The sequence below is a fragment of the Rhodococcus ruber genome (assembly GCF_027270735.1).
Classification (GTDB): Bacteria; Actinomycetota; Actinomycetes; order Mycobacteriales; family Mycobacteriaceae; genus Rhodococcoides; species Rhodococcoides rubrum_A.
This window is the reverse complement of the sequence record NZ_JAPWIJ010000007.1, coordinates 57,672-173,014: the sequence shown is the minus strand read 5'-3', so window position 1 is coordinate 173,014 and position 115,343 is coordinate 57,672. Positions and strand designations below refer to the sequence as shown.

Here is a 115,343-nt window from a genome sequence, read left to right as displayed (position 1 = left end):
CGATGTCGTGACGGCATTGATGTCCAACGCAGCAGGTACGGGCATGTCTGGGTTCTGTGCGTCGCCCAGTTCGGCGTCGGCCACAGGAATCCAGCCCACGTCTTCCATGCCCTCGGACGAACCGGTCGAGAAGCGCCCGAGGTAGTTGAAACTGACCTGGGGAGCGGCGTAATCGGCCAGAGCTTCGGTTGCCGCGGGATCGAGGTACCGCAGCATGCCGTAGCCGATACCGTGATCAGGGATCTCGAGCAGCTGCTCTTTGACGGCCTTGATCAGCGCGCCGGCGGAGTCTCCGCCGGACAACGCGTCGGCGATGTCGACGGAGCCGAGGTCGAGGCGCACCGGGAAGATCGTGGTGAACCAGCCGACGGTCCTGCCGAGATCGGCACCGGGTACAACGGCGTCCTCACGTCCGTGGCCCTCGAGTGTGATCAGAGCGCTACGAACGGCGTTTCCGCGTTCGCGACGCCATGCGGTCAGCGCCAGAGCCAATCCCGCCAACAGACCGTCGTTGACGCTGCCCCGGAAGACATTCGGCACAGTCGTGAGCAGTCGTTCGGTGACCTCGACGGGTAGCGAGGTCCGGATGCGCTGCACGGTCGCGTCGACATCCACTCGCTTGTCCAGTGGTCGCGAGCCGATGGTCGGATCTTCGCCGTCGAGGATGCGTTGCCAGAGCCCGAGCTCTCCGGTCCGGCTCGCGGTGACCTCGGTCAAACCGGTCGACCAGCGGCGCATCGACGTGCCGATCGCGTCCAATTCAGGCTCGTCGCCTCCGACGATCTGGCTCCACGCGGTCGCCAGATCCGGAACGATGATTCGCCAGGACACGCCGTCTATGACGAGGTGATGTGCGACGACGAGAAGTCGACCGGATCCGCCTGGACCCTGGAACCAGACCATCTGCACCATGACGCCGTCGGCAGGGACGAGTCGGTCTGCTGCGGCATCGAGTTCCGCCGCGGCGCGGGAAGAGAACTCGGAACCGTCGACCGAATCCACCGGGACTGCGTGGACGACGGACGCGGCGGACACCGAGCCGACCGAAGACACTTCCTCGCGCCACGTGCCGTCCGAGTCCTGGAACAGACGAGACCGCAGCATGTCGTGACGATCGAGCACGGCCTGAACTGTGCGCTCGAGCGTGGTGGTGTCGATACCGACCGGGAGCTGAAGCAGAGCGGTCTGGGTGTAGCGACCGAATTCGGTGCTGCGGTCCAACATCCACCGAACGACCGGTGTCAGGGGCAGCGGGCCGACTCCCCCGCCGTCGAGCTCTTCCAGTACGACTACATCGCCGCCGAGAACGACCACCTCGGCCAGCGCGGCCACGGTCTTGCGCTCGAAGATGTCACGTGGAGCCAGCACCAGGCCTGCCGCCTTGGCGCGGGAGACCAGCTGAATCGACATGATGCTGTCGCCGCCGAGTGCGAAGAACGAATCGTCGACGCCGACGGTGTCGAGTCCGAGCACGTCCGCGAACAGGCCGGCGAGAATGGACTCGACTTCTGTTGCAGGCAAGCGACTTTCGGTGACGTTGGCCGAGAAGTCCGGCGCCGGCAATGCGCGGCGATCGAGCTTGCCGTTGGCGGTGAGGGGCAGCTCGTCCAGCACGATGAGAGCGGCAGGCACCATGTAGGACGTCAGTGTGGTGCCCACGAAATCGAGAACGGCGGAGTGATCGAGGGTTCGACCGGATTCGGCTACGACGTAGCCGATCAGGCGGTCGCCGAATCCGTCGTCTCGTACCGAGACCACGGAGGCGGCGACACCGTCGAATGCGAGCAGAGCGCTTTCGATCTCACCGAGTTCGATGCGGAACCCGTGCAGCTGTACCTGCATGTCACTGCGGCCCAGATATTCGAGCGCCCCGTCGCGGTTCCATCGCGCCGTGTCACCGGTGCGGTACATCCGGTGTCCGGCCCGACCCGAGGGATCGGCCACGAAACGGGTTGCCGACAGACCGGCCCGTCCGAGGTAGCCGCGCGAGAGCTGTGCCCCGGAGACGTACATTTCGCCGGTCACGCCAGGTGGCACAGGGTTCAGACGCGCGTCGAGAACGGCAACGGTCAGTGCCGGGATCGCCTGACCGATGACGCTGGCGGAGGCCGAGGCGGCGAACTCCTCGGTCAGGGCGAGGTGGCTCACGTGGACCGTCGTCTCGGTGATGCCGTACATGTTCACCAGGGTCGGAGCGGATTCGTCGTGTCGGGCATACCAACGGCCCAACTGTCCGAGATCGAGTGCCTCACCGCCGAATATCACGTAACGCAGCGAGAGTTCTGCGGAATCGTCGGCAGCTCCCACGGCTGCGGTGGCAACCCTGTCGGCTTCCGCGAACTGGTAGAACGCCGTCGGTGTCTGGTTGAGCACCGTGACCTTCTCGCGCACCAGCAACTCGCGGAACAGCTCCGGCGAGCGTGCTGTGTAGTAATCGACGACGACAAGCGTTCCGCCGTGCAGCAACGGGCCCCACAGTTCCCACACCGAGAAGTCGAACGCGTACGAGTGGAACATCGTCCAGACATCGTGGTCGTCGAAGTCGAACAGATCCGCGGTGTTCGCAAACAGTGTCGCCACATTGCGGTGCGCGATCTGCACGCCCTTGGGACGGCCGGTACTACCCGAGGTGTAGATGACGTACGCGATCGAATCTGCACTGGTCCTGCCCGAGCGGTCCGCATCCGTCAGCGGAGTGCCGGAGACATCGTTCAGCTCCGCGATCAGTTCCGGCGCATCGACCAGGAGAACATCGACGTCGGAGGCCGGAACCGCAGTGCTGTCGGCCACGGTGGAGATGACGCAGACAGGCGAGGCGTCCTCCAGCATGAACGCGAGTCGGTCAGCCGGGTACGAGACGTCGATCGGCAGATACCCGCCTCCGGACTTGATCACGGCGAGCAGCGCCACGATCAGTTGCTCGACACGCGGCATTGCGACCGCAACGAGCGATTCGGACGTCACGCCGCGACCGATGAGAACCCGGGCCAGGCGGCTCGAACGGTCGTCCAGTTCGGCGTAGGTCATCGATCGATCGCCGAAGACGACGGCACGCGAATCCGGGAATCGTGCTGCAGCAGCGGCGAATCGGTCGGCCAAGGTCGCGTCGTCTGCCTCGAGACCCGAGTGGTTCCACCCGTGCGTCATCGCATCGAGTTCGCCGGTGATTAGCAGATCTATGTCGCCGACGGCCCTGTCCGGATCGGCAGTGACTGCATCGAGAACGGCACCGAAGCGTGCCGAGAACTCCTGGACGGACGATTCTTCGAACAAGTCGGCCGCGTACGTGATCGCCGCGGTCATGCCGGACGGCGCACCGGTCTCGTCGAAGTTCTCCGCAACGGTCAGCTGTAGATCGAACTTCGCCACGTGTGCGTCGATGTCCACGGCTCGGACGGTCAGGTCCGGCAGCTCGAGCGTCGCCGAGGTGTTGTTCTGGAATTCGAGAAGTACCTGGAACAGCGGCGAGTGGTCGGTCGAACGCGTCGGGTCGAGTACGTCGACCAACCGCTCGAACGGGACGTCGGTGTTGTCGAACGCAGCCAGATCGGCCGTGCGCGTGGCGCGGAGCAGGTCGGTGAACGAGAGGTGCGGTGCCACGTCGGTACGCAGAACGAGCGTACCCACGAACATGCCGACCAGATTGTCGAGTGCGGCGTTCCCTCGACCGGCGATCGGGGTACCGACTGCGATGTCCTCGGTGCCGCTCAGTCGGGCCATCAGGACCGACCATGCCGCGTGTACGGCCATGAAGACGGTTGCCTCGTTGGAGCGCGCGACGTCGACCAGTGTCGCATGGGTGTCGCGGTCGATCTCGAAGCGAACGCTGTTGCCACGCAACGACTGACGGGCCGGGCGAGGATGATCCAACGGCAGCGGGAGAACCTCTGGCAAGTCCGCCAGGGCGGACTTCCAGAAGTCCAGCTGTTGTGCGGCGAGTGACGACGGATCGGACTCGTCACCGAGAACATCGCGCTGCCATATCGCGAAGTCGGCGTACTGAACCTCGAGCGGTACCCACATCGGAGCTGTGGCTGCGGCACGGGCTCCGTACGCCACCATGACGTCTCGCGCCAGTGGTGCCATGGACGCGCCGTCGGCGGCGATGTGATGCACGACGATCGAGAGCACGAACTCGTCCGGTGCCAACCGGTACAGAACCGCGCGGAAGGGCAGCTCGGTCGAGACGTCGAATCCCTGTGCCGCTGCGGCCGAAATGGCCGCCACGACCTCGCCCGCGTCGAGATCGACAACGTCGAGCTCCGTCGATGCAGTCTGCACATCGAGAATGTTCTGTTCGGGTCGCTCCCCCCGGGTGGGGAACACCGTGCGCAGTGACTCGTGTCGTTCCAGAACGTCGCCGACGGCCGCGCTCATCGCAGCGATATCGAGACGACCGGTCAGACGAACCGCGAGCGGGATGTTGTACGCCGCCGACGTCACATCGAACTGGTTGATGAACCACATTCGTTGCTGAGCCAAGGACAACGGAATCGAACTCGGCCGCGGCTTCGCCACGAGCGCGGGGCGTCGAGCCGTACCGAGCGGATTGCTGTCCACGCGCTCCGCGAGCGACTCGACAGTGGGAGCCTCGAACAGGGCACGCACACTGATCGCAGTGTCGAGGGCAGTGTTGACTCGTGCGGTGAGCCTGGTGGCGCTGAGAGAGTCTCCGCCCAGATCGAAGAAGCTCGAATCGATACCGACCGAGTCGATTCCGAGCACCTCGCCGAATATCTCGGCGATGATGCGCTCCGTCGCGGTACGGGGAGCACGTGAATCACTTCCGAGATGGAGATCGGGAGCGGGCAATGCTTTTCGATCCAGCTTGCCGGCAGGGGTCAACGGAATCGACTCGAGCACGACGAACGCCGTCGGGATCATGTGCGTAGGAAGCGAACTCGAGACATGGGTCCGCAAGGCGGTGGCGTCGATCTGTCGACCCGGCCGCGGAAGAACGTAGGCGACCAGGATCGTGTTTCCCGTCGGACCGTCGATCCCGACAGTAGTGGCGAATTCGACCGTCGGATCGTCGGTCAGAACAGCGTCGATCTCGCCCAGTTCGATGCGGAACCCGCGGACCTTGACCTGGAAGTCGCTCCGCCCGACGTACTCGAGTGTCCCGGATTCGGTCCACCGCACGACATCTCCGGTGCGGTACATCCGCGCACCCGGCTCGGCGAAGGGATTCGCAACGAATCGGTCTGCTGTCAAACCGAATCGGGAATGGTAGCCCCGGGCAAGCGCCGGCCCGGCGAGATACAGCTCTCCCACAACTCCGACCGGAACGGGATGCAACCGTGCGTCGAGAACGACCTCGCTGAAACCGATTGTCGGCGAACCGATGTCGATGGAGGAATCGCCGTGTAGAGGATCGCTGATCGACGAGAAGATCGTCGCTTCGGTGGGTCCGTACGCATTGAACATCAGACGACCCGGCGCCCAGCGAGCAACCAACTCGGGCGGACAGACGTCGCCACCGGTGGCGACGACGCGCAGCTCGGTGAGGCCTTCGGGGTCCACGGAAGCCAGCGCTGCGGGCGTGACGAACGCGTGCGTCACGTGCTGCTCGGCGAGCAGTGCGGCCAGCTCGGTACCGCCGAAGACAGAGGTCGGTGCGATGACCATTGTTGCGGCACCGGAGAACACCATGACCAGTTCGAGGATGGAGGCGTCGAAGCTCGGCGAAGCGAAAGCCAGGACTCGAGCATCGGGAGTCACCTCGAATCGGCTTCGCTCCTCCTCTGCCAGGTTCGCGAGACCGCGATGGGTGACGGTGACGCCCTTGGGCACACCGGTCGAGCCCGACGTGTAGATCAGGTAGGCGACCTGATCTACGTGTATCGAACGCGTTCGCTCCTCGTCGCGCACCGGGGTGGTCGAGAGCCCGGCAAGCTCGGAAGCGGTGTCTTCCTGATCGAGGACGGTCCACCGGGCCGAGCCGAGACCGTCGAGCGCGGACACGTGCGTGGACAGTGTGAGGCCGATGGAGGCGTTCGAGTCGACCAGCATGTGCTCGACGCGATCGCGGGGGTAGCTCGGATCGATCGGCAGGAATGCCGCGCCGGTCTTGGCGACCGCCCAGATTCCGAGAACCGAATCGACGGAGCGCGGCAGAGCCAGGGCGACAACACTTTCCGGCCCGGCACCGCGGGCGATGAGTGCGCGGGCAAGAGCGGAGGACCGCGCGTCGAGCTCGGCGTAGTCGAGGCTGCCGTTCTCGCTCCACAGCGCGATGCCGTCGGTGTTCGTCGCCGCAGCATCGGTGAAGATCTCCGGGAGCAGACGAACACTCGACGACGCCGGGCCGTGAACCGGGGCCAGTCGAGCCAGTTCGTCCTCGGACAGCAGTGTCAGCGATCCGACCCGTCGATCGGTGTCGGTGGAAATGGCTTCCAGTACCCGGACGATTCTGTCGATCGTTGCTCTAACAACGCTGTGTTCGAACAATTCGGGCAGATACTTGGCCTCGATGTGCAATCGGTCGTCGACCATGGCGACCAGAGTGAGTGGATACTGCGCTGTGTCGCTGCCGTCGTGGACGTCGTGGACATGCATGCCGGCGAGGTCGGTCTCGGCCGACAGGCCGGCACGGTCCATCGGGTAGGACTCGAACACCGTCAGGGTGTCGAAGGCGACGGCCGGTCCCACGGCCCGCTGAATGTCGGTGAGGCCGAGGTAGTGGTGATCGAGCAGAGCGGCCTGCTCGGCCTGCACCCGATCGAGGTATTCACCGAGTGTCTCGGACGGATCGAGCACGATTCTGACCGGCAGAGTGTTGATGAACAAGCCGACCATCGACTCTATATCGGAGACCTCAGGCGGTCGTCCGGACACGGTCGCACCGAACACCACGTCGGAGCGTCCGGTCAAGGTGCCGAGGACCATTGCCCACGACGCCTGCACCATGGAATTCATCGTCACGCCGCGTGCTCGGGCGACGGCCCGCAGGCGGTCGGTCCGTGCGGTGTCCAACGAGATCAGCGCGCGGCCGGCCAACGTCGATTCCTGGCGCCGACTTTCGACCGGAGTCAGCAGTGTGGGCTCGGACAATCCGGCAAGCGCGTCGGTCCACGCCGCAGTTGCCGACGAGCGGTCACGTTTTGCGAGCCACGACAGGTAGTCGCGGTAGGCGGGGACGCGCGGGAGCACGGTCTCGTCGCCGTCGACCACGTACAGGGTCAGCAGGTCTTTGAGCAGCAGCGGCGTCGACCAACCGTCGAGCAAGATGTGATGGTTGGTCATCACCAGACGCCACTCGCCCGGAGCCATCGTGACGAGCATGAAGCGCAACAGCGGTGCCTGCGCCATGTTGAAACGGGTGGCCCGGTCCTCGTGTTCGATGCGTTCGAGCTCGGCTGCCCGGTCGTCGTCGTCCAGACCCGTGAGGTCGATCGACGACCACGGCACGTCCACCTCGTGGTGCACGATCTGGATCGACTCGCCGTCGGTGTTGTGTACGAAGGCGGTACGCAGGTTGGCGTGTCTACGCAGCAGGGCCTGCGCGGACCGTCGGAAGCGAGCTTCGTCGACGTCTCCGCGCAGTTCCAACACGAGTTGGACGATGTAGGCATCGACGGACTGATCCGACAGCTCGGCGTGGAACAGCAGACCGGCCTGCAGAGGCGTCATCGACCAGATGTCGTCCAGTGTCGGATAGACGCGTTCGAGATCGTCGATGGAGCTCTGGTCGAGCCGAACCAGCTCGAGATCGGACGGAGTGAAACCGCCGGCTCCGGGCCGCTGCGCAAGCAGAGTCAGCGCGGTGAGCGCCTGTCGCCACAGTTCGACCAGCTCTTCGACCTCGGCCGCGTCGAGCACGCCTGTCGGGAACGCGAAGGAGGCTTCCAATCGTGGGCCGGTCGGTGTCGCCGTGGTGACGGCGTTGATGTCCAGCACAGCGGCGACGGGTAGATCCTCGTCCTGCGAATCACCGACTCCGGAATCGTCGACCGGTAACCAGCCGTGCCCGCGAAGCTCGTCCGGAATGTCGGTGCTGTAGCGCCCGAGGTAATTGAAACTGACCTGGGGAGCCGGGAAGTCGCGAAGAGCAGCGGCACCCGTCTCGTCCAGGTATCGCACCATGCCGTAGCCGATGCCGTGATCCGGAACGGCCAGCAACTGCTCCTTGACGGACTTGATCAGGCGCGCTGCATCGGCACCGCCGGCAAGAGCGTCGTCGAGATCGATACCGTCGAGGGTCAATCTGAGCGGGTAGATGGTGGTGAACCAGCCGATGGTGCGGCCGAGGTCAGCACCGGGTACGACGTGGTCCTCGCGGCCGTGGCCCTCGAGGGAGATGAAAGCGTCGTCGACGACCACGCCGCGCCCTCGTCGCCAGACGGCGGTGGCGAGGGCGAGAGCGGCGAGAAGACCATCGTTGACGCTGCCGTGGAAGGCGTCGGGCAGTGCAGTCAGCAGTCCCTCGGTGACGTCGGTCGACAGAGTCGTCTCGATCTTGTCCACGGTCCGGTACACGTCGATCTCGCGATCGAGAGCACGCGATCCGATGAGCGGATCAGGTTGCGCCACAACAGATCGCCAGATCTCCAGCTCGTCGGCGCGGGTTGCGGTGACCTCACGCAAGCCGTGAGACCAACGGCGCATCGAGGTGCCGACCGGAGCCAGCTCCGGAGTGTTTCCGCCGATGATCTGAGCCCATGCCGACGCGAGATCCGGAACGAGAATTCGCCAGGACACGCCATCGATCACCAGGTGATGGGCGACAACGAGCAGACGGCTCCCCTCGGTGCCTGCGTCGAACCACACCATCTGGATCATGACGCCGGAATCAGGCGCCAAGCGGGACACTGCTGCCGCCGCTTCCGTCTTGGCCTGCTCCGAGAACTCCGGACCGTGCACTGTCGTCGACGAGACTCGGTGAACAACCGACTGCGCCGCCACCGATCCGACGGGAAGGACCTCCATCGCAGGGTTCTCACCGCGATGCAGTACACCGCGGAGCATGTCGTGGTGATCGAGAACCGTCTGGACAGTGGCTTCGAGAACGTCGAGTTCGATGTCCGCCGGAAGCGTCAGCACAGCGGTCTGGGTGTGTTTGTCGAGCACTGCCGTGCGATCGAGCATCCATGCCACGATCGGGGTCAGCGGTACGTCTCCGATACCGCCTCCCGGCAATTCCTCCAGCACCAATGGAGCAGTCCCGTCACCGGCTGCGACCACCTCTGCCAGTGCAGCAACAGTCTTGTGCTCGAACACATCTCGCGGCGAGAGAGCAAGACCTGCGGCCTTGGCGCGCGAGACCAACTGAATGGACATGATGCTGTCGCCGCCGAGCGCGAAGAACGAATCGTCGACGCCGACGCGGTCCAGCCGCAGGACCTCGGCGAACAATCCGGCCAACGTCTTCTCGACCGCGTTGTCGGCATCGCGGCCGCCCGTGGTGACCTGAGCGGACCAGTCCGGTTCGGGTAGTGCGTTTCGGTCGAGCTTGCCTGCCGGAGTCAACGGAATCGACTCGAGCATCACCAACGCCGACGGCACCATATGCGCCGGCAACACCGACCCCACATGCTCCCGCAACGCAGCCGCATCCAGAACCGTCCCAGCCACCGGCAACACATACGACACCAACACCGTCGCCCCAGCAGCAGACTCACGCCCGACAGTGACCACGAAATCGACACCCGACACCGCCGCCAACACCGAATCGATCTCACCCAACTCGATCCGGAAACCACGCACCTTCACCTGAAAATCGCTACGCCCCACATACTCCAACGCACCCGAAGCATTCCACCGCACCACATCACCGGTGCGATACATCCGCGAACCCGCACCACCGAACGGATTGGCCACGAACCGCTCCGCCGTCAAACCCAACCGCGCGTGATACCCACGAGCCAACGCCGGACCCGCCAGATACAACTCACCCACCACACCCACCGGCACCGGATTCAACCGCGCATCCAACACCACCTCCGCGAAACCGATCGTCGGAGAACCGATATCGACCGACTCCCCCACCACCAACGCCGACGAAATCGACGAGAAAATCGTCGCCTCCGTCGGACCGTACGCATTGAACATCCGCCGACCCGGCGCCCACCGCGCCACCAACTCCGGCGCACACACATCACCACCGGTGACCACAACCTCCACCGACTCCAACCCCACCGGATCCACCGACGCCAACGCCGCCGGCGTCACGAACGCATGCGAGACCCGCTCCTGCGCCAACAACGACGCCAACTCCACCCCACCGAACACCAACGGCGGAGCAATCACCATCGTCGACCCACCCGAGAACGCCAACACGAACTCGAGAATCGACGCATCGAAACTCGGCGACGCAAACGCCAACACCCGAGACGACGGACCCACACCGAACCGAACCCGCTCCTCAGCAGCCAAGTTCCCCACACCACGATGAGTGACCACCACACCCTTGGGCACACCAGTGGACCCCGACGTATAAATCAGATACGCCGCATCATCGAGACGCAACACACCCGAACGCTCGGCATCCAACACCGGAGCAGCCGACCGAAACGCCAGATCCGCCACCACATCCGGATCATCGAGCACCACCCACGACACCCCACCCACACCCGACACCGCACCCACATGAGCACCCAACGTCACACCCACCACAGCACCCGAATCGACCAACATGTGCTCGATCCGATCCACCGGATAATTCGGATCCACCGGCAAGAACGCACCACCGGCCTTCGCCACCGCCCACACCGCCACCACAGACTCCACCGACCGCGACAACGCCAACGCCACGAACGACCCCGGACCCACACCACACGACATCAACATCCGCGCCAACCGCGACGACGCCGCATCCAACTCACCATACGAAAGCACCCGCGAACCCGACACCACCGCAACACCACCGACACCAGCAACACCCACAGCACCAGCCAACAACTCCGGCAACACCACACCCACCACAGACCGCGGCCCACGAACCGGAGCCAGGGAGGCGTATTCGTCGTCCGACAGGATGTCGATGTCCCCGATCCGGACGGACGGGTCAGTCGTCACGACATCGAGGATTCGCGCGAGGCGATCGGCGAGGGCTCGGACCGTGTCGGCGTCGAACAGTTCTGTGGCGTAGCGGAAACCGGCACCGATGCCGACCGGTGCCCCGAACTTGTCGAACTCTTCCGAGACCGTCAACTGCAGGTCGAAATTGGAGATGTCGTTGGGCAGTTCGATGCCCTCGATCGACAGGCCGGGCAACGTCACCGTCGGTCGGTCGGTGTGCTGGAACTCGAGCATCACTTGGAACAACGGCGCATGCGCGGTCGATCTCGCGGGATCGACCGCATCGACCACGCGCTCGAACGGGATGTCCGAGTGCGTGAACGCCGCGAGGTCGGTAGCACGAACGTCCGAGAGGAAATCCTCGAATCGAGTGGAGCTCGGCACCTGAGTCCGCAGCACGAGCGTATTGACGAACATGCCGACGAGCTCGTCGAGCGCGGCATCCCCTCGACCCGAGATCGGCGTTCCCACGGAGATGTCCTCGGTGCCGGACAGCCGGGCGAGAAGTACGGCCAATGCGGCGTGGACGATCATGAACGAGCTCGAATTGTGTTCGGCAGCAACAGTTGCCAGCCGCGCGTGGACGGCAGCGTCGATCTCGAACGAGACCGAGTCGCCGCGCAGAGACGCCACCGCAGGGCGGGGGCGATCGGTGGGCAGCGGCAGAACCTCGGGGCTGCCGGACAGTGTGTCGACCCAGTAGGTCGATTGCTGTGCCATCAGCGACTCTGGATCGGACTCGGTGCCGAGGTATCGACGCTGCCACAGTGCGTAATCGGCGTACTGCACCGGCAATGGTTCCTGGCTCGGCGCATGCCCTGCTGCACGGGCGCTGTACGCCACCATCAGATCGCGGGCCAACGGTGCGCTGGAGAAGCCGTCGGACGAGATGTGGTGCACCACCATGACGAGTACGTGCTCGTTCTCGCGCTCCCGGATCAATCGGACGCGCAACGGAACGTCCGCCACCACGTCGAAGCCCGAGCCGGCGACATCGCCGATCAGTTCGTGCACATGCCGCTCGTCGTCCGCGGTGATCGGAGTCAGATCCGGCAGTGCAGACGCCACGTCGAGAATCGACTGCACAGGGCCGTCGTCGGACAGCGGGAACATCGTGCGAAGAGACTCGTGCCGGGTCAGGACATCACCGATGGCCGATCGCATCGCATCGACGTCGAGGGCACCGCTCAGCCGCATGGCGAAGGCGACGTTGTAGGCAGCCGACTCGGTGTCGTACTGATTGATGAACCACATTCGTTGCTGCGCCAGTGACAGCGGTACGACGTCCGGGCGCTCCTGCGGAACCAGTCGCGGAGCTGCCTCGGCATCGTGTTCGCGGATGTCGATGCCCGCGGACAACGCGCGCACGGTGGGCGCGTCGAACAGATCCCGGATCCCGATGTTGCTTCCGAGCGCGGCGTTGACCCGCGCTACCAGACGCATCGCGATCAGCGAGTTGCCACCGATCTCGAAGAAGCTCGACGTGACGCCCACCTGAGAAATGCCGAGCAGGTCAGCAAAGATGCCGGCCACGATTTCTTCGACGGGATTCTCGGGACCGACGAATTCCGATGCCGCGACGGTGAACTCGGGTGCAGGCAGTGCCTTTCGATCGAGCTTTCCGCTGGCGTTGACCGGCAGCGAATCGAGCACCACCACGTGCGAGGGCACCATGTAGGCCGGAAGCCGCCGCGCGGCCTCGGCCGTCAGATCGGTGGGGTCGACGGCAGCACCGTGTGCGCCCACCACGTACGCGACCAGTGTCTCGCCGGTGTTCGGATCCTTGTGCACCAATGCGATCGCCTGGGCGACCGACTCGGATCGCAGGAGGACGGCTTCGATCTCGGGCAGCTCGATGCGCAGGCCGCGCAACTTGACCTGAAAATCGGTACGGCCGATGTACTCGAGCTCACCGTCCGCGCGCCAGCGAACCAGATCGCCTGTGCGGTAGAGCCGCTCGCCCGGTTCCCCGAACGGGTCGGCGACGAAGCGATCTGCCGTCAGATCGCCGCGGCCGACATAACCGCGTGCGAGTTGGACACCGGCGAGATACAGCTCGCCGGGTGCGCCGATCGGTGCCAGCCGCAACGACGCGTCGAGAACGTACAACCGGGTGTTCCACACCGGTGCGCCGATGGGGATGGAAACCGGATCCCGTCCGGTCACGTGGTAGTAACTGACGTCGACTGCAGCTTCGGTCGGACCGTAGAGATTGTGCAACTCCGCGAGGGAGAACTGAGCGAACTGTGCCGCAGTGGCAGGCGGAAGTGCTTCGCCACTGCAGAAGACCAGCCGCAGCGATACGCACTCGGCGGCCCGGGCACCGGCAGCGAACACCGCGAGCATCGACGGTACGAAGTGCACGGTGGTGACGTGCTCGTCAGCGATGATGCGGGAGAGATACGCGGGGTCGCGGTGTCCGTCAGGCTCTGCCACGACGAGTTTGGCGCCCACCTGAAGCGGCCAGAAGAATTCCCATACCGAGACGTCGAAGGTGGCGGGCGTCTTCTGCAGAACGGTGTCGGCGGGCTCGAGACGATACTCGTGCTGCATCCACAGCAGGCGGTTCACGATGGCGGAGTGCGTGACTGCCACGCCCTTGGGCCGGCCGGTGGAACCGGAGGTGTAGATCACGTAAGCGGTGTTCGAACCACTCAGGCTGCCCAGTCGGTCGGCATCGGTGATCGAGGAGTGATCGCGATCCGATACGTCCAACAAATCGACGGCGAGAACCGGAGTTGCCACCGGAATGTTGATCCAGTCGCGGCTCGTGGTGAGAATGCACACCGGTTGAGCACTCGACAGCACGTAGGACGAGCGTTCGACCGGATGGTCCGGGTCGATCGGAACATACGCACCACCGGCCTTGACGATGGCGTACATGCCCACGAGCAGGTCGATCGATCGTCGCATTGCCAGGCCGACGTGGGCTTCGGGTGCCACGCCGAGCGAGATGAGGTGCCGGGCGAGCTGATTGGCACGCTCGTCCAATTCGAGATACGTGATGTGCTCGTCCTCGAACACCAGCGCGGTCGAGTACGGACTGCGGAGCACCTGCCGGTCGAACAAGCTGCTCAGCGTGACACCGATATCCCCCGCCGGGATCTGCTGGTGGACCGAGGACGATTCGATCAATCGTGCGGTGTCGTTCCACTCGAACAGAACGAGTTCCCGTTCTGCAGCGGAGAGAATGTCGATGTCGCCGGTTCGGACGTCCGTCGACGTGCCGATGGTGGAGACGATTCGCAGGAAGCGGTCGACGAACCGATCGATGGTGTCGGGATCGAACAGATCTGTGGCGTAGGTGAAGGCAGCCGACAACGCGCCGGACTCGTCGGCGGGGTTCTGATCGACGCGGAGTTGCAGATCGAACTTCGCCGTGTCGGTGCTGATTTCCTCGAACTCGACGGTGAGATCGGGCAATTCCAGCGTGGCCGAGGCGTTGTTCTGGAATTCGAGGAGAACCTGGAACAGCGGTGAATGATCGGTCGATCTCGCCGGATCGAGCACATCGACGAGTCGCTCGAACGGAATGTCGGTGTTGTCGAAGGCAGCAAGATCGGAACGTCGGGTAGCGGCCAACAATTCGCCGAAAGTTGCATGCGGCTCGACCTGTGTCCGCAGCACGAGCGTGCCGACGAACATACCGACGAGATCGTCGAGTGCTGCATCCCCTCGACCGGCGATCGGGGTTCCGATAGCAATGTCGCGGGTGCCGCTCAACCGCGCGAGCAGCAAGGCAAGTGCGGAGTGGACCACCATGAAGAGCGTCGACTCGTGTTCGGTCGCAACCGAGGACAATCGAGCGGCGACATCGGCGGGAATGGTGAACGGGGTGACGCTGCCGCGCATCGACTGCCGAATGGGCCGTGGTCGATCGAGCGGCATCGGCAACACGTCGGGCAGATCTGCCAGTGCCGATTGCCAGAATTCGATCTGCCGCGACGCCACGGATGTGGGGTCGTTCTCGTTGCCGAGGACGGCATGTTGCCACAGGGCGAAGTCCGCGTACTGCACGGCCAGGGGATCCCACGTCGGAGCCGATCCGGCAGACCGGGCGCCGTAGGCGACCATGACGTCGCGCGCCAGCGGTGCCATCGAGGCACCGTCAGCAGCGATGTGATGTACCACGATGGCGAGCACGAAACTCTCCGCGCCGGTCCGATAGAGCACGGCTCGGAATGGGAGATCGACCGTGACGTCGAATCCTGTTGTGGCAGAGCTCCGGACGAGTGCGTCGACCGACGCGGCGTCGACCTCGACGAAGTCGAGTGGGAGGTTGGTGCCGGTGACGTCCTCGACCGGGGTGATGACCTGGTTCGGCAGATCGCCCACCGTGGGAAAGACCGTCCGGAGAGACTCGTGCCGCGACAGAACGTCGCCGATTGCCGCGGACATCGCAGTGACGTCCAGGCGACCCGTCAACCGGACGGTGAGTGGAATGTTGTAGGCGGGCGACGCCACATCGAACTGGTTGATGAACCACATTCGCTGCTGTGCGAGAGAGAGCGGAACGGACTCGGGCCGGTCGAGCGCAACGAGTGCCGGACGGCGATGCAACGAGGCACCCTTTGCCTCCGCACGTTCTGCCAGGGCCCGCACCGTCGGTGCCTCGAACAGGTCGAGAACTTTCAGATCGGTTCCGAGGGCAGAATTGGCTCGCGCGATCAATCGGGTTGCCACCAGCGAGTTTCCACCGAGATCGAAGAAGCTGTCGGTCACTCCGACCCGATCGACCTCGAGAACGTCGCAGAAGACCGCTGCTACAGCGGCTTCGTACTCCGTCTGCGCCGCTTCGAACGCACTCTGCGATCCGAGTTCCGGTTCGGGTAGTGCGTTTCGGTCGAGCTTGCCTGCCGGAGTCAACGGAATCGACTCGAGCATCACCAACGCCGACGGCACCATATGCGCCGGCAACACCGACCCCACATGCTCCCGCAACGCAGCCGCATCCAGAACCGTCCCAGCCACCGGCAACACATACGACACCAACACCGTCGCCCCAGCAGCAGACTCACGCCCGACAGTGACCACGAAATCGACACCCGACACCGCCGCCAACACCGAATCGATCTCACCCAACTCGATCCGGAAACCACGCACCTTCACCTGAAAATCGCTACGCCCCACATACTCCAACGCACCCGAAGCATTCCACCGCACCACATCACCGGTGCGATACATCCGCGAACCCGCACCACCGAACGGATTGGCCACGAACCGCTCCGCCGTCAAACCCAACCGCGCGTGATACCCACGAGCCAACGCCGGACCCGCCAGATACAACTCACCCACCACACCCACCGGCACCGGATTCAACCGCGCATCCAACACCACCTCCGCGAAACCGATCGTCGGAGAACCGATATCGACCGACTCCCCCACCACCAACGCCGACGAAATCGACGAGAAAATCGTCGCCTCCGTCGGACCGTACGCATTGAACATCCGCCGACCCGGCGCCCACCGCGCCACCAACTCCGGCGCACACACATCACCACCGGTGACCACAACCTCCACCGACTCCAACCCCACCGGATCCACCGACGCCAACGCCGCCGGCGTCACGAACGCATGCGAGACCCGCTCCTGCGCCAACAACGACGCCAACTCCACCCCACCGAACACCAACGGCGGAGCAATCACCATCGTCGACCCACCCGAGAACGCCAACACGAACTCGAGAATCGACGCATCGAAACTCGGCGACGCAAACGCCAACACCCGAGACGACGGACCCACACCGAACCGAACCCGCTCCTCAGCAGCCAAGTTCCCCACACCACGATGAGTGACCACCACACCCTTGGGCACACCAGTGGACCCCGACGTATAAATCAGATACGCCGCATCATCGAGACGCAACACACCCGAACGCTCGGCATCCAACACCGGAGCAGCCGACCGAAACGCCAGATCCGCCACCACATCCGGATCATCGAGCACCACCCACGACACCCCACCCACACCCGACACCGCACCCACATGAGCACCCAACGTCACACCCACCACAGCACCCGAATCGACCAACATGTGCTCGATCCGATCCACCGGATAATTCGGATCCACCGGCAAGAACGCACCACCGGCCTTCGCCACCGCCCACACCGCCACCACAGACTCCACCGACCGCGACAACGCCAACGCCACGAACGACCCCGGACCCACACCACACGACATCAACATCCGCGCCAACCGCGACGACGCCGCATCCAACTCACCATACGAAAGCACCCGCGAACCCGACACCACCGCAACACCACCGACACCAGCAACACCCACAGCACCAGCCAACAACTCCGGCAACACCACACCCACCACAGACCGCGGCCCACGAACCGGAGCCAGTCGAGCACGCTCGGCCGTGGACAGCATGTCCACATCACCGATCAACACGTCGGGTGCACCCGTGAGCGCGTCGAGGATTCGTACCACGCGGCGGCCGAACTGCGACATGCTCCCGGCGTCGAACAGTTCTGTGGCGTAATCGAAAACGACACTCACCGAATCGGATTCGTCGACGGTGACGACAAGATCCATATCGATTCCGTCGTGAGGCAGAGCCGCGGGACCGAATCGAAGCGCAATCTGAGCCAACGGGCTGTGCGAGCCGGACCGGGACAGACCCAGGGCGTCGACGACGTCGTCGAACGACACGTCACCGTGTGCGAAAGCAGCATCGAAATCGAGACTGGACGCAGCAACGAAGTCGCCGAAGGACTGCCGTCCGTCCGGGTTGGTCCGCAGAACGACGGTTTCTCCGCTGTCGGCGGGCACGGCAATCGAGACGTCGTCGGTGCTGGCCAGACGCGAAAGAAGCACGGCGAGAACAGATTCGAATACCACGAACGGTGTTGTCCCGCGGTCGGCAGCCAGTTCTTCGACTGCTGCCCAGGACGTGGATCCGAGAGTGATCTCGTGCGATGCACGAACGTGGCCGATACGTGAAGGGCGGACGCGATCGCTCGGGATGCCGCTCAGGTCGGGAGAGTCGGAGAGTCGATCGGTCCAGTAGGCGAGCTGAGCGGAGACGCGTCGGCGTCGTCGGCCTTCGCGGGCACTGTCCGGATGTACCTCGGCGACAACGACATCGGGTCCGGCCGCGATGAAAGCTTCTGCCATATCCACGAAACTCGAGTGGTGCGCAGTGAGATCGTCGTCGTCGTACCGGTTCGGGTTGGCCCTGAAGTCGACGAATGTTCTTGCTGGTGAACCACTCTGGTACACGTTGACCAGAAGGTCCTCCACCGGCCCCGACGTGACGATGTTGAACTCGCCGACGATCGAACCGAGGTTGATCTGCTGGTGGAACAGCATCATGTTGACCATCGGCCCGGTGAGCTGTTTGTCGCTTCCCGTGGCTGCCAGTTCGCGCCGGATGTCCTCGATGCTGAACCGCTGGTGCCGAAGAGCGCCCATCAATTCGAGCTGGACCTGCTGGACCAGTTCACCGACGGTGGCGTCCTCTCGGACGTGCATCGGAATCGGCGCGACGTTGACCAGCATTCCGCCGGATCGGCGGAGCAGCGCCGTGGTTCGAGCGGACACCGGAATATTGACCAGTACGTCGTCTCGTCCGGTCATTCGAGAGAGGTAGCAGCCGAACGCGGCGATGAACACCGCGGCTGCGGTTCCGCCCTTGGTGGAATCGGACCCTTCGAGAGCGGTCACGACATCCGCGGGCAGAGCGATGCTGCGCAGCTTGCTGGCGGCGATCGTGCGGCCGTCCGTGTTCGACAGAGTTGCGCCGTCGTGGATGTCGGCGGCGCGGGCGACCCAGTATTCCTTGTCGGACTCGAAGCGTGTCGACGTCCGATAGTCCTGGTCGAGCTCGTACAGACGGCGAAGTTCGGCCGCCTTGTTGGGCTCGGGTTCGGAGTGCTCGACGGCGGCTGTGTACAGCGCAGCGGTGCGGTTGACGAGCGTCATGGCACCGTAGCCGTCGAGTGCTACGTGGTGGATCTTGCTGTACCAGAGGTTGCGCTCGTCCTCGACCTGAATGATCCAGCTATCGACCAGCGGATCGTTCTCCATGTCGACCGGCTGCACATAGTTGTGGTCGATCCACTGCAGCGCCGAGGACATCGGATCGTCCTCGCCGCGAAGGTCCAGATAGTGCACGGATTGGTCGATCGAATGATCGACAACCTGAACGGCCTCTCCGTCGACTTCGGCCAGACGGAGGTAGGCGGACTGGAACTCGTGTCCGGCCCGAGCCGACGCTTCCTGCAGGACTGCTATGTCCAGGTTGCCCCGTAGGTCCACGTACTGGGCGATGCACACTGCAACGTCAGGGGCGAGTTGCTGAGCAAACCACATTCCCCGCTGGGCGGACGACAGTGGGAAGCCGTTCTCGAAACCGGTGCCGGTCGGGGGCGTCTGAGACCCGCCGGTTGTTGTTGCACGCATTCACTTGCCTTTCGGCGGCACGGTCGCGGTGGTGAAGTTCGATGCCGAATCGATCGGTCCGGAAGTTTCGATCCGTTTCGGGGTGTCGAGCCGCGGCGGCTTGTGCGCGCGATTGAGCAATTCTGGCTTCCGTTCTGGTCTGCGTTCGTGTCTGTTCACACACGCCCGGTGTTCTGGCAGGGCTCGTATTGCTTCGTCGCGCGTCGCCGACCGGATTGAAACGGGGCGGCTCCCTGTTTTTACCGCGTCGACCGAACCGTGAGTTCGTAGAACGAGCGTGAGACGACGACCGATCGGACAAGTGTCTGCGGCACGAGCTTCCCCTCCCCGAACAGGTGTTCGGCACGAACCCGACGTCGGTGCCGACCCTTCGATCCCGTTACAACGTGTGGCCGAATCTGTCGAGCCCGTCCACCCACTGAAGCCGCCCCGGAAAACCGGCCTCGAACACCTCCAGCGGCTTACAAAGATACAACATTGGCAGGAGCCTTTTGTGCAGTAGTCATAAGAAGCATCGACCACCGCTGCCAGCCTGTTACAGGAGTGACCGTGTTCGCCACTCGAAGCTGCACTATTCGATCGAACGAATGACTCCTCGATAGGAACAGGCGTGACCTCCCTGTATTTATCCGGCGTCGAGGTGTGAAAACGTGGCATTTACGGACTTCACGTTTGTTTGTGTGCCGACTCGCGCCGCCTGATCAGCAGGGTCACACCGAGTGCACCGACAGCAGAAAGACACAGGATCAGCTCCGATCCGAAGCCGAGCCGGGTGGCGACGGTGTGCGTTCGACGCAGCGCAACACTCGAAACCAGCACGTCGGGAGTGAACAGCGGCGTCTGCTGCAACACGTCGCCGTCGGGCGAGACTATTGCGCTGACGCCACTCGTCGCGGCCACCACGACAGTCCTTCCGTGCTCGACGGCCCGTACTCGCGACATCGCCAGTTGCTGGTAGGTCATTTCGGTGTCACCGAAGGTCGCGTTGTTGGTAGGAATGGCAATGAATTCCGCGCCGGACCGGACCGATTCTTCGAGAGCGCGATCGAATGCGACCTCGTAGCACGTTGCTATTCCGGCGGCTATTCCTGCCGCGTGAACCACGCCGTTACCGCTACCAGGGACGAAATATCCCGCCCGGTCGGCATATCCGGAAAACAATCGAAAAAAGCTTCGGTAGGGCAAGTACTCGCCGAACGGTTGAATTATCTTTTTGTCGTGGCGCTCGCCTGGGCCGTCGTCACCGTTCCAGGCGATCACGGAGTTCGAGTTCGTGCCGTCGGCATTGACGAGCACCGTGCCCACGAGGATCGGCGCACCGACGGCAACCGATGCTCGAGTGATGACAGTCGCAGCGTCGGCATTCCGCAGCGGATCGATATCGGACGCGTTCTCCGGCCACACGACGAGATCCGGCGCGGGTTGTCGGCCCGCCTGGACATCGGCCGCCAGAGTCATGGTCTCCCGGACGTGGTTGTCCAGAACTGCGCGGCGCTGTGCGTTGAAATCCAGACCCAATCGCGGAACGCTTCCCTGCACGGCAGCGATAGTGACTGTGCGTTCGCCGTCCTCCGCGTCGTTGGTGTGCAAAGTCGGTAGCAGAGCCAGTGCGAAGATGGACGCGACCGTCGTCACGGCAACGGGAACGACGAAAGATCGCACACTGCGCAGTCGGCAGCTCGCCAGAATCAGCGCTGCCAGGCCGGTTCCGGTCAGGGCCACCCCGAAGGTGAGCAGCGGCGCACCTCCCACGCTCGCCAACGGCAGTAACCAGCCTTCAGGTTGCCCGAAGGCCAGCCGACCCCAGGGGAAGCCGCCGAAAGGAACGCTCGACCGCAACCATTCGGTCAGACTCCACACCAACGCAAGAGACAGTGGCCACCAGGCACTTCGCGCTGCAACCACGCCGAGTACCCCGAACAACCCCACGAAGACGGACTCGGCGGCAGCCAACGCCAACCACGGCATCGGCCCCACGTACACGCCGATCCACGGCAGCAGCGGAACGAAAAATCCCAGCCCGGCGAGATACCCGTAGCCGAAGCCTGCCTTCAGTGACACCGATCGTCGACCGCCGAAGCCGGTCAGTACCAGCGCCAGGAGCGCAATGCCGATCGGTGCCAGGAACCACAGGGTGCGAGGCGGGAAGCTTGCGAAGATCAGTACGCCGGCACCGATCGAGAGCAGGGTCGACACAGTGGCCCCGCGCATACGATCACCCCGTGACGGTGTCTTCTCGACCACCGGAACACTGTCACTGTCACTGTCACTGTTCATGGATGACCTTGCCGCGGTGAACGGTCATCGAACAACGAGGGCTCTCGGCCGACGCGTCGAGGCTGGGCAACGGTGACACCCCGGCACGTGGGTCCGTCGACCACCGTTGGACGCTGTCTTTCGGGGCCCGTACCACGAGTTCGGCGACGTCCCACACGGCGAAGGACGCAGGCGCACCCGGTACCAGCGTGCCCGCCACGCCGTCTCGGACGCCGCCCGCGCGCCACGCTCCCCGCGTCGCGGCGGAGAACGCAGCTCGGGGCGAAACGGCACTGCCCGGCGTGTGGTGGTTGACGGCGGCTCTCGCGGTCGCCCACGGATCGAGGCGAGTGACCGGCGCGTCGGAACCGAAAGCGAGGGCGACGCCGGCCGAGGCCAATCGGGCGAACGGATGGAGTGCGGCGCCGCGTTCGGCACCGAGCCGTGCTGCGTACAGGCCGTCCGAACCGCCCCAGAGAGAGTCGAACAGCGGTTGCACACTGGCGATCACGCCCCACGCGGCCAGAAGATCGGACTGTTCCGGTGTCACCATCGACAGATGCTCGAGCCGGTGTCCACAAGCGGCAACGGCGGGCGTCCCGAGTTCGTCCACCACACGCGCGAAGGCAGTGACGGTGGCCGTGACCGCGGCGTCTCCGATGGAGTGGAAGCCGGCTTGGACTCCGGCCGCAGTACAGGCCGAGATGTGCGCGGTAATCGCATCGACGTCGAGGTAGGAGACTCCCGTACCGGGGTTGTCTGCATAGGGCGACGACAACCATGCGGTACGCGATCCCAGTGATCCATCGACGAAGACGTCTCCGGCAAGGCCATGCGCCCCCGTGTCGGCGAGGACCTGACGTGCCCGCTCGACCGTGTCGACCAGCTCGCCCCAGTAGCCGCGCACCTCCACCCCGTGTGCGGTCGCCATCAGTTCACGGAAGTCGTCGACTCCCGACACGATCGGACCCCCACATTCGTGTACGGCGACGATTCCCTGCGCTGCGGCGTGGTCGAGCGCCGCGCTACGCGCCCGAGTACGGGTGTCCGTGGTCAGCATGGCGCGAGCGGTCAGCCGCGCGAGATGGTGTGCATCGGCGGTGAGCGGGGACTGTGGCGAGTAACCCGTGGCGGAGTCGATACCCGACGCCGCCGCCCGCAACGGCGTCGACACGGCAGCCGAGTGCGAATCGACGCGCGTGAGATACACCGGGCGGCCCGGAGCTGCTGCATCGAGATCGGACGTCGTCGGTGAGCGGTGTTCGATCCACTCCGATTCGTCCCAGCCGTGACCCCATACGAGAGCGTCCGACGTCCTCGCCGCGTACTCGGCAAGTGCACGCATGCAGTCGTCGAGGGATCGGCAATGAGACAGATCCAGTCCGATCAGGGACAACCCCAGATCGGTGACATGTACGTGCGTGTCGACGAATGCCGGTGCCACGAAGGAGCCGGCCAGGTCGGTCACCGGGACTCCGGGGTGAAGCGCACGGCCGGTGCGATCCTCACCGATCCAACTGACGACTCCGTCGGTCACGGCCATGGCGGTGGCGTCGGAGGCCATCGGACTGTAGATCCGTCCGCCGCAGAACAATTCGGTGGTCACGAACGACCAGTCTGCCCCTACCGGTGCGGCTTCCGGAAATCCCCGGTCGGCCGATCCACATGGTCGGCTTCGATCACCTGACCTTCGAGGACGAGTGCGGAACCCGTCGCCGACGACGTTGTGCCCGTGGTGTCGGCGCGATCGTCGAGGATCTCGCCGTCGATGACGGTGGGGCGCATGCGCCGGGTCGCGGTCGCAACCTGCGGCAACCAGCGTGCGGCGGCCCACATCACTGCTGGGCGTAGCAGCCACCTGGTCGGCGGGATCAACAACAGCAACCCGATCACCGTGGTCACCAGTCCCGGCACGAACATCGCGACCGACCCCGCGGCGAAGAGGGCACCATCGGCCACAGCGCCACCGGCCGATCGCTCGCCTCGAGATGCCCGCTGCAGACCGTCCAGCACACGTCTGCCCTGCGATCGCACCAGCAATGACCCGACCAGCGATCCGCCGATCAGCAGGACGACGGTCCAGAGCACACCCAGTGCGCTTCCCACGGCGACCAGCGCTGCGACCTCGACCACGACATAAAGTACGAACAGAGCGAGCATGACGGTCCTTTCTTCGCTTCACCGGTACAACGCGCGGGGCATCGAAATCGCTCCCGGGGTGACCGGTTTGCCGGGAAATTCTCAGGAACCCGGCCGGACGAGGCCGGTTTCGTACGCCAGCACGACCGCCTGGACTCGATCGCGGATATCCAACTTCGTCAGGATTCGGCCGATGTGGGTCTTGATCGTCGCCTCGGACAGATGGAGAACGGCCGCTATCTCGGCGTTGGACAAGCCGGTCGCCAAGTGCACCAGTACCTCGCGTTCACGACCGGTCAGTGCGTCGAGAACCGACGCATCGGTGGTCGAAACGGACTGGGCCACGAACCGCGAGAGCAGCCGCTTGGTGACCTTCGGTGAGACGACGGCATCGCCTGCGGCCACGCTACGAATTGCGGATACCAAATCCTCGGGTGGTGTGTCCTTGAGCAGGAATCCACTTGCGCCCGCCCGAAGCGCTCCCAGGACGTGCTCGTCGAGATCGAATGTAGTCATCACCAAAACCCTTGTATCGGAGCCGGATTCAGTGATGGTTCGAGTGGCGGATACGCCGTCGACGCCGGGCATACGGACGTCCATCAAGACGACAGCCGGTGACAGCCTGCGCACGGCCTCGATGGCACCGGCACCGTCGGATGCCTCGCCGACCACCTCGATGTCGTCCTGGGCCTCGAGCACCATGTTCAATCCCATGCGCATGAGCTCTTGGTCGTCCACGACGACAACGGTGATCGGCACCGAACCAACCTAGCTGTAAAAAGCACCTAGCCCTCACTCGATCGGCAGCGTCGCTCGCACGAGCCAGCTGCCGTGTGGAGTGCGGCCCGCGTGCAGCGTGCCCTGCAGCACGGCCACCCGCTCCCGCATCCCGAGCAGTCCGTGTCCGCCGCCGTCCACGGATGAGACCGTGCCGGTGCCGGTGCCGTTGTCGGAGATCTCGACGGTGACAACATTTTCTTCCCGGACCACCTTGACCACGGCGCGCGGGGCGTGGCCGGCGTGTCGTAGCACGTTGGTGAGCGATTCCTGCACCACACGGTGCACTCCCAGGCTGATTGCCGGGCTGATGTCGTCGAGATTTCCGGTCTGCTCGAGCTCGACGTACAACCCGGCGCGGCCCATCATCTCGACCACCCGGGCGAGGCCGGCTGTGCCGTAATGAGGCATGTCGTCCGAGTCCGGGGAGGTGCGCATCAGGGCGACGGTTCTGCGTAACTCGGCCAGCGCAAGCCGACCGGTGGCGGAAATGTTGGCGACGGCCTGTTCCGCTCGTTCGGGATTGCGCCGGATGGCGTACGAGGCGCCGTCGGCCTGAACCACCATGACGCTGACGCTGTGGGCGATGACGTCGTGAAGTTCACGCGCGATGCGAGTGCGTTCCGCCAGCACGGCTTCCTCGGCGCGGCGGTCTCGGTCGTATTCGGCGACGACCAGTCGAGCCTGCGTCGCCTCGTCGTAGGCCCGCCGAGCACCGAGAAACTCCGCCGCGAGCCAGGACAGCGCGTAGAGAAGAGCACCGAACAACAGTGTCGTGAAGATCGGCTGGTCGAACAGCAGCATGGACGCCACCGAATACGCTGCGAGAGCAACGGCATACACGGCGCCCTGAACTCGTCCGACGTACGCAACAAGTGTGTACAGCATGATCGGCAGAGCCAGCGTTGCCGGGTGACCGTTGACTGTGTCGCCTACCATCGCGCCCGCGATATCGGAGATGCCCGTGGCCACGAGAGTGATCGCCGCGATCGACAGAGGAAAGCGTCGCCGCCATGCAACGGGTACCGACAACACGACCGAGAACACGAGAAACAACGGCCCGTTCATTCCGTCGGCAGAACTGACGAACACCAACATCTCGACGACGAACAGTCCTGCAGCCAGCAATGCATCGGCTACGAAGGGCTGCCCACGGAGCCACAGGCTGAAACGACGCATGTGATTGAGTTTGCCGTATGACTGCCGCGGACTGGGGACTGCTGATGGTGGCTGCGACAGCCGCTGGTTGGGTCGACGCGGTGGTCGGTGGAGGCGGCCTGATCCTGTTGCCCGCAATCCTGCTCGTGGCACCACAACTGACGCAGCAGGCCGCGCTGGCGACCAACAAGGCGACCGCACTATTCGGCACCGTTGCCGCAGTCGTCACCTTCGCTCGGAAGGTCTCGCTGAACTGGACGGTGCTGGTCCCGGCCGGTGTCCTCGCCGCGGTGACCTCAGCGGCCGGTGCTGCCGCAGTCTCGCTGATCGACCGCGAGTTGTTCATCCCGATCATCATGGTCGTTCTCGTCGGCGTTGCGTTGCTCGTGACGTGTCGCCCGACCATCGGTCTCACCGTGGCGTCGTCGCCACCGACGCATCGCAAGGTTCTGATCGTCGTGGGTCTCGCGGCCGCGGGAATCGGTTTCTACGACGGCATCCTCGGACCTGGCACGGGCACGTTTCTCATCATCGTGTTCGCCACGATGCTCGGAACGGAATTCGTGCGTAGCGCTGCGATGGCCAAGGTGATCAATGTCGGATCCAATGTCGGGGCCCTCGCATTCTTCGCCGCCACCGGCAGCGTGTACTGGCAACTCGGAGCTGCCATGGCGGTGTGCAACGTCTTCGGAGCGGTGGTCGGGTCCAGAACAGCGGTGGCCAGAGGTGCCGGTTTCGTCAGAATTGTCTTGCTCGTCGTCGTGGTGGGGATGGTTCTCCGACTCGGCTGGCAGCAATTCGGCTAGCGTCGGTGCAGTGACGAGACACCCGGATCGGTCGGTCGACGCCGACTTCCTCGCCCTGCCCCTGCGGGACCTCGCGGATGCCGCACTGAGCACAGCACGCTCGGCCGGAGCCACCCATGCCGATGTGCGCGTGCAGCGATTGACGACACAGTCGATCTCGCTGCGCGACGGCTCGGTTCAATCCCTGGTCGATGCCGGTGAGATCGGCCTCGCAGTGCGGGTGGTGGTCGACGGGACCTGGGGGTTCGCCTCCCACGCCGAACTCGGCACCGGCGCAGCGTCCGAGACAGCGCGCAAGGCAGTCGAGGTGGCGACGGCACTACGTGCGCTCAATCGCGAACGGGTGGAACTCGCGCACGAGCCGGTCTACTCCGATGCGACCTGGGTATCGGACTACGAGATCGATCCGTTCGAGATACCCACCGCCGACAAGGTTGGGCTGCTCGCGGAGTACTCGTCCCGACTGGCCGCGTCGGACGGCGTCGACCACGTCACCGCTTCGGTGCTGCAGGTCAAAGAGCAGTCCTTCTACGCCGATCTGGCCGGCAGCAGCATCACTCAGCAGCGGGTGCGACTGCATCCCCAGTTCGAGGCAACAACCGTCGACCGGTCCGTCGGTGCTTTCGAGACCATGCGCACCCTCGCGCCACCGGTGGGACGTGGTTGGGAGTACCTCGGTGAAACCAGCACCTGGGACTGGGCCGACGAATTGGCCCGAATTCCCGAATGGCTGGCAGAGAAGGTGAAGGCACCGACCGTGGTGGCCGGACCGACGGATCTCGTCATCGACCCGACCAATCTGTGGTTGACGATACACGAATCCGTAGGGCATGCAACAGAATACGACCGAGCCATCGGTTACGAGGCGGCATATGCAGGTACCTCTTTCGCGACCCCGGACCAGCTGGGGACATTGCGATACGGATCGCCCATCATGCATGTCACTGCCGATCGGACCGAAGTCAACGGTCTCGCCAGTATCGGTTACGACGACGACGGAGTGGCCTCGCAAAGGTGGGATCTGGTCCGCGACGGGACACTGGTCGGCTATCAACTCGATCGTGTCTTCGCCCCCAGGCTCGGGTTGGAGCGGTCCAACGGGTGCGCATACGCAGATTCTCCACATCACGTGCCGATCCAACGTATGGCGAACGTGTCGCTCCAGCCGGACCCGGACACAGACCGAACGACTGCCGACCTCATCGGTGCAGTGGAGGACGGCCTCCACGTCGTCGGCGACAAGTCCTGGTCGATAGATATGCAGCGGTACAACTTCCAGTTCACCGGTCAACGCTTCTATCGCATTCGCAACGGCGTGCTCGACGGCCAAGTGCGCGATGTTGCGTATCAGGCGACCACCACCGATTTCTGGGGCTCGATGGAGCTTCTCGGAGGACCGTCCACCTGGCGGCTCGGCGGCGCCTTCAATTGCGGCAAGGCGCAGCCAGGCCAGGTTGCCGCCGTCAGCCACGGTTGCCCGTCAGCGCTGTTCCGCGGCGTCAACGTCCTCAACACCCGATCGGAGGCAGGTCGATGATCGCGCCGCAGCTGGTGATCGAACGTGCACTCGCCTGCGCGAATGTCGACGACACGATCGTCGTGGTCACCGATTCGAGCGACGCGACGCTTCGGTGGGCCGGAAACTCCATGACCACCAACGGAATCGCGACCTCGCGGCGCTGGGAGGTGGTCTCGATCGTGCGAGACTCGACATCCGTTCGTGTCGGAACCGTGTCGTCGACCAGCGTCGACCCGGGGGATGTCGAGTCCGTAGTACGCGCGAGCGAAGCGGCGGCGAAATCGGCGGAGCCCGCCGACGACGCGATGCCCTTGCTGCCTCGAGATTCGGCCTCGGACCCTCGAGACTGGGACCGTCGAGCGCAACACACGTCGATCGACGTGTTCGGATCGTTGGCAACGGAATTGAACGTCGGGTTCGACGGTCGCGACGCCCTGTACGGATTCGCCCAGCATCGGGTCGACAACGTCTGGCTCGGCACGTCGACCGGCCTGCGTCGTACGTTCACGCAACCGACCGGATCGGTCGAGATAAACGGCAAACGATCGGGGGCCAGCGCCTGGGTCGGTACCGGCACCACGGACTTTCGGGATGTGTCCGCCCAGAGCATGTTGGACGAGCTGTCCATCCGGCTCGGCTGGGCTCAGAACACAATAGAGATGCCGGCAGGACGCTACGAGACGCTGCTACCGCCGTCGGCCGTGGCCGATCTGATGATCTACCTGATGTGGACCATGGAGGGGCGTGGCGCGCAGGAAGGCCGTACTGCGCTTTCGGGTACAGGCGGAACGCGCGTCGGCGAGAAGCTCACCGCGCTGCCGCTCACGTTGTACTCGGATCCGCGCGCAGGCGGCCTCGAGTACGCGCCGTTCGTGGTGGCGGGATCGTCCAGCGATTCGGTGTCGGTGTTCGACAACGGCATGGGCATCGAGCGCGTCGACTGGGTACGTGACGGATCTGTCGCTGCCCTTGCCTATCCGCGAGCGTCGGCCGGGAAGTACGGAGCTCCCGTCGCGGTGCCGGGCGAGAACCTCGTCATGACGGGCGGGACGGATGCCGGCCTCGACGACATGGTGGCCGACACCGAGCGTGGACTGCTGTTGACGACGCTCTGGTACATCCGTGAGGTCGACCCGACCTCGTTGCTTCTCACCGGGCTGACGAGAGACGGCGTGTACGCCATCGAGAACGGTCGAATCACCGGCGCCGTGAACAACTTCCGGTTCAACGAAAGCCCACTGGATCTGCTGCGCCGCGTCACCGAAGCGGGTGCAACGGAGGCGACACTGCCGCGCGAGTGGAAGGACTGGTTCACCCGCACGGCGATGCCGCCGCTGCGCATTCCCGATTTTCACATGTCGTCGGTCAGCGCCGCCCAGTAGCGACCACCCGAGCTACTTGTCGGGTCCGGTGAGCTCGAGAGCGATGTTGTCGGGGTCGCGGAATTCGACGATCGACATGCCTGGACCGGCGTCCTTGATGCCTTCGTGGGCGATACCGAGATCGTCGAGCGTCTTGACGGCGTCTTCGAGGGCCGCTCGCGTATCCACGGTGAAGCTCAGGTGGTCGAGCCCGCACCGGTCTTCACCGAAAGTGTCGTCGCTCGGTGCAACAGGACGCAGGCCGAGCAGTCCCCCGCCGAACTTGTAGATGACTCCACCGAACAGGAACCACAGCGCCTTCTTGGTCTCCTCGTCGGCGTCGGGGTCCCAGGCGTAGGCGACCTCGAAGCCGAACACCGAGTCGTAGAACGACCTCGATCGCTCGATGTCGCGAACGGTGAGACGTACGTGGTTGTAGTCGGTCACTGCGATAGGCACGTGATACTCCATTCCGGCAGCAGGGGAAGCTGCCTCGTGAAGTATTCGGAACCGTGCATGCGAGCGATGGTGCCGATGGTGCCGATTTCAGGCCGCGGTGATGGACAGTCCGACGGAGCCGCTCTTTCCGCGACGCAGCACGCTCCCCTTCACGGTGAGCCAGCCCAGGATTCCGTACTTCGAGGCGACAGCAGCGCGGGCCTTCTCGGTTCCGGTCTCGTCGAGAATCTCGGCGGTGGCGTCCACTGCGTCGCCCTGCGGATTACCGCGCATGTCGCACGGCGCAACGGTCACCTTCGGGTTGCGGCGGATGCGTTTGACCTTCCACGAATCGGCAACCGTCCACATCAGCAGTCGGTCGCCGTCGAGAGCACCCCACAGCGGGGTCGGCACGCCGGTACCGTCCTTCTTGAACGTCGTCAGTAGTACGTACTTGCCTCTGGCAATGGTGTCGAACGTGGCGGCCATACCGCTCAGAGTACGTCGCTACTCCCCTTCGAGGTCACCCTCGGTCTCGAGGTAGACCTGGCGCAACCCGTCGAGAACCTGCTCGTTCGGCTCGGCCCACATCTTTCGCTCCACTGCCTCGAGCAGGCGCTCGGCGATGCCGTGCAGTGCCCAGGGATTCGACTGCTGCATGAACTTCTGGTTCTGCTCGTCGAGCACGTACGTTTCGGCCAGCTTCTCGTACATCCAGTCCTGCACGACATCCGTGGTGGCGTCGTAGCCGAACAGGTAGTCCACCGTCGCCGCCATCTCGAACGCGCCCTTGTAGCCGTGCCTGCGCATGGCTTCGAGCCACTTGGGGTTCACCACGCGGGCGCGGAACACCCGTGCGGTCTCCTCCGAGAGTGTGCGGGTGCGCACCGATTCCGGACGCGTGCTGTCGCCGATATACGCCTCGGGTGACTTTCCGGTCAGCGCGCGCACAGTCGCCACCATGCCGCCGTGGTACTGGAAGTAGTCGTCGGAATCGGCGATGTCGTGCTCGCGTGTGTCGGTGTTCTTGGCGGCAACGGCGATGCGCTTGTACGCCGTGCGCATGTCGTCCGACGCAGGGACGCCATCGAGGCCGCGGCCGTACGCGAAGCCGCCCCATGTGGTGTAGACCTGCGCCAAGTCGTCGTCGCTGCGCCAGGTCTTGCTGTCGATCAACTGGAGCAACCCGGCACCGTAGGTCCCCGGCTTCGATCCGAATATCCTTGTTGTGGAGCGTCTTTCGTCACCGTGTTCAGCGAGATCGGCTTGCGCGTGTGCGCGGACGTAGTTCTGCTCGGGCTCCTCGTCCAAAGCGGCGACCATCCGTACCGCGTCGTCGAGCAGGGCCAGCACGTGGGGGAAGGCGTCGCGGAAGAAGCCACTGATGCGGACCGTGACGTCGATACGAGGACGACCGAGCTCGCCGAGATCGATGACCTCGAGCCGAGTGACCCGGCGGGACGCTTCGTCCCATACCGGGGACACGCCCAGCAGCGCGAAGACCTCGGCAATGTCGTCACCGGAGGTCCGCATGGCCGACGTTCCCCACACCGACAGTCCCACCGATTTCGGCCACTCGCCGTGATCCTGGCGGTACCGAGCGAGCAGTGATTCGGCCATTGCCTGTCCGGTCTCCCACGCCAGTTTCGAGGGCACGGCCTTCGGGTCGACGGAATAGAAATTGCGCCCGGTAGGCAGCACATTGATCAATCCGCGCAGTGGTGAACCGCTCGGCCCTGCCGCGATGAACCCGCCGTCCAGAGCGTGCAGCACCTGCTCGATTTCGCGTGAGGTCCCTCGCAGGCGCGGTACCACCTCGGCGGCAGCGAATTTCAAGATCTCAGCGACCACGTCACCGTGTTCGCCTGCAACGCGCTCGGCCTCGTCCGGATTCCACTGCGTGGCTTGCATGGCCGCGACCAGCCCGTGCGCCACGGCCTCGATGCTGTCGACGCGCGTGCGTTCCTCGTCGCCGTCCTCGCTGAGGCCGAGGGCTTCGCGAAGTCCGGGGACCGTCTGCTCGCCGCCCCACATCTGCCGAGCTCGGAGCATCGCCAGTACGAGTTCGACCTCGGCGTCGCCGACAGGTTCCTGGCCCAGGATGTGCAGTCCGTCGCGGATCTGCACGTCCTTGATCTCACACAGCCATCCGTCGACGTTGAGCAGCATGTCGTCGAACACTTCCTCGTCGGGGCGTTCCTCGAGCCCCAGATCCTTGTGCATCTGCGCCGCGGTCATGAGCGTCCAGATCTGCTGACGAATTGCGGGCAGCTTGGCTGGATCGAGCGCCGAGATGTTCGCGTGCTCGTCGAGCAACTGTTCGAGCCGCGAGATGTCTCCGTAGCTCTCCGCGCGCGCCATCGGGGGAATGAGGTGATCCACCAGAGTGGCATGCGCTCGACGCTTGGCCTGCGTACCCTCCCCCGGATCGTTGACGAGGAAGGGATAGATCAGTGGCAGATCGCCCAGCGCCGCATCGGTTCCGCAGGATGCGGACATGCCGAGCGTCTTTCCCGGCAACCATTCGAGATTCCCGTGCTTGCCCAGATGGACCATCGCATCCGCACCGAAACCGCCGTCTGCCTCGGTAGCCGAGATCCATCGGTACGCCGCCAGGTAGTGATGGCTCGGTGGAAGATCGGGGTCGTGGTAGATCGCGACGGGCTTCTCCCCGAACCCGCGCGGCGGCTGCACCATGATGACCACATTGCCGAATTGCATTGCGGCGATGACAATCTCACCGTTCGGATCGGCAGAGCGATCGACATAGAGCTCGCCCGGTGCCGGGCCCCAATGCTCGATCACACCGTCACGCAGATCCGCGGGGAGCTGCTCGAACCAGGTTCGATACTGCGCAGCCGAGATGCGAATGGGGTTGCCCTCGAGCTGAGCGTCGGTGAGCCAGTTGGGATCCTGGCCACCGCGGGCAATCAGTGCGTGAATGAGTGCATCACCGTCGCGTGCAGCCAGACCGGGCACCGAATCCGGGCCGTCGAGCGGCCCGAGGTCGTAACCGGCAGTGCGCATGTCCGACATCAACGCGATCGCGCTGGCCGGGGTGTCGAGGCCGACGGCGTTGCCGATCCGCGCATGCTTGGTGGGATAGGCCGAGAACATCAGAGCGATGCGGCGGTCGGCGACCGGGATGTGTCGTAGCCGCGCGTGGCGAACGGCGATGCCGGCGACGCGCGCTGCTCGTTCGTGGTCCGGAACGTACGTGGTCAGGCCGTCGTCGTCGATCTCCTTGAACGAGAACGGAACCGTGATGAGACGGCCGTCGAACTCCGGGACGGCAACCTGTGTGGCCACGTCCAGTGGCGACAGTCCGTCGTCGTTCTCGGACCACGTCGCGCGTGAACTCGTCAGGCACAGACCCTGCAGGATGGGAACGTCGAGAGCCGCGAGCTCGGCGACGTTCCAGGCCTCGTCGTCGCCACCTGCAGACGCCCCGGCAGGTTTGGTGCCGCCCGCTGCAAGCACCGTGACAATCAGGGCATCCGCCGACTTCAGCGTCTCGAGCAGGTCGGACTCCGCCGTGCGCAGCGACGCACAGTAGATCGGAAGGGCCGTGGCACCGGCGTTCTCGACCGCGGCCGCGAGGGCATCGATGTACGTGGTGTTTCCGGCCAGATGCTGGGCGCGGTAGTAGAGAATCGCCACCGTCGGACCGTCGGAGTGCGGGGTCGAGTTCCGTTCGAGGTGCCCCCACGTCGGCAGGTGCCGCGGAGCATCGAAACCGTGACCGGTCAGCAAGACGGTGTCGGAGAGGAAGTTGTACAGCTGACGCAGGTTGTCCGACCCGCCCTCGGCCAGATAGTTGTGTGCTTGCGCTGCCACATTGGCCGGCACCGTCGAGATCTCCATCAGATCCGCATCCGGTGCCTGCTCACCGCCGAGAACGACAACGGGAAGCCCGGTGGCGAGTACGGCGTCGATGCCCGCCTCCCACGAGCGGCGCGATCCGAGGATGCGCACGATGATCAGCTCGGCCGACTCGGCCATCGACGGGATGTCCTGCGCCAGTAGGCGAGATGGGTTGCCCCAGGCGAAGTCGGCTCCACTGGCACGGGCACTGAGCAGATCTGTGTCCGACGTGGACAGCAACAAGAACACGGGTAACGCCCTCCTCGGGGGTTTTCGCGCCCCTGAACTAGGTGGATCTTCTCTTCGGTTCGTCGGCGAGAGGGTCTGACTTCGGCCCGTGCACCCGAAGTGCAGGGGCCGTTACAGTGGCGCGACCGTACCGGATTCTCGCCGGTTTCCTCTCGACCTGAGCCGTGTCGACAGAATGCTACCGGTGTGAGCGGCACATCGGTCCACCCGTCGCGCTTGTAGCCTGGTGAACATGAGTTCGCCAGACAGATCGGTGCCCGACGGCTGCCCAGGAGCGCTGACGACGCACCTCGCTGCGGACGGTCCGCTTGCGCGGATCAGGCTGCCGGGTGGCCTGGTTCTGCCGAAACAGATGCAGGTCCTGGCGCGGGCTGCGGCGGAACTGGGCGACGGGACGGTGGAGCTGACGTCCCGTGGCAACGTCCAGCTGCGCGCGGTCTCGGACCCGGTCGCCCTGGCGAGCAGGTTGGCCGAGGCCGGATTGCTCCCGTCCGCAACGCACGAGCGGGTGCGCAACATCCTCGCCTCACCACTCTCTGGACGGGTCGGCGGTCTCACGGACGTGCGTGCGCTCGTCCGTGAGCTGGACGAAGAACTCTGCGCGCGCCGCGACCTGGCCGAACTGCCCGGGCGAACGCTGTTCGCCCTGGACGACGGGCGCGGCGACATGGGCGGACTCGAACCGGATTTCGGTGCGTACGCCCAGTCCGACGGGTCGTACGCGCTGCTGCTCGCAGGCCGGGACAGTGGCGTTCGAGTGGATCGAGACGGCGTGGTGCCGACGCTGCTGAACTGCGCTGCAGCTTTCCTGGAACTGCGAGAATCCGAATGGCGGTTGGCCGAAGTCGACAACGGCGTCGATCGAATCGTCGAACTGCTCGGACTCTCGGCAGGCGCTGCGCTTCCGTTGCCCGCACCTGTCGAGGTACCACCGATCGGCTGGCTCGAGCAGGACGACGGGCTGGTGGCCCTGGCTGCAGGACTTGCCAATGGCGTTATCGGCGCACGATTGGCCGAGTTCCTCGCCGCCATCGACCGACCGGTGATCGTCACTCCGTGGAGGTCACTGATCGTGTGCGATCTGGACGAGGAGCCCGCCGAACAAGTTGTCCGGGTGCTGGCCCCGATGGGCTTGATCTTCGACGCGGAATCACCGTGGATCCGGGTGAGCGCGTGTACCGGATCGCCGGGCTGTGCGAAGTCGTTGGCCGATGTCCGATCCGACCTGGAGGCGGCAGTCGACGCCCGGATGACTCCGCGTGACGAGCGGCAACACTGGTCCGGGTGTGAGCGGCGCTGTGGGCGACCGAAAGGTGAGGTCACCGACGTGATCGCAACAGGAATCGGCTACCAGGTGTCCTGAGCACCGGGAGACCGGCTTCCGACTGAGGGGTCCCTCTCCCCTATCGTGACACGCATGCACGACTACATCCGCGACGGCGCTGAGATCTACCGCCAGTCTTTCGCAACCATTCGAGCCGAAGCAGATCTGTCTCGATTCGCGCCGGATGTCGCCCAGGTGGTCGTACGCATGATCCACGCTGTCGGTGAGATCGACCTGACCGAGACCATCGGATTCACGCCCGATGTAGTGAGTTCCGCTCGCACCGCCCTGCGCGCAGGCGCACCGGTGCTGTGCGATGCCAACATGGTCGCCGCCGGCATCACTCGTCGCCGTCTTCCCGCCGACAACGAGGTGCTGTGCACCCTGTCCGATCCTCGGGTACCGGACTTGGCTCGGAGTATGGGCACCACGAGAACTGCTGCCGCGCTGGAGTTGTGGGGCGACAAGCTCGGCGGCGCCGTCGTCGCCATCGGAAACGCGCCGACCGCACTGTTCCACCTGATGGAGATGCTCGCGGCCGGAGCCCCGAAACCTGCAGCCATCGTCGGCGGCCCGGTGGGATTCATCGGCGCAGCGGAGTCGAAGGAAGATCTGATCGCAGCCGACCTCGGCGTGGAGTATCTGGTCGTCCGGGGCAGACGTGGTGGCAGCCCCATCACCGTCGCCGCGGTCAATGCCATTGCGAGCGAACAGGAATGAACGCCGTCGGAAAGTTGTGGGGAGTCGGCGTCGGCCCGGGTGACCCAGAGCTGTTGACCGTCAAGGCTGCTCGTGTCATCGCCGAGGCCGATGTGGTTGCGTTCCACAGCGCTCGGCACGGCCGCAGCATCTCGCGCGCCCTCGCGGCCGGGTACATGCGTGACGGTCAACTCGAGGAGCACCTGGTGTACCCGGTGACTACCGAGGCGACGGCTCATCCCGGTGGGTATCAGGGGGCAATCGACGAGTTCTACGAGTCCGCCGCCGCACGGCTCGCCGCACATCTCGACGCCGGTCGGTCGGTTGCGCTTCTGGCCGAGGGTGATCCGCTGTTCTACAGCTCGTACATGCACATGCACAAGCGACTGGCGCACCGGTTCGAGGTGGAAGTTGTTCCCGGCGTGACCTCGGTCAGTGCGGCGTCTGCGGCACTGGCAACTCCGCTGGTGGAGCGCGACGAGGTGCTGACCGTCCTCCCCGGAACACTCCCCGCGGACGAACTCACCCGCCGATTACGCGGTACCGACGCCGCGGTCATCATGAAACTCGGGCGAACCTATCCGACGGTGCTGGACGCACTGCAACGGTCGGGCAGGCTCGACGAGGCGCGGTACGTCGAGCGGGCCAGTACACCCGAACAACGCGTTCTCGACGCCGCCGACGCGGACGACGTCCCCTACTTCTCGATGATCGTGGTGCCGAGCCCCTCCAACCGGGCCGAGACGCCCAGCAGCACGGGCGAAGTGGTCGTCGTCGGCCTCGGTCCAGGTGACGATGCATGGACGACGGACGAGGTGCGGGCCGAACTGGCCGCCGCCACCGATCTCGTCGGCTACATCACCTACATCGATCGGGTAGCGCAGCGACCCGGGCAGATTCGGCACGCAAGCGACAACAAGGTCGAATCCGAACGCGCGGCATTCGCCCTCGACCTCGCCAAGCAGGGACGGCGAGTGGCCGTGGTGTCCTCGGGTGATCCAGGAGTCTTCGCGATGGCGACGGCAGTCATAGAAGTTGCCGCCGAACAACAGTGGAGTTCGGTGCCGGTCCGAGTGGTGCCGGGAATGACCGCCGCGAATGCCGTTGCGAGCAGGGTGGGAGCACCCCTCGGCCACGACTACGCCGTGATATCGCTTTCCGACCGTCTCAAGCCCTGGAACGTGGTGGCCGGGCGTCTCTCGGCGGTCGCCGGAGCCGACATGGCGATCGCGATCTACAACCCGGCTTCGAAGTCGAGGACCTGGCAGGTTGCTGCGATGAAAGATCTTCTGCTCGAGCATCGTTCGCCACAGACCCCGGTGGTGATCGGGCGCGCCGTGGGCAGTGTGCAGGAATCGGTGCGCACGGTGACGCTCGGCGAACTCGACCCCGAGTCGATCGACATGCGGTGTCTACTCATTATCGGATCCTCGATGACCACGGTGGTGGAGACCGGAAGCGGTCCGAAAGTCTTCACCTCCCGGCGGTACCCGTCAGCAGACGCGTAACCGGTTCGTCAACCAGTCCACAGCGGTATCCACCTCGTACACGACCGGTGCCGAGGTCGGTGCCTCGGGACGAGCGACCATGAGGACCGGGATCGATACTGCCCGGGCCGCATCGAGTTTGGCTCGCGTCATCTCGCCCCCGCTGTTCTTGGTGATCAACAGGTCGATTCGGTTGTCTGCGAGCACCTTCGACTCGTGATCCAGGTCGAACGGGCCGCGACTGAGTTGCAGCGTCATGTGCGGTGGTACCGGACCGGTCGGAGGATCGATCGCCCTGACCAGAAACCACGAGTGATCGACACCCGCAAAATGGTGAACTCCCTGCCTGCCTGTCGTGAGGAACACCCTGCTGCCGGGGGTGATCGCCGACGCCGCGTCGGGCAGCGAGGGAACCGAGGTCCACTGATCGCCCTCGCCCTCGGTCCACGGTGCCCGCGTCAGTACGAGGAGTGCGACTCCCGTTGCCTCGGTGGCATGCACGGCGTGCGCTCCGATGGTGGATGCGAACGGGTGGGTCGCGTCCACCACCACGTCGATCGCGTTGTCTCGCAGCCACAGCGCTAGGGCATCGGGCCCACCGAACCCGCCGATTCGGGTCCGACCGACGGGCAGTATCGGCTGCGCGACCCGCCCGGCCAGTGAGGTGACGCTGTCGATGTCCCGAACCCGATCCAGCGCCACCGCGAGTGCCCGCGCCTCTGTGGTACCGCCGAGAATCAGAACCTTCACGGTTTGATCGCACTCCATTGAGTAACCGGAAGATGTGGCCTCCACGTCGTGAACGCGCCCAACGGCTCGCCGCGATAGATCTGGAATCTGCGGAGCTCTCCGCCGTACTTCGCCGCCGCGGTCAGCAACAACGAATCCGTTTCTGCGGTCACAGAATTGGCGACCACGCGCCCCCCTGTGCGCACCGCCTGCCAGCACGCCTCGAGCATGTCCGCACCGGTCAATCCACCACCGATGAACACCGCGTCGGGGACCGCGTTCGCGGCCGAGACGCCCCCGAAGCTCTCGGGTGCCGCGTCGTGCACGATGAGTCCCGGAACTCCCAGGTGCAGTGCGTTGCTCTCGATCTGCTCACGACGCGCCTGCGAACTCTCGAACGTAACAGCGCGGCAGGATCTGTCGGTGCGCATCCATTCGATCGCGATGGTTCCCGATCCTCCTCCGATGTCCCACAACAGTTCTCCTGGCGCAGGCGCCAACGCGCTCAGGGTCAGTGCTCTGACCTCCTGCTTGGTCATCTGGCCGTCACCGGTGTACGCGGAATCGGCCAGGCCCGGGACGCGACCGCGGCGGGGTGCGTCGGGACCTCGCACGCACTCCAGCGCAACGACATTGAGCGGGTCGACGCCCTCGAACGTCGAATCTCGCGCACGGCCGCGGACGACTCGTTCGGCCGGCCCGCCGAGTTGTTCGAGCACCGTCATCGAGGAGTCCCCGAACCCGTTGCTGGACAACATCCTCGCCACCTCACCCGGTGTACTGCTCCCCCGGCTCAACACGATCACCCGGCGGCCGTCGGCCAGGTCCGGTAACAGTGTCTCGATAGGTGTGTTCACAAGCGACACCGCCGGGGTGTCCTGCAGTGCCCAGCCCAGCCGCGCGCATGCCAACGACACGGAGGACGGTGCCGGGTGCACGCGTAGTCGCTCGGCCCCGAACTCGCGCATCAACGTCACGCCGATGCCGTGGAACATCGGATCACCGCTGGCCAACACGCACACGAGTGACGCCTCGTAGGCGTCGAGCATCGACCGCAGATTCGGAAGCAATGGGCTCGGCCACGTCCTTGTCTCGGTGCAATGCGGCCGGACACTCGCAATCTGGCGGACGGAACCGAACACCACATCGGCCTTCTCGATGGCCTTGCGGGAGGTCGCAGGCAGCCCGTCCCAGCCGTCCGCGCCGATTCCGACGACGACTATCGGGCGGGGCGTCGGTACCGTCATCAGCGTGGCATCCTGCGCCAGAGCCATTGTGGTACTAGATGCATGGCGAAGAAGACCGGTCTCAAGGTGCCCGGAATCGCGACGCTGTTCCGGCGCTCGAACAACGCCTTGACGACACCGTCGGCAACCTGAGCCGGTGTACTCGACATCGGAGCCGGGTCCATTCCGTCGGTCATGGACCCGATGACGAACCCAGGACGGGCGAGCAGCAGGTGTACTCCGCTGCCGTGCAGCGAATCGCTCAGTCCGCTGGCGAATCCGTCGAGGCCGGCCTTCGCGGAACCGTACACGTAGTTGGCCCGGCGCACTCGTACACCCGCGACCGAAGAGAACACGATCAGGTCGCCGGTGCCCTGTGCCCTCAGCAGTGTCGCGGCGTGAGTGAGTACGGAGACCTGCGCCAGGAAGTCGGTGGTGATGACGTCGAGAGCATGCTGGGCGTCGTTCTCGGCGCGTGCCTGGTCTCCGAGGATGCCGAAAGCGAGAACAACGATGCCTATCGGACCGTGTTCTCGGGCCACCTCGCGCAGGAGTTCGTTGTGGGTGTCCATCGCGTTCGCGTCGAATTCGACGGTGTGCACGCCGTGTGCGCCTGCCTGTTGCACCCGGACTTGTTCTGCGGTCAGCTCGTTGCTGCGTCTCGCGGCCAGTACGACGGTTCGCCCCGGTGCCAGTCGGGTGGCCACCTCGAGCCCGATCTCGCTTCGTCCACCCAGCAGCAACAGCGTTCCGGATGCGGGTTCTGCTCGTCTGCTCACGCCGATCAGTCTGGCCGATCGAACCCCGCTCGTGGCAGTCGGGGCACGTCACTACAGTCGGGTCATGGCCGCAACCCCCGCTGACGCGACTGCCCTCACCGACGACGCGCTCGAATTCCTCACCGAGCGGCATCTCGCCACACTGACCACGCTCCGACCGGACGGAACACCGCACGTCGTTGCCGTCGGTTTCACGTACGACTCCGTTGCTCGGATTGCACGGGTCATCACCAACGACGTGTCGCAGAAGGCGATCAACGCCGGCCGTGGTGCCTATGCCGCCGTGACTCAGATAGACGGTGCCCGCTGGCTCACCATGGAAGGACCGGCTTCGGTCCGCAGCGATCGAGATTCCGTCGTCGACGCCGAGAACCGTTACGCCCAGCGCTACCGCGTTCCGAGGGAGAATCCGACGCGGGTGGTCATCGAGATCCAAGTGCAACGTGTACTGGGGAGTCGTTCGCTGCTCAGCCGCTAGCGCGCCGCCGGCTCCCGCGTCACAGGAGGCCCGACGGCCAGGGTAGGACGGTCAAGCCAGGCCATTCCGTCGTCCAGCGGGCGGCTTTGGCCTCGTACACATGCTGCATCGGCACGCGCGGATTGGGCCGCACGATTCCCGCGAACAGATCCTCGAAACCGTGTGGCGCGTAGACGACATCTCCCCCGCCGGCATCGGTGGTGATTCCGAAACAGCATGTGGTGGACACGAAATGGTCGATAGCGTCCTCGGTGCTGCGGAACGGTGCGATACGACTCCCGAAGTGCTGCTCGTACCACAGATGTACGCGTGCTTCGTTGCGCACTTCGACGTCCACCCCGAGGTCGGCGAAGAGCGAGGCCGCAGCCTCGATCACCTCGTTCTCGGCCTCGTAGGACAGATCGGAGTCGTCGAAGTAGAAGAAATCGTAATCACGAATGCCCGCCTGCGGATCCCGATCGGCGAGATGGTTCCACACCGTCTGGAAGAGGCCACCCGCCGTCAGGTACCACCCGGCAAGCCCTAGTTGTGGGGCACGTCGAAGTATCTCGGCCACAGCAGGATTGGACCGAACGACCGACACGAATTCGGCCTCGCGCACAGGCGTCACACCGGCAGGACGGCCAGACCGTGTGGCCGGAGATTGACCGACTCGCACCCGTCTGCGGTGACCACGACGATGTCCTCGATCCGTGCACCCCACTGTCCGCGGAAGTAGATTCCTGGCTCGATGCTGAACGCCATCCCTTCGGTCAGCGTGATGTCGTTTCCCGCAACGATGTACGGCTCCTCGTGGACGGACAAGCCGATTCCGTGACCGGTGCGGTGCAGGAACGCCTCGCCCAGACCGGCGTCGACCAGGACGTCGCGGGCGGCCGCATCGATGGACTGTGCCGTTACCCCCGGCACCACCGCGTCGACAGCGGCTTGCTGCGCCCGCTCCAGCACCGCGTAGAGGCCCGCGATCTCCGCTGTCGGCTCGCCGAGACTGTAGGTGCGGGTCGAGTCGGAGTTGTATCCCGGTGCAACGGGCCCGCCGATGTCGATCACGACGATGTCGCCTGCCTCCACGACGCGATCGGACACCTCGTGGTGCGGATCGGCGCCGTGTGGGCCGGATCCGACGATGATGAATTCGGGTGCAGTATGCCCCTCTTCGACGATGGCGGCGGCAATGTCTGCGGCGATTTGCGCTTCGGTGCGGCCCACGCGAAGCCATTCCCCCATACGGGCGTGCACTCGATCGATGGCGTACCCGGCTCGCCGTAACGCGTCGATCTCGGCCTCGTCCTTGACCATCCGCAGCTCGCGGAGCACATCCGTGGCCAGCACCGGCACAGTTCCGAACACCTCGGCCAGCGGCACGAAGTGCAGCGCCGGCATCGCGTCGGCGACGGCCGTCTTCGTTCCGGCCGGAACCGCCGCGGCCACCAGTGCGTACGGATCGACGCCGTCCACCCAGTCGACGAGGTGCAGAGACAGATCCTGTGCCGCGGAATCGCCCAGCGCGGCCAGCTCGAGCCGCGGTACGACAACACTGGGTGTGCTGCCGTCGGCCGGCACCACCAGGGCGATGAGACGCTCGAACGAACTGGCCTTCGAGCCGATCAGGTACTGCAGATCCGGACCCGGGGTGATCAGCAGCGCATCCAATCCCGCATCCGATGTCAGACGCGCAGCTCGCGCGAGCCGCGACGCGTAGACATCGCTGGAGAAACGTGAGGAACTGACCGAAGAATCGACACTCATACCTCCAGGCTAGTGCCGTACGGCAAGATGAGCCCCATGACCGCCCCCGGAAAGTCGCCGTTGCTGCTCCTCGACGGTGCGAGCCTGTGGTTCAGGGCCTACTACGCACTGCCCGAGTCGATTACGGCCCCCGACGGACGACCCGTCAACGCCGTCCGTGGTTTTCTCGACATGATCTCGGCGCTGATCGCACGCACCGAACCCAGTCGGCTGGCCGTGTGCCTCGATCTGGACTGGCGGCCGCAGTTCCGAGTCGATCTCGTGCCGTCCTACAAGGCGCATCGCGTTGCCGAGGCCGCGCCGGAGGTCGCCGAGAGCGAAGAGGTTCCCGAGACGCTGACCCCGCAGGTGGACATGATCATGGATGTTCTCGCCGCATTGGGGATCGCGACCGCAGGCGCAGAGGGTCTCGAGGCAGACGACGTGCTCGGCACCCTGGCCGCGCGCGAGCGTCAGGACCCCGTCGTGGTGGTCAGCGGAGACCGAGACTTGTTGCAGGTGGCCGCCGACGAGCCGAACGAGGTACGCGTCCTGTACGTGGGTCGCGGGTTGGCGAAGGCCGAATTGTTCGATCCCGCATTGGTTTCCGAGCGGTACGGAGTTCCGCTGCACCGTGCGGGCGAGGCGTACGCGGAGCTCGCTCTGCTACGAGGCGATGCCTCGGACGGCCTCCCCGGAGTGAAGGGTATCGGCGAGAAGACGGCGTCCACGCTGATGCTGCAGCACGAATCCGTTGCCGCACTGCGCGCTGCGGCCCTCGACCCGTCCTCGGACATGGCCAAGGGCATCCGTGCGAAGCTGGCCAACGCGAGCGACTACCTCGACGCGGCCCTTCCCGTCGTACGAGTTGTCACCGACGCCGACGTCGTCTTGTCGAAATCCGACGAGATCCCGGCCGCGCCCGCCGACGTCGATGCACTGAACGACCTTGCCGAGACCCTCGGAGTGGAAAACGCCGTGGCTCGCCTCGTCGCTGCGATGGCGGCCACGGCGCCGCGGAACTGATCGAGTAGCCGAGGTGACTACTTGGGTAGTGAGACCTCGTAATTGGCGTCGTCGTCCAGGAAGGTCAACGTCACCTTCTTGAACGCCCCGTCGACCGTCAGGGTGCAATCGACACTGGCACCGGCCTTCACCTCGATGTCCTGGGGGCACAACACGCCGGAGACGTCGGACGCTCCGTAGGACTCGGTGACGACCTTACGGACGCCTTCCTGGGCGGCCGCAGTGTCCAGCGTGGTCGAGCGGCCGAAGGCCAAGAACGAGACCAGAGCGATCACCGCGACGACCGCAATGACGACACCGGCGATGATCAGTGGCTTCTTCGACTGCGATCCGGCCGGACGGGGGGCCTGCTGCCCGGGCACTTGCTGATTCGGATACTGCTGGTTGGGGTTCCACGGCTGCTGCCCGTACTGATCGGCACCGGGCTGATTGGCACCGTACTGGCCGGGACCGTACTGACCACCACCGAATTGCTGTGGGGCATAGGGATTCTGATAAGCCGGATCACCGGACGGCGGTGTGCCCGACCCGGGATAGGGCGCGCCGTACTGCTGACCGGACGGGTACTGCGTCGTGGGATTCTGACCGGCCGGGGCCTGTGGATTCTGGCCTTGGGGGTACTGGCCCTGGGGGTAACCGGCTTGCGGGTACTGGCCCTGCGGATACTGCCCCTGTGGGTACTGGCCCTGGGGGTAGCCGGCTTGCGGGTACTGGCCCTGCAGATACCCAGTCGGTGGGTACTGTCCCTGGGGGTACTGACCGCTGGGCTGCTGTGAATTCTGCCCGTATGCGCCGGGCGCGGACTCTCCGTACGGAGTGGTCGGCGTTGCGGTCGGCTGCCCGTACTGGCCCCATGCAGAGGGTGTCGGGGCCTGCGAATCCGGTGCAGGAGTGGAGCCTGCGGAATGACCGGCAGATCCAGGAGTGGAGCCTGCGGAATGACCGGCAGATCCAGGGGTGTCGGCGCGTGTCTCCGGTGTGTCTTTCGCGGCACCGTCCTGCTGGTCGGGTGTGCGCGACCAACTGTTGTCGGGGTCGGTCGGACCGTATGGGCCGCTCATCTCGCCTCCACTGAAATTTCGGATTCGTCGGGGGTACAGTAGCCCGACTGTGTGACGTCCCGCTGTACCGACCCGGCAGTCCGGTTCGCACCGACTGCGTCGGGTTCACCTCGACCGGGCCACTCCATCACGCCGCCCCGCTCACGCGGCGTCGACCGCGACCACGCCGCGGCGTAGGGCTGCGACGGCGCGCGCCGCCGTTCTCGACAGTTCCGGCTCCGGGGCCGCGAGCCGAACCTGATCGAGCAGGTCTATCACCTGTCTGCACCACCGCACGAAGTCACCGCCCGAGAGAGCTTTGCCGTTGTCCCCGGCTGTGACGAGGGCATCGACCAACGAGTGATCGGACGCCCATTTGTAGATGGCCTTCACGAAACCCATGTCGGGCTCTCTCGTCGGCGGCAGCTTGTGCCGCACTTCGTCCGAACGGAGCTCGTGCCACACCCGGACCGTCTCGGTGAGCGCATGTCGGATCGGACCCGTCGGACCGTGCGGGGTGATGTCTCCCTCGGACCTCGACTCGTAGACGACGGCCGATACGACCGCTGCCAATTCGGCAGGTGACAGGCCCTGCCACAGGCCACCGCGGAGGCATTCCGCCACGAGCAGGTCGGACTCGGAGTAGATCCGGCTCAATCTGGCACCGTCGTCGGTCACCTTGGGATCCTTGCCCGGTGTCACGTACCCGCGGTCGGCGAGCAGAGCCAGGATGCGGTCGAAGGTGCGAGCAAGAGAGTTCGTCGTGGCCGATACTTTCTGACGCATCGTTTCGGTCTCGCGCGCCAGCCGGTTGTAGCGCTCACCGGTACGGCCGAGTTCGTCACGATCGGGTCGGGCGTGCACCGGATGCGATCGAATGGCTCGGCGGAGGGTGGCAAGCTCCTTGTCGTCCGCTGCTGTCGACTTTCGTCGGATACGGTCCGACGGCTGCGATATTCCGCGCGTGACCAGTGCTGCCGCAAGATCGCGCCGGGTCTTCGCGGTGCGATGGTCGACGAATCGCGGGAGCCGCATCGTTCCGAGCGATGTTGCCGGCGAGGGGAAGTCCGCTGCGGAGAGTCGACCCGCCCACTTGTCCTCGGTCAGCACCAGCGGACGCGGATCGGCCCGGTCGTCGTCCGGCTCCAGGACTACGGCAAGGCCGCTGCGGCGACCGGTCGGCACCGAGATCACGTCGCCGCGGCGTAGGGCACGCAACGAATCGACAGCCTTGTCGCGTCGATCGGAGCGGCCCTGGCGCTCGAGGGTCTTCTCGCGATCCTTCAGTCGTTCGCGCAGCCGCGCATACTCGAAGTATTCGCCGTCGGGTCCGCCGAGGCGTGCAGCGAGCGCGTCCAGCGTCTGCATGTTCTTCTCGATGCCCCGGACCATTCCGACTACCGAGCGGTCGGCCTGGAACTGCGCGAAGGATCGCTCGAGCAGCAGACGCGAATCGGCTGCACCGAATTGCTCGATCAGGTTGATCGACATGTTGTACGCCGGCGCGAACGAACTGCGCAGCGGGAACGTACGGGTCGACGCGAGCCCCGCGACCTCGGTCGGCTCGGTGCCCGGCTGCCACAGCACGACGGCATGGCCTTCGACGTCGATACCGCGGCGCCCGGCTCGACCGGTCAACTGGGTGTACTCCCCCGGGGTCAGCTCGGCATGCGTTTCACCATTGAACTTGACGAGCTTTTCCAGCACCACCGTTCGGGCAGGCATGTTGATGCCGAGCGCCAGTGTCTCGGTGGCGAACACCGCCCTGACCAGGCCCTTGACGAACAATTCCTCCACGGTGTGCCGAAAGACCGGCAACATACCGGCGTGATGGGCGGCGAAGCCACGCTCGAGCGCATCGCGCCACTCCCAGAAGCCCAGAACCTCCAGGTCTTCGCGAGGAAGTTCCGAGGTGTGCTTCTCGACGATGTACCGAATTTCTTCGGCCTGCTCGGGCGTCGTCAACACCAGACGCGAGCGCATGCATTGGGTGAGAGCACCGTCGCACCCGGCGCGGCTGAAGATGAACGTGATCGCGGGGAGCAAACCCTCTTCGTCGAGCTTGGCGATCACATCGGGTCGGGCCAGCGGCCGATTGTTGGCCCCGCTGCCCTGACCGCCACCGCGACCTCCCCCGCCGCCTCGGCCGCCGCGACCTCGACTGTGCGGTGCGTGCCAGCGGTCCATCGAGTCGAGAGATTGGCGCTGTTTGACGTGCCGGACGAGTTCGCGGTCGACCACGACCTTCTGGCTGCCGTCGGGCGACTGGGCCCTGGTGTCGAACAAGTCGAACAACCGGCGTCCCACCATGATGTGCTGAGAGAGAGGTACCGGTCGGTTCTCGTCCACGACGACTGTGGTGTCACCGCGAACCGTGCTCATCCACGCGCCGAACTCCTCGGCGTTGCTTACCGTGGCCGACAGACTCACCAGGCGAACGTCGTCGGACAGGTGCAGGATGACCTCTTCCCACACCGCACCCCGGAAGCGATCGGCCAGATAATGCACCTCGTCCATGACGACGTGCGACAGTCCTCGCAGCGCGTCCGACGATGCATAGAGCATGTTTCGCAGAACCTCCGTCGTCATGATGACGATGGGGGCATCGGGGTTGATCGACGAGTCACCGGTGAGCAGGCCCACAGTGTCGCGGCCGTACCGCGCAGTCAGCTCAGCGAATTTCTGATTGCTGAGCGCCTTGATCGGCGTGGTGTAGAAGCACTTTCGCCCGGCCGCCAAAGCCAAGTGGACAGCGAACTCACCGATCACCGTCTTGCCCGCACCGGTAGGAGCACAGACCAGAACGCCGTGGCCGTTCTCCAATGCGGTGCATGCATCGACCTGGAACCGGTCGAGGGGGAAACCGAGTTCGGCCGAGAATCGTTGTAGCTCAGTAGGTTTCGGACTGACCTGGACGTCCGCCGTAGTTTCCGTCATGCGCTGGTCCCAACGCGTCGGCCGCGGTCAGATGGTGTCGTCGTACTGTGACTCGGTACGGGTTGCAGCACCGAATCCGCTGGGCGGCGGTGTCGGAGCGACAGCATGTGGGGACTCGATCGTACTTGCGCCTTCGATACGTGTTGCTTCGTCATCTGACACATCACCCCATTCGTCTCTTCTCTTGCGCAACTTACGCTTGTCGTGAATCCGCGCAATCTGCACTGCCATTTCGAAGAGGACCGTCAACGCCAACGCCAACGCCAGCATCGAGAACGGGTCCTGCCCCGGTGTCGCAATGGCGGCGAAAACGAAAAGACCGAAGATCAGACCGCGACGCCACGCCTTGAGCCGCTCGTAGGTCAGCACGCCGACGAAGTTCAGAGCAACCACGAGCAGCGGGATCTCGAAGCTGACACCGAAGATGATGAGGAGGTTGATCAGGAATCCGAAGTACTGATCGCCACTCAGCGCGGTGATCTGTACGTTGTCGCCGATCGACAGCAGGAAGTGCAGGCCCTTGGCCACCACGAAGTACGCCAGGATGGCGCCGGTGACGAACAGAGCAGCCGCGCCGGTGACGAAGGAGACGGCGTATCGCCGTTCGTTGGCATAGAGGCCCGGGGTGATGAACGCCCAGATCTGATAGAGCCAGATGGGGCACGCAAGCACGACGCCGGCGGTGAACGCGACCTTGAATCGGAGCAGGAATTGATCGAACGGTCCGGTCGCGAGCAGTCGACATTGGTCGTCGTTGCTCAAGTTCGCACGGAGGTTCGGATCGAGTGTGCAGTACGGACCTCGCAGCAGGTCACCGAGACTTTCGACGCCCAATATCGTGTGTGAGTACCAGAAGAACCCGAAGGCCGTGGTGACAGCGACAGCAACGAGCGACCACAGGAGCCGGGTCCGCAGCTCGTACAGATGATCGACCAACGACATCGTGCCGTCGGGATTGACTCGGCGCTTGCTACGCCGCGGATCGAACGGAATGCGCATGGTGTTGTTCGGTCAGCCTTCTTCGGTCGGCCGACGGCGCCGGGCCGTCACCGACAGCAGTGAACCTTCGGTGCCCACGTGGCACCGAAGGTGTGCTGAGCGGTCTGCGCTCAGGCAGACTTCGCGTCGTGCTGTGCTTCGACGTTCGTCGGGGCAACGGGCGCGGGCGGAGGCAGCTGAGCGGGCGCGGCCGGCTGCTGTGCCGTCGTGGTGTCGGTGTCGGATTTGCCGTCGTTCTGCATCTCCTTCACCTCGCTCTTGAAGATGCGCAACGAGCGGCCGAGTCCACGAGCAGCGTCGGGCAGCTTCTTGGAACCGAACAGAATGATGACGACCACCGCAACGATCGCCCAGTGCCAGGGACTGGTGAATCCCATGTGAACCTCCTGAGATCAGATGAATCGAGCGTACCCGACTACCGGTGACTCGTTCAGCAGCGGCGAGCACCGGTTTGCCCTGCGTTCATGTCGTGACGGTGCCGTCTGCGCTGGTCGAGTCCTGCTCGGAGTACACGTCCAGCGCAGAACGAGCGCGTTCGCGGACGGAGTTCACCAAGGATTCAGGTGAAAGTACCGTGACGCCGCCGCCGAACCCGAGTGTCAGACGGGTCATCCACTGCAGAGTCGCAAACCGCATCGTCACCTCGATCGATCCGTCGGAATCGGCTGCGACCTGTGTCATCGGGTAGTAGTCCAGAATCCAGGTGTATGCGGGCGACACCTTCAGTCGCGCCTGTGACAGCGAGGGATCGTCGTTGAAGATCTCGAAGGCGTCCTCGTCCTGAACCGACTCCGGCGGTGCAGCGGGCTCGTTTCGCTCGACTGCCGAGTCGATGCGGTCGAACCGGAAGAGCCGAACGCCTTCGGCACCTCGGCACCACGCCTGCAGATAACTGTTGTCGTCGACCACGACGGTCCTGATCGGGTCGACCGTTCGTTCGGTGACGACGTCTCGCGACGCAGAGTAGTACGTCAGGTCCAGTGCGTGCCGGTGTCGCAAAGCAGAGCGGACGGTGCTCGAGACCGCCCCCTCCTCGGTGCCGACGCTGTCGTGATCGGACGAGAGTGGCACGTTGGCCGCCGCCGAGCCCGCCGCGGTTTCGATCTTCGCGATCGCCCGTTGCGCGGCGGACGGATCGACCATCCCGGGCATCGACGTCAGCGATCGGAGCGCAACCAACAGGGCCGTGGCCTCGGTCGACGTCAGGCGCAATGGACGGTCGATTCCCGCGGAGAACGTCACGTCGATGCTCTCCTCGGAGAACGAGAGATCGATGAGGTCGCCCGGGCCGTACCCGGGTAGGCCACACATCCAGAGTTGGTTGAGATCGGCCATCAGCGTTGCCGTCGACACACCCAATTCGCGAGCGGCCTCCTCGGCGCTCAACCCAGGATTGGCCATGAAGAACGGCACCATGTTGAGGAGCCGGGCCAAGCGGACCGACAAGCGCGCGCTCATCGCTCGTTCTCCACGCCGGCTGCCGTCTGCAGAGTCGAGATCACATCGGCTCGCAACTCCGCGGGCTCGAGCACTACCGCATCGGCCCCGTGGCCCGCGATCAACCGCGAGATCCAATCCCAGGACCGCACGGGAACCTCTACGACGGTGCCGCTCCGGGTGCCCAGACTCTTCGCGCACACGATCGTTCCCATTCGGCGCAGCTCCAATGCCCTGCCATCGTGCAACCAGACTCGTGCTGTGCCCGATACCGAGGACGTCCCTGCTACGCGACGGACGATGTCCTGAAGGTCGATACCGTCGGGTTTGCGGACACTCTGCGGTGAGCCGAACGACTTGACCTCGTCACCGATTCGGGAGAGGCGAAATGTTCGGGTGTCGTCTCGGTCCACGTCGTGTCCCACCAGGTACCAGCGGCCGCGGAACGTCACGACACCCCACGGCTGGACAGTTCTGGTGGTGAACGGATCCGTCAACGACGGTCGGTGCTCGAACCGCACCGACTTACCTTCGTCGATAGCGGCCAGCAGTGCACCGAGTGCAGGTTCGGAACCCCGGGTCCGTGCAGGAACCGCGGTCACCGCCGCCGCGGCTTCGTTCTGGTCGACCTGAATACCCGCGGCGCGAAGTTTGAGCAGCGCGCTCTGGGCCGCCGACGTGAGCTCGGGCGATTCCCAGAGTTTGACGGCGACAGCGACAGCGGCCGATTCCTCGCTGGTGAGGTCGATGTCGGGCAGCTCGTACGCGTCGCGATTGATGCGATAGCCCTCGACGCCGCCGAACCTGGTTGCGGCTCCGGTCTCCAAGGGAACGCCGAGGTCACGGAGTTCGTTCTTGTCTCGCTCGAACATTCGACTGAAGGCTTCGTGGCTGGACGAGTCGTCGTATCCGGCCACGCTGTCACGGATCCACTCCGCGGTGAGGAACTGACGCGTCGACAGCAGGCAGATGACAAGATTCATCAGGCGTTCGACTTTGGTGGTGGCCACGACTGTCGAGCCTAGTTGCTCAACGGGTGCCGGAGCGGTAGCGACCCGAGTCGTCGGAGCGGTAGCGACCCGAGCTGCCGTCCAGCCATCGGGGCTACATCGACGCGATCAGTCTTTCCACTCGCTCGTCGACCGAACGGAACGGGTCCTTGCACAACACGGTTCGCTGCGCTTGATCGTTCAGCTTGAGGTGCACCCAATCGACGGTGAAGTCGCGACCCGCCTCCTGTGCGGCGGTGATGAACTCACCTCGCAGTTTGGCGCGGGTGGTCTGCGGAGGCAGGTCGACCGCTTCGTCGATCTGCTCGTCCTCGGTGACGCGCTTGGCCAAGCCCTTGCGCTGTAGCAGGTCGAACACTCCGCGCCCGCGTTTGATGTCGTGGTAGGCCAGGTCCAGTTGAGCGATCTTGGGATCGGAGAGCTCCATCGAGTACCGATCCTGGTAACGCTGGAAGAGCTTGCGCTTGATGACCCAGTCGATCTCGGTGTCCACCTTCGCGAACTCCTGTGTCTCGATGGCATCGAGAGTACGACCCCAGAGGTCGACCACCTGCTCCACCTGCGTGTTCGGCTCACGCGTCTTCAGGTGTTCGACGGCCCTGGCGTAGTACTCGCGCTGGATATCGAGGGCACTGGCCTGCCGTCCCCCCGCGAGCCTCACCGGGCGTCGTCCGGTGAGATCGTGGCTGACCTCGCGGATGGCGCGAATGGGATTGTCCAGTGCGAAGTCTCGGAAAGACACTCCTGCCTCGATCATTTCGAGGACGAGGGCCGCCGTTCCGACCTTGAGCATCGTCGAGGTTTCGGCCATATTCGAGTCGCCCACGATGACGTGCAGCCTGCGGTACTTCTCGGCGTCGGCGTGGGGCTCGTCGCGCGTATTGATGATCGGCCGCGACCGAGTGGTGGCCGAGGAGACGCCCTCCCAGATGTGTTCGGCACGCTGTGAGAGGCAGAAGGTGGCCGCTTTCGGCGTCTGCAGCACCTTGCCCGCGCCGCAGATCAACTGACGCGTGACCAGAAAGGGAAGCAGAACGTCCGAAATGCGAGAGAACTCCCCCGCTCGCTGTACCAGGAAGTTCTCGTGGCAGCCGTACGAGTTGCCGGCGGAGTCGGTGTTGTTCTTGAACAGGTAGATATCGCCGCCGATGCCTTCCTCGGCCAGGCGCTGCTCGGCGTCGATCAGCAGATCCTCGAGAACACGCTCGCCCGCCCGGTCGTGGGTGACCAACTGCAGCAGGCTGTCGCACTCGGCCGTCGCGTACTCGGGGTGCGAGCCCACATCGAGGTACAGGCGGGCACCGTTGCGAAGGAACACATTCGAGCTGCGACCCCACGACACCACCCGGCGAAACAGGTAGCGAGCCACTTCGTCCGGACTGAGGCGTCGATGTCCGTGGAAAGTACATGTGACACCGAACTCTGTCTCGATGCCCATAATTCGTCGCTGCACACTTCGACACTACAACGCAACCTTCGATTCGATGTGTCGGAGCGCCCCGATGTCGTCCGTCCGTGAAAATGCTGCCGCGCGTGCCTAGGCTGGGTGTCATGACACCCACGCGTACCTCTGTTTCGACGGCCGTTCATGCGTGGGACCTGTCGCTGGTGGCACGAAGCGCGGCATTACGGCAGAGCAGAGCCGACGGCGGCCTGCGCGCCCTGAGCAACGCCGCCGATCACGGTCGTCTGTGGCTCGGCGTTGCTGCCGTGCTCGTTGCCGCGGGTGGGCCTGCACGCCGAGGGGGCGTTCGCGGACTCGTGGCGCTTGCCGGCGCGAGTGCCAGCGCCAACGGTCTGCTCAAGCCGTTGTTCCCGCGGACTCGGCCCGGTTCCGAGTCGGTTCCCGTACTGCGTCAGGTGCTGGCTCCGCCGGTGTCCTCATCTTTTCCGTCCGGTCACTCGGCCTCTGCCGCGGCTTTCGTGACGGCCGTTGCCATCGAATCTCCTCTGGCAGGAATTGTTCTGGCACCCGTTGCGGCCGCTGTCTGTTACTCGCGTGTCCACGTCGGTGTGCACTGGCCCACCGACGTCATCGCAGGTGCCGCCCTCGGCTCGGCAATCGCGCTGTCCACCCGCCGATGGTGGGCTGTGCGTTCGGAGAAGCCCGCCGATCTGGGCTCACCGGTCGACGTCCCGCCACTTCAGGAGGGACGGGGGCTGCTCGTGCTCGTCAATCCCGGGTCGGGTGATGGCTCCGAGTCGGTGCCCGAGGCGATCCGCCGAGCACTTCCCGAGGCAGATCTGTTCGTTCCGGATCCGGAACGAGATTTCAACGAGCAACTCGAACAACGAATTCGGGACACGTCACCGCGCGCACTCGGTGTCTGCGGCGGCGACGGAACCGTGGTCAGCGTCGCCGCGTCGGCAGCGCGCAGCGGCTTACCTCTCGCCGCGTTCCCCGGTGGCACTCTCAATCACTTCGCCCGTGACACCGGTCTGACCGCCGTCGAAGACACCGCAGCCGCTGTCGAGGCGGGCACAGCCGAACTGGTCGATATCGCCCAGGTGTCCATCGACGGCCGCAGCGTGTCGTTCGTCAACACCGCCACCTTCGGTGGATATCCCGACTCGGTGCGGCTACGTCAGAAACTGCAGAGCAAAATCGGCAAATGGCCTGCCGCAGCCGTTGCGATGACGAGGGTGCTGGCCGCCGCGGAGCCGTTGAACATCGAACTCGACGGCACCGGGCATTCGGTGTGGATGCTCTTCGTCGGCAATGGTAACTACGTACCGGTCGACCAAGTTCCCATGTCGCGCAGCAGCATTCACACCGGCACGCTGGACGTTCGCTTCCTTCCTTCCGAACCGAAGGCGTCGAGAACCAGATTGCTGTGGGCAACGGTGACGGGCACCCTCGGCTCCTCACCGGCCTACGTGCGCCGAGCAGTGAAGCAACTGACCGTCGAGGTGGAGGGCGCTCCCGTTGCACTCGCGGCCGACGGCGAAGTGGTGGGCGACGGAACGTGGTTCGAGTTCACCAGTGACAAGAACGGCCTCGCGCTCTACCGGAAGCGGTAGGGCACGAGGCCGTCAGGCGACGATCTGCGAATCAGCTACGAGAGCCCCACCTCGGGCGCACCGTCGACGGTGTCGGTGGTGACCTCCACGGCTGGTGCCGAAACCGGCAACATGTCCTCCAACGCAGCTCCGGCGATGCGTCGGAACGCGCGCCGAGGCCGACCCTGGTCCAACACAGCCACTTCGAGCGCAGACACCTCGAGAACCTTCTTCTCGGGCTCACCGCCGGCAGCAGGCGGTACCGCGGGTCCTGCGGTCAGTGCGTCCACCGCGACGCGCACCGCATCGGCCAGATCGAGTCCGGAACGGTATGTGTCCTTCAGCGCGGCCACGATCGGCTCGGTCGTTCCGCCCATGACGACGAAATCCTGTTCGTCGACGATGGAACCGTCGTAGGTGATGCGGTAGAGCTGCGTTGCGATCGGCTCGTCCTGATGCGACACCTCTGCGACACAGATTTCCACCTCGTAGGGCTTGAGCTGCTCCGTGAAAATCGTGCCGAGCGCCTGCGCGTACGTCTTCGCGAGTGACCTGCCGGTCACATCGCGGCGGTCGTAGGTGTACCCCTTGATGTCGGCATGCTGAATACCGGCCTTCCGGAGATTCTCGAACTCGTTGTACTTCCCCACGGCCGCAAAACCGATCCGGTCGTACAGTTCGCTCACCTTGTGCAGGGCCGTCGAGCGATTCTCGGCCACGAAGAGCACGCCGTCCGCGTAAGTCAGTGCGATGACGCTTCGGCCACGGCCGATTCCCTTGCGCGCCAACTCCGAACGATCGCGCATGATCTGTTCGGCCGATGCGTAGTACGGCATTGTCATGGTGCGCTACCCCCTTCGCTCACTTGCTGACCGGACCGGGTGTGATGCTCGGCACCGCCGGTATGCGCGGCGCTCTCGGTCCTCTCGGCGAGAACCGAACGCGCTGCCGCCGACACGCGGTCGTGCGCAACGTCGTCCGCGCCGACGCTCGTGATTGCCACCGCCGTCGGATAGATCCCTCGGGTGACGTCCGGTCCGCCGGTGGCGGAGTCGTCGTCGGCGGCGTCGTACAGCGACTCGACCGCTGCGCGAAGCGCCTCGTCCTCGGTCATTCCGGGACGATAGAGCTTCTTGAGTGCCGATTTTGCGAACAGTGATCCGGACCCCACCGCGTGATAGCCCGATCGCTCCTCGTAGCGCCCGCCGACTACGTCGTAGGACACGATGCGCCCGGCACTGTCCGGATCCGAGATGTCGATGTCGAATCCGACCAGCAACGGAACGGCGGCCAGTCCTTGCATTGCGGCACCGAGGTTGCTGCGCACCATCGACGACAGCTTGTTGGCCTTGCCGTTGAAGGTGAGCGGAACGCCTTCGATCTTCTCGTAGTGTTCGAGTTCGACCGCGAAGAGCCGCACGAGCTCGATCGCGATGCCTGCGGTTCCGGCTATGCCCGCAGCAGAATACTCGTCGGTGACGTAGACCTTCTGCATGTCACGGTTGGCGATCAGATTGCCTTGAGTGGCGCGCCGATCACCAGCGATCAGGACCCCACCCGCGTAGGTGAGGGCGACGATCGTCGTTCCGTGCGGCGCGATGCCGGACTTGTCGGAGGTGCCGTTGGCAGCGTGGGACGCCAGGTCTGCGGCCAGACCGCTCTCGGGCAACAGATGGGGCGCATGATGACGGAGGTAGTCGGAGAACGACGAACTGCTCGATCCGAGCGGAATCGTCATGCCGTCACCGGCCGACCGTGGGTCCGGACGATCCACCGTCACTGGCCGCCCTTCTGCACGTAGGCACGAACGAAGTCCTCGGCGTTCTCCTCGAGGACGTCGTCGATCTCGTCCAGGAGGTCGTCGGTCTCCTCGGCCAGCTTCTCGCGCCGTTCCTGCCCACCGGCTCCGGTGTCGCCTGGGACCTCATCGTCGTCGCCGCCGCCAGAGCGCCGTGTCTGCTCCTGTGCCATAGTCGCCGACCTCCTCCGTGTATCGAGAGAACACATCTACTGCACGTTCATCGATTCATTCGAGATGCACCGTTGTGGATGTGCAAGTGCAACCGAATGTTCCGCCGAAAGTGCACGGACCTTTACCCTACCGACAGACCGGCCGCGCGGGTCGTCGAGACACCATCGAATAGTCGGACTGCCTTGCCGGGTACTCAGTTGGTGAGCTGATCGACGAGCTCTGCCGCACTGTCGACAGACTCGAGCAGTGCACCGACGTGCGATTTGGTGCCGCGCAGCGGTTCGAGTGTCGGGATGCGCACCAATGAGTCACCACCGAGATCGAATATGACGGAATCCCAGCTCGCCGCGGCGATGTCGGCCCCGAATTTGCGGAGGCACTCGCCGCGGAAGTAGGCCCTGGTGTCTTCCGGCGGTGTGCCCACCGCGTCGAGGACCTGTTGTTCGGTCACCAGGCGGTCCATCGATCCACGAGCGACCAGTCGGTTGTACAGACCCTTGTCGAGCCGAACGTCGGAGTACTGCAAGTCCACGAGATGGAGGCGCGGTGCCGACCATCCCAGTCCCTCACGCTGGCGGAAACCTTCCAGCAGACGAAGCTTCGCGGGCCAGTCCAGCAGGTGGGCGCATTCCATCGGATCGCGTTCGAGGAGGTCGAGCACCATGGCCCACTTGTCGAGCACGTCCAGGGCCCGCGCGTCGTCGCTCCCCTCGGCGGCCACGAACTTCGCGGCCCGCTGGTGGTAGATGCGCTGGAGCGCAAGCCCGGTCAGCTCGCGTCCGTCCGCGAGAGCCACTGCCTTGCGCAGGGTCGGATCGTGGCTGATCTGATGGACTGCGGTCACCGGTCGAGCGAGCTGGAGATCGGACAGATCCACTCCGGCTTCGATGAGGTCGAGGACCAGCGCGGTGGTGCCGACCTTGAGGTATGTAGACATCTCGGCGAGGTTCGCGTCGCCGATGATGCAGTGCAGTCGCCGGTACTTGTCGGCGTCAGCGTGCGGTTCGTCTCTGGTGTTGATGATTCCGCGCTTGAGTGTGGTCTCCAGGCCGACCTCCACCTCGATGTAGTCCGCTCTCTGAGAGAGCTGGAACCCGGCCTCGTCGCCGGACTGGCCGATTCCGACGCGTCCCGACCCGGTGATCACCTGCCGCGATGCGAAGAACGGCGACAGACCGGCGATGACGGCCGAGAACGGCGTCTCGCGCGACATCAAGTAGTTCTCGTGAGTGCCGTACGACGCGCCTTTGCCGTCGACGTTGTTCTTGTACAGCTGCAAACGCGGGGCTCCGGGCACGCTGGAAGCGTGGCGAGCAGCGGCCTCCATGACGCGCTCGCCGGCCTTGTCCCAAATCACCGCGTCCAGTGGATCCCGTACTTCCGGAGCCGAGTACTCGGGGTGGGCGTGGTCGACGTACAGACGGGCACCGTTGGTGAGAATCATGTTGGCCGCGCCGATCTCGTCGGCATCGATGACCGGTGCCGGGCCGCTGAAGCGTCCGAGGTCGAAACCGCGGGCGTCACGTAGTGGCGACTCGACTTCGTAATCCCAGCGTGTGCGCTTGGCCCGCGGCACCCCTGCTGCAGCCGCGTAGGCCAATACTGCCTGGGTCGACGTCAGGATCGGATTGGCGGTGGGTTCGGTGGGCGAAGAAATGCCGTACTCGACCTCGATACCGATGATGCGCTGCATGAGTCGAGCCTAGACGGCACGCAGACACAGATCGGGGCGCGCCCTGTGTGGACGCGCCCCGATACCGCTCTGTGCCGGATCTACAGGTACTGGCCGGTGTTGGCCTCGGTGTCGATTGCCCGGCTCGCGCTGGCATTCTTACCGGTGACCAAGGTGCGGATGTAAACGATTCGCTCGCCCTTCTTACCGGAGATTCGAGCCCAGTCGTCGGGATTGGTGGTGTTCGGCAGATCTTCGTTCTCGGCGAACTCGTCGACGATGGAGTCGAAGAGATGCTGGATCCTCAAACCGGCGTTGCCGGTTTCGAGAACCGACTTGATGGCGTACTTCTTCGCGCGGTCCACGATGTTCTGAATCATGGCACCGGAGTTGAAGTCCTTGAAGTACAGAACTTCCTTGTCGCCGTTGGCATATGTCACTTCGAGGAAGCGGTTGTCGTCGCTCTCGGCGTACATGCGCTCGACGACCCGGTCGATCATCCCTCGGATGCAGGCCGCGCGGTCACCACCGAATTCGGCGACATCGTCGGCATTGACCGGCAGTGAGTCGGTCAGGTACTTCGAGAAGATGTCCTGGGCCGATTCGGCGTCGGGTCGCTCGATCTTGATCTTCACGTCCAGGCGGCCGGGCCGCAGGATCGCGGGGTCGATCATGTCCTCACGGTTGGAGGCACCGATCACGATGACGTTCTCGAGCCCCTCCACACCGTCGATCTCGGCGAGCAGCTGCGGAACCACCGTCGTTTCGACGTCGGACGAGACTCCCGAACCGCGGGTACGGAAGATGGAGTCCATCTCGTCGAAGAACACGATGACCGGGGTGCCCTCGGACGCCTTCTCGCGTGCACGCTGGAAGATCATGCGGATGTGACGCTCGGTTTCGCCGACGAACTTGTTGAGCAGTTCGGGGCCCTTGATGTTGAGGAAGAACGACTTGGCCTCCCTGGCGTCCTGCCCGCGGGCCTCGGCGATCTTCTTGGCCAACGAGTTGGCAACCGCCTTGGCGATCAACGTCTTTCCGCATCCGGGAGGGCCGTACAGCAGCACACCCTTGGGTGGGCGAAGCGAATACTCACGGAACAGGTCCTTGTGGAGAAACGGCAGCTCGACTGCATCGCGGATCTGCTCGATCTGCCGACCGAGACCACCGATGTCCTCGTAACCGACGTCCGGAACCTCCTCGAGGACCAGATCCTCGACCTCCGCCTTCGGCACGCGCTCGAAGGCATAGCCGGCCTTGGTGTCGACCAGTAGCGAATCGCCGGGACGCAGTTTGCGTGAGGGCTCGTCGGGGTCGATGGGTCCGTCGTCGTTGACCATGTCGATCAGCGGCTTGGCCAGCCACACGACGCGCTCCTCGTCGGCATGACCGACGACGAGGGCCCTCGATCCGTCGCCCAGAAGCTCACGCAGAGTGCTGATCTCACCGACCTGGTCGAAGGTGCAGGCCTCGACGATGGTCAATGCCTCGTTCAGCCGCACGGTCTGGCCCGGCGCAAGCGAGTCGGCCTCGATGTTGGGCGAGCACGTGAGGCGCATCTTTCGGCCGGACGTGAACACATCGACCGTCCCATCGTCGAACACGCTCAGCAGAACGCCGTAACCGCTCGGCGGTTGGCCGAGTCGGTCGACTTCCTCCCGGAGCGCAATGAGCTGTTGTCGGGCCTCTTTGAGGGTGTCCATCAGCTTGGTATTGCGGAGCGAGAGCGAATCGACACGGCCTTCGAGTTCGCGTACCTGTTCGGGGGACTCCCCCAGTTGACGGCGCAGTGAAGCAGCTTCGGCTCGCACGGCGTCCAGTTCGGCTCTGGCCGCGGCCACATCCGGATTGTCTGTTGAGCTCATGAGCGACTCCTCCCAGTGACGATCTATCAACGCTACCGGCACCGGCCCGAATGTGCGGACCGACACCACGATCGGGCGTGCCTGCAGCATGCCTCGACAGCACCCCGACCCCGGCCGGGGTCATGTTAGCCTCACCTGACCAAGCAGTGGACGGACTACGGAAACAGGGGCTTCACCAGTGAAGATGCGCATATTCTCGGCGAGCGTCGCACTCACGGCGGCGGCGATGTCGGTGGCTGCGTGCAGCACCGCAGATGAATCCGATCACGCCGATCACAATTCGACGTCGGCCACGAATTCCGTCGGGACCACGACCGACGTGCCTGCTGTCGCGGCACCGACTGCCGATGAACTCGAAGCCTCACTGCTGCAGCTGGTGGCACCGAACGTCGACGCGGCGACCAAAGCGGCCGCGGTCGAGAACGGTCAGGCGCGTCTGACGAACCTCGACACCATGACCGCCGCTCTGGCGAACTACGGCGCGATCACCTTCGAGGTTGCCGAGCCGACCGTCGAGGGCGAGACGTCCACAGCCGACGTAGCGATAGCCACCCCGCGAGGAACGGCGGCACCCTCACCGCAGACCTGGGTCCTGATCGACGGCAAGTGGAAGCTCTCCGACGCCAGCACCTGCCAGATTCTCGCGATGGGGCAAGCGCCCTGCGCCTGAAGTCCGGCCCCGACAGTCGAGTGGTGCCTCGATCGATCAGCCCTTGCCGGACCGACGCTGCGGCTTGGGTGTGACTGTGCCCTCGGCGAGGCGTCGAACACTCACGAGGAACGCCGTATGCCCCTGCATTCGATGCTCGGGCCGAACCGCCAGTCCCACGACGTGCCAACCCCGGACCATCGACTCCCACGAACGGGGTTCGGTCCAGCATTCCTGTGCGCGTAGAGCTTCGACGACCTTGGACAGCTGCGTCACCGTGGCGACATAGACCAGCAGCACTCCGCCCGGAACGAGAGCCCTCGACACGGCGGGCAGTGCGTCCCAGGGAGCCAGCATGTCGAGAACCACCCGATCCACCTGCTCTCCAGGTCGATCGACACCGAACTGATCCACGTCGGCCACCGTCAGGTGCCAGTTCGACGGCCGCTCGCCGAAGAACGTCTCGACGTTCTTGATCGCGTAGTCGGCATGGTCCTGGCGGATCTCGTATGAGATGACCGTTCCTGCCGTACCGACCGCACGCAGCAGCGAGCACGTCAGCGCGCCCGATCCGGCACCGGCCTCGAGTACGCGGGCTCCGGGGAACATGTCACCCTCGTGGACGATCTGTGCTGCATCCTTGGGGTAGATGACCTGCGCGCCACGTGGCATCGACAGCACGTAGTCGGTCAACAGCGGTCGAAGCGCAAGGTACGGCGTGCCGTTGACAGAGGTGACGACGCTGCCCTCGTCGGCTCCGAGCAACTTGTCGTGAGTGATTCCACCTCGGTGGGTATGGAATTCCTTGCCGGCCTCGAGCACCACCGTGTAGTGCCTGCCCTTACCGTCGGTGAGCTGCACTCGATCTCCGACCCGGAACGGCCCACTGCGGGCGGGTCCGGTCGGAACGGGTGCGACGGCGTTCTCGTCCGCAGCCGGGACCTGGTCGAGCTCGATCTCGTCGACCGTGGCGGTGACCACGTCGTCCGCACTCGGAACCGGGACGTCGACGAGCGCGTCAACCTCGGCCCCGTCGGTCGACGCGGACGCGGAATCACCGGTGGACACAGCGGAACCTGCTTTCGTTGTTCGGTTCGACGACCGACCGGAACGGACAGGCGTCGGGGACGACTCGACGTGCCAGACTACGGCCTTGACCGAAGATGTCGGACCAGCGGCATAGTCTCGCAGTCGTGAGTATTTCCGTGTCGACCCCCATCGACTTGCCACTACTCGACCTCGGCGACAGTGCGAGACCGCCACTGTCGGCGCCGAGCCCCCGCAGCACGCCGGCGTTGTCGCCTTCTCGCGCAGGCGATTTCAAACAGTGTCCACTGCTCTACCGCTTTCGCGCGATCGACCGCATTCCCGAGGTCTCCACCGAAGCTCAGGTCAAAGGAACTGTGGTGCACGCCGCACTGGAGGCTCTGTACGCGCTGCCCGCGCAGGACCGAGTGCCGACGACTGCGCGCAACCTCGTCGATCCGGCCTGGGAGCGGGTGGTGGCCCAGTCACCCGACATCGAGTCGTTGGTTCCGGTCGACGAGCGGACGGCATTTCTCGACCGCGCTCGCGCTCTGGTCGACGGATACTACGAACTCGAGGACCCCACTCACTTCGAGCCCGAGTCCTGCGAGCAACGGGTGGAGATAGATCTGGACGACGGCACGCCGCTGCGGGGATTCATCGATCGAATCGATGTCGCACCCAACGGCATGATTCGAGTCGTCGACTACAAGACCGGTCGGGCACCGCGCGAGTTCACCGAATCCAAGGCCCTGTTCCAGATGAAGTTCTACGCCTTGATGATCATGCGAATGCGCGGAATCGTGCCCGCGCAGCTCAAATTGATGTACCTGGCCGACAAGCAGGAACTGACCTACGCCCCCGACGAGGACGAGCTGCGCAGGTTCGAGCGCATGCTGTCTGCCATCTGGAAAGCGATTCTGGCTGCAGGTGAGACAGGTGACTTCCGCGCCAAGAAAGGCGCACTGTGCAAGTGGTGCGACCACCAGGCCCTGTGCCCCGAGTTCGGCGGTACTCCCCCGCCGTACCCGGGTTGGCCGCAGGCCGCATCGGAACAGACGGAGCCCGAACTGTGACCCTCACCGCGAAGGCACTGCCGGACGCCTTCTTCGTTCCCGCAGGTGTCAGCAAGCACGGCTTCGAGAAGGTCACGGCCACCGAGAACACCGTCAGTCTGTGGGCACCGACGATGCAGCACGGGGCACCGCCGTCCGCTCTGCTGGTCCGTGCGCTCGAGCGTGTCGACGCGCGGGAGGACACCCGTATCAGTCGAGTCGCGGTCGACATACTCGGTCCGGTTCCGGTCGGAGACATCGAGATTCGGGCATGGACGGAACGGCCCGGGGGCAATGTCGAACTCGTCGTCGCCGAATTGTGGGCGGAAAGTTCGTCGGGCACTGCTCGTGCGGTGGCTCGCGGCAGCGCGTGGCGTATGCGCACCACACCGACCGAGGACGCCGAACACGTCGGCGACCCGGTGATGAAGTCGGTCGCAGACGGGGTCGACTACACCTTCGGGGGCACGTGGTCGTCGGGCTATCTCGACGCCGTCGAGTTCAAGATTCTCACCGGGCTCGGAGCCGAGGGGCCGGGTGAGATCTGGGCCAGGCCCAAACCTGTTCTCGTACAAGGTGAATCGATGACCGCGCTGGAGCGATTGTTCTCGATTGCGGATATCGCGAACGGAATCGGCGCGAAGCTTCCGATCGACGAATGGACCTTCTTGAACACCGACCTGACGGTGCACGTGTTTCGAGTGCCTCAGGGTGACTGGGTCGGAGTTTCGGCCGAGACCTCAACCGGACCTGACGGTATCGCAATGTGCGCGGGCACTCTCAGCGACGAACTGGGTCCGGTCGGCCGAATCGCGCAGACGGTCCTGGTTCGGCGTCGCAACTGACGACCGTCAGGACGTGTGTGCCCTGACGACGGTGCCTTGGGCCACTGCCACGATCCGTTCGATCTCGCCGTCGGACGAGTACACGGTGCAGTGGCAGATGGCCTGGTTTCGGGTCGTGGACACCGCGTGTGCGCGAGCGATCAGATACTCACCGGTTGCAGGCCTCGCAAAGTTCGTGGTGCAGTGCGCCGTCACTGCGTCACCGCCGAGCACAATTCCACCGGCGAAGGTCACGGCATTGTCGGCGAGATAGCTGATGACGCCACCGTGCACGAAGCCGTGTTGCTGTTGGAGCTCGGGCCGGTTACGAAGCCGAACCTCGACGATCCCACCGTCGGTGGAGACGAGTTCTGCGCCGAGCAGTCGGGTGAACGGCTGAGCGTCGAACACCGCTCTGGCCAGTCGCGCCAGGCTCTCGTCGGAGGTATCGGATGTCATGCGTCCTCCTGTTGAGCCCGCCGGATCTAGAAGGCGCGGCACGACCTGATATCGGACGCCAGGATAGCTTTTGCCCCCAACTCGGCGAGCTCGTCCATGACGTTGTTGTGAACTTTGCGAGAAACCATGGCGCGCACGGCAACCCAGTTGTCGTCGACCATCGGCGCCAACGTGGGTGACTCGATGCCCGGGGTGATCTTGACGGCCTCGTCGAGAATCGACTTGGGGCAGTCGTAATCGAGCATCAGGTACTGCTGTGCGAAGACGACGCCCTGCACGCGGGCGATGAGCTGCTTGCGCGCGGAATCGGTACCCGGGGTGCCTGCGCGTTCGATGAGTACGCCCTCCGAATCGCAGAGCGATTCACCGAAGGCCACCAGGTTGTTCTGGCGCAATGATCGGCCCGATTCGACGACATCGGCAATGGCGTCTGCGACCCCGAGCTGGATGGAGATCTCGACCGCACCGTCGAGGCGGATGACCGTGGCCTCCAACCCCCGCTGGGCCAAGTCAGCGCGCACCAGGTTGGGGTAGGACGTCGCGATGCGTAGTCCGCCCAAGTCCTCGGGTGCCCATTCCTTGCCCGCGGGCGCCGCGTAGCGGAACGTCGAGCGGCCGAATCCGAGCGCCAGGCGTTCTTCGACGGCAGCACCCGAATCGAGGGCCAGGTCGCGGCCGGTGATGCCCAGATCCAACTGGCCGGATCCGACGTAGATCGCAATGTCCTTGGGGCGGAGGAAGAAGAACTCGACGCCGTTCGCCGGATCGAGAACCGTCAGGTCCTTCGAGTCGCTTCGGCGCCGATAGCCGGCCTCGCTGAGAATCTCTGCGGCGGACTCGGAGAGAGCGCCCTTGTTGGGTACGGCTACGCGCAGCATGGAGTTTTCCTTCTTCGGTGAGTTCGTGGGAGACGTGCGGGTCCTCGACTCACAGATGTCGGTAGACGTCCTCGAGCTCGATGCCCTTGCCCACCATCATCACCTGGACCCAGTACAACAGCTGCGAGATTTCCTCGGCGAGCGCCTCGTCGCTTTCGTGCTCGGCCGCGATCCACACTTCGCCCGCTTCTTCGAGAACCTTCTTACCCTGAAAATGGACTCCCGCATCCAACGCTGCGACGGTGCCCGAGCCCTCCGGGCGGGTCTTCGCGCGGTCGGTGAGCTCGGCGAACAGGGAATCGAAAGTCTTCACGGATTCGTATTCTTTCACGTCGGTATCCAGCGGAATCAATTCGGTCGAGATTCGAGGAATCAGGCTGCCCAGGCTCGCCGGACGTCGTCGGCGGTGAGACCGACAAGACCGTCACGAATGGTGTACCCAGGAGCCGGCGGCACGGCGATCTCGGAGGGAACCACCAGCACGGGGCATCCTGCAGTGTGCGCGGACAGTGAGCCCGTAGGCGAGTCCTCGACCGCGAGGCAGGCTCCAGCGTCCACGCCGAGCAGCGCGGCACCGCGAAGGTACGGCGCTGGATGCGGTTTACCGACCTCCACCTCGTCGCCGGTGACGGTGATGTCGAAGTATTCGCGGCCCAACGTGTCCAGAGCTCGCTCGACCAGCCCGCGCTCGGTATTGGTGACGAGCCCGGTGGACAGACCCATCTCGCGCACCAGAGCGAGCGCATCCTTGGCACCGGGCCGCCAGGGAATGCCCTCGGCGAACAGGTCTCCGACACGGGCCGTCAGCCACTCCCGACCCTCGTTCAGGTGCTCGTCGGTGACCTCGACCGATGCGTGTGCCAGGACCTTGCGCAGTGCGTCCCACATGGAATTTCCGAGGGTGCTCTCGCGCACTTCTGCGCTGAGTTCCGTCCCGAGATTTCGTGAGTACTCACCGATCGCGACGTCCCAGATCTTCTCGGAATCGAGCAGTGTGCCGTCCATGTCCCACAGGACACCGTGTAGGTGGGTTCTAGACATTGAAGTACTTGGCCTCCGGGTGGTGAAGTACGAACGCATCGGTCGACTGTTCGGGGTGCAGCTGCAATTCCTCGGAGAGCTTCACACCGATTCGCTCGGGTTCGAGAAGTGCGGCGAGTTTGATCCGGTCTTCCAGATCGGGGCACGCACCGTAGCCGAACGAATAACGGGCACCACGATATTCGAGTTTGAAGTAACCCTCGGCTTCGGTGGGATCCTCCGCAGCAACCGATTTACCGTCGGACAGTTTCAGTTCCTCGCGCACTCGGCGATGCCAGTATTCGGCCAACGCCTCGGTGAGCTGGACACCGATTCCGTGCACCTCGAGATAGTCGCGGTACGCATCGGCAGCGAACAGCTCGTTCGCGAAGTCCGCGATGGGCTGGCCCATTGTCACCAGGTTCATCGGCAGGACGTCGACCTGGCCGGATTCTCGTGCAGCCGAACGGGACCGAACGAAGTCCGAGATGCAGAGGAATCGGTCGCGGTGCTGACGGGGGAACGTGAATCGGAAGCGTTCGGGTGCATCGGGTTCGGGCTCGGTGAGCACGACGACGTCGTCCCCCTCGGAGACCGCCGGGAAGTACCCGTACACCAGTGCAGCGTGTGCGAGTATGCCGTCGGTGCTCAGGCGATCCAGCCAGTACCGCAGGCGCGGTTTGCCTTCCGATTCCACCAGGTCCTCGTAGGTGGCACCTTCGCCCTTGCGAGCACCGCGCAGGCCCCATTGCCCGAGGAACAGTGCACGCTCGTCGAGCAGACCCGAGTAATCGGCCAAGGACACGCCTCGGACGATGCGGGTACCCCAGAACGGCGGAACCGGAATGTCGATATCGGCCGCGACATCGGATCGTTCGGGCACGACGACCGGTGCCTCTGCAGCCTTGCGCTTCTCTGCGATGCGCTTGGACCGCTCGTGGCGTTCCTTGCGCTCGGCGGCCTTGGCTTTCGCCTCGAGTGCCTCCGGACTGTCGGGGGCCGGCCCGCCACCGCGTTTGGTGGTCATGATGGTGTCCATCAAACGCAGGCCCTCGAATGCGTCGCGCGCATAGTGGACGTCACCCTCGTACACATCCTGCAGATCGTTCTCGACGTACGACCGCGTCAACGCAGCACCGCCGAGCAGAACCGGGAATTGCTCTGCCACGCCGCGGGAGTTGAGCTCGATCAGGTTGTCCTTCATGACCACCGTCGACTTCACCAGCAGCCCGGACATGCCGATCACGTCGGCTCGTTTGTCCAACGCGGCTTCGAGAATGGTCGAAATCGGCTGCTTGATACCGAGATTGACGACCTCGTAACCGTTGTTGCTCAGGATGATGTCGACGAGGTTCTTTCCGATGTCGTGGACATCGCCCTTGACGGTACCGAGCACGATGCGACCCTTGCCGTCGTCGTCGGTCGCCTCCATGTGCGGCTCCAGATACGCCACCGCCGCCTTCATCACCTCGGCGGACGCGAGCACGAACGGCAGCTGCATCTGGCCGGAACCGAACAGCTCGCCCACGGTCTTCATGCCCGAGAGCAACGTCTCGTTGATGATCGCCAGCGGTGGCTTTTCGGTCATCGCTGCATCCAGATCGGCGTCGAGGCCGTTGCGTTCACCGTCGACGATGCGGCGTTCGAGACGCTCGAACAGTGGCAGACGACCCAGTTCCTCTGCGCGCGATTCCCGGGCCGACGCTGCCGAGACGCCCTCGAACAGCTGCATCAGCTTCTGCAGCGGGTCGTAGCCTTCGCGACGGCGGTCGTACACCAGATCCAGAGCGGTCTCGCGCTGCTCGTCGGGAATCTTGTTCATCGGCAGGATCTTCGACGCGTGCACGATGGCAGTGTCGAGGCCGGCTTGGGTGCACTCGTGCAGGAAGACCGAGTTCAGCACCTGGCGTGCAGCGGGATTGAGACCGAACGAGATGTTCGACAACCCGAGGGTGGTGTGCACCTTCGGATACTTCTCCTTGAGCTGCCGAATCGCCTCGATGGTCTCGATGCCGTCGCGTCGAACCTCTTCCTGGCCGGTGGAAATCGGGAAGGTGAGGGTGTCGACGATGATGTCCTCGTGGCGCAGGCCCCAGTTCTCGGTGATGTCGGTGATCAACCGGTCTGCGACACGCACCTTCCATTCGGCTGTACGCGCCTGTCCCTCTTCGTCGATGGTCAGAGCAACGACGGCGGCACCGTGCTCCTTGACCAGACGCATGATCTTCTGGAACCGCGAATCGGGCCCGTCGCCGTCCTCGTAGTTGACCGAGTTGACGGCACAACGGCCGCCGAGATGCTCCAGACCGGCTTCGAGCACGGCCGGTTCGGTGGAGTCGAGCATGATCGGCAGCGTCGACGCAGTCGCCAATCTGCTTGCGAGCGCCGCCATGTCGGCGGCACCGTCGCGCCCGACGTAGTCGACGTTGAGGTCCAACATGTGGGCACCGTCGCGCGTCTGATCCTTGGCGATGTCGAGGCACTTCTCGTAGTCCTCGGCGAGCATCGCGTCGCGAAATGCCTTGGACCCGTTGGAGTTGGTGCGCTCACCGATCATCAGGATGCTGGCGTCCTGCTCGAACGGAACGGCGGTGTAGAGCGAGGAGACACCCGGCTCCGGCGCGGGCCGGCGCTCGAGCTTCGCGGCTCCGTGCACCATGTCGGCAACCTGACGGATGTGCTCGGGGGTGGTGCCGCAGCAACCGCCGACCAGAGCCAGCCCGTACTCGCTGACGAAACCGCTCAGCGCCGTGGCCAGTTCGGGTGCGGTCAGCGGGTACTCCGCTCCCTTTGCTCCCAACGTCGGCAGACCGGCATTGGGCATCACCGACACCGGCAACCGCGAATGCTTGGACAGATGGCGCAGGTGCTCACTCATCTCGGCCGGACCGGTGGCGCAGTTGAGGCCGATCATGTCGATACCGAGCGGTTCGAGCGCAGTGAGTGCTGCACCGATCTCGCTGCCGACGAGCATCGCACCCGTCGTCTCGACCGTCACGTGGGTGATGATCGGAATACGGACGCCGAGCCTGTCCATCGCGTGCTGGCTGCCGATGATCGCGGCCTTGACCTGAAGCAAGTCCTGGCACGTCTCCACCAGAATGGCATCGGCACCGCCGTCGATCATTCCCAGAGCGGCTTCGGTGTACGCGTCGCGCAGCCGGGCGAACGGAGCATGCCCGAGTGTGGGGAGCTTGGTCCCGGGGCCCATCGAACCCAGGACGTATCGGTCCATCCCGTCGCGGCCGGGGCCCATTTCGTCGGCGGTCTCGCGTGCGAGCCGGGTGCCTTTCTCGGCCAACTCGCGGATTCGATCCTCGATGTCGTAATCGGCCAAGTTGGGCAGGTTGCATCCGAACGTGTTCGTTTCCACGGCGTCCGCACCGGCTGCGAAGTACTCACGGTGGATCTCGCGCAGCACGTCGGGCCGGGTGGCGTTCAGGATTTCATTGCATCCCTCGAGACCGAGAAAGTCGTCGAGAGTCAGGTCGGCGTCCTGGAGCATCGTGCCCATCGCTCCGTCGCCGATGACAACGCGACGTGAAATCGCATCGAGCAGACCGGGCTTGTGTTGATCGGGCATCACTACAGAGTAGTGGGCACCGCAGTTCCCTCGGGTCGTAGGCTGTCGTGGTGAGTCCCCGAAACCTCGATGGCCAGTCCCCGAACGACGACGTTACCGAAAATACGGACATTCCGGGTGCCGACTCGGCTGTGCCTCTCGACGCCGCGTTGATCGAGGCCGTCCACGACGCTGTGGCCAACGCCACAGACCTCGACGATCTCGACGAGGACATTCCCGAGTTGCGCTCACCCATCCTGGTGGCTGCTTTCGAGGGCTGGAACGACGCGGGCGATGCGGCGAGCGGTGCCGTCGAGCACCTGGAGCTGATCTGGGATGCCAGTCCACTTGCCGAGCTGGACTCGGAGGACTACTACGACTACCAGGTCAACCGGCCCACCGTGCGGCAGGTGGATGGTGTCACCCGTGAGATCGAGTGGCCGTCGACTCGGTTGTCGGTGTGTTCACCTCCCGGCAGCGAACGCGACGTGGTGCTGCTGCGCGGCATAGAGCCGAACATGCGGTGGCGCAGCTTCTGCGACGACCTGCTCGAGTTCGTCGAACAACTCGGCGTCGAGACCGTCGTGATTCTGGGAGCACTTCTTGCCGACACCCCGCACACCAGGCCCGTTCCGGTCACCGGCACTGCCTACAGCACCGAGTCGGCCGAACAGTTCAATCTCGAACAGACCCGCTACGAGGGCCCGACCGGAATCACCGGCGTGTTGCAGGACGAGTGCGTGAAGGCCGGCGTTCCCGCGGTGTCGTTCTGGGCAGCCGTGCCCCACTACGTCTCACAGCCGCCGAATCCGAAGGCAACCGTTGCATTGCTGCAGCGGGTCGAGGACGTGCTCGACATCGAGGTACCGCTCGGCGAACTTCCCACCCAGGCCGAGGAGTGGGAAGAAGCGGTCAACGAGATGACCAAAGAAGACGAGGAGATCAGCGAATACGTGCGCAGCCTCGAAGAGCGCGGCGATGCCGAGGTGGACATGTCCGACGCGATTGCGAAGATCGACGGCGACGCCATCGCAGCCGAGTTCGAGAAGTACCTGAGGCGCCGCGGCCCGGGCAACTTCGGGCTCTGACCCGAGCGCACACGATGAACCGGGGCTCGGTGAGGTATTTCTGATGCCGACGTAACGTCACCGCATCGGTGGCGTCACCCCGACACCGCAACCTCGTGGGTATGGCCAGCACACCACGATTTCTGCAAGGCGTCTTCTCCTTCTCCGGCAACGGCCTGGACAAGCCCGAGTTGATCGATCCCAGTCTGAGTTTCGTCGTGCCCGAGGGTGTGACGGCTCAACCGCTGTACTTCCGCGGTGGAAACTCCAGCGACGAACTCGTGGTCGTGACCCTGCTGCGCGACGGTAGCCCGATGCGCATCTTCCCGATGGGAGCCAAGAGCGGGGTCAACATCCCCCTCCGTGTGGTCGAGGACGTCGATCCGGACACCGTTCTCGAGTTGGTCGTCGCTGCCCCGGCCGGAACCACCGGAGAGGTCGTCGTCGATTTCGGTCTGGTGCTCGTCTGATGACTGCAGGCAAGCAGCGGCTGTTGGTGATCGGCAACGGAATGGCCGGTGCCAGAACGGTCGAACAGATCCTCGAGCGTGACGGCAGCTCGTTGTTCGAGATCACGATGATCGGCGACGAGCCGTACGGCAACTACAACCGAATCATGCTCTCGCACGTGCTGTCCGGTGAGACCACCGTCGATGACGAGGATCTGATTCTCAATCCCATGAGTTGGTACAGCGACAACGGCGTGACACTGCACGTGGGCGATCGTGCCGTGTCGTTGGATCGATTCTCCAAGACCGTGGTGTGCGAGAGCGGTCGGTCCGTCGACTACGACGTGTTGATCATCGCAACAGGAAGCAACACGTTCTTCCCGAACATGGACGGTCTCCGCGAATCCGACGGCAGACTGGCGCGTGGCGTGTTCGGCTTCCGGACCATCGCAGACACGAACGGCATGCTGCAGATGGCAGAGTCGCGCGACGACGTCTGCGCTGTCGTCATCGGCGGCGGACTCCTCGGACTCGAAGCCGCCTACGGTCTGCGGACCCAGGGGCTCGACGTCAACGTGGTGCACTCCCCAGGGCACTTGATGAACCAGCAGCTCGACGAGCGCGGTGGACGAGTGCTGCGCAACAAGATCGAGTCGCTCGGGGTCGGTGTGCACACCTCGAAGAGAACCACCTCGGTGTTACGTTCCGAGGACGGTGTCGTCACCGGCGTCGGGTTCAACGACGGCACCTCGCTGGCTGCGGACATGGTCGTCGTCACCGCCGGTATCCGCCCCAGTGTCGACTTCGCTCGGGCCGGCGGTTTGGTGATCGAACGAGGAATCGTGGTCGACGACCAATTACGTTGCGAGGACGAAGGTTCCATCTACGCCGTCGGTGAATGTTGCCAACATCGCGGCGAGGTCTACGGTCTCGTTGCACCACTGTGGGAACAGGCCGTCGTATTGGCCGACGTGCTCACGGGTGCGAATCCCACTGCGGCGTACCATGGTTCGCGTCTGACGACCAAGCTCAAGGTGGCCGGTGTCGATGTCGCCTCGATGGGGATCACCGCCCCCGAGCGCGACGACGACGAGTTCGTCCAGTTCTACGAGCCGCGCAGTGGCACGTACAAATCGGTGATCGTGCGGGGCAACAAGCTCGTCGGTGCCACCCTGCTGGGCGACATCTCCAAGGCCAACTTCCTGACTCAGGCATTCGACGAGAAGGTGCCACTGCCCGACGAGCGCATCAGCATGCTTTTCGACATGGGAACTCCCTCTGCGGCAACAGGAGCCGCCGAATTGGCCGACGACGTCCAGGTGTGCAACTGCAACGGCGTCACGAAGGGTGCCATCGTGTCCTGCGTGCACGCGGGTGCCAAGAATCTGAGCGACGTGACCGCGAAGACCCGCGCGGGCAAGGGGTGCGGCTCGTGCAAGGGGCTGGTGAAAGACATCATCGCGTGCGCAGCGGGCGGTGCCGTCGAAGCAGACCCCACCGCCGACTGGTACGTGCCGTGTATCCCGATGACGAAGCCGGAACTGATCGACGCCGTCCGAGCGCAGGATCTGCGGGCAGTGTCGCAGGTGTTCACTGCGCTCGCGACCAACGGCCTCGAGGACGCCGCCGCCAAGATGCCGTTGGCGTCACTGCTGCGAACCGTGTGGGGTCCGGATTGGGTGGACGAGCGCGGCGCGTTGTTCATCAACGATCGTGTGCACGCCAATATTCAACGGGACGGCACGTTCTCGGTGGTGCCGCAGATGAAGGGTGGCGTCACCACCCCGGATCAGCTGCGCAAGATCGCCGACGTTGCCGACAAATACAGCGTCCCGCTGGTCAAGGTGACCGGCGGACAGCGCATCGACCTGCTCGGCATCAAGAAGGAAGACCTGCCGAAGGTGTGGGGCGATCTGGACATGCCCTCGGGCTTCGCGTACGGCAAGAGCATGCGCACGGTGAAGACCTGCGTGGGTAGCGACTTCTGCCGCTTCGGCCTCGGCGACTCGACTGCTCTCGGTATCGCCCTCGAAGAGCGGTTCCAAGGATTGGAGACTCCGGCGAAATTGAAGCTCGCGGTCGCCGGCTGCCCTCGCAACTGTTCGGAGGCACTGTGCAAGGACTTCGGCGTCGTTTCGGTGGGCGAGGACAGGTGGGAGATCTACGTCGGCGGCGCGGCAGGCGCACACATCCGCAAGGGCGATCTACTGGCCACCGTGACGGGGGCCGAGGAGGTTCTGACCGTGGCAGGCAGGTTCATTCAGCACTACCGCGAGAACGCTCAGTGGCTAGAGCGAACGTACGCGTGGGTTCCGCGCCTCGGCCTGGAAGAACTGCAGAGCGTACTGATCGACGACCGTGACGGCATCGTGGCCGGACTCGACGAGCGAATGCAGGCATCGGTGGACGGCTACGTCGACCCGTGGCAGGACCGGGCGGCACCCAAATCACCGGCGCAGTTCACCCCGTCGCTGCCGCTGCTTCCGCTGCCACAGGTACCGGTCCGATGAGCGTGCCGGTGGGGGCGGTCGAGGACCTGACGCCCGGTGAGGGACGCGCCTACGTGGTGGACGGCAAGCAGGTGGCGGTGTTCCTGCTCGGTGACGGCTCGGTGCGGGCGATGGACGCCGTCTGCCCACACAAGGGCGGGCCACTCGCGGACGGTCAGATCGACGGGTCTGTAGTCGTCTGCCCGCTCCATCAGTACACGTTCTCGCTCGCCGACGGCTCGTGCCCCAGCGGGATCGACTCCGTGCGCACCTACCCCGCCGCTGTGGTGGACGGGAAAGTGACCATCGAGCTGTAACCGGCACGGTTGAACGACCGAGACCCGTGGCCAGGGTCGTTCCGCAGGCTCCACTCCTACCCCCTACCCTGTTCCAGTGAGCGATTCAGGTGAGGACGCACGGCTGGGTGCCGCGAACGCGTTCGTGGAGGAGGACCGTCTCGGTCTGTTCTCGTTCGCCGTTGCCGAGAAGCGATCCGAGTACCTGGCGGTTCTCCGCGCATTCGACACCGCACGAGCCAACTACGTCGTCCTGCTGCACTCCGGAGACGTGGCCGACCTCATCGCCCGCAGCCCCGGGCGACACGACACGCTCACCACCCTCGACATCGCGCCCCTCCTCGATCAGCTCCACGCCTGGGGCCTGCTCGAGCGCAGCTACGACGGCACCCGCGCGGCGACCCTCGCCGAATACCGGAACCGTCACTTCGTCTACCAGTTCGGCCAGGCCGGCTACAAGGCGTACCGCGCGGTCGAGGACGTGCTCGGTGCCCGCCTGGACGACGCCTCGTTGTCCCGGCTGGTGTTGCCCGAGCTGCTGGCCGACATGCACGAGCTGGCCGAGGCGAACCGTCAGGCCGACGGCGATCGCATCTACCGCAAGCTGAGCAGACTCGATTCGACGCTGTCGGAGATGGCGACCCGCGCCGCACATTTCTACTTGGTGCTGGGCGATCTGGTGCGCACCACCGAGATCACTCCCGAGTCGTTTCTGGTCCACAAGGATGCGTTGCTGACGCACATGCGCGAGTTCAGCTCGGATCTCACCCGCTACGCACCGAAACTGGCGGAGGCCATCGCGCTCGTCGAGAGCACCGGCATCGAGGAGCTCGTCGAGCGCGCTGCGATCAGCGACGAACGAGTATTTCTCTCCGTCGACGAACGACGAGCCGACTGGACCGACCGCTGGGCCGGTCTCTCGCACTGGTTCGTCGCGGCGGAGTCCGAACTCAGCGAGTCCGAGCGACTCCGCGAAGGCACGATGAGCGCGATTGCCGCCGTGCTGTCCCTCCTACGCCGCGTCACCGAGACCCGCAGGGGTGGCGTGAGCAGGGAAAGCCAACTGCGGCATCTGGCCGGCTGGTTCGCTGCCACGCCTACCGAGGACAGCGCGCACGCCCTGTTCCACGCCGTGTTCGGTCTCGGCAGGCCCAGACACCTGTCGATAGTGCATCCCGATGCCGACATCATCTCCACGTCCCGATCGTGGTGGGAGGCTCCACCGGTCGAGATTTCCCGCACCCTGGCCGAGACCGGACGCACCCCGACCCCCGGCGTTCCGGGTCGGGTGCAGCGCAACGACGGCGGCATCAGACGGCTTCGGGAGCAGCAACTCGACGCGCAGCGATCACGCAGTGCCGCAGCGCAGTCGCTTGCGTCGGCCGGAATCCACGACCGAATTCTGAACGAGCAGGAAACCGAGGTGCTGTTGAGCCTGCTGAACGCTGCACTCACGGCGCGGGTACGGGTGAGTGGACGAACCTCCGACTCGTCCGGATCGGACAGCGGCGTGCGCTTGACGCTGAGCGACAGCGACCGTTCGACGATCGTGCGGACCAGCCGGGGCCGACTGCATCTGGACCGCCTGTCTCTCGATGTCAGTGAGGTCGCTCGCCGATGAGAGCTCGCGAAATCTCTACCCTCGCACTGGATTCCTACCAGCGGGCCGCCCGGGTCGCGCTGTCGAATCACCTGGTGACCACGACGTATCCCGATAGGATTGCGCTGCCTCTGCTGCGCAGATGGGCCACCGAGTTACGCGAGGACCTGCTCGAACTGTTCGGATATCGCCTCGAGGTCACCGAGACCACGGCACGTCTGTACCCGGTGATCGATCGGCTCGACGACAGCCAACCCGCCCGAACAGCCACCGACCGAATCTTCGACCGACGCAGATACGCGTATCTGGCACTGGCACTGGCGGCCCTCGGCCGGGCGGGCAACCAGATCACCCTCTCCGAGCTTGCCGATCATGTTGCGGCAGAAGCAAGTCAAGTAGACGGAGTGGAGCTGACGACCGACCGAGCCAGCGACCGAGACGCATTCGTCGACGCGATCGGCTGGCTTGCGACCCGCGGTGCGATCGCATTGGCCGATGGTGACGCCACCGGTTGGGCGAACAATCCGTCCGCAGGCGAGGCCCTCTACGACATCGACCGGCCTGTCGTCGTCGCTCTGTTCCGGCCGCCTCGCGCCGTGCAGCATCTGCGATCGATCCGTGGATTACTGGCGGGTGCGGATGCCCCGTTGGATCCCGAGGATTCCGAGCTCGGGATCCAGACCGACTCCGGGCGCGAAGCAGACCCGAAGGAAACGCTACGTGCAGTACGCCGAGCGTTGGTCCAGCAACCGGTCGTCTACCTCGACGATCTCGACCCGGACGGCCGCACTGCCCTGGCCGCGTCGCGCACTGTTGCCGACGTCGAGTTGCTGACCGGTCTCGTTGCCGAGCGCCGTTCCGAGGGGGTGGCACTCATCGACACCTCGGGTCGGCTGTCGGACCACCGCTTCCCCAGCACCGGAACCATTGCCCAGGTCGCGTTGTTGATCGCCGGCGAGATCTCGGACCGGGTGATCGATCCGGATGCGCCCGCGCTGGCGACCTACCCCCTACCCGACGGTGACGCCCTGATCGAGCAGGTGGACAGTGCCATTCCCGACGGCGGGATCTTCGGTGATCTCGCCGAGTTCGGGTTCGGTTCCGATGCAACGACATTCGACAGTGTGGACGAGAAGAAGCTGTATCCGTTGATCGAGGACAGTTGGTTGACCACGGTCGTCGATGATCTCGTCGAACGTTTCGGCCGCACCTTCGCTGCTCAGTGGCAAAGCGATCGGGACGGCCTGCGGCTGCGTGCACTGGCACTACTGCATCGACTTCGCTTGGTGCACTGCGTGTCCGGCGGCGCACTGGTACTGCCGGTGATCGCGCGCTACCGAGACGTGATGGTCAGCGTGCGTGATCGGACCCCGCAGGACTCACTGTTCGGCAACGGACAATCCCCCAGCACCGATCCATCCGAAGTAGAGGCTTGAGTAGATGACCGCACACTCGACACGTTTTCGGCCGACACGAGCAGGGATCGTCAACCTGTGGGACTACCGCGATCAGGAGTTCTCCTTCGCCGACGGTCGCCTGGTGCTGCGTGGGCCCAACGGATCCGGCAAGACCAAAGCGCTGGAGGTACTGTTTCCCTTCGTCCTCGACGGGCGCATCGAACCGCGCCGACTCAATCCGTTCGCCGGTGAAGAGCGAACCATGAAGTCCAACCTGCTCTACCGAGGGCAGGAAAGCGCTCACTCGTACGTGTGGATGGAGTTCGGCCGCGGCTCGCGCGAGGACCCCGAATCGGTGACCGTCGGCATCGGCATGCGGGCCAGCCGTCAGAACGACAAGGTGACCCGCTGGTACTTCGTGGCCGACGGCCGAGTGGGCGTCGACTTCTCGTTGTTGGGCTCCGACGACCGACCGTTGACGAAGAAGCAGCTGGCCGAACAACTGGGCAGCGATGCCATCACCGATCGACCTGTCGACTACCGTGCCGCGATCGATGCCCGGATGTTCGGGCTCGGCGCGCAACGCTACGACCAGTTGATCAATCTGATTCTGACACTTCGCCGTCCGCAGTTGGCCAAGAATCTCGATCCGAAGGGACTGTCCCAGGCGCTGACCGATGGTCTGCGTCCTCTCGACGAGCAACTGGTGCTGGAGGCGGCACGATCCTTCAGTGACATGGAGGAAGTGGGACGTGCGCTGGAAGGGCTGGCTCAAGCCGACCAGGCAGCCAGGAACTTCGTGTCGGTCTATTCCAAATACCTTCGGGTGCAAACTCGTTCGGATGTCGAGCAAGTCTCGCGCCGGCTCGAGACCGTAACCCACGCGACCACTGCACACTTCGCGGCGTCTGCGCTGAAGGATCGTCGACTGGTGGAGCGGGCGGCAGCCGAAACTCGATTCGACGAGGCCGAGCGCGCACTGGATCAGGCCGTCGCAGACCGCGAAACACTGCAGCGCTCGAGCGCGTACGAGGGCAAGCAGCAACTGGACGACCTGGCCGAATCTGCTGCAAAGCTGGAAGTGTCGACGGCGCAGCAGGCCGACCGCGCACGCAAGGCGCAAGCAGAACTGGAACAGCGCACCGCCGAGGCCGCTCGGGCGGACGCCGCACTCCGGGATTCCGTCGCCGGGGTGACCCGCGCGGAGGAAGAGCTGCAGACTGCGGCCGAGGACGCGAGCATCGTGTGGACACCGCTGCCGGGTACGGCTCGCAGTGATCAGATCAGTACCGCTCTTCGCGGGCACGCCGAGGAGCGGGACGGTGACGTACGCGCGGTTCGTGAGGCGCTCGCAACCGTCGAGAAGGCGTCCACGGAACGTGCTCGCGCGGAGAAGGCCGCGACGAAGGCGCGCGACTTGCTGGAGGCAGCGACAGCAGCGGTCACCGAGGCCGAGGCGACCGTTGATCTGGAGAAGGCGCAGTTCGCTTCGGGACTGCGGGCCTGGTGGTCGAACAACTCGTCGCTGTACTCCTCCGCGGGCATCACCTCCGCCGTGTTCGAGGCCCTCGACGCGGCCTTGGCGGGCATCGGCGACGACGACGCCCCGAGCCTGGAATCGGTGCTCGCCGAGCAGACCGCAGACGGTATCGACGCAATTCGTGCTCGTCAGGCACAGGCACGCGTCGACGTGGCCACGCGCTCGGCCGAACTGACAGCGCTGCGCGACGAACTGTCCCTGGTTCGAGCCGAACACGACGACGCCCCGCCGCCGTTCGCTGCGCGGACCGGCAGCCGTGCAGATATCTCGGGCGCACCGCTGTGGCAGCTGGTTCGGTTTGCCGACGCGGTGTCCCCTGCCGACGCGGCGGGGATCGAATCCGCACTGCAGGCCGCCAATCTGCTCGACGGCTGGATTCACCCGACGGCAGATTTCCCCGGCGACGCCGACTCGGAGCAGTATCTGTCGCCGCTACCGGGGGCTGCGAGGCCGTCCGGTGCGACGTTGGCGTCCGTCCTGGAACCCGAGCCCGGAACCGCCGTCCTGGAATCGCGTATCCTCGACGTCCTGAATTCGGTTGCGTTGGAACAGGATCGGAACGATCATTCGGGCAGATCCATCTCGATAGGCGTCGACGGTCGGTACTGGCAGGGTGTGCAGCAGGGTCGCCACACGAAACCGGATGCCGAGTACATCGGTGCGACGGCACGGGCCCGCCGGCGCGAGCAACGCATCACCGAACTCGGCGGCGCGATCGATACTGCAACGGCCGCACTCGAGACCGCGACGGCCGACGAGCTGGCGGCCCGCGAGCTGGTGCAGGCTCTGGGTGCGGCCGCCAAACAGCTCCCCCGTGTCTCGTCCATCGTGAAGGCACAACGCGCCGTCACGGCCGCCGCTGGAGCGCTGCGCACCTCGAAGGATGGTTCCGTAGCCGCCGACCGCGAATTCGATCAGGCGATCGCGGATCTGTCCGCGAAGGAGAAGCAACTGCGCACCGTCGCCGTCGCCCATCGGACCCCGCACATCGGACGCGATGTCGATGCCCTTGCCGCAGCGATTCGCCATTTCGAGCATCAGGGCGCCGTGGTCATCCGCAGGCGCAGCGACCACACGCGCGAGAGCGAGCGGGCCCGCGAAGCCATCAACCGCCTCGAGGAAGCAACCGGTCTGGCCGAGGAGCTCGCCGAGGAAGCCGCGATAGCCGACGAGAACTACCGGCAACAGGTGCAACGCCTCGAGCTGCTGAGCGAGAAGCTCGGTGCTACCGCAGAACAGATCGACACCGATCTCGAGAACGCACGCGAACGCATCGAGAAATGCCGCGTCGAGCAGCGTGCAGCCCGAAAAGCGGACAAGGAAGCAGGCGAAGCGATCGGCAAGGCCGAGGGTGCCTGCAACACGGCACTCGAAGGCCTGCGCGCCGCCGTCACCGAAACCCTGACCGATGCGGTGCGGCTGGCACCGTACGCCCGCAAGGATCTGCTTGCCATCCTCGGCGTTCACGAGACATATGCCTGGCCCGCCAGTGACTCGGCATGGTTGACGGTCGAACAGATCCTGTATCGAGTTCAGCAGGCCGACGGTCCGGACGACGAGGTTCCGGTACTTCCGCCGGTGGTGAGCGCGTTGCACTCGGCACTCGATGCGGCGACGGCGTCGGTGAAAGTGAGTGACTCGAGCCGAAAGTCGACCCGAACGGCGCTGACGAGTGCGCTGCAGGAGTTCGACTCGCAACTGGCGGCATCGGGTCAGGACTACCGTTTGCAGTGGGATGCGCCGGACGGTTTGACGGTGGTACGCGTGCAGGACGAGCAGGGCTATTCGTCGGTAGGAGACTTCGCCGACCGAATCGGTTCGGCCAGGGCCGACCAGGAACTGCTGCTGACCGAGCAGGAGCGACGCATTCTCGAGGATGCCCTGCTGACCGGTCTGGCGCAGCAGATCCACGAGCGCACCGTCGACGCCCGCGAGCTGATCGCACAGATGTCTGCCGAGATGAAGCAACGCCGGATGTCCTCGGGCAACACGATCGGCGTGCACTGGGTGCTCGCGGACAACCTCGACGACGGGGCGCGGGCAGTGTCCAAACTGCTGGACCGCGATGCCTCGGCGCTGAACCAGGACGACCTGGCTGCGATGCGCGCCCACTTCGCGTCGGAGATCAGGATTGCCCGCGCAGCACATCCGGAACGGTCGTACCCCGAGATCCTTTCTGCGACTTTGGACTATCGCCGTTGGCGTGTGTTTGCCTTCACGCTCATCAGTGGGGACGGCAACGAGGATCGCCTCACCGTCGCCCGGCACAGTGCGCTCTCCGGCGGTGAACAGTCGGTGTCGCTGCACTTGCCGCTGTTCGCGGCAGCGCACGTGATGCTCTCGTCAGCCGATCCGCACTCCCCTCGTCTGCTCGCTCTCGACGAGGCGTTCGCCGGTGTCGACGACAACGGCCGCAGCGAATTGTTGGGCCTGAGTGTGCAATTCGACCTCGACCTGTTCATGACCGGCTACGACCTGTGGATCACCTACGCGGACGTCCCCGGTTGCGCGCACTACGACCTGGCGCATTCGACGGCCGAGAACACCGTCAGTGCTGCGCTTCTGGTGTGGGAGAACGGCGAACTGTTCGCCGAACACGACGGCACCGACCTCGCGGCCGCACTCGGATCACCGTTGACGCGCCGTGTGCCGACCCGAACCGAAGGCGGGCTGGAGTTTGAGCGGTAACGGCGAATGGCGGGGCAGCGCGGAATTGTCTGCGTTGCTGGATGCTGCGCGAAAGAAGCTGGAGTCCAACTGGCTTCGGGTCGGTGGCAACATCACCGTCGATCTGAGCGATGCCCCGGAGCTGTGGCGTCTGTGCAGCGCCATCTCTCGGTCCAACTCCAGTCTGCATTCTCGGGCGCGGAGCACCAAACTCGACCTCGGTCGGTTCGACGCGTGGCTGAGCCATCCGCTCAACGGTGGTGCCGGGTTGATCGACACTCTCAGTGAGCAGGCCCCGTTGCAGGACAAGAAGCGCATCGCCGCGGACAAGGCTCAGGTGCGGTCCGACGCGCTGAATCGAGCCAGGGAGGTACTCGGCGGTGGTACCGATCGCGAGTGGATCGAGTATTGGATCGCATCGTTGCTCAATCAGGACGGCACGCTCGGCGGCCGCGTCGCCGTCGATGCACTCGCGGTGGCAACGCAGGTCCTGGCTCTGCTTCCGGTGGACGGGATGTCGCTCACCGAGCTGGCGGAACTGGCCACCGGTGATGCCAAGACCCTCGCGGGCGGAGGAGCTGCGAAGCTCGTCCTCGACGCACTGTCGTTGCGCGAGAACGTACCTCGACCCGTCGACCCGGTGGGCATCAGGGCGCTGTGGGAAACGGCCGGGGTGTCGGTCGACGCACTGTCGAGTCGGGTTCTGGTTCTCGGCTACCGCGTCGCCGAGAACCACACCGTGGCTCGTTGGCTCAACGACGCAGCGGACGAGGGCGTGCCTTTTCCCGTCACCGTGGACATGCTCGCGCGTGGCCCGCTCACCAACAGCTCGTCGACAGTGTTCGTCTGCGAGAACATCGCTGTGCTCGCTGCTGCAGCCCGAACTCTCGGCTCGAACAGCTCGAGCTTGATCTGCACCGACGGCCAGCCCTCGGCCGCGGTGCATCGGCTGTTGGCGTCGCGCGCTCCCGACACCGCCATCGAGTGGCGTGCCGACTTCGACTGGGCCGGACTGCACATGGTGAAGCGAGCCGTGGATCGATACGGCGCGTCACCGTGGCGGATGGACGTCGACTCCTACCGCCGTGCACTGGATGCGCGCAATTCGGAACCACTGAAGGGACATCCCACGGACAGCCCCTGGGATCCGGAACTGTCTGCCGCACTTCGCGATTCGGGTCGAGCGGTCATGGAAGAGCGCCTGATCCCGGATCTGCTGGCGGATCTACGCCTGGGGCCAACGAACTAACGCAGCGGCACTCCGAGCAGCGCGTCGACGGCATCGGCGAAGGCACCGGGTGCGCCTGCATCCGATCCACCCCGCTCGACTGCAAAACTTGCCCACGCGTCGAGAGCATCGAGGGCCTTGGGTGTGTCGAGGTCGTCGGCCAGGTGCTGGCGGAGCCGATTGACGACGTCGTCGGCCGACGCCGCCGCCTCGAGCGCCGCTGCCCGACGCCACAGCGCGAGTCGAGTGTGTGCCCGTTCGAGAACCTCGTCGGACCACGGTCGATCCTGCCGGTAGTGACCCGCCAACAGGCCGAGACGCACAGCGGCCGGATCGACGTTCTCGGCGCGGAGCTTGGAGACGAACACGAGGTTGCCGCGGCTCTTGGACATCTTCTCGCCGTCCAGCCCGATCATTCCCGTGTGCACGTAGTGGCGGGCGAAGCGGGGATCGCCGGTCGCGGCCTCGGCGTGGGCCGCAGAGAATTCGTGGTGCGGGAAGATGAGATCGCTTCCGCCGCCCTGGATGTCGAAGCCGGTTCCGATTCGATTGAGTGCGATTGCCGCGCACTCGATGTGCCACCCCGGTCGGCCGGGGCCCCAGGGCGACGGCCACGACGGTTCGCCGGGACGCACCGCGCGCCACAACAATGCATCGAGTGAATCTCGCTTGCCTGCGCGATCGGGATCGCCACCGCGCTCGGCGAAGAACGTGTCCATCTTGGGGCGGTCGTACCCGGACTCGTAGCCGAATTGCTCGGTGGCGTCGGCGCGGAAGTACACGTCGGGGTACTCGGCGTCGTCGACGACGTAGGCGGCACCGGACGCAACCAACTTCTCCACCAGGTCGACGACCTCGTCGACGGACTCGACGGCCCCGATGTAGTCGCGCGGAGGGATCACTCGCAGTGCTTCCATGTCGGCGCGGAAGAGCTCGATCTCGCGCGCCCCCAGGTCGCGCCAGTCCTCCCCGTCGCGATCGGCACGCTCGAACAGCGGATCATCGACATCGGTGACGTTCTGCACGTAGTGCACGTCGACACCGGCATCCCGCCACAACCGGTTGATCAGGTCGAACGTCAGATAGGTCGCTGCGTGTCCCAGATGGGTGGCGTCGTACGGGGTGATGCCGCAGACGTACATGCGGGCGGTCGAACCCGGGGTGACGGGACGGACCTGGCGGTCGGCGGTGTCGAACAATCGAAGCGCTGGACCCTGTCCTGGGATTGTCGGGATCTCCGGGCTGGACCAAGAATGCATGCAGCCGAGCCTATCCGAGCCCGATCAGAAGGCGGGCCACGGTATGGGTCTGCTCGAACGGGGCTCCGGCATGACCGGGCGTGCGATGAGTTCCTGCGCCCGATCGAGAACCGCGATGGTTTCGGTCAGCGTGATCTTGTCCACCAGACGCGGGGCGGTGACGGCGTCGAAGGTCTCGACGAACCGAACGACGTCGTTCATCAACGCGTCGTCCACCGCCTGGCCGGCCCATCCCCACAGCACCGTGCGCAGCTTGTTCTCGGCGTGCAGGCAGATGCCGTGATCGACCCCGTACACGTAGCCGTCGAGGCCTTCGAGCGCGTGTCCGCCCTTGCGGTCGGCGTTGTTGAGGATCACGTCGAGAACTGCCATCCGCTGCAGACGCGGATCGTCGGCGTGGATCAGCGCGATCTCTTCTCCCTCGCCGTCGTACGCCTGCAGCACCGGAATCCATCCTGCGGGTACCAGATCGGGTCGACAGATGTCGACGAGGTCGACTCGTCCTTCGGCGTGAACCTCGGGTGTGTCGATCCACTTCTGCACCATTCCGGGCCCGAACGGCCCGTCGCGCAGAACGGTCGGCGGTATCACACCCCAGCCGAGCGACTCGGATATCTCGTAAGACGCAACTTCGCGGCCCGCGAGAGTGCCGTCGGGGAAGTCCCAGAGCGGCACCTCGCCACGAACGGGCTTGTAGACGCACCGGACAGACGAATCGCCCTCGCCTGCTTCGCACACCAACGTGGCGTTGCTGGCCGAGACCACCCGCCCGACGATCGTGAGCTCGCCGGTCTCCATCGTTTCGCGGCCCTCGAACGGAGGCAGGTCGACGGTCAAGACTCGTCGACCTCGGTCACCGGTCCGAACGTCGCACCGCGGCGATATCCGTTGGTTCTGATGCAGACGTGTCCCTCGGGTGCCAACGGCTGTCCGCACAACGGGCACGGCGCGCGACCCGCTGCGATCACGCGTTCGGATCGGACCGCGAATTCGCGAGCCTGAACCGGGGTCAGGAACACTCGCACCGCATCGGGGCCTTCGTCGGTGTCGTCGAGTACGACGGACTCGTCCACCTCGACCTCACTGACAGCCAACAGTTCCACCACGACTGCGTTGGCATCGGCGTCCCAGCCGAGTCCCATCGTGCCGACGCGAAACTCGGTGTCGATCGGTGTCAGGAGCGGGCTGGTGTCCACCGCGTCCGTTTCCTCGGCCGGCACATCGGCTCCGAATCTGCGGTGCACTTCTTCGAGCAGAAGGCCAACCCGGTCGGCAAGGACCTGAACCTGCTGCTTTTCCAGCGCGACCGACACCACTCGTGCGTCGTGCACGGCTTGCAGAAAGAACGTTCGGTCGCCCGGTTCACCAACGGTCCCGGCAACGAAACGATCAGGGGTGCGAAAAACGTGTATTGCGCGCGGCATTGCACCTCCTAACGACTCGAACAGCTCCGCGTGGCACATCGCGGAACCTTCATTATCGGCCACAGATCGGCCGCGGACGGTATTGCTTGCACTCCAGCCTGCCACCGATGGGGACTTCGGCGCCGAATCGCCCGCCTCAGCTGCCCGCTCCACCGCCGACGACCGCGTCGGAAGAGCTCGAATTGTCCGATTCCGACGTGTCGGGCTCCTCGGCTTTCGGCACGAATGCACTGAGATCCGACCCGGTGTCGTTGGTCCGCAGAACGAACGGCCGCGTCGAGGTGTATCGAACGACACTGATCGATGCCGGATCGGCGACGATGCGCTGAAAGGAGTCCAGGTGGGCACCCATCGCGTCCGAGAGCACGGACTTGATGACATCGCCATGTGAGCACGCGACCCACAGCACATCCCGGCCGTGCTGGGCGGCCAAGCGGGCGTCGTGCTCGCGCACAGCCTGCACCGCGCGCTGTTGCACCGTCGCCAGACCTTCGCCGTCGGGAAACACGGCCGCCGATGGATGCTGCTGAACCACCTTCCACAGCGGCTCGGCCAGCAATTCCTTGATCGTCCGGCCGGTCCATTGCCCGTAGTCCACTTCCACCAGACGGTCCTCGACCACCGGCGACATGCCGAGCCTGGCGGCCAAGGGCTCCACCGTCTGCTCGCACCGAAGCAACGGCGAACGGACGATCTCGGCGACCGGAAGCTCACCGAGGCGGTCCGCGACCGCCTGCGCCTGCTCGCGTCCGCGGTCGTCGAGTTCGATGCCGGCACTGCGACCTGCGAGAGTGCCCGCGGTATTCGACGTCGAACGGCCGTGCCGAAGCAAGATGACTGTCATTGCTCTGAGCCTAGTGGGGCTCAGGTAGCCGATACGACCCCGCCGGCCAGCAGACCGAGCACCACGACGCCGAGCACGATGCGGTACCCGACGAACCAGTACAGCGAATGGTTCGCAACGAACTTGAGCAGCCAGGCAATCGAGGCATACCCGAGGCCGAAGGCGATGACGGTTGCCACCAGCAACTGTGGGCCGGACGCGGCCAGTCCTGTGCCGACCGGCTCGAAGGCGTCGGGCAGCGAGAACAATCCGGAGGCGGTCACCGCCGGAATGGCGAGCAGAAACGAGAACCGCACGGCTGCCTCGCGTTCGAGGCCGAGAAACAGGCCGGCGCTGGTCGTCGCGCCGGAGCGAGACACTCCGGGAATCAATGCCAGACACTGCGCCAGACCCATCACGATTCCGTCGCGGGTGGTCAGCTTCTCGATCGGACGTTCCTTGCGGCCGACCTTCTCCGCGACCGCGATGACGATGGCGAACGCGATGAGCATGAACGCGATGAGATACAGGTTCCGGGCACCGGTTCGGATCTGATCCTTGAAGAGCAGACCGAGGACGCCGATGGGAATGGTGGCGATGATCACGTACCACCCCATCCGGTAATCGAGACCGCGCTGATCTTTCTTCGTCAGCCCGACAAACCAGGCTTTGACAATTCTGACGATGTCGCGCCAGAAGAACAGCAGCACAGCAGCTTCGGTGCCGAGTTGAGTCACGGCGGTGAACGAGGCGCCCGCGTCCTCGTTCCAGAACACGCCGGACACGATGCGGAGGTGGCCCGACGACGAAATGGGCAGGAATTCCGTCAGGCCCTGCACGGCACCGAGAATGATTGCCTGCAGCCACGTCATGTCGATCATGCGGCACCCCGAACCGAAATCGACATCTCCGACGTGGAAGCGGATGGACTGTTCATTACCGATGCGCGGCCGACGGCCCGCCCCCTGAATTCGCGATTCACGGGCACGACCGTACCCGGCGCGAGTGGTTCGTACCGAGCCGAGCGACGCGGCGCGGCACTTTCACAGACTGCGGCGCGGCGCACTACTGTGCACTGGCGGCAGTGCAGTTCGACACCGACGATCAATCGCAGAAGGACATTCGGCACATATGAAGCAGAGATCGGTCGGCACCAGCGGACTTCGAGTCTCCAGGCTCGGGCTCGGCACCCTCGGATGGGGCAGCGGAACCGACGGTGACGATGCGGCAGCGCAACTGTCGGCGTTCGCCGAAGCCGGCGGAACCCTCGTCGACACGTCCCCTGCGTACGGGGACGGTCGCGCGCAGCGCGTACTCGCCGAGTTGCTCGACGACGTGGTCCCCAGGCAAGAATTGGTGATCAGCAGTGCAGCGGGACTGAAACCCAGCCACGGCCGGTACGACGTGGACTGCTCACGACGTGGTCTCCTCGGGCAGCTGGATGCCACGCTGCGAGAGCTCGGAACGGACTATCTCGACTTGTGGCAGGTGGCGGCATGGGACCCGATGACGCCTGTCGACGAGGTCGCGGCGACCCTCGATTACGCCGTCACCAGCGGACGGGTGCGCTACACCGGTGCCCGCGGCTACCTCGGCTGGCAGTTGGCGACGGCAGCGGGAGCGGCCGACGCCGGTCGGATCGTGGCGACGCAGGCGGAGTACTCCCTGCTTGCCCGCGGGATCGAGGACGAGTTGGTTCCTGCGGCACATCACCACGGCATCGGCGTTCTGGCCGCAATTCCCCTTGCAGGTGGCGTGCTGACGGGCAAGTACCGCAACGGGATTCCTGCAGATTCCCGAGGGGCCGACGAGCTACACGCCGAGTCCGTGCTGTCCTATCTGACCGATTCCGCTGTCAGCATCGTCGACGCGGCCGTCACCGCTGCCGACGGGCTCGCGACCTCTCCCCTCGTCGTAGCGCTCGCGTGGGCGCGGGATCGTCCGGGTGTGAGCAGCGCTATCGTGGGTGCCCGCGATCTTGCCCAGTTGATGGGTGCATTGATGGCCGAAGAACTCGAACTGCCGTCGGCGATTGCGTCCGCGCTGGACGACGTCAGCGCCTGATCGGTCGAGTCGTTCTCGTCGAAAAACTTCGGGGGCGACCAGAAACATCGGACAGGCTAACCTTCGGTGGTGACCGTCAAACGCCTCGCAGCCGTGCTTGTCGTCGCCGCACTTTCGGCCGCCTGCTCGGCGACCACGCCAGCGGCCGGCCCCTCCGGCACCTTCGGCCCCCGTACCGCCGTCGTCGAAGACCCGAATCCGGAACCAGTCGCCGAGAACCCGCCTGCGGTCCTACCCGCCACCGTGACCGGGTTCGACGGCGTCGCCGTCACGGTGACCGACAACAGCCGCATCGTCGCCGCCGACCAATACGGTACGTTGGCCGAGACGGTCTTCGCACTGGGACTCGGTGGCAAACTGGTCGGACGCGACACATCGGCGTCGTTTCCGGCGGCACAGGACGTCCCCGATGTCACCCCCACCGGCCACTCGCTGAGCGCCGAGGGAATCCTGGCGCTCTCGCCCACTGTCGTGCTCACCGACACCAGCATCGGTCCGCGCGCAGTGCAGGACCAGATCCGAGCCGCGGGCATTCCCGTCGTGTACTTCGACCCGACCCGAACGTTGACCGGGGTCGCCGAACAGATCGAAGCCGTCGCCGCGGCGCTGGGGGTACCCGACGCCGGCCGCGCGCTCGCCGACCGCGCGAACACCGAGATCGCTGCAGCTGCCGACGACACCCCGACATCGGACGTACCGCTGAAGATCGCGTTTCTCTACATGCGTGGTCCGGCGATCAAGATGCTCGCCGGGCCCGGCTCGGGTGCAGACGCGCTGATCGAGGCTCTGGGAGCGACGGACGCGGGTGTCCAATCCGGTCTGACCGAGCAATTCGTGCCGGTGACGAGCGAGGCACTCATCGCCGCGGCACCCGACGTCATCCTGATGATGACGAAAGGCCTGCAGTCGATCGGCGGTATCGAGGGACTCGAGCAGATTCCAGGAATTGCACAGACCCCGGCCGGTCGAGAACGCCGCGTGGTGGACATGGACGACGGCACCATTCTCAGTTTCGGCCCCAACACCGGCAAGGTGCTGCGAGCACTGTCCACAGCCGTGTACGACCCGCCGTCATGACCGAGGCAACACCGATCGGAGCGCGAACGGACATACGCCGGGTCACCGTGACGTTCGGCGTATCGGTCGTGGCGCTGATTGCCCTCGCACTGATCTCAGCCGTGGTCGGGCAAGTGCCGACATCTCCGTTGGAAGTGCTGGGAAGCCTTGCCCATCGGGCCGGTCTCGACATCGGTCCGATGCCCGCTCACCCCAGCGGCGAGGTGACGTTGTGGCAGGTCCGATTTCCACGATTGACCCTCGCAGTGTTCGTCGGCGCGTGTCTCGGATGCGCGGGCGCACTGTTGCAGGGTGTGTTCGCCAATCCGCTGGCCGAGCCCGGCGTTGTGGGAGTGTCCTCGGGTGCAGCTGTCGGCGCCAGTTCGGTCATCGTCCTCGGTGGCAGCTTCGCCGGGGTCTGGAGTGTGGCGCTGGCCGCGTTCGTCGGCGGGCTGATCACCACGATCGCGGTGTACTTCCTGGCGCGCAACGCCGGCCGCACCGAGGTGGTGACCCTCATCCTCACCGGTGTCGCAGTCAATGCCTTCGCGGGCGGCGTGATCGCCTTCTTCACCTTCGTCGCCAGTCCCGCTGCGAGGGATCAGATCGTGTTCTGGCAACTGGGGTCTCTGGCGGGCGCAACGTGGCAGTCGGTGGCTGTGGTCGCCCCACTGGCGGTGCTCGGGATCGGAGCCTCGCTGGTGATCGCTCGCCGACTCGATCTGTTGGCGCTCGGGGAGAACGTGGCGCGTCATCTCGGCGTCGACGTCGAACGCCTGAGGCAGTTCGCCATCGTGATCGTCGCCCTGCTCGTCGCATCCGGTGTCGCGTTCACCGGAATAATCCTGTTCGTGGGCCTGGTCGTTCCCCATGCGATGCGGATGGTGCTCGGCCCCGCGCACCGCGTCCTCATCCCGGCCAGCGCGCTCGCGGGAGCCATCGTGTTGCTCGCTGCCGACCTCGTCACGCGCACCCTCGTCGCGAACGTCGACCTCCCCCTCGGCATGGTGACCTCCCTGGCCGGGGCACCGTTCTTCTTCTGGCTCCTTCGTCGCACTCGCGCTCGGCAAGGCGGTTGGGCGTGATGCGGCGATTCGGCCGGGTTCGCAACGACATTCCTGCTGCCCCGATGCCGGGCTCGAACACGATCGTCGCTCGCGGAGTCGGTGCGCGGCTGGGTGGCAGAACGGTGCTCGACGACGTAAACCTCGACGTCGTCGCCGGCGAGATTCTGGCGCTCGTGGGACCCAACGGCGCGGGAAAGTCGACGCTGCTCTCCGTCCTGTCGGGCGACACCGAGCCCGGTACCGGATCGGTGGTGGTGGCGTCGGAATCACCGAGCTCATTCGGAACCCAGCCGTACCGGTCCCTCGATCTGGCCAGAAGACGCGCGGTGCTGCCGCAGCACCACACGGTCGGATTCGCGTTCACCGCCGAACAGATAGTCAGGATGGGCCGTGCTCCATGGGTGGGAACGGCCGAGGCACGCAACGACGGTGTTCGGGTCCAGTCCGCAATGGCTGCATGCGACGTCTCGGGCTTCGCGCGTCGGCCGTTCGCGTCGTTGTCCGGGGGTGAACAGGCTCGGGTTGCGCTGGCACGGGTAATTGCGCAGGACACCGCGACGATCATGCTCGACGAGCCCACCGCAGCGCTCGACCTCGGACATCAGGAGTCCGTCATGGCTGTGGTGCGCTCCCTCGCAGCCGCGGGCCGCGCCGTCGTCGTCGTGTTGCACGATCTGGGTCTCGCAGCGGCGTATGCCGATCGCGTCGCGATACTCGACTCGGGTTCACTCGTTGCCGTCGGTCCGCCGCGTCGGGTGCTGACCTCGGAGCTGCTCGCTCGCGTGTACGGACACCCCGTCGACGTCTTCGACCACCCCGACACCGGTGAGCAACTCGTCACTCCCCGTCGAGTCAGAAACCCTCCAGCACGGAGTTGACCCGATCGAAGAAGGCTCGGACTGCCGTCGTGTCTCGTTGTGACGCATCGGACAATTGCTGTGCATGTGCAACCGCGTCACGCACAACACCGATGATGCTGCGTTCGTCGGTCAGATCGATCTCGGTGACCGAGTGTTCGGAAACCGCTTCGACCTCGGACCGATCCGGCACCGGGGATCGTATGTCGGCCCGGTAGATCTCGACGTACAGCGTGCTGCGGTGCACTCTGAACGCGAACGCCCGACCGTCGTCGGTGTGCCCGAAACCGTTCGCATGCGTTCCGGCATTCACTTCTTCGACGACGAAGTGTGCTTCCTCGGATTCCACGTCCACTCCCATGTTGGGCATTCACCTCGGACGATCACGCTACCGCTTCGTCCGGCACGGCCGGTCGACACCCGATCCGGCACGGTCGATTTCACCGGGATCGTCGCACGCTGGTACAGATGTGGCATCGCCTCGACAGGGCGGTGTCACCAAGGAAGTAGGTTCGGTCTCATGCGAACACCGTCGGCTCGTACGGTTCGAGCGGCAGTTGCATCCGCACTCGCCGTGGTCACAGTGTTGTCGGTGAGCGGGTGCTCGAGCGACGACGAGAATGCCGACGAGATATCGGTCGAACCGCAGCCACCGGCCCAGTCCCCCGCGACGGCTGTGACTCCTGCCGGAATCGTCACCGATTTTGCGCCCGTCAGCGCGCTCACGTTCGATCCTGTCACCCGGACGCTCGTTGCGCTGACCGACTCATCGACGTCGGTGAGTCTGGTTCGCGGCGACGCGTCGGCGCAGACGCGTGTGATCGACCTGGGCTCTGCCGGAGCAGAACTGGTTGCCGGTCGGGATTCGACAGTCCTGATTCCCCTGAACGGTTCGGTGGCAAGGATCGACGTCGCGGACGGGCAGCGCACCGATCTGGCCGTCGAATCGAATGCTTTGTCGGCTGCCGACCTGCCCGACGGCACCACTGCCGTCGGCGACGACACCGGCACGATCCGCGTCCTCGACGCGAGCGGACAGGTGACCCGCACGGTCTCCGGGGGCAGTGTCACCTCTGCCGATGCGCTGGCCAGTACGCCGAAGGGCGTCTCGGTCCTCGATCGCAGACAGACGTCGGTGACCGATCTGAATCTGGACGACGGCACACTCGGAGTGGCTCTGCGGGCCGGCGAAGGTGCTGCCGAAATGACCAGCGACGAATTCGGTCGGCTTCTGGTCACCGATTCGACCGGCACGGAGTTGCTCGTCTTCACCTCGCACGACCTGCTCATGCGGCAACGGTTTCCGGTCGGGTCGAAGCCCTGGGCGATCGCCTACGATGAACAGTCCGGCGTCGCGTGGGTGACACTGCCCGCCCTCAACGAGGTGGTCGGATACACACTCGATACCGGAATTCCCGTCGAGACCGAGCGGTTGGCCACTGTGCGGCAGCCTGACTCGATTGCCGTCGACGACAACACCGGCGACCTGTACATCGGATCGGCAACCGGCGACGGGCTGCAGCGCATTCCTTCCGCGGGTCGTTGACCGGGACAAGCCTAGGAGGCACGTGAACGCACACGAGAGTTCGACGCCGGGCCGAGCCAAGATGCCCGTCGGATGGGAAGTGTCGCCCTCCGATGATTGGGAGTACGTTCCGCTGCGGCTGCCCCCGGACGTCACTCGGGTCACGGCGTCGATGCGGCTGGCGATCCAAGCGGAATTCGGCGGCTGGGAACTGTCGCGGGTACGCCTGTACACCGACGGCAGCCGGCGCGTACTGCTCAAGCGGAAGAAGACTGCGCATCACATCCCGGAGCCCGGAATCTGATCGTCACAGCAGTACCGTTCGACCGCGGTGAAAGTTCCACCTCAGCATGTCCAGCGAGCACGATCGATCGGAAAGAAGACTGTGGGAGACCGTCTGTACCGCGCCCTGTTGCGCCTGATGTTCCTCGTGCCACCGGAGCGGATACATCACCTTGCCTTCGGAGTCCTCCGTGCTGTGGCGGTCGTTCCGCCACTTCGCTTCCTGGCCGAGAAGTTGTTCGTGGCCAACGATCCGCGGCTTCGTTCGACGGTGTTCGGGGTCGACTTCCCAGCTCCGCTCGGTCTCGCGGCCGGCTTCGACAAGAACGCCGACGGCATCGATGCCTGGGAACCCATCGGGTTCGGGTTCGCCGAGATCGGCACCGTGACGGCGCAGGGTCAACCCGGTAATCCGACGCCTCGACTGTTTCGGCTGCCCCTCGATCGCGCCATCGTCAACCGCATGGGCTTCAACAATCACGGTGCAGAACATGCCGCCCGGCGATTGCGCTCGAGGCACACCCGCATCCCGATCGGTGCCAACATCGGCAAGACGAAGGTCGTGGAACCCGCCGACGCTGCTGCGGACTACACCGCCAGTGCTCGGCTGCTGGGGCCACTGGCAGACTTTGTCGTCGTCAACGTGAGCTCGCCCAACACGCCGGGTCTCCGCGACCTACAGGCCGTCGAATCGCTACGACCGATCCTGGTGGCGGTGCAATCGGTGGTGACGGTGCCGGTACTGGTCAAGATTGCCCCTGACCTCTCCGACGAGGACATCGATGCTGTCGCCGATCTGGCCGTCGAACTCGGACTCGACGGCATCGTGGCCACCAACACGACGATCTCGCGCACCGGCCTGCGTACCGAGGCAGACGTGGTGTCCGGAATCGGAGCCGGAGGGTTGTCCGGCGCACCGGTGGCAGAGCGATCTCTCGAGGTGCTGCGGCGGCTCTACCGCCGAGTGGGTACCCGGCTGACGTTGATCTCCGTCGGGGGAATCGAAACCGAGGAGCAGGCCTGGGAGCGCATCACCGCAGGCGCTTCCTTGGTGCAGGGCTACACCGGCTTCATCTACGGCGGTCCGCTGTGGATCGAGAAGATTCACCGAGGACTGTCGGCGCGACTGGAGCAGAACGGCTTCGCAACCGTCGCAGACGCCGTGGGATCGGCGAACACGCTCTGACCGACCCTCGCTCGTGCGCGTTGTGCTTGGCCAAGGCCACGCACAACGCGCATGAGGAAGCCGAGCTCAGGCTTCGTAGGTTCCGGTGATGACCGCACGACCGATGGCGTGCGAGAACAGGTTGAAGCCGAGGTAGGCCGGGGTGGCCGTCTCGTCCACTTCGAGGCGTTCGACATCTACCGCGTGGACCGCGATGAAGTATCGGTGTGGCCCGTGACCTGCCGGCGGGGCCGCGCCGATGTAGCGGAACAGGCCCGCGTCGTTCTTCAGAGTCACCGCGGTGCTGGGAACTCCGGTTCCGCCGTCGTCGCCTGCGCCCGACACCAGTGAGGTCGTCTCGACGGGGATGTTCGCCACTGCCCAGTGCCAGAAGCCGGACGCCGTCGGCGCATCGGGGTCGTAGACGGTGACAGCAAAGCTCTTGGTGCCCTCGGGGAAGCCGGACCAGGACAGTTGCGGCGAGTTGTCGTGCCCACCGGCTCCCATGATTCCGCTGACCTGCTGAGCGGCCAACGTCTGGCCGTCCTCGACGTCCTCGGACGTCAACTCGAAGGACGGTAGATCCGGAAGCGAATCGTATGGGTTGTACGCCACGGTATTTCCTTTCGTGTCAGCTGTGCATCAAGAAGTGTTCCAGTACCTGTGTACCGAACTCCAACGACTCCACGGGTACTCGTTCGTCGATGCCGTGAAACAACGCCGCGAAATCCAGTTCCGGTGGCAGCTTCAGCGGAGCGAAACCGAAGCAACGAATGCCGATGCGCGCGAACGCTTTTGCATCGGTACCGCCGGAGAGCATGTACGGAACGGTTCGGCCGTTCGGATCGTGCGCGAGGACGGCCTCGTTCATCGCGTCGACGAGATCACCGTCGAACGTGGTCTCGTAGGGTTCGAGCTTGGTGATCCACTCTCGTTCGACGTTGGGGCCGATCAATTCGTCGACCTCCTTCTCGAAGGCCGCCTGCCGCCCGGGCAGCACCCTGCAGTCCACTACCGCCGTCGCCGTCTGCGGAATCACGTTGGCCTTGTATCCGGCCGAGAGCATCGTGGGATTCGCGGTGTCACGCAGAGTCGCTCCGACGATGCGCGCGATGCTGCCGAGCTTGAGCAGGGTGCCGTCGATATCCGGCGAGGTGGGGTCGAAGTCGAGGCCCGACTCCTCGGAGACCGCGTGCAGGAACTGCGACACCGATTCGGTGAGGACCAACGGAAACGTGTGATTGCCGAGTTTGGCGACGGCCTCGGCCAGGTACGTCACGGCGTTGTCGTCGTGCAGAAACGATCCGTGGCCGGCGCGAGCCTTGGCGGTGAGCCGCATCCACGCCAGGCTCTTCTCCGCCGTCTCGACCATGTAGAGCCGCTTCTCGGTGCCGTCCGGGCGAGCGACAGTGAGCGAGAACCCGCCGACCTCGCCGACTGCCTCGGTGACGCCCTCGAACAGATCGGGCCGATTGTCGACCAGCCAGTGCGATCCGTACTTGCCGCCCGCCTCCTCGTCGGCGAGGAACGCGAACAGTATGTCGCGGGGCGGCACGGTTCCGTTCGATTTGAATTGCCGGGCCAGCGCAAGGGCCATGCCGACCATGTCCTTCATGTCGACCGCACCACGACCCCAGACGTATCCGTCCTCGACGGCGCCGGAGAACGGATGCACGCTCCAGTCGGCCGGCTCGGCGGGCACGACGTCCAGGTGCCCGTGGACCAGCAGGGCGCCGCGCGAGGAGTCCGCTCCCCGCAACCACGCGAACACGTTGCCACGGCCCGGAGCACCGGATTCGACGTACTCGGTCTCGTACCCCACCTCCTCGAGCTTGCTCGCCACCCACTCGGCGCATTCCTTCTCGCCGACCGTGGTCTCGAGTTCTCCGGTGTTCGACGTATCGAATCGAATGAGGGAACTGACCAGATCCACGACTTCGTCGAGGGCGACGGTGGGGTTGTCGGTGGTGCGATGTCCGGGGTTGCTCACTTCGTTGGGCACACCGTTGTTCCTACCATCAGAATCGGGTGCGGGCACCACCGAAGGACGCCTTCGGACATGAACTGACGTGCGGATTTGGGTTATCGGGAACCCGTCGGATAATCTTACGCAGCGCACAACGGCCGGTTGTGAACGCAGAGATGAAACATGCGACACCAGTCGCGCAGGTCCGAGTGGCGGAATGGCAGACGCGCTAGCTTGAGGTGCTAGTGTCCTATTAACGGACGTGGGGGTTCAAGTCCCCCCTCGGACACCGTCTGAAAGATGTAGGCAGACAAAGATTTTCAAAGATCTGAGTTGAGACAGACGAAACGGACCCTGATTCTTCGGAATCGGGGTCTTTTTCGTTCTCCACTCGCCTCGTTCGGCTCGACCGGGCAGATGCTAGGAGATTGACGATGGACTCGATCGACCCCACCGATCTGGAGACGTGTCTTCGGGTGCTGCAGCAGGCCGCGGAACTGGACAAGAATCATCCTGATTCCATTGCCGTTCAACGTGCCTCCGGTGCCATGTTCAAAGATCTCAAGCGTGCCCGACGCGTCGCCGCGCGCAACGCCGTCAACGCCGCCGACCGTGCCGTCGTCGCTGCCACCGCAACCGGATCGCCGGACCGCATCGACGACGAAACTGCGGGTCTTTCGCTCACCTCGCGCGCCGAGGGCGACATCGCGGGCACGCTGATCAAGGCTCGCCCCTGCTACATCTGCAAACAGCGCTACACCGATGTCGATTCGTTCTATCACCAGCTCTGCCCGGAGTGCGCGACGCTCAATCGCGGTAAGCGCAACGCGCGAACCGACCTGTCCGGACGACGCGCGTTGTTGACCGGAGGGCGGGCGAAAATCGGGATGTACATCGCGCTTCGACTGCTTCGGGACGGTGCACACACGACCATCACCACCCGCTTCCCCAACGATGCGGTTCGGCGATTCGCTGCGATGGACGACAGCGACCAGTGGCTGCATCGTCTTCGCGTCGTCGGGATCGATCTGCGCGATCCGGCTCAGGTTGTGGCACTTGCCGATTCGGTTGCCGCGGAGGGTCCGCTGGACATTCTGATCAACAATGCTGCACAAACCGTCAAGCGCTCCCCCGGTTCGTACAGCGCGCTGGCCGACGCCGAGGCCGAACCTCTGCCGGCCGCCTTGACCGACGGGGCGGGCCCGGAGCGCATCACGTTCGGCAAGACCAGTGATGCCCACCCTGCGTCCCTCGCGAGTTCGCTACCGGCAACTGCGCTCGGCGGGCAGCCGGCCGCAGTGCTGAGTGCAGACGACGTGGCCTCGCTCGCCATGGTCGCGGGCTCGGTGACGGCCGAGAGGATCGAGAGTGGGCTCGCTATCGATGCGGGCGGTCTGGTGCCCGACCTGGCCGAGACGAACAGCTGGATCCATACTGTCGAGCAGGTCGACCCGGTCGAGTTGCTCGAAGTGCAGCTGTGCAACTCCGTTGCCCCGTTCATTCTCGTGTCGCGTCTGCGTCCGGCAATGGAAGCCTCGGATGCGCGACGCAAGTACGTCGTCAACGTCTCGGCGATGGAGGGTCAGTTCGGACGCGCATACAAGGGGCCGGGCCATCCCCACACCAACATGGCCAAGGCCGCGCTGAACATGCTGACGCGAACCAGCGCGAAGGAGATGCTCGAGAGCGGAATTCTGATGACCGCCGTCGACACCGGCTGGATCACCGACGAGCGCCCGCACCCCACGAAGATGCGGCTGGCCGACGAGGGATTCCACGCTCCGCTCGACCTGGTGGACGGTGCGGCTCGGGTGTACGACCCCATCGTGCAGGGAGAGCTCGGAACCGATCTGTACGGCTCCTTCCTCAAGGACTACCAACCGTCACCCTGGTGATTGTCGCGTCATTCGAAAGATGATTTCGACGTGCGTCCCCCGCGGCGTTCACGGGCTGCGATACTCGAAAGCCGAAGCTGTTTCGCGTCAGCGGACGGCCCGAGACGCACCGATAGGCGGTCACCATGGGCGAGGACGTCGAGCGTCGCAAGTTCACCAGGCAGGATCGACACGAGTTTCGTCAGAAAGTTCAGGACTGTCTCGACGCCTTGGCGGTGATGCTGGCCGACGAGACCTTCCACGTCGGCGAGCCACAGATCGGCATGGAGATCGAACTCAATCTCGTGGACGACGACATGGCACCCTCGATGGCCAACGCCGCCGTGCTCGACGCCATCGCCGACCCCGATTACCAGACCGAACTCGGCCAGTTCAACATCGAGATCAACGTCGATCCTCGGCCGTTGCGTGGTGCCTCCATCGCAGAACTGGAAACCGACCTGCGGCGCTCGCTGAACGCAGCGGACGAACGCGCGCACACCTCGGGTAGCCGCCTCGCCATGATCGGCATGCTCCCGACCCTGGACGAAGAACACTTTCAGCACCGGTGGCTGTCGGCCAATCCTCGCTACGACCTGCTCAACCAACAGATCTTCGCCGCCAGAGGCGAGGACATCGAACTGAAGATCGGTGGTGTTCGACTGCCCGGTGCCGCTGCCACCGAGGATCTGGACATCGTCACCGACACCATCCTCCCCGAGGCTGCGTGTACCTCCGTTCAGTTGCATCTGCAGGTCGCGCCCGACGAGTTCGCGTCGTATTGGAATGCGGCGCAAGCACTCTCGGGAGTGCAAGTGGCCCTCGCCGCCAACTCGCCGTTCTTCGCCGGCCGCGCGCTGTGGCACGAAACTCGCATTCCGCTGTTCGAGCAGGCGACCGATACCCGCCCCCAGGAGCTGAAGAATCAGGGTGTTCGGCCACGGGTGTGGTTCGGCGAACGATGGATCACGTCGATCTTCGATCTGTTCGAGGAGAATTCCCGCTATTTCCCGGCGTTGCTGCCCGTGTGCAGCGACGAGGACCCCAAGGCTGCTCTGGCCGAGGGAAAGACGCCGTCGCTGTCCGAGCTGCGCATGCACAACGGAACCGTCTACCGGTGGAACCGTCCGATATACGACCGGTCCGGCGACGGTCACCACATCCGGCTCGAGAACCGTGTCCTCCCAGCTGGACCGTCGGTGGTGGACACCCTCGCCGATGCCGCGTTCTACTACGGCACCGTGCGCGCACTGGCAGACGCCGACCGGCCGCTGTGGTCTCAGATGTCGTTCGACGCTGCGGAGGAGAACGTGCACTCCGCCGCACGCGGCGGCTTCGATTCGATGCTGTACTGGCCCGAGGTCGGCTGGGTGAGTCCACAAGAACTGGTGTTGCGTCGACTGCTGCCGATGGCCGACGCCGGATTGGCCGCCTACGGCGTGGACACGGCCGTGCGCGACCGGTACCTCGGCGTGATCGAGGCTCGTTGCCTGGCGAAACAGTCCGGTTCGGTCTGGCAACGACACTCGGTCGTCGCCCGCGAACGCGCAGGCGACAAGCGGGATCGAGCTCTCGCCGGAATGCTGGGCGATTACGTCACGCAGATGAACTCAGGAGAGCCGGTACACACCTGGACCAACTGACGGCGCTTCGACTCGGTGCGCCAACCGCGTTAGTGTCGCTGCTATGAACTCGCCTGCTTCGGACTCGACCATCGGCCCCGATCGCACCTACGACATCGTCGTCTACGGAGCCACCGGCTTCGTCGGGAAACTGACGGCGAAGTACCTTGCCGAGCACGCTCCGGCCGGCACACGCATCGCTCTGGCCGGTCGTTCGACCGCACGGGTACACGCCGCGCAGAAGGAACTCGGACCGAAGGCCGCACACTGGTCCGCACTCGAAGCCGACGCCACCGACGTCGCGTCGCTGAACACCATGGCCCGGTCCACCAAGGTCGTCATCACCACGGTCGGCCCCTACGCGAAGTACGGATTGGCCCTGGCGACGGCCTGCGCCGAAGCCGGCACGGACTACGTCGACCTCACCGGCGAGGTCCTGTTCGCCCGCGAGAGCATCGACGCCAATCACGAGATCGCTCAGCGCACCGGAGCACGCATCGTCCACTCGTGTGGATTCGATTCCGTCCCGTCCGACATCGGTGTGCACGCCCTGTACGAGGCCGTCACGGCCGACAACGCAGGCGAACTCACCGATACGACGCTGGTCGTCACATCCATGTCCGGTGGAGTCAGCGGCGGCACCATCGACTCGCTGCGAGGACAGATCGAGGCGATGAAGAAGGACAAGCGGGCCCGACGGATCGCCGCTCGACCGTACTCACTCAGTCCGGACCGAGGTCTGGAGCCGCAGCTCGGCCGTCAACTCGACACCGTCCTGATCGACGGTAAGAAGATCGACCCGAGCCTGCGCGGATGGAAAGCCCCGTTCGTGATGGCCTCGTACAACACACGCGTCGTCCGGCGCAGCAACGCACTTCGAGATTGGGCCTACGGCAAGCAGTTCCGCTACAGCGAAGTGATGAGCGTCGGCTCGTCGTTCGCCAGCCCGGTCATCGCAGGAGCGCTCTCCGCGGGGCTGTTCGTCGGCGTGTCCGCCATGACGGTCTTGCCAGGAAAAGTCCTCGACCGCATCTTGCCCAAGCCAGGAACCGGTCCGAGCGAGAAGGCCCGCGAAAAGGGGCATTTCACCGTCGACCTGTACACCCTCACCACCTCGGGTGCTCGCTACCGGGCCCGCGTCAAGGCATCGGGCGACCCCGGCTACAAGGCAACAGCGGTGATGCTCGGGGAATCGGCGCTGGCGCTGGTGCTCGGTGGCGATGCATTGCCGAAGGCCAGTGGCGTTCTGACTCCAGCCACCGCGATCGGCGATGTTCTCATCGACCGTCTCAACGCGGCCGGAATGGAGATCTGGGCCAAGCGGAACTGATGTCCGGAACAGCAGTCCCATCGGCACGGGGCCTGCGCCCGTGAGTGTATGGCTCGCGGCGACACTGCCGGTGGCGACCATCGCTGCCGAGTCGGTCGGTGCCCTCGGTACCGCAGTCGGCAGGCTGCGGGGTGTTCTCGGGCCGTCCCCCACCGGCGCGGTGCCGACCGCATCGGCGGAGCGGATAGCGGCATCGTTCATGGGTGACTCGATGCTGCGCCTCGACGGCGCACCGGTGCGGCCGTTCGCAGATCTGTCCGGCTTCTTCCGCGTGTCCGACGGCTGGGTGAGAACTCACGCGAACTATCCGCACCACCGGACCGCCCTGCTCGAGACAGTCGGTCTCGACGAAAATTGCGGCACAGATGAATTCGCGGCACGGGTGGCGGGTATCGCCGCTGCAGAGCTCGAGTGGTCGTGCGCACAGAACGGCGCTCTGGCAGTGCAGGTCCGCACCGAAGACCAGTGGTCCGCTGAGCCTGCAGGAACTGCGGCCGGGTCCGGTCCGGTGATTGCGCGTTCGGACGACACGGGCTCTGCCATGTATCGAGTTCCCGAATTTCGGGGGACTACGGCTGCTCCGCTGGCCGGAGTGCGGGTACTGGACCTGACCCGCGTCATCGCCGGACCGGTGGCCACCCGCGCGCTCGCCCTGTTCGGTGCCGAGGTGCTCCGCATCGATCCGCCCCACCGCCCCGAAATCACCTGGCAGCACAGGGAAAATGGACAGGGGAAGCGTTCGGCGACGGTGGACATGAGCACGCGCGAGGGGCGTGCAGTGGTGAATCGACTGCTCGAATCGGCCGATGTCCTGGTCGCCGGGTACCGGCCGGGCGCTCTCGAGCGCTTCGGACTCGAGCACCGAGCGGACGTCCTGCACGGACGGGTCAGCGCATGGGGTACTCGCGGACCATGGTCTGGACGGCGTGGCTTCGACAGTCTCGTCCAGGCTGCCACCGGTATCTCGGTACTCGAAGGTAGAGGTGGAGAACTCGGACGCTTGCCGGCCCAGGCGCTCGACCACGCGAGCGGGTACCTGCTCGCTGCGGGGATCGTGTCGGAGCTGGCCGATCGTGCGTCAGGATTCGGGTCGCCCGCCACCGTCGAGGTACCCCTGGCCCGGACGGCGGCGTGGCTACTTCGATCACCAGGACGGGACCCCGATCACGGTCCGGCCGAGACCCCACCACCGAACTGTGTGGTCACGAACGGTCGCGTCACGGCCGCGCGCCCGGTGTTCGACGACTTCGCCGACTACCCGTTTCCCGCACGCCCATGGGGAGCCGACGAGGCGGTCTGGTCGTGACGTGACTCTCGAGTCGTCAGGGTGGGCGTCCCGTCAGGGTCGGCCTGCCAAAGCCGATGCCTCGGTGTAGAGATCTTTGGCTTCCTCGGTCGAATCCACCTGCGGCGGAGACCCGTCGAGCGGTTGCGTGGCGGATTCGCGCAGGAAGCCGACTGCGATGAGTCCGATGACGCCGCTCACGATGAGGTAGTAGGCAGGAATCATCGGACTGCCCGTTGCGCTGACCAGGGCCGACGTGACCAGGGGCGTCGTTCCGCCGAAGATGGAAACCGACAGATTGAACCCGATCGAGAGCGCGGCGTAGCGAATCCGGGTGGGAAACAGGGCAGGTAGCGTCGATGCGCTCGGTGCCGCGAAACACGCCAGTACGAGGCCGAGCAGGAGGCACGCGAGCAGCGGCCCGACCCATCCACTGCCGCGCAGCAGAAGAAAGCACGGCACGGCGAGAACGATCTGTCCGACGGCGCCGAACACGAATACCGGCTTGCGGCCGATCCTGTCGGTGAGCCTGCCCACGAACACGATGATGCTGACCACGACGATCATCGCCGAGAGTACGAGCAAGTCGGCACTGAGCTGACTACGTCCGACGACTTCGGTGAAGTAGGTCGGAAGGTACGACGTCACCATGTAATTGGTCACGTTGTACAACAGCACGATTCCCATGCAGATCAACAGAGCCCGCCAGTGATCGGTGAAGATCTTTCCGATCGACTTCCGTCCGCTCTCCTGCGCTTTCACCTTGCTGTCGTGTTCGTCGAGCTGCTTACGGAATGCGGGCGTGTCCTCGAGCTTGAGGCGCAGATACAGCCCGATGAGCCCCATCGGGCCGGCAACGAAGAACGGTATCCGCCAGCCCCATTCGACCATCGTGGCGTCGCCCAGCACGGCGTTGAGGATCGTCACCAGGCCGGAGCCCATCGCGTATCCGACGAAGGTGCCGAAGTCGAGCCAACTACCGAGGAAGCCACGCCGTTTGTCCGGGGAGTATTCGGCGATGAAGGTCGTGGCACCGCCGTACTCACCGCCGGTGGAGAAGCCTTGAACCAAGCGTGCGACGAGAAGAAGGATCGGTGCCCAGATTCCGATGGTTGCGTAGCTGGGGATGAGTCCGACGGCCAGGGTGCCGATGGCCATCATGATCATCGTGGCGGCGAGCACCTTCTGCCGACCGATTCGGTCCCCCAACGGGCCGAAGAACAGGCCGCCGAGTGGCCGAACCACGAATGCAGCGGCGAACGTGGCGAACGTCGAGATGAGCTGAACGGCCGGCGTGGCGTCGGGATAGAACACCTTGCCCAGCGTCGCCGCCAGATAGCCGTAGACGCCGAAGTCGAACCATTCCATCGTGTTACCGAGAGCTGCGGCCGACACCGCGCGTTTGAGCATCGGTTGATCGACGACGGTGATGCTCTCCTCCGACAGCGCCGGCTTTTTCCGCATCCGATGGGAGAACGCGTCACGTCGGAGGAGTTGGACATGCCGATGTCCCCATCGCGATTGTCGGGGTGACGACTCGGGAGATTCTGGACCTTGCGCAACCGTCATTGCTGCAACGTTAGCCAGGGGAATGACCGCTTATCAAACAACGAACACGACAAAAAGCGACATCGGTCCAGGTTTCACCAGGTCGGTGGTCGATTGATCCGTTTTGCCTGGCCCCCTTGACAATTGGGGCAATACGGTCGATACGGACATCGAGGGGCGAGGTGGCCCGCTACCGCTGGGCCCCGTACTGGCACGATGGTCTCGTGCCGAACCACAACTACGGACTCACAGTGAAATGGACGGGCAATCGCGGCGAGGGTACCTCGGGTGCCTCCTGCTACGACCGCGACCACGTTGTCTCGGCTCCGGGGAAACCCGACCTCGCAGCAAGCTCCGATCCGAGCTTCCGCGGCGACGCAGCGCGCTGGAATCCCGAGGAGCTCCTCGTGGCCTCGCTGTCGAGTTGCCACATGCTCTGGTACCTCGGACTGGCCGCTGCATCGGGCGTGACCGTCACCGGCTACGTCGACTCCCCCACCGGGGTGATGACCGAGCAATCCGACGGGTCCGGGCAGTTCGTAGAAGTCACCCTGGCCCCGGTCGTGAGTGTGGCCGACCCGTCGATGGTGGCCCGCGCGGAGACACTGCACGCATCCGCATCGTCGAAGTGTTTCATCGCACGATCGGTCAATTTTCCGGTTCACCACACCCCGACCACGGAGGTGGCAGCATGACGGTGCCACTGATCGTCGACGTCGACACCGGGATCGACGACTCGCTCGCCCTGCTCTACCTGCTCGCGACCGAGGAGGCAGACATACTCGGTATTGCCTCCACCGCAGGGAACGTGCCGGTCGATCAGGTTGCCGCGAACAACCTGGCCTGGCTCGATCTGTGCCGCGCAGGTGATGTCGAGGTCGCGCTCGGCGCCCAGGTGCCGCTCGTAGCGCCGCTGATGACCACGGAGGACACCCACGGACCGCAAGGTATCGGGTACGCAGAGCTTCCGGTGTCGCCGCGGTCGCTGTCACCCCGAGATGCCACCACGATGTGGATCGAGCTGGTCCGCTCGCATCCGGGCGAGATCACCGGGCTCGTCACCGGTCCGCTGACCAATCTCGCGCTGGCGATCCGCCGCGATCCCGAGTTGCCTCGATTGTTGAAGCGTTTGGTGCTCATGGGCGGAGCGTTTCAACACCAGGGCAACACGACTCCGACCAGCGAATGGAACATCGCGGTGGACCCGGAGGCAGCCTCGGAGGTGTTCGCGGCCTTCTCAGGACTACCTGCCGAGCGTCACCCCATCGTCTGTGCGCTCGACATCACCGAGACCATCGAGATGACGCCGGAACACGTTCGGCGGCTTGCCGAACGGGCCGGAAGCTCTCCAGGCGAGGTGATCTCGTCGAGCGATACACCAGGTGTTCGGTCGACCGCGTCGAACCCCATCGTGCGGCATTTCTCCGATGCGGTGCGGTTCTACATGGAATTTCATCGCGATCACGATCAGGGATTCCTCGCGCACATGCACGATCCGTTTGCTGCCGCTGTCGCGCTGGATGCGGATATCGCCACCTACCGACACGCGACCGTCGACGTCGAACTCATCGGAACCCTCACGCGCGGGACGACGGTCGCGGACTGGCGCGGAATGTGGGGCAGGGACGCGAACGTCGCGATCGCGACGCACACCGATCCGGAGGCGTTCTTCGACCGCCTGATCGATCGTGTCGGAGCTCTCGCCGCGCGGCTCTACCCCGCGGCACAACGAGCAGAGTTCGACTCAGGAATCGAACGCGTCGAGTAGCTCCTGCGCCGCGAGCGCGGCGGTCAGGGAACCGTCGCGCACTCGGGCCTCGACATCGCCGCGGATGGCCTTGACGGAGGGATTCTGCGCGAGTCGACGCAGCAGTTGATCGTTGACCATCGTCCATGTCCAATCGACCTGCTGCTTGCGACGCTTTTCTGCGAATTCGCCTGCGTCAGTGAGCACTTGCCGATGGCGCAACACTGTATCCCAGTACTCGTCGAGTCCGGTGCCCTCGATGGCACTCATCGTCAACACCGGGGGCTTCCAGATCGCATCGTGCGGATAGATCAGGCGCAGCGCGCCCGCCAACTCCCGCGCCGCGTTCTTCGCGTCGGTCGCGTGCTTGCCGTCGGCCTTGTTGACGGCCACCAGATCGGCGAGTTCGAGAACGCCCTTCTTGATGCCCTGCAACTGATCTCCGGTGCGAGCAAGGGTGAGAAACGTGAAGCAGTCGACCATGTTGGCGACCGTCACCTCCGACTGTCCGACGCCCACGGTCTCGACCAGGATCACGTCGAAACCGGCTGCTTCGAGCAGGACGATGGTCTCTCGGGTCGCACGCGCCACTCCGCCCAGAGTCCCCGACGTCGGAGACGGCCGAATGTACGCGTTCTCCTGCACCGCCAATCGCGACATTCTGGTCTTGTCACCCAGGATCGAACCGCCGGTCCGGGTAGACGACGGATCGACCGCAAGCACCGCGACTCGGTGGCCCTTCTCGATCAACCGCATACCGAGCGCGTCGATGAACGTCGATTTACCGACCCCCGGCACTCCGGTGATACCGACCCGGTGAGAGCCACCTGCGTCGGGCAACACACGAAGGAGCAGTTGCTGAGCCAGGTCTCGATGATCCGATCGGGTCGACTCGACCAGGGTGATGGCACGCGCCAGACCGGATCGCTCGTTCGCTCGGACCGCCTCGGCCACCGCATCGATGTCGATGGTTCGCCCGCTCGGCGACGCTGCACCGATCGAGGAACTCGTGTTGTCGTTCGGAGAACCCATACTCAGGCGTTGGCCTCGCGTGGTGCGTGGCCGAGCGCAACGGACAGCTTCTCCACCAGCCCGATCGCAGCGTCGGCGATGACGGTGCCCGGAGGGAAGATCGCCGCGGCGCCCGCCGCATAGAGCTCGTCGAAATCGCCGGGCGGGATGACGCCACCGACCACGATCATGATGTCCTCGCGGCCGACGTCGGCCAAGGCCTGTCGCAGGGCGGGCACCAGCGTCAGATGGCCTGCCGCCAGCGACGACACTCCGACGACGTGAACGTCGTTGTCGGCGGCCTGGCGGGCCACCTCCTCGGGGGTCTGGAACAGCGGGCCGACGTCCACGTCGAAGCCGATGTCCGCGAATGCCGTTGCGATGACCTTCTGGCCACGGTCGTGCCCGTCCTGACCCATCTTGCACACCAGGACGCGAGGCCGACGGCCCTCGTCCTCGGCGAACTGCTCGACCAGCGCGGTGGCGCGGGTGATGTTCTCGGATTTACCTGCCTCGTCGCGGTACACACCACTGATTGTCCGGATTTCCGCCTGATGGCGCCCGTAGACCTTCTCGAGCGCATCGGAGATTTCGCCGACGGTGGCCATCTTGCGCGCGGCGTCGATGGCGAGAGCGAGCAGATTGTTCTCCATTCCCGGCTGGTCCGAGGCCGCAGCTCGGGTCAGATTCGCCAGTGCTGCCTCGACTTCGGCCGTGTCGCGCTCGGCACGAAGGCGTTCGAGCTTCTCGATCTGCTCACGGCGGACCTTCGAGTTCTCGACCTTGAGCACCTCGATGGTGTCGGGCTCGTCGGGCACGTACTTGTTGACGCCCACCAGCGGCTGCCGGCCGGAGTCGATGCGCGCCTGGGTACGAGCGGCCGCCTCCTCGATGCGCAGCTTGGGAATTCCTTCGCCGATGGCCTGAGCCATTCCGCCCGCTTCCTCGACCTCGGCGATGTGTGCCCGAGCCCGATTCGCGAGTTGGTGGGTGAGCCATTCGACGTAATGCGAGCCGCCCCACGGATCGATCGGTCGAACGGTATTGGATTCCTGAGCGATGAGCAGCTGAGTGTTGCGTGCGATCCGGGCCGAGAAGTCAGTCGGCAGCGCCAGTGCTTCGTCGAGCGCGTTGGTGTGCAGGGACTGCGTATGGCCCTGGGTGGCGGCCATGGCTTCGACGCACGTACGCGCGACGTTGTTGAACACGTCCTGTGCGGTCAAAGACCAACCCGACGTCTGCGAATGAGTGCGCAGCGAACGGGATTTGGCGCTCTTGGGCTCGAATTGTTGGACGAGCTCGGCCCACAGCAGGCGCCCGGCCCGCAGCTTGGCGACCTCCATGAAGAAGTTCATTCCGATGGCCCAGAAGAACGACAGTCGCGGTGCGAACGTATCTATGTCCATGCCCGCGTCGAGACCGGCTCGGATGTACTCGACACCGTCCGCGAGGGTGTAGGCGAGTTCGAGATCGGCTGTGGCACCGGCTTCTTGGATGTGGTAGCCGGAGATGGAGATCGAGTTGTACTTCGGCATCTTCTCGCTGGTGTACGCAAAGATGTCCGAGATGATGCGCATCGACGGTTTCGGCGGATAGATGTAGGTGTTGCGCACCATGAACTCTTTGAGGATGTCGTTCTGGATGGTGCCGGCGAGTTTCTCCGGCCCGACGCCCTGCTCCTCCGCGGCGGCGACGTACAGCGCCAGGATCGGTAGCACCGCTCCGTTCATCGTCATCGACACCGAGACACTGCCGAGGTCGATACCGTCGAACAGCTGACGCATGTCGTAGATGGAATCGATTGCGACACCGGCCATTCCGACGTCACCCTGTACTCGCGGGTGATCGGAGTCGTAGCCCCGGTGAGTGGCCAGATCGAACGCCACCGACAGGCCCTTCTGGCCGGCCGCGAGGTTGCGGCGGTAGAAGGCGTTGGACTCGGCCGCGGTGGAGAATCCGGCGTACTGGCGAATGGTCCACGGTTGGTTGACGTACATCGTGGGATACGGCCCGCGCAGGAACGGCGGGGCACCCGGATAGCTGTGCAGCGGATAGCCCTCGGCCTCCGCGGCGTCGCGATCCGCCTCGGTGAACACCGGCTTGACGTCGATGCCCTCGGGGGTGGACCACACCACCTGCTCGGCAGTGTAGAAATTGGCCTTCGCACCCTGCTCCACATGAGCCGCGACGTCCTCGGCCGACGGCGGCGACGGTGTCGGCTCGTCGGGATCGACCAGGGGCACGTCGGCAAAACTACCGATGGTGTGCGAGGTTCGGTTCTCGTCGGTCGTCACTTCGAGGCTCCCAGGGTGTCGAGAAGTTCGGTCAGCACGGCGATGGCATCGACCTTCGCGGTCAGGAATCCATCGGGACGCGACGTGCCCTCGATGCCGGCGAAGATCTTCTCGGGCCCGGCCAGCAGTACTCGCGAAACACCAGCGGCGCGTGCTGCATCCACGGCAGTGGACGCCTCGTCGGCGTATCGCTTGTCGGTACCGCAGACCACTGCGACGGAGGCCCGGAAGGTCTCGACCGATCCGGCGATTCCGTCTACGGTCAGTGGACCTGGATTGACGGCCTCGATCCCGCCCGACGCCATCAGGTTCGATGCGAAGGTCGTTCGGACGTTGTGTTCGGCGACGCTTCCCAGCGGTATCAGGAGCACGGTCGGCCGCGAATCATGCTCGGCCAGAAAGGCATCCGACCGATCCCGAAGCGCCTCGAAGGCTCTGCCGTACCGGTGCACCGCCGAGCCCTGCTGCGCGGTCTGCTCGGGGCTCAGTGGAGCCTCGGCCAGATTGGGAAATTCGTTGACACCGGTCAGTGGGGTGAGCCGGTGGGCGATGTCGGAATCGCGCTCTGCACGGGTCTTCTCGACCGCCGCCACGAGTGAACCGTCGTCGACGGCGGCGCGGAATCCACCCGACGCTTCGACGGTCTGGAAGAACTCCCAGGCCTTCGCGGCGACCGCGGCCGTCAGCTCCTCGATGTACCAGGACCCCGCGCCCGGATCCAGCACCCGTCCCAGATGGGCTTCCTCGAGCAGCAGCAATTGCGTGTTCCTGGCGATGCGGGCCGCAAAGGTCTTCGACACCCCCGCTGCGCCGCCGTGCAGCGCGGCATCGAACGGCAGCACCGTCACCGAATCCGCACCGCCCACCCCGGCACCGAACGACGCGAGTGTGGTGCGCAGCATGTTCACCCACGGATCTCGTTGAGACATCATTGCTTCCGAGGTCACCGCATGCTGTGGAGCATCACCGGCGTCCGGGGCTCCGCATACCTGCGCAACGCGCGCCCACAGTGTGCGCGCGGCCCTGAACTTGACGATGGTCTGAAACTGATCGTCGGTGGCGGCGAACCGGAATTCGATCTGGCGCAGAGCATCCGAGATGCCGACCCCTGCGTTCGTCATGGAACGGACGTACTCGAGGCCTGCGGCAATCGACGCACCGAGTTCCTGCGCGTCGCCGGCTCCGAGATTGTGGAAGACGGTGCCGTCGACGGTGATCGTGCGAACGGTCTCCGCTCGTCCGATCGACTCGTGGACCAGCTCGAGTGCCTCTGCCATCTCGATCGTCGCGGTGCCCGCCAACTGCGCAGTGAGGGTGGACACTCCGAGTCGGATGTCGACTGCGGCGCGATCGTCGATGTCGGCCGAGTCGAGAATCGAGAACAACGAGGTTGCCGCGGCAGATACGGCCTCGCGCGCATCGATGGTCAGCGGTGCGAGCTCGAGGAACACCCCGCGCAAAGCCTCCGGTAGCGCTGTCGGGTCGACGCCGTGGCCGCCGACCGCCAACCACAGGGCGCTGGTGCCGTTGGACAGCGAATCGAGAATCTGAGTGTTGAGAACGGACGCGTCACCGTCGGTTGCGTCACGGGCGGTCGAGCCGTGCCGAGTGCACACCTTCCAGCCGGCATTGACGTCGCGATGGGGATCACGACCCCGTGCGTACGGAAACTGTCCCGGTAGCGGACCTTCCGGCCGCTCGTCGAACGCTGTGTACAACGGGGAGACCGTGATCCCGTCGTAGGTCGTGGAATCGAGAAGATGTTCGGGGTCGGCGGGCAGATCGGCCACCTCGACCCTGCGAGATTTGGCCAACACACCGGCCACTGACTTCTGCCAGGCCGCATGAGCACTGCGTGCGGCATCTTCGTGCGACGCGATGGACACGTGTGCTGCTCCCTCGGTTCGGCGGGCAGTTCTACACCCGACTTGAAGTGATGCTAACCCCACTTGATTGCAGGTTATCGTGAGGATCACCTCACGTTCGGTCGTACCGCTCGGTCGTCGAACTCCGAGATGGCGAAGGTGTCACCTTGCGCCGGTACGCTTGCCTCTCGTGACCCGGCACCTGCGCGACCTCCGACTGATCGCGTTGGTGGCGGTGATCGTCGTCTTCGCCCTCGTGGCCGTGTTCGCTCCCCATCCGAGTGTCGAAGAGATTCGCCAGTGGGGAACAGCCGTCGGGCCTGCGTTCCCGCTCGCCTTCTTCGCCGTGCACGCGATCGTGACCATTGCGCCGGTCCCGAGAACCCTGTTCACACTCAGTGCCGGAGTTCTGTTCGGCCCCCTGACCGGCCTGGCCGTCACCATCGGAGCGTCGACGGTCAGCGCGATCCTGGCTCTGTTGCTGGTCCGCGCGATCGGACGCGAGGCCGTGGCAGCTCGAATGTCGCATTCGGCCCTGGACTCGATCGACGACAGCCTTCGCCGGAGAGGCTGGCTGGCCGTCGGTTCTCTGCGCTTGATCGCCCCGGTGCCGTTCTCGTTGGTGAACTACGCCTGCGGTGTATCGGCGGTGCGCCTCGTACCGTTCGCCGTGGCGACTGCGGTCGGCATGCTGCCGGGCACTCTCGGGATCGTCGTGATCGGCGGTGCCATCGGAGGTGAGACACATCCGGTGCTGCTGGTGCTGTCCGCGGTCTGCATCGCGATCGGACTGAGCGGCCTGGTGGTGGATTGGCGGCTCTCGCGCGGCTCGAAGCCAGAGCCTGTTCCTGCCGGCAGTAAGCAGGGCGTGAACCTTGACTCCGGTGAATCAAGCCTTGAAGCTTGACTATCGCAAATCAACGACTTAGCCTTGTCCAATGTTCGTTCTGACCGTGGACCAACGTCGAAGTAGACGTGATATCGATCGGGTGCCCGAGCTGCTCGACCGCTATCGCGACCACGGGCTGATCCGCCCTTTCGATCGCACAGCAGGAGACGAAGTTCAAGCCGTGTGCGAGGACTCCGCCACCGTCGTCTCCATCGCACTCGAACTGGTATCGACGCCACAGTGGAGCGTAGGAATCGGCATCGGTTCCGTCGAGCTTCCACTACCGGAAACCACGCGAGCCGGACGTGGTCCGGCATTCGAGGCAGCTCGAGATGCTGTGACCAGGGCCAAAGGTACCCCCGCCGCACTTGCCGTCTCCGGCCCCGAGCCCACTACCGCCCAAGATGCGGAGACGGCATTCACCCTTGTTGCCCTCCTGATCGGCCGCCGCTCGGACCACGGCCGCGAAGCGGTGGCACTCATGGAGGGCGGGTTGTCGCAGACCGACGCGGCAGAGCGGTTGAAGATCAGCAAACAAGCTATGTCGCAACGACTCTCCGTCGCCGGCTGGCAGGTGGAGAACGCGGGCCGCACCCTGGCGACTCGATTGCTCGACACCGCGAACACGACAGGACACCATCGGCCATGATTGTTGCCACCCTGGTGCTACTGGCACTGACCGCAGTCGCCGCTACCATCCCAGCCGGCACCGGATTTCGCCGATGGTTGCCCACCGTCGCCGTGTCGAGTCTGCTCGCGGCAGCGGCGATCCTGGCCACGGTGGCCGGACCGGCCTACGGTTTCGGCCACGCCGTCGGAGTGGTCCTCAGCGTCGTCGCTGCAGCCCTGGGCGGAACAGCGATGGTACCCACCGTGTTTCGCGTCGCACGACGACAAAGCGGCTCGACCGGAGACGATCCGGTCGAGCCGCTTCGTGGTGGGCTGACCATCGGCATCCTCGAACGCGTGGCCGTCGCCGTGTCGATCCTCGCCGGTTGGCCGGAAGGGATCGCCATCGTGCTGGCAGTCAAGGGACTCGCGCGCTATCCCGAGCTGCGCGAATCCCATGCCTCCGAACAGTTCATCATCGGCACCTTCGCCAGCGTGCTGTGGGCCCTGGCCGCTGCCGGTGTGGGAACCGCCCTGTTCAACTGATCACCGACGATCTCAGCGCTGTTCCGGCTCCGCCTCGGGCGACGCCGACAGGGCGCCGACGTCGAAGCCCTTCGAGAGTTCTGGAGACGCAGCCAACGACGTGTCGACCGGCTTGCGCGCCACTGCTTCTGCAGCCTTGACCGCCTCGGCGACCGCCGGATCGGTCTTGGTCTCGAACCATTCGGCTACTTCGTCCGAGTCGTCCTCCGGCTTGGGCTCGTTGCCCGCCGACTCGTTGGGCTCGTAGCGGAACACCCCGTCCTCGCCGGGAGCACCGAGTGTCTTGGCGAAGCCCTTGAGCGCATCGCCGAAATCGCTCGGGATCATCCACACCTTGTTGGCGTCGCCCTGAGCCATCTGCGGCAGCGTCTGCATGTACTGGTACGCGAGCAACTCGGGCGTGGGCTTGCCGGCCTTGATTGCACCGAACACCTTCTCGATCGCCTTGGCCTGCCCCTGAGCTTCGAGGTACTTCGCGGCACGGTCACCCTGCGCTCGCAGGATGCGAGACTGCCGCTCACCCTCGGCAGTGAGAATCGCTGCCTGCTTGCCACCCTCGGCTGCGAGAATTCGACTCTGCTTGTCACCCTCGGCTGTCTTGATCGCCGATTCACGATGCCCTTCGGCGGTGAGGATGGTCGCACGCTTCTCGCGGTCGGCCTTCATCTGCTTCTCCATCGATTCCTGAATCGAGGGCGGCGGATCGATGCTCTTGAGCTCTACTCGGGCCACTCGCAGGCCCCATCGGCCGGTTGCCTCGTCCAGCACGACGCGGAGTTGACCGTTGATCGAATCACGCGACGTGAGAGTCTCTTCCAGCGTCATTCCACCGACGACGTTGCGCAGGGTGGTGGTCGTCAACTGCTCGACGCCGACGATGTAATTGTTGATCTCGTATACGGCCGATTGCGGATTGGTCACCTGGAAGTAGACGACGGTGTCGATCGACACGGTCAGGTTGTCCTTGGTGATCACCGGCTGCGGGGGAAACGACACGACCCGCTCGCGCAGATCGACCTTGGCACGAATGCGGTCGACGAACGGTACGAGGACCGTGAGCTGACCGGACACGGTGCGCGTGTACCGGCCGAGCCGCTCGATCACGGCTGCCTCGGCTTGCGGGACGATCGAGATGGACTTGGCCATCAACACCGCGACGAACACGACGATGACAGCCAGTGCGATGAGTGCTTCCACGTAGCTACGGTCCCTTCCATACGACGGCGGTAGCGCCGTCTATTTCCATCACGGTCACGGTGGTACCCGGGGCGTAGACCTCGGTCTCGTCGAGTGGACGAGCCGTCCACACCTCACCACCGAGCTTGATCTGGCCTTCGTGTGCAGTGACTTGCTCGAGCACCACGGCACTCTTGCCGGTGAGTGCCGCCATGCCCATCGGGGTATCGGGCGGATTCGCGAAGCGCCGCAACAGAATCGGTCGCAACCCGAGAACCAGCGCCAGAGACAGGACACCGAAGACGATCGCATCGGCCCACACCGGGAAATCCGTCAGAGCAGAGACCCCTGCAGTGCCGAGTGCACCGCCGGCGATCATCAGAAGAAAGAAGTCGCCCGTCAGTGCCTCGGCACCGGCGAGCACCACTGCCGCTATGAGCCATATGATCGCTGCCACAGCCTCCATCCAATCACGAATCGGACAATTGCCGGTGCGTTGCTGGACACAGCCCTACTCGGTGACGAAGTCGACCAATTGTTCGACGGCGCCGATCAGTGGTGCTTCGAGATCACGGAAGCTCGATACCGACGAATACACCCGACGCCATCCCTCCCGAGGACTACCCCACCCCAGCTCTCGGCAGATTCCGGTCTTCCAATCCTGACCCCGAGGGATCTTCGGCCAAGAATCGATACCGACAGCAGCGGGCTTGACGGCCTCCCAGACGTCGATGAACGGATGACCGGTGACCAGCACGTGCTCGCCCAGCGATTTCGTCAACTTCGACTCCTTGGACCCGGTCACCAAATGGTCCACCAGCACTCCGACGCGACGCCCTGGACCAGGACCGAAATCGGCCAATCGCTCCCCCAGGTTGTCCAGGCCCTCCAGGTGCTCGACGACCACTCCCTCCACTCGAAGATCGTGTCCCCACACACTTTCCACGAGGGCCGCGTCGTGCACCCCTTCGACCCAGATCCGGCTCGCGCGGGCCGTCCGTGCCCGCAGTCCCTCGACTTTGGTGGATCCGGAGGCCGAGCGCGTCTGCTGCGGTGTCGCAGCCGCGGGCTTCGGGCGGACCAGAGTCACCCGACGGCCGTCGATCAGGAACGCGGCTTCTCGCAGGGCGAACAGACGTGTGGTGCGGGCACCGTCCTCCAGTCGGACGAAGTCTCCGTCGTAGGTGCGCTCGAATCCGACCACCGCACCGCAGTAACCGGTTCCGGCGTCCTCGACGACCAGTCCGCGCTCGGCCGGAACTTCTGGTGCCGGTACCTTCCGCATCCGACTGTGCCCTCTGAGAATGTCTCCGCCGTACATGTCGTTCACGGCGGTCAACGCTAGCGACATCGGCGTCCCGAGCACGGTTCGCCACGCCGACCTATGCTCGTGAGTCGTGTGTTCTTCGAGTGCGAGTCTTGCCCTGTGGGCCAGTTCCTGGCTGGCTGGTGCCAGCTCACCGGACGACGTCATCGACGCCATGTCCGAGTGGGCACCGATGCATCTCTTGGGTGCGGGCGATGCGGGTGCGTCCGAGAGCTTCGGACTGCAACATCCCGGTTACGCCGAGGGAATCGCAGGCCTGCTGCAGGCAATCAGAGCCACCGCAGGGGCAGAGACGCGGTCTGCGGTCGGAGACGACCGAGTCAGGCTCGTCCTGCCTGCCCCCGGCGCAGTGAGCGGGCTGCCGGCGAACACGGATTTCTCGCGCGCCGCCCTGAACGCCGGGCAGGCCGTGATCGTCGGCACCTCGGGCAACAACGGGATCGGAGTGGTGCCGGTCGTCGAGGGACCGGATGTGTTGCGCTGGACCGTGTATTCGATCGTCGTCCCCGAGCACGGCCATCGTGAGCAAGGCTTGGGCGAGGCCGAATACGAGATGCGCGAGGCCGTTCGCGGCGCGGCAGACGCTCTCGCCCAGATGCAGTCGCTCCCCACCCGAACCCTGCAATCCGATCCACGCGCCCGCATCGCCGCACTGATCGCCGATGCGGCCCGGCATCGCTACCCCGCCGAGATGTCGGACAGGGCATTCCGAGTACTCGAATCCGCAGACCGAGTTGCGGCCATTCTGACCGTCGCGGCCGGGTCTGCACCCTCGGAAGCCCCCACCGCGACAGCCGCTGCGGCGCGCGAGGAGTTGGTTCGGCCGCTGTGGGCCGCGGTCCGAACTGCCCGCACCATCGCTGTCGCGACGAGCATCGAAGCGGCGATGCACTCCGCTTGATGCCCGTCGGTCGTTCGATCAGGGACTATCCGGCAGCCGCTCCGGCAGGACGAGTCGGCCGGGACGGTTGCTCGCAGCAGCCGACGGCGCAGCGATTTCCGTCCAGCGTCGAACCGTAGCCCGGCACACGGCCGAGCCCGCGGCAGTCGGCACCGAGGCGGTACTCGTCGACGAGCTCGCGAATCATCTTGGGAAAACGCATATCCGACCCGGGGGTTCCGG

At 64.9% G+C, this 115,343-nt stretch carries 85 protein-coding genes, 1 tRNA gene and 1 riboswitch (2 of these 87 cut by a window edge); of the genes, 38 read left to right on the top strand and 48 right to left on the bottom strand.

What is annotated here, in order from left to right:
- The 6 genes from O4220_RS17755 to O4220_RS17730 form a co-directional block, all read right to left on the bottom strand.
- A protein-coding gene (locus O4220_RS17755; protein ID WP_269606590.1) for a non-ribosomal peptide synthase/polyketide synthase crosses the window boundary here: on the bottom strand, window positions 1–19,428 show its 5' portion. Its footprint begins 7,341 nt before the window's first position; 19,428 of the gene's 26,769 nt are visible here — the first part of the coding sequence; the start codon lies at window positions 19,426–19,428; its stop codon lies off the left edge, out of view.
- Between the two features lie 666 nt (window positions 19,429–20,094).
- Window positions 20,095–21,639: an apolipoprotein N-acyltransferase gene (gene lnt / locus O4220_RS17750; protein ID WP_269606968.1), complete on the bottom strand. Its 1,545-nt coding sequence runs from the start codon at window positions 21,637–21,639 to the stop codon at window positions 20,095–20,097.
- A 55-nt stretch (window positions 21,640–21,694) separates the two neighbouring features.
- Complete coding sequence (locus O4220_RS17745) at window positions 21,695–23,290, bottom strand: amidohydrolase (protein WP_269606588.1); 1,596 nt, start codon at window positions 23,288–23,290, stop codon at window positions 21,695–21,697.
- A 17-nt stretch (window positions 23,291–23,307) separates the two neighbouring features.
- Complete coding sequence (locus tag O4220_RS17740) at window positions 23,308–23,844, bottom strand: FxsA family protein (protein WP_269606586.1); 537 nt, start codon at window positions 23,842–23,844, stop codon at window positions 23,308–23,310.
- Between the two features lie 81 nt (window positions 23,845–23,925).
- A complete protein-coding gene (locus tag O4220_RS17735) occupies window positions 23,926–24,582 on the bottom strand; it encodes a response regulator (protein WP_269606584.1) in 657 nt (218 codons plus the stop codon).
- Between the two features lie 33 nt (window positions 24,583–24,615).
- Window positions 24,616–25,779 (bottom strand): sensor histidine kinase, encoded by a 1,164-nt coding sequence (locus O4220_RS17730; protein ID WP_269606582.1) that lies wholly within the window; start codon window positions 25,777–25,779, stop codon window positions 24,616–24,618.
- 17 nt (window positions 25,780–25,796) lie between these two features.
- On the opposite strand from O4220_RS17730, the gene O4220_RS17725 reads away from it, so the two are divergent.
- From O4220_RS17725 to O4220_RS17715, 3 genes are read left to right on the top strand one after another with little or no spacing between them, the layout of a single operon-like run.
- On the top strand, window positions 25,797–26,564 hold the full coding sequence (locus tag O4220_RS17725) for a TSUP family transporter (RefSeq protein ID WP_269606580.1): 768 nt from the start codon (window positions 25,797–25,799) through the stop codon (window positions 26,562–26,564).
- Window positions 26,565–26,574: 10 nt separating this feature from the next.
- On the top strand, window positions 26,575–28,101 hold the full coding sequence (locus tag O4220_RS17720; protein WP_269606578.1) for a TldD/PmbA family protein: 1,527 nt from the start codon (window positions 26,575–26,577) through the stop codon (window positions 28,099–28,101).
- Window positions 28,098–29,465, top strand: a complete 1,368-nt coding sequence (locus tag O4220_RS17715; RefSeq protein WP_269606576.1) for a metallopeptidase TldD-related protein — start codon at window positions 28,098–28,100, stop codon at window positions 29,463–29,465. The genes O4220_RS17720 and O4220_RS17715 overlap by 4 nt, the downstream gene beginning before the upstream one ends.
- A 12-nt stretch (window positions 29,466–29,477) precedes the next feature.
- Here O4220_RS17715 and O4220_RS17710 read toward each other — a convergent pair whose 3' ends face one another.
- The 3 genes from O4220_RS17710 to cobN form a co-directional block, all read right to left on the bottom strand.
- The gene (locus O4220_RS17710; RefSeq protein ID WP_420030419.1) at window positions 29,478–29,903 is read right to left on the bottom strand and encodes a VOC family protein; all 426 of its coding nucleotides are present in this window, start codon (window positions 29,901–29,903) and stop codon (window positions 29,478–29,480) included.
- An 87-nt stretch (window positions 29,904–29,990) separates the two neighbouring features.
- Window positions 29,991–30,371, bottom strand: a complete 381-nt coding sequence (locus O4220_RS17705; RefSeq protein ID WP_269606571.1) for a PPOX class F420-dependent oxidoreductase — start codon at window positions 30,369–30,371, stop codon at window positions 29,991–29,993.
- Window positions 30,372–30,389: 18 nt separating this feature from the next.
- Entirely contained in the window at window positions 30,390–33,995 is a 3,606-nt protein-coding gene (gene cobN / locus O4220_RS17700) for a cobaltochelatase subunit CobN (RefSeq protein WP_269606569.1), read from the bottom strand.
- A gap of 73 nt (window positions 33,996–34,068) precedes the next feature.
- A riboswitch (cobalamin riboswitch) is annotated at window positions 34,069–34,145 on the bottom strand.
- A gap of 82 nt (window positions 34,146–34,227) precedes the next feature.
- On the opposite strand from cobN, the gene cobG reads away from it, so the two are divergent.
- Genes cobG through O4220_RS17685 form a run of 3 tightly spaced genes read left to right on the top strand, consistent with a single transcriptional unit; the run spans window position 34,228 to window position 37,526 of the window.
- Window positions 34,228–35,358 carry a precorrin-3B synthase gene (cobG, locus tag O4220_RS17695; RefSeq protein ID WP_269606566.1) on the top strand — a complete coding sequence of 377 codons (1,131 nt, stop codon included), beginning with the start codon at window positions 34,228–34,230 and terminating at the stop codon, window positions 35,356–35,358.
- Between the two features lie 54 nt (window positions 35,359–35,412).
- The gene (locus tag O4220_RS17690; protein WP_269606564.1) at window positions 35,413–36,039 is read left to right on the top strand and encodes a precorrin-8X methylmutase; all 627 of its coding nucleotides are present in this window, start codon (window positions 35,413–35,415) and stop codon (window positions 36,037–36,039) included.
- The gene (locus O4220_RS17685) at window positions 36,036–37,526 is read left to right on the top strand and encodes a precorrin-2 C(20)-methyltransferase (RefSeq protein ID WP_269606562.1); all 1,491 of its coding nucleotides are present in this window, start codon (window positions 36,036–36,038) and stop codon (window positions 37,524–37,526) included. Before O4220_RS17690 ends, O4220_RS17685 begins: the two co-directional genes overlap by 4 nt.
- Here the strand turns inward: O4220_RS17685 and O4220_RS17680 are convergent.
- The 3 genes from O4220_RS17680 to O4220_RS17670 are packed head-to-tail and all read right to left on the bottom strand — an operon-like array spanning window position 37,512 to window position 40,245.
- Complete coding sequence (locus O4220_RS17680; RefSeq protein WP_420030418.1) at window positions 37,512–38,273, bottom strand: cobalt-precorrin-6A reductase; 762 nt, start codon at window positions 38,271–38,273, stop codon at window positions 37,512–37,514. The two genes, O4220_RS17685 and O4220_RS17680, sit on opposite strands and share 15 nt — an antisense overlap.
- A complete protein-coding gene (cbiE, locus tag O4220_RS17675; protein WP_269606558.1) occupies window positions 38,252–39,508 on the bottom strand; it encodes a precorrin-6y C5,15-methyltransferase (decarboxylating) subunit CbiE in 1,257 nt (418 codons plus the stop codon). Before cbiE ends, O4220_RS17680 begins: the two co-directional genes overlap by 22 nt.
- Window positions 39,481–40,245, bottom strand: coding sequence for an SDR family NAD(P)-dependent oxidoreductase (locus tag O4220_RS17670; protein ID WP_420030427.1), 765 nt, complete (start codon window positions 40,243–40,245; stop codon window positions 39,481–39,483). Before O4220_RS17670 ends, cbiE begins: the two co-directional genes overlap by 28 nt.
- A gap of 58 nt (window positions 40,246–40,303) precedes the next feature.
- On the opposite strand from O4220_RS17670, the gene O4220_RS17665 reads away from it, so the two are divergent.
- Window positions 40,304–40,717 (top strand): TIGR03618 family F420-dependent PPOX class oxidoreductase, encoded by a 414-nt coding sequence (locus tag O4220_RS17665; protein ID WP_269606553.1) that lies wholly within the window; start codon window positions 40,304–40,306, stop codon window positions 40,715–40,717.
- A gap of 19 nt (window positions 40,718–40,736) precedes the next feature.
- Here O4220_RS17665 and O4220_RS17660 read toward each other — a convergent pair whose 3' ends face one another.
- Together O4220_RS17660 and O4220_RS17655 are read right to left on the bottom strand one after the other, a co-directional pair.
- Window positions 40,737–41,327 (bottom strand): nucleotidyltransferase family protein, encoded by a 591-nt coding sequence (locus O4220_RS17660; protein ID WP_420030417.1) that lies wholly within the window; start codon window positions 41,325–41,327, stop codon window positions 40,737–40,739.
- Entirely contained in the window at window positions 41,324–42,466 is a 1,143-nt protein-coding gene (locus O4220_RS17655; RefSeq protein WP_269606549.1) for a M24 family metallopeptidase, read from the bottom strand. The genes O4220_RS17660 and O4220_RS17655 overlap by 4 nt, the downstream gene beginning before the upstream one ends.
- A 27-nt stretch (window positions 42,467–42,493) precedes the next feature.
- Between O4220_RS17655 and O4220_RS17650 the strand changes: the two genes are divergently transcribed.
- Window positions 42,494–43,471, top strand: coding sequence for a 5'-3' exonuclease (locus tag O4220_RS17650; RefSeq protein ID WP_269606546.1), 978 nt, complete (start codon window positions 42,494–42,496; stop codon window positions 43,469–43,471).
- Between the two features lie 17 nt (window positions 43,472–43,488).
- Here O4220_RS17650 and O4220_RS17645 read toward each other — a convergent pair whose 3' ends face one another.
- From O4220_RS17645 to pafA, 7 genes are all read right to left on the bottom strand, one after another.
- Window positions 43,489–44,532: a DUF4333 domain-containing protein gene (locus O4220_RS17645; RefSeq protein ID WP_269606544.1), complete on the bottom strand. Its 1,044-nt coding sequence runs from the start codon at window positions 44,530–44,532 to the stop codon at window positions 43,489–43,491.
- A gap of 141 nt (window positions 44,533–44,673) precedes the next feature.
- Complete coding sequence (locus tag O4220_RS17640) at window positions 44,674–47,448, bottom strand: DEAD/DEAH box helicase (RefSeq protein WP_269606542.1); 2,775 nt, start codon at window positions 47,446–47,448, stop codon at window positions 44,674–44,676.
- A 27-nt stretch (window positions 47,449–47,475) separates the two neighbouring features.
- Window positions 47,476–48,447: a twin-arginine translocase subunit TatC gene (gene tatC / locus O4220_RS17635; RefSeq protein ID WP_269606540.1), complete on the bottom strand. Its 972-nt coding sequence runs from the start codon at window positions 48,445–48,447 to the stop codon at window positions 47,476–47,478.
- 110 nt (window positions 48,448–48,557) lie between these two features.
- Window positions 48,558–48,824 (bottom strand): Sec-independent protein translocase subunit TatA, encoded by a 267-nt coding sequence (tatA, locus tag O4220_RS17630; RefSeq protein WP_269606537.1) that lies wholly within the window; start codon window positions 48,822–48,824, stop codon window positions 48,558–48,560.
- Window positions 48,825–48,909: 85 nt separating this feature from the next.
- Complete coding sequence (locus tag O4220_RS17625) at window positions 48,910–49,905, bottom strand: helix-turn-helix transcriptional regulator (RefSeq protein ID WP_269606535.1); 996 nt, start codon at window positions 49,903–49,905, stop codon at window positions 48,910–48,912.
- Window positions 49,902–50,894, bottom strand: coding sequence for a helix-turn-helix transcriptional regulator (locus tag O4220_RS17620; protein ID WP_269606533.1), 993 nt, complete (start codon window positions 50,892–50,894; stop codon window positions 49,902–49,904). The genes O4220_RS17625 and O4220_RS17620 overlap by 4 nt, the downstream gene beginning before the upstream one ends.
- 94 nt (window positions 50,895–50,988) lie before the next feature.
- Entirely contained in the window at window positions 50,989–52,347 is a 1,359-nt protein-coding gene (gene pafA, locus O4220_RS17615) for a Pup--protein ligase (protein ID WP_269606531.1), read from the bottom strand.
- A gap of 98 nt (window positions 52,348–52,445) precedes the next feature.
- Here pafA and O4220_RS17610 point away from each other — a divergent pair, with 98 nt between their 5' ends.
- Complete coding sequence (locus O4220_RS17610; RefSeq protein WP_269606529.1) at window positions 52,446–53,915, top strand: bifunctional phosphatase PAP2/diacylglycerol kinase family protein; 1,470 nt, start codon at window positions 52,446–52,448, stop codon at window positions 53,913–53,915.
- A gap of 35 nt (window positions 53,916–53,950) precedes the next feature.
- Here the strand turns inward: O4220_RS17610 and prcA are convergent, their stop codons facing one another.
- From prcA to arc, 5 genes are all read right to left on the bottom strand, one after another.
- The gene (prcA, locus tag O4220_RS17605) at window positions 53,951–54,736 is read right to left on the bottom strand and encodes a proteasome subunit alpha (protein WP_269606527.1); all 786 of its coding nucleotides are present in this window, start codon (window positions 54,734–54,736) and stop codon (window positions 53,951–53,953) included.
- On the bottom strand, window positions 54,733–55,674 hold the full coding sequence (prcB, locus tag O4220_RS17600; protein WP_420030416.1) for a proteasome subunit beta: 942 nt from the start codon (window positions 55,672–55,674) through the stop codon (window positions 54,733–54,735). The genes prcA and prcB overlap by 4 nt, the downstream gene beginning before the upstream one ends.
- Entirely contained in the window at window positions 55,671–55,865 is a 195-nt protein-coding gene (locus tag O4220_RS17595; protein ID WP_008716348.1) for a ubiquitin-like protein Pup, read from the bottom strand. Before O4220_RS17595 ends, prcB begins: the two co-directional genes overlap by 4 nt.
- Window positions 55,866–56,059: 194 nt before the next feature.
- On the bottom strand, window positions 56,060–57,559 hold the full coding sequence (gene dop, locus O4220_RS17590; protein ID WP_032377882.1) for a depupylase/deamidase Dop: 1,500 nt from the start codon (window positions 57,557–57,559) through the stop codon (window positions 56,060–56,062).
- 80 nt (window positions 57,560–57,639) lie between these two features.
- Window positions 57,640–59,403 (bottom strand): proteasome ATPase, encoded by a 1,764-nt coding sequence (gene arc, locus O4220_RS17585; protein WP_269606522.1) that lies wholly within the window; start codon window positions 59,401–59,403, stop codon window positions 57,640–57,642.
- Between the two features lie 184 nt (window positions 59,404–59,587).
- Between arc and O4220_RS17580 the strand changes: the two genes are divergently transcribed.
- Window positions 59,588–60,073, top strand: a complete 486-nt coding sequence (locus O4220_RS17580; RefSeq protein WP_269606966.1) for a hypothetical protein — start codon at window positions 59,588–59,590, stop codon at window positions 60,071–60,073.
- 36 nt (window positions 60,074–60,109) lie between these two features.
- Here the strand turns inward: O4220_RS17580 and O4220_RS17575 are convergent, their stop codons facing one another.
- Window positions 60,110–61,009 carry a tRNA (adenine-N1)-methyltransferase gene (locus O4220_RS17575; RefSeq protein WP_269606964.1) on the bottom strand — a complete coding sequence of 300 codons (900 nt, stop codon included), beginning with the start codon at window positions 61,007–61,009 and terminating at the stop codon, window positions 60,110–60,112.
- Between the two features lie 305 nt (window positions 61,010–61,314).
- Between O4220_RS17575 and O4220_RS17570 the strand changes: the two genes are divergently transcribed.
- Both O4220_RS17570 and O4220_RS17565 read left to right on the top strand, forming a co-directional pair.
- Window positions 61,315–62,154, top strand: a complete 840-nt coding sequence (locus O4220_RS17570; protein WP_269606962.1) for a RecB family exonuclease — start codon at window positions 61,315–61,317, stop codon at window positions 62,152–62,154.
- Window positions 62,151–62,978, top strand: a complete 828-nt coding sequence (locus O4220_RS17565; RefSeq protein WP_420030415.1) for a thioesterase family protein — start codon at window positions 62,151–62,153, stop codon at window positions 62,976–62,978. Before O4220_RS17570 ends, O4220_RS17565 begins: the two co-directional genes overlap by 4 nt.
- A 6-nt stretch (window positions 62,979–62,984) precedes the next feature.
- Here the strand turns inward: O4220_RS17565 and O4220_RS17560 are convergent, their stop codons facing one another.
- Genes O4220_RS17560 through metH form a run of 5 tightly spaced genes read right to left on the bottom strand, consistent with a single transcriptional unit; the run spans window position 62,985 to window position 68,897 of the window.
- Window positions 62,985–63,416 carry a PaaI family thioesterase gene (locus tag O4220_RS17560; RefSeq protein WP_269606520.1) on the bottom strand — a complete coding sequence of 144 codons (432 nt, stop codon included), beginning with the start codon at window positions 63,414–63,416 and terminating at the stop codon, window positions 62,985–62,987.
- 26 nt (window positions 63,417–63,442) lie between these two features.
- Window positions 63,443–64,294: an ATP phosphoribosyltransferase gene (gene hisG / locus O4220_RS17555; RefSeq protein ID WP_032377881.1), complete on the bottom strand. Its 852-nt coding sequence runs from the start codon at window positions 64,292–64,294 to the stop codon at window positions 63,443–63,445.
- 49 nt (window positions 64,295–64,343) lie between these two features.
- A complete protein-coding gene (locus O4220_RS17550; RefSeq protein ID WP_420030414.1) occupies window positions 64,344–64,607 on the bottom strand; it encodes a phosphoribosyl-ATP diphosphatase in 264 nt (87 codons plus the stop codon).
- A 59-nt stretch (window positions 64,608–64,666) separates the two neighbouring features.
- Window positions 64,667–65,335, bottom strand: coding sequence for an HAD family hydrolase (locus tag O4220_RS17545; protein WP_269606515.1), 669 nt, complete (start codon window positions 65,333–65,335; stop codon window positions 64,667–64,669).
- Entirely contained in the window at window positions 65,328–68,897 is a 3,570-nt protein-coding gene (gene metH, locus O4220_RS17540) for a methionine synthase (protein ID WP_269606513.1), read from the bottom strand. The genes O4220_RS17545 and metH overlap by 8 nt, the downstream gene beginning before the upstream one ends.
- 152 nt (window positions 68,898–69,049) lie before the next feature.
- On the opposite strand from metH, the gene O4220_RS17535 reads away from it, so the two are divergent.
- The 8 genes from O4220_RS17535 (at window position 69,050) to O4220_RS17500 (ending at window position 81,630) form a co-directional block, all read left to right on the top strand.
- Entirely contained in the window at window positions 69,050–69,964 is a 915-nt protein-coding gene (locus O4220_RS17535) for a PAC2 family protein (protein WP_052065140.1), read from the top strand.
- 101 nt (window positions 69,965–70,065) lie between these two features.
- Window positions 70,066–70,413 carry a hypothetical protein gene (locus O4220_RS17530; RefSeq protein WP_032377878.1) on the top strand — a complete coding sequence of 116 codons (348 nt, stop codon included), beginning with the start codon at window positions 70,066–70,068 and terminating at the stop codon, window positions 70,411–70,413.
- On the top strand, window positions 70,413–72,902 hold the full coding sequence (gene nirB / locus O4220_RS17525) for a nitrite reductase large subunit NirB (RefSeq protein ID WP_269606509.1): 2,490 nt from the start codon (window positions 70,413–70,415) through the stop codon (window positions 72,900–72,902). The genes O4220_RS17530 and nirB overlap by 1 nt, the downstream gene beginning before the upstream one ends.
- Window positions 72,899–73,198 (top strand): Rieske (2Fe-2S) protein, encoded by a 300-nt coding sequence (locus O4220_RS17520; protein WP_269606507.1) that lies wholly within the window; start codon window positions 72,899–72,901, stop codon window positions 73,196–73,198. The genes nirB and O4220_RS17520 overlap by 4 nt, the downstream gene beginning before the upstream one ends.
- A 124-nt stretch (window positions 73,199–73,322) precedes the next feature.
- Entirely contained in the window at window positions 73,323–74,798 is a 1,476-nt protein-coding gene (locus O4220_RS17515; RefSeq protein ID WP_332112843.1) for a TIGR02677 family protein, read from the top strand.
- Window positions 74,795–76,213, top strand: coding sequence for a TIGR02678 family protein (locus tag O4220_RS17510; RefSeq protein WP_269606503.1), 1,419 nt, complete (start codon window positions 74,795–74,797; stop codon window positions 76,211–76,213). Before O4220_RS17515 ends, O4220_RS17510 begins: the two co-directional genes overlap by 4 nt.
- A gap of 4 nt (window positions 76,214–76,217) precedes the next feature.
- Window positions 76,218–80,402: a TIGR02680 family protein gene (locus tag O4220_RS17505; RefSeq protein WP_269606501.1), complete on the top strand. Its 4,185-nt coding sequence runs from the start codon at window positions 76,218–76,220 to the stop codon at window positions 80,400–80,402.
- Window positions 80,392–81,630 (top strand): DUF2399 domain-containing protein, encoded by a 1,239-nt coding sequence (locus O4220_RS17500; RefSeq protein ID WP_269606499.1) that lies wholly within the window; start codon window positions 80,392–80,394, stop codon window positions 81,628–81,630. The genes O4220_RS17505 and O4220_RS17500 overlap by 11 nt, the downstream gene beginning before the upstream one ends.
- Here the strand turns inward: O4220_RS17500 and mshC are convergent.
- The 5 genes from mshC to O4220_RS17475 all read right to left on the bottom strand — a co-directional run bounded on the left by mshC (window position 81,627) and on the right by O4220_RS17475 (window position 85,987).
- Window positions 81,627–82,868, bottom strand: coding sequence for a cysteine--1-D-myo-inosityl 2-amino-2-deoxy-alpha-D-glucopyranoside ligase (gene mshC / locus O4220_RS17495; RefSeq protein ID WP_269606497.1), 1,242 nt, complete (start codon window positions 82,866–82,868; stop codon window positions 81,627–81,629). The two genes, O4220_RS17500 and mshC, sit on opposite strands and share 4 nt — an antisense overlap.
- Before the next feature lie 24 nt (window positions 82,869–82,892).
- Complete coding sequence (locus O4220_RS17490) at window positions 82,893–83,666, bottom strand: SCO1664 family protein (RefSeq protein WP_170944826.1); 774 nt, start codon at window positions 83,664–83,666, stop codon at window positions 82,893–82,895.
- Window positions 83,667–83,701: 35 nt separating this feature from the next.
- Window positions 83,702–84,292: a DUF3090 domain-containing protein gene (locus O4220_RS17485; RefSeq protein WP_269606495.1), complete on the bottom strand. Its 591-nt coding sequence runs from the start codon at window positions 84,290–84,292 to the stop codon at window positions 83,702–83,704.
- A gap of 136 nt (window positions 84,293–84,428) precedes the next feature.
- Window positions 84,429–85,136, bottom strand: a complete 708-nt coding sequence (locus tag O4220_RS17480; protein WP_032403408.1) for a histidine phosphatase family protein — start codon at window positions 85,134–85,136, stop codon at window positions 84,429–84,431.
- 20 nt (window positions 85,137–85,156) lie between these two features.
- Window positions 85,157–85,987, bottom strand: coding sequence for an undecaprenyl-diphosphate phosphatase (locus O4220_RS17475; RefSeq protein WP_420030426.1), 831 nt, complete (start codon window positions 85,985–85,987; stop codon window positions 85,157–85,159).
- A gap of 259 nt (window positions 85,988–86,246) precedes the next feature.
- Here O4220_RS17475 and O4220_RS17470 point away from each other — a divergent pair, with 259 nt between their 5' ends.
- The 4 genes from O4220_RS17470 (at window position 86,247) to O4220_RS17455 (ending at window position 90,180) form a co-directional block, all read left to right on the top strand.
- On the top strand, window positions 86,247–87,179 hold the full coding sequence (locus tag O4220_RS17470; protein WP_269606491.1) for an aldo/keto reductase: 933 nt from the start codon (window positions 86,247–86,249) through the stop codon (window positions 87,177–87,179).
- Window positions 87,180–87,248: 69 nt separating this feature from the next.
- Complete coding sequence (locus O4220_RS17465) at window positions 87,249–88,256, top strand: heme/hemin ABC transporter substrate-binding protein (RefSeq protein ID WP_420030413.1); 1,008 nt, start codon at window positions 87,249–87,251, stop codon at window positions 88,254–88,256.
- Window positions 88,253–89,320 carry a FecCD family ABC transporter permease gene (locus tag O4220_RS17460; protein WP_269606489.1) on the top strand — a complete coding sequence of 356 codons (1,068 nt, stop codon included), beginning with the start codon at window positions 88,253–88,255 and terminating at the stop codon, window positions 89,318–89,320. The genes O4220_RS17465 and O4220_RS17460 overlap by 4 nt, the downstream gene beginning before the upstream one ends.
- Window positions 89,320–90,180: a heme ABC transporter ATP-binding protein gene (locus O4220_RS17455; protein ID WP_269606953.1), complete on the top strand. Its 861-nt coding sequence runs from the start codon at window positions 89,320–89,322 to the stop codon at window positions 90,178–90,180. The genes O4220_RS17460 and O4220_RS17455 overlap by 1 nt, the downstream gene beginning before the upstream one ends.
- Here the strand turns inward: O4220_RS17455 and O4220_RS17450 are convergent.
- Window positions 90,155–90,520 carry a hypothetical protein gene (locus tag O4220_RS17450; RefSeq protein ID WP_269606487.1) on the bottom strand — a complete coding sequence of 122 codons (366 nt, stop codon included), beginning with the start codon at window positions 90,518–90,520 and terminating at the stop codon, window positions 90,155–90,157. The genes O4220_RS17455 and O4220_RS17450 overlap by 26 nt on opposite strands.
- A 159-nt stretch (window positions 90,521–90,679) precedes the next feature.
- Here O4220_RS17450 and O4220_RS17445 point away from each other — a divergent pair, with 159 nt between their 5' ends.
- The 3 genes from O4220_RS17445 to O4220_RS17435 all read left to right on the top strand — a co-directional run bounded on the left by O4220_RS17445 (window position 90,680) and on the right by O4220_RS17435 (window position 93,152).
- On the top strand, window positions 90,680–91,705 hold the full coding sequence (locus O4220_RS17445; RefSeq protein WP_269606485.1) for a YncE family protein: 1,026 nt from the start codon (window positions 90,680–90,682) through the stop codon (window positions 91,703–91,705).
- 61 nt (window positions 91,706–91,766) lie between these two features.
- Window positions 91,767–91,988: a DUF5703 family protein gene (locus O4220_RS17440; RefSeq protein ID WP_032377864.1), complete on the top strand. Its 222-nt coding sequence runs from the start codon at window positions 91,767–91,769 to the stop codon at window positions 91,986–91,988.
- A gap of 93 nt (window positions 91,989–92,081) precedes the next feature.
- Entirely contained in the window at window positions 92,082–93,152 is a 1,071-nt protein-coding gene (locus O4220_RS17435; RefSeq protein WP_269606950.1) for a quinone-dependent dihydroorotate dehydrogenase, read from the top strand.
- Window positions 93,153–93,218: 66 nt separating this feature from the next.
- On the opposite strand, the gene O4220_RS17430 is transcribed toward O4220_RS17435, so the two are convergent.
- Together O4220_RS17430 and O4220_RS17425 are read right to left on the bottom strand one after the other, a co-directional pair.
- Window positions 93,219–93,746 (bottom strand): YbhB/YbcL family Raf kinase inhibitor-like protein, encoded by a 528-nt coding sequence (locus O4220_RS17430; protein WP_269606482.1) that lies wholly within the window; start codon window positions 93,744–93,746, stop codon window positions 93,219–93,221.
- A gap of 16 nt (window positions 93,747–93,762) precedes the next feature.
- On the bottom strand, window positions 93,763–95,121 hold the full coding sequence (locus O4220_RS17425) for a M20/M25/M40 family metallo-hydrolase (protein WP_080734375.1): 1,359 nt from the start codon (window positions 95,119–95,121) through the stop codon (window positions 93,763–93,765).
- 179 nt (window positions 95,122–95,300) lie between these two features.
- On the opposite strand from O4220_RS17425, the gene O4220_RS17420 reads away from it, so the two are divergent.
- From O4220_RS17420 to O4220_RS17400, 5 genes are all read left to right on the top strand, one after another.
- A tRNA-Leu gene (locus O4220_RS17420) sits at window positions 95,301–95,386 on the top strand.
- Between the two features lie 145 nt (window positions 95,387–95,531).
- A complete protein-coding gene (locus tag O4220_RS17415; RefSeq protein WP_269606480.1) occupies window positions 95,532–96,992 on the top strand; it encodes an SDR family NAD(P)-dependent oxidoreductase in 1,461 nt (486 codons plus the stop codon).
- A 125-nt stretch (window positions 96,993–97,117) separates the two neighbouring features.
- Window positions 97,118–98,614, top strand: a complete 1,497-nt coding sequence (locus O4220_RS17410; protein WP_269606478.1) for a glutamate-cysteine ligase family protein — start codon at window positions 97,118–97,120, stop codon at window positions 98,612–98,614.
- A gap of 43 nt (window positions 98,615–98,657) precedes the next feature.
- Window positions 98,658–99,923, top strand: a complete 1,266-nt coding sequence (locus tag O4220_RS17405; RefSeq protein WP_269606476.1) for a saccharopine dehydrogenase family protein — start codon at window positions 98,658–98,660, stop codon at window positions 99,921–99,923.
- Window positions 99,924–99,963: 40 nt separating this feature from the next.
- Window positions 99,964–101,229, top strand: coding sequence for a CoA transferase (locus O4220_RS17400; protein WP_269606473.1), 1,266 nt, complete (start codon window positions 99,964–99,966; stop codon window positions 101,227–101,229).
- Between the two features lie 33 nt (window positions 101,230–101,262).
- Here the strand turns inward: O4220_RS17400 and proP are convergent, their stop codons facing one another.
- The gene (proP, locus tag O4220_RS17395; RefSeq protein ID WP_269606471.1) at window positions 101,263–102,672 is read right to left on the bottom strand and encodes a glycine betaine/L-proline transporter ProP; all 1,410 of its coding nucleotides are present in this window, start codon (window positions 102,670–102,672) and stop codon (window positions 101,263–101,265) included.
- Between the two features lie 308 nt (window positions 102,673–102,980).
- Here proP and O4220_RS17390 point away from each other — a divergent pair, with 308 nt between their 5' ends.
- Together O4220_RS17390 and O4220_RS17385 are read left to right on the top strand one after the other, a co-directional pair.
- Window positions 102,981–103,451, top strand: coding sequence for an OsmC family protein (locus O4220_RS17390; protein WP_269606468.1), 471 nt, complete (start codon window positions 102,981–102,983; stop codon window positions 103,449–103,451).
- On the top strand, window positions 103,448–104,524 hold the full coding sequence (locus O4220_RS17385) for a nucleoside hydrolase (protein ID WP_269606466.1): 1,077 nt from the start codon (window positions 103,448–103,450) through the stop codon (window positions 104,522–104,524). Before O4220_RS17390 ends, O4220_RS17385 begins: the two co-directional genes overlap by 4 nt.
- Here the strand turns inward: O4220_RS17385 and meaB are convergent.
- Genes meaB through O4220_RS17370 form a run of 3 tightly spaced genes read right to left on the bottom strand, consistent with a single transcriptional unit; the run spans window position 104,501 to window position 109,694 of the window.
- The gene (meaB, locus tag O4220_RS17380; protein ID WP_269606464.1) at window positions 104,501–105,535 is read right to left on the bottom strand and encodes a methylmalonyl Co-A mutase-associated GTPase MeaB; all 1,035 of its coding nucleotides are present in this window, start codon (window positions 105,533–105,535) and stop codon (window positions 104,501–104,503) included. The genes O4220_RS17385 and meaB overlap by 24 nt on opposite strands.
- Before the next feature lie 2 nt (window positions 105,536–105,537).
- Complete coding sequence (gene scpA / locus O4220_RS17375) at window positions 105,538–107,808, bottom strand: methylmalonyl-CoA mutase (protein WP_269606462.1); 2,271 nt, start codon at window positions 107,806–107,808, stop codon at window positions 105,538–105,540.
- Window positions 107,805–109,694 (bottom strand): methylmalonyl-CoA mutase family protein, encoded by a 1,890-nt coding sequence (locus tag O4220_RS17370; RefSeq protein WP_269606460.1) that lies wholly within the window; start codon window positions 109,692–109,694, stop codon window positions 107,805–107,807. The genes scpA and O4220_RS17370 overlap by 4 nt, the downstream gene beginning before the upstream one ends.
- 169 nt (window positions 109,695–109,863) lie before the next feature.
- Here O4220_RS17370 and O4220_RS17365 point away from each other — a divergent pair, with 169 nt between their 5' ends.
- The 3 genes from O4220_RS17365 to O4220_RS17355 are packed head-to-tail and all read left to right on the top strand — an operon-like array spanning window position 109,864 to window position 111,717.
- Complete coding sequence (locus tag O4220_RS17365; RefSeq protein WP_269606458.1) at window positions 109,864–110,580, top strand: TVP38/TMEM64 family protein; 717 nt, start codon at window positions 109,864–109,866, stop codon at window positions 110,578–110,580.
- 31 nt (window positions 110,581–110,611) lie between these two features.
- Window positions 110,612–111,211 (top strand): hypothetical protein, encoded by a 600-nt coding sequence (locus O4220_RS17360; protein ID WP_269606456.1) that lies wholly within the window; start codon window positions 110,612–110,614, stop codon window positions 111,209–111,211.
- A complete protein-coding gene (locus O4220_RS17355; protein WP_269606454.1) occupies window positions 111,208–111,717 on the top strand; it encodes a hypothetical protein in 510 nt (169 codons plus the stop codon). The genes O4220_RS17360 and O4220_RS17355 overlap by 4 nt, the downstream gene beginning before the upstream one ends.
- A gap of 12 nt (window positions 111,718–111,729) precedes the next feature.
- Here the strand turns inward: O4220_RS17355 and O4220_RS17350 are convergent, their stop codons facing one another.
- The 3 genes from O4220_RS17350 to O4220_RS17340 are packed head-to-tail and all read right to left on the bottom strand — an operon-like array spanning window position 111,730 to window position 114,214.
- The gene (locus tag O4220_RS17350) at window positions 111,730–112,914 is read right to left on the bottom strand and encodes an SPFH domain-containing protein (RefSeq protein WP_032377853.1); all 1,185 of its coding nucleotides are present in this window, start codon (window positions 112,912–112,914) and stop codon (window positions 111,730–111,732) included.
- A gap of 4 nt (window positions 112,915–112,918) precedes the next feature.
- Entirely contained in the window at window positions 112,919–113,350 is a 432-nt protein-coding gene (locus O4220_RS17345; RefSeq protein ID WP_032378478.1) for an NfeD family protein, read from the bottom strand.
- A 54-nt stretch (window positions 113,351–113,404) separates the two neighbouring features.
- Complete coding sequence (locus tag O4220_RS17340; protein ID WP_269606947.1) at window positions 113,405–114,214, bottom strand: DUF3097 domain-containing protein; 810 nt, start codon at window positions 114,212–114,214, stop codon at window positions 113,405–113,407.
- A 76-nt stretch (window positions 114,215–114,290) separates the two neighbouring features.
- On the opposite strand from O4220_RS17340, the gene O4220_RS17335 reads away from it, so the two are divergent.
- Window positions 114,291–115,121 (top strand): hypothetical protein, encoded by an 831-nt coding sequence (locus tag O4220_RS17335; protein ID WP_269606451.1) that lies wholly within the window; start codon window positions 114,291–114,293, stop codon window positions 115,119–115,121.
- A gap of 25 nt (window positions 115,122–115,146) precedes the next feature.
- On the opposite strand, the gene O4220_RS17330 is transcribed toward O4220_RS17335, so the two are convergent.
- A protein-coding gene (locus O4220_RS17330) for a ferrochelatase (RefSeq protein ID WP_269606449.1) crosses the window boundary here: on the bottom strand, window positions 115,147–115,343 show its 3' end. 886 nt of this gene lie beyond the right edge of the window; the window shows 197 of its 1,083 coding nt (coding positions 887–1,083); its start codon lies beyond the right edge, outside the window — the gene reads right to left on this strand; it ends in the stop codon at window positions 115,147–115,149.

Bases quoted from the DNA above. Each gene is read 5' to 3' on its own strand.
- lnt (WP_269606968.1), bottom strand. From the start codon at position 21,639: ATGCGCGGGGCCACTGTGTCGACCCTGCTCTCGATCGGTGCCGGCGTA.
- O4220_RS17740 (WP_269606586.1), bottom strand. From the start codon at position 23,844: ATGCTCGCTCTGTTCGTACTTTATGTCGTGGTCGAGGTCGCAGCGCTG.
- O4220_RS17730 (WP_269606582.1), bottom strand. From the start codon at position 25,779: ATGCGTCGTTTCAGCCTGTGGCTCCGTGGGCAGCCCTTCGTAGCCGAT.
- O4220_RS17725 (WP_269606580.1), top strand. From the start codon at position 25,797: ATGACTGCCGCGGACTGGGGACTGCTGATGGTGGCTGCGACAGCCGCT.
- O4220_RS17715 (WP_269606576.1), top strand. From the start codon at position 28,098: ATGATCGCGCCGCAGCTGGTGATCGAACGTGCACTCGCCTGCGCGAAT.
- O4220_RS17705 (WP_269606571.1), bottom strand. From the start codon at position 30,371: ATGGCCGCCACGTTCGACACCATTGCCAGAGGCAAGTACGTACTACTG.
- cobG (WP_269606566.1), top strand. From the start codon at position 34,228: ATGAGTTCGCCAGACAGATCGGTGCCCGACGGCTGCCCAGGAGCGCTG.
- O4220_RS17690 (WP_269606564.1), top strand. From the start codon at position 35,413: ATGCACGACTACATCCGCGACGGCGCTGAGATCTACCGCCAGTCTTTC.
- O4220_RS17685 (WP_269606562.1), top strand. From the start codon at position 36,036: ATGAACGCCGTCGGAAAGTTGTGGGGAGTCGGCGTCGGCCCGGGTGAC.
- O4220_RS17680 (WP_420030418.1), bottom strand. From the start codon at position 38,273: ATGGAGTGCGATCAAACCGTGAAGGTTCTGATTCTCGGCGGTACCACA.
- cbiE (WP_269606558.1), bottom strand. From the start codon at position 39,508: ATGGCTCTGGCGCAGGATGCCACGCTGATGACGGTACCGACGCCCCGC.
- O4220_RS17665 (WP_269606553.1), top strand. From the start codon at position 40,304: ATGGCCGCAACCCCCGCTGACGCGACTGCCCTCACCGACGACGCGCTC.
- O4220_RS17655 (WP_269606549.1), bottom strand. From the start codon at position 42,466: ATGAGTGTCGATTCTTCGGTCAGTTCCTCACGTTTCTCCAGCGATGTC.
- O4220_RS17650 (WP_269606546.1), top strand. From the start codon at position 42,494: ATGAGCCCCATGACCGCCCCCGGAAAGTCGCCGTTGCTGCTCCTCGAC.
- O4220_RS17645 (WP_269606544.1), bottom strand. From the start codon at position 44,532: ATGAGCGGCCCATACGGTCCGACCGACCCCGACAACAGTTGGTCGCGC.
- O4220_RS17640 (WP_269606542.1), bottom strand. From the start codon at position 47,448: ATGACGGAAACTACGGCGGACGTCCAGGTCAGTCCGAAACCTACTGAG.
- tatC (WP_269606540.1), bottom strand. From the start codon at position 48,447: ATGCGCATTCCGTTCGATCCGCGGCGTAGCAAGCGCCGAGTCAATCCC.
- tatA (WP_269606537.1), bottom strand. From the start codon at position 48,824: ATGGGATTCACCAGTCCCTGGCACTGGGCGATCGTTGCGGTGGTCGTC.
- O4220_RS17625 (WP_269606535.1), bottom strand. From the start codon at position 49,905: ATGAGCGCGCGCTTGTCGGTCCGCTTGGCCCGGCTCCTCAACATGGTG.
- O4220_RS17610 (WP_269606529.1), top strand. From the start codon at position 52,446: ATGACACCCACGCGTACCTCTGTTTCGACGGCCGTTCATGCGTGGGAC.
- prcA (WP_269606527.1), bottom strand. From the start codon at position 54,736: ATGACAATGCCGTACTACGCATCGGCCGAACAGATCATGCGCGATCGT.
- O4220_RS17595 (WP_008716348.1), bottom strand. From the start codon at position 55,865: ATGGCACAGGAGCAGACACGGCGCTCTGGCGGCGGCGACGACGATGAG.
- dop (WP_032377882.1), bottom strand. From the start codon at position 57,559: ATGCAGCGCATCATCGGTATCGAGGTCGAGTACGGCATTTCTTCGCCC.
- arc (WP_269606522.1), bottom strand. From the start codon at position 59,403: ATGAGCTCAACAGACAATCCGGATGTGGCCGCGGCCAGAGCCGAACTG.
- O4220_RS17580 (WP_269606966.1), top strand. From the start codon at position 59,588: ATGCGCATATTCTCGGCGAGCGTCGCACTCACGGCGGCGGCGATGTCG.
- O4220_RS17560 (WP_269606520.1), bottom strand. From the start codon at position 63,416: ATGACATCCGATACCTCCGACGAGAGCCTGGCGCGACTGGCCAGAGCG.
- hisG (WP_032377881.1), bottom strand. From the start codon at position 64,294: ATGCTGCGCGTAGCCGTACCCAACAAGGGCGCTCTCTCCGAGTCCGCC.
- O4220_RS17545 (WP_269606515.1), bottom strand. From the start codon at position 65,335: ATGTCTAGAACCCACCTACACGGTGTCCTGTGGGACATGGACGGCACA.
- metH (WP_269606513.1), bottom strand. From the start codon at position 68,897: ATGCCCGATCAACACAAGCCCGGTCTGCTCGATGCGATTTCACGTCGC.
- O4220_RS17530 (WP_032377878.1), top strand. From the start codon at position 70,066: ATGGCCAGCACACCACGATTTCTGCAAGGCGTCTTCTCCTTCTCCGGC.
- nirB (WP_269606509.1), top strand. From the start codon at position 70,413: ATGACTGCAGGCAAGCAGCGGCTGTTGGTGATCGGCAACGGAATGGCC.
- O4220_RS17520 (WP_269606507.1), top strand. From the start codon at position 72,899: ATGAGCGTGCCGGTGGGGGCGGTCGAGGACCTGACGCCCGGTGAGGGA.
- O4220_RS17510 (WP_269606503.1), top strand. From the start codon at position 74,795: ATGAGAGCTCGCGAAATCTCTACCCTCGCACTGGATTCCTACCAGCGG.
- O4220_RS17505 (WP_269606501.1), top strand. From the start codon at position 76,218: ATGACCGCACACTCGACACGTTTTCGGCCGACACGAGCAGGGATCGTC.
- mshC (WP_269606497.1), bottom strand. From the start codon at position 82,868: ATGCATTCTTGGTCCAGCCCGGAGATCCCGACAATCCCAGGACAGGGT.
- O4220_RS17490 (WP_170944826.1), bottom strand. From the start codon at position 83,666: ATGGAGACCGGCGAGCTCACGATCGTCGGGCGGGTGGTCTCGGCCAGC.
- O4220_RS17485 (WP_269606495.1), bottom strand. From the start codon at position 84,292: ATGCCGCGCGCAATACACGTTTTTCGCACCCCTGATCGTTTCGTTGCC.
- O4220_RS17480 (WP_032403408.1), bottom strand. From the start codon at position 85,136: ATGACAGTCATCTTGCTTCGGCACGGCCGTTCGACGTCGAATACCGCG.
- O4220_RS17475 (WP_420030426.1), bottom strand. From the start codon at position 85,987: ATGACGTGGCTGCAGGCAATCATTCTCGGTGCCGTGCAGGGCCTGACG.
- O4220_RS17470 (WP_269606491.1), top strand. From the start codon at position 86,247: ATGAAGCAGAGATCGGTCGGCACCAGCGGACTTCGAGTCTCCAGGCTC.
- O4220_RS17460 (WP_269606489.1), top strand. From the start codon at position 88,253: ATGACCGAGGCAACACCGATCGGAGCGCGAACGGACATACGCCGGGTC.
- O4220_RS17455 (WP_269606953.1), top strand. From the start codon at position 89,320: ATGCGGCGATTCGGCCGGGTTCGCAACGACATTCCTGCTGCCCCGATG.
- O4220_RS17450 (WP_269606487.1), bottom strand. From the start codon at position 90,520: ATGGGAGTGGACGTGGAATCCGAGGAAGCACACTTCGTCGTCGAAGAA.
- O4220_RS17445 (WP_269606485.1), top strand. From the start codon at position 90,680: ATGCGAACACCGTCGGCTCGTACGGTTCGAGCGGCAGTTGCATCCGCA.
- O4220_RS17440 (WP_032377864.1), top strand. From the start codon at position 91,767: ATGCCCGTCGGATGGGAAGTGTCGCCCTCCGATGATTGGGAGTACGTT.
- O4220_RS17415 (WP_269606480.1), top strand. From the start codon at position 95,532: ATGGACTCGATCGACCCCACCGATCTGGAGACGTGTCTTCGGGTGCTG.
- O4220_RS17410 (WP_269606478.1), top strand. From the start codon at position 97,118: ATGGGCGAGGACGTCGAGCGTCGCAAGTTCACCAGGCAGGATCGACAC.
- O4220_RS17405 (WP_269606476.1), top strand. From the start codon at position 98,658: ATGAACTCGCCTGCTTCGGACTCGACCATCGGCCCCGATCGCACCTAC.
- proP (WP_269606471.1), bottom strand. From the start codon at position 102,672: ATGCGGAAAAAGCCGGCGCTGTCGGAGGAGAGCATCACCGTCGTCGAT.
- O4220_RS17385 (WP_269606466.1), top strand. From the start codon at position 103,448: ATGACGGTGCCACTGATCGTCGACGTCGACACCGGGATCGACGACTCG.
- meaB (WP_269606464.1), bottom strand. From the start codon at position 105,535: ATGGGTTCTCCGAACGACAACACGAGTTCCTCGATCGGTGCAGCGTCG.
- O4220_RS17360 (WP_269606456.1), top strand. From the start codon at position 110,612: ATGTTCGTTCTGACCGTGGACCAACGTCGAAGTAGACGTGATATCGAT.
- O4220_RS17355 (WP_269606454.1), top strand. From the start codon at position 111,208: ATGATTGTTGCCACCCTGGTGCTACTGGCACTGACCGCAGTCGCCGCT.
- O4220_RS17340 (WP_269606947.1), bottom strand. From the start codon at position 114,214: ATGTACGGCGGAGACATTCTCAGAGGGCACAGTCGGATGCGGAAGGTA.